Raw genomic sequence first — 112,109 nt, 5'->3', positions numbered from 1 at the left:
CAATGCCGACCCCGTCAGCCTCATCATCGAAGAGCAGCCAGACGGCAGCTTCCGGGTGGACTGGGAAAGCTCCGTCCGCTATGGCGAGGCCGACTGGGGCAGCTTCATCAAAAGCCAGCCCACCTCCCCTACCCTCTTCCGCGTCGTCGCCTCCAGGCCCCAGACCAGCCCCCCCGAGGCCGCACCGATGGGCAGCGAACTCCTCGAAATCAAGCATCCCGACGGAAATGAAGTCGTTTATGCCTACTTCGATCGTAAAGATCCTAAATTTGAGCCTCTTCTCCAGCAACTGCAGTCCGGAAACTGGAAAGATGTTCCTTTGACCCTACGACTTTGTTTTCCAGGCCCTACGGGCAGCGGTAAAAACGCACGGATAGCAGAAGTCGAAGGCAAAGGATGGCTGATATTGCACGGAACCAGGAGCTAGATTGTGAGCAAACCTACACGAAACACGAAAAAGGCGGCCCAAGGCAAGGCCAGGCCTGCTGCGACAAAGTCCAAAAACAGCGCAGCCTCCAGGTCCAAGGCCAAACCCGCGCCAGCCAAAAAAACGCTGACCAAAAAGAAGCCGGCACCCGCCAGCAAGCCTGCGCCCAAAAAAGCCGCTCCTAAAAAGACTGCACCGGCCAAAAAGCCTGCTCCCAAGCCCGCCCCTAAAAAGGCAGCTCCCAAAAAGCCTGCCCCCAAGCCTGCCCCCAAGCCTGCCCCCAAGCCTGCCCCCAAGCCTGCCCCCAAGCCTGCCCCCAAGCCTGCCCCCAAGCCTGCGCCCAAAAAGGCAGCTAAGAAAGCCCCGGCGCCAAAGCCAGCGGTAAAGAAACCCGCAGCCAAAGCCCCGCCCGCCAAAACCAAGCCCGTCGTCGCGGCCAAACCTGCACCTGCTCCTGCCAAGCCAGCAACCAAAGCAGCGCCAGCAAAACCAGCAGCCAAAGAAGCCCCGGCAGCGCCAGCCAAACCAGCCGCCGCAGCCAAGGCACCGCCCGCACCTGCCAAGCCCGCCCCGGCACCCGCCAAGCCTGCTCCGGCAGCCAAGGCACCCGAGCCCACGCCCGCAGCCCCGGCTGTCGTCGCAGAGGCTCCTGCACCTGCGCCCGCTCCGGTCAAAGTGCTGTCCTCGCTCCCGCTGCCCCCTCCTGGCCCCACCAAGTCAGGCGCGCTTTTCTACGACTCCCACATGCACACCCCGCTGTGCAAACATGCCTGGGGAGAGCCCGAAGAATATGCCCAGCAGGCCCTCAAGGCCGGCCTCAAAGGCATCATCTTCACCTGCCACTGCCCCATGCCCAACGGCTTCTGGCCCTCCGTGCGCATGGCCGAAAGCGAGTTCGAAACCTACGTCGCCCTTGTCCAGCGCGCCGCTGAAGCCTACAAGGGCAAGCTCGACATCCGCCTCGGCATCGAGAGCGAATTCTTCCCCGGCTGTGAGGAATACATCGCCGGCCTCCACCAGCGTGCCGACTTCCACTACGTCCTCGGCGCCGTCCACTGGCAGGCCAAGGAATACCTCAACAAGTTCGAGACCGGCACCATCGAAAACTTCCGCCGCATCTACTTCGACCATCTGGCCAAGTCCGCTGAATCCGGCCTCTACGACGCCCTGGCACACCCGGACCTCGTCAAAAACTACCATCCCGACTCCTGGTGCTTTGCCATCGTCAAAAACACCGTCGCCACCGCTCTTGACCGCATCGCCGCCACCGGCATCGCCATGGAGCTCAACACCTCCGGCCTCAACAAGAGCTACTCCGAGATGAACCCCGGCCTCGAAATGCTCCGCATGATGGCCGAACGCAAGATCCCCGTCGTCGTCGGCTCAGACTCCCACCGCTCCAACCGCGTGGGCGAACACTTCGTCACCGCCCTCAACCACCTCACCGAAGCCGGTTACGAAAACGTCAGCTACTTCCTCAACCGCCAGCGCATCGATCTCCCCATCTCCGATGTCCTTGCCAGTCTGAAGAAAGCCGCCGACCACAACGCCTGATCTCCGCCCCATGGTCCGCACAGGCATCGGTTACGACGTACATCCCTTTGAAGAAGGCCGCCCTCTCGTCCTCGGCGGCGTCACCATCCCGCATTCGCGCGGCCTCAAAGGCCACTCGGACGCGGACGTGCTCAGCCACGCCATCGCAGACGCCGTCCTAGGCGCCCTAGGAGAGCCCGACATCGGCTACTGGTTCCCGCCCAGCGATCCCTCCATCGAGGGCATCTGCAGCCTCAAGATCCTCGAAAAATGCGCCCAGATCGCCGCAGAAAAAGGCATGCGCATTGAAAACGTGGACTCCTCCCTCATCGCCGAAGCCCCCAGGGTCAAACCCCACGCCGCCGCGATGAAGCAGCACATCGCCACCGCTCTCGGCATCCAGCCAGACCAGGTCGGCGTCAAGGCCACCACCAACGAGCGCCTCGGCTTCGTCGGGCGTGAGGAAGGCATCGCCGCCATGGCCGTCGCCTGCCTCAGCAAGATCTGACCCTCGTAGCACGGTTGTGGCGGCAGCCCGACCATCTCCCAGCGCGCACAAACGCAGCTGCAGATTTCTCGTCCGCCACGACCGCTATTCAGGCTCAGCCAGCCCCCTGGCCGAAAGAATTTTGTCTTCTTGCCACCTTGTTTGCAAGAGTGGAAAGAACTCATGCTCCGTCCTCGTGTTCACCACGACGCTTTGTGCCGCCGATTTCTCACGCCTTCATTCGTCATCCCCCCCATGTCCGACTCCGCAGCCGCCGCCGCCCTCGTTTCCGGTTACAACAAGCTCAAAGCCGCTCTCGGCAAACGCATCGTCGGGCAGGAGGCCGTGATTGAGCAGGTCTTCATCGCCATCGCCGCCGGCGGCCACAGCCTCCTCGAAGGCGTGCCCGGCCTGGCTAAGACCCTCCTCGTCAAATCTCTCGCGGACGCCATGCACCTCAGCTTCCGCCGCATCCAGTTCACACCTGACCTCATGCCCGCAGACATCACCGGCACCGAGATCATTCAGGAGGATGCCGAGACCGGCCGCCGCAAGTTCGTCTTCCAGCAGGGCCCCATTTTCTCCCAGATCATTCTCGCAGACGAAATCAACCGCACCCCGCCCAAGACCCAGGCCGCCCTTCTGGAGGCCATGCAGGAAAAGCACGTCACCGTCGGCCAGGTCACGCACGAGCTTCCCAAGCCCTTCTTCGTGCTCGCCACCATGAACCCCATCGAGCAGGAGGGCACCTACCCGCTCCCAGAGGCGCAGAAAGACCGCTTCCTATTCCTCATCAAAGTGGACTACCCCACCCGCAACGACGAGCGCGAGATCATCGCCCGCACCACCGGTGGCGAGACGCAGGAGATCGAAGCCGTCATCACCGCCGAGGAGCTCCAGGCCGCCCAGCAGCTCGCCCGCAAAGTCCCCGTGCCAGATCACGTCATCGACTTCGTCCTCGACCTCGTCCGCGCCACCCGCCCCACCGAGCCTGATGCCTCCGAGTATGTGAAAAGCATGCTCAGCTGGGGCGCCGGCCCGCGTGCCAGCCAGATGCTCGTCCTCGCCGGCAAAGTCCGCGCCCTCCTCCAGGGCCGCACCCATGTCACCACCGACGACATCGAAGCCCTCGCCGCCCCCGCCCTGCGCCACCGCCTCGTCCCCACCTTCCACGCCGAAGCCGAAGGCATCACCGTTGACCAGATCATCGCCGAACTCGTGAAGCGGACCAAGAAGAGCGAAGCGCGAGTGCTCTAAGGCCAGGCCAATGCCGAATGAATAAACCCGAATGACGAAATAAGCCCGAAGCCCGAATCATGCACCTCATGCTCGATCTTCGTCATTCTCCCTTCGTCATTTATTCGTCATTCGGATTTCGTTATTCGTCATTCTTCCACGCCCCCCCCGCCGCTCCCTAATCCCTCCCCCCAGTGGCTTCCCTGTCAGACATCCTCCACGCCGAAGACATCACCAGCCTGCAGGCCCTGCAGCTCTTTGCGCGCACCGTCGTGGAGGGCTTCACCACCGGCCAGCACGCCTCCCCGCACAAGGGTTTCAGCGTCGAGTTCCGCCAGCACCGCCCCTATGTGCAGGGCGATGAAATCCGCCGCCTCGACTGGAAGATCTTTGGCCGCACCGACCGCTTCTACATCCGCGAGTTCGATGAAGAGACCAACCTCCGCGCCACCGTCGTGCTCGATGCCAGCGGCAGCATGGGCTACCGCGGCCAGAAAGGCGTACAGAAGTTCGACTACGCCCGCAAGCTCGCCGCCTCCCTCGCCTACCTGCTCATGAGCCAGCAGGATGCCGTCGGCCTCATCACCTTCGATTCCAAAGTCCGCGACATCATCCCCTGCCGCACCAAGATCACCCACCTGCACCTCCTGCTGGAGACCATGGTCAAGACCGAGCCCGGCAAGGACACCAGCCTCGCTCCGGTGGTCGAGTCCCTCGCCCAGCGCCTCAAGCGCCGCGGCCTCGTCATCCTCATCAGCGACTTTTTCGACGACCCCGCAGCCCTCCTGCGCTCCATCGGTGTCCTGCGCAAACAGGGCCACGAGATCATCGCCATCCAGCTCTGGGACCGCGACGAAATCGACTTTCCCTTCGGCAACTGGGCACGCTTTGAAAACCTCGAAAACAACGACGACTTCCTCCTCCTCGACCCCGCCACCATCCGCCTCCGCTACATCGAAGCCCAGCAGAAATTCGCCGAACAGCTCAAGGACGGCTTCCGCAAACACCAGGTCGATTACTTGAGCCTGCCGACTGACGAATCGCACTCTGCGGCGCTGCGGAATTATTTATCATTGAGAATGCGATGAAGCCTCTCACCTATCATAAGATTTGGTGGATCAGATGCATCATTCGATGTGTTCTGCTTTTCGTCATGATTGTTCTCGGCGGGGCTGCCACAATTAAAGCCTGCCAGTTCCTCTCCAATTCGTCACCCTTGTTTGAAGGAGACCTGATCGCTTGGGTGATAAACTCCGCCCTTTTGATTCTGATCTTTTTCTCGCAGCGTTTGATCCGCAAAATTGACGCGCGCATAACGACCCGGTTAAACGCCCACCGGATCGTTTCGCAGCAGTCCACCACTCACAATCTGCAATCGCCAATCGGATGAGTTTCCTTCACGGCATTCTCCTTTTTGGCGCAGCGGCTTTCCTGATCCCGCTGATCATCCATCTGCTCAACAAGCGGAAGGTCGTCACCGTGCGCTGGGGGGCCATGCACCTGCTGCATGAGGTCATCCGCCAGCGGAAGCGCAAAATGAAGCTCGAGCAGCTCCTGCTCCTCATCATCCGCATCTCCATCCCCATCGTGCTCGCTCTCTGCCTCGCACGTCCCGTCATTACCGCGCTCCGCTCTCTCGGCCTTGGCAGTTCCTCCCTAGTCGTCATGCTGGACGACTCCTTCTCCATGCGCGCGCCCGCGGCGCAGACCACCCTGCCCGGCGGCACCGTCATCCAGCAGGCCCGCCAGGACCTGCAGACCATGCTCACCGATCTCCCGGACGGCTCCAGCGCGCAGGTCGTCCTCTCCGGCGGCAGCCCTCGCAAGCTCCTCGATCAGGCCACCACGGACCTCGACCTCGTCCCCAAGCAGCTCAGCGAAGTCCCCTCCATGTCCGGCCCGCTGGCGGCCAATGACGCCTTTCAGGCCGCCACTTCCGCGCTGAAGGACTCCCCCAATGCCGCGCGCGAAGTCGTCGTCCTCTCAGACTTTCAGGAGGCCGACTGGAAGGCCGTCGCAGACGGTGCCGCACTTCCCGCTCTCGAAACCCTCAACAAGCAGGAGCCCCGCCCCCAGATCACCTTCTTCCGCATCGGCAGCGATCTCGCGGAAAATCTCAGCATCGCCAGCGCAGACATCTCCGCACTCGTCGCCGCAGAGTCCCAGCCCATCGGCCTGCGAGTCCGCATCAAAAACCACGGCAAGCGCCCCTGGCAGGACATTCCGGTGCATCTCGAGGCCGACGGCGCCCGCCTGCGCACCGCCCGCGTCTCCCTCGCTCCCGAAGGCGAGGCCGTGCTCTCCTTCACCCATGACTTTGACAAAGTCGGCGACCACTCCCTCTCCGTCCGCCTCGAAGGCGACAGCTTCGCCGATGACAACGCCTTTCACTCCATCGTGCAGGTGCGCAATCAGCTCAACGTCCTGCTCATCGACGGCAGCCCCGGCAAAGAGCCCCTCAGCGGCGCCACCGACTTCCTCGAAATCGCCCTGGAGCCCCACACCGTCGCCGCCGCCACCCTGAAGGATCTCATCCGCACCAAGAAAATGGATCTGCGCAAAATGCGCAATGAAGACCTCCGACAGCAGGAGGTCATCATCATGGCAGACGTGGAGAAGCTCCCCGGCCACATCCAGAATGAGATCGACAAATTTGTCAAAGAAGGCGGCGGCCTACTCGTCTTCGCCGGCCCCGCCTGCGACACCGCTTGGTACAACCGCGACTTCTTCCGCAAAGGCGAAGGCCCCTTCCCCGCCGCCATCAAAGGCCAGGCCCGCGCCGACTCCGACGCCCTGCCCGCGCGCATCCTCATGCAGCGCTTCACCCACCCCGCCGCGCTCTACTTCAATGACGCCCGTGCCGGCCGCCTGCAGGACGCCGAGTTCCGCCACTGGTTTGAATTCACCCCGCAGGGAGATCAGGTGCAGCGCATCTTCAATCTCGACCGCAACGTGCCGCTGATGGTCGAGAAAAAGCACGGCCGTGGCCGCGTCATCGCCGCCGCCACCACGGCCAATGCCGCCTGGAGCAATCTCCCGCTGCAGCCCTTCTTCGTGCCGCTCATGCAGCGCCTCACCACCTACCTCGCCACCGTCGGCAATGCTCCCGCCTGGCAGCTCGTCGGCACCACCCTGCGCCTGCCGCTCGAAAAAGCCGAACTCGGCTCAGAGTTCACCCTGCGCGATCCCACCGGCCAGACCCAGACCCTCAAGTCCGCCAAGGAAGGCGACTCCGTCTTCGTCCAAAGCCCTCCCATCGCCCAGCCCGGCATCTACCAGTTGCAGAAAGTCGGCACGGAAAAGACCACCCTCCTTGCCTTCAACATCGACGGCACCGAGTCCAGCCTCAAAGCCCTGCCTCCCGCAGACATCCAAAAAATCGCCCAGCGCTACGACGCCGCCTACGCTGATACCCTCCCCGCCTACCAGGCCCTCGACCGCACCCGCCGCCACGGCAGCGAGCTCTGGCAGCCCCTGCTCCTCCTCCTACTCGCACTCCTCTTCGCCGAAGTCCTGCTCCAGCAGCACATCGCCAGGGGCTGAAACTGGCTTAACGACCTATTGAAACACCAATCTAAAAATCGTATTTAACAGCATGAACGCTGCTGCTCCACCCACCAACTCCCTGCTCTCCCGGATCACCATTGATCCCGAGGTCTGCCATGGCAAACCTGTCATTCGTGGCCTTCGTTATCCGGTGGAGTCCATGCTGGAGTACCTTTCAAGCGGTGATACTTTTGAAGAAGTGCTCGCAGAGTTTCCTGATTTGGAACGCGATGACCTGCGCGCCTGCATTGAGTTCGCCAATCAATCCCTCAAACTTCGCAGCTGGCAGCTTGTCGCGGCATGAAGTTTCTGCTCGATGCCCACCTGCCTCCTGGTTTGCGCCGTGTCTTTGCGGCGGCAGGGCACGAAGCCATTCACACTCTGGATCTCCCGGATCAGAACGCCTCTCGTGATGGCATCCTCAACAGCGTCTCCATGGCTGAACAGCGGGTGGTCGTCACCAAGGACACCGACTTTTACTACTCGCACCTCCTGCATGGCCGCCCGTGGAAGCTCGTGCTGCTTCGCACCGGAAACATGGGTTTGAAAGACACCCGGCAGATGTTCGAGCAGCACCTCCCCGCCATTGCCACCGCATTGCAGACCTGCACCCTCGTAGAACTGGACCGCCAGCGCGTCTCAATCATCGCCTGATCTTCCAACCGCATGCCCTCCGTCACCGAAACCACCCTGCGCTTCACCGGCGGCTACCCGCCGCTACCGGTGCTCGTGCTCGCGTTCGGGCTCGCCGCACTCATGTGGTTTCTCTACCGCCGGGAGCTCAAGTATGTGGGCAGCCGCGCCGCACAGGTGCCCGCCATCCTGCGCTCGCTCGCGGTCTTCATTCTTGTGCTCGCTCTGGCCGGCCCCATCCTCCGCCACGTCACCACCCTTCGGCAGCTTGGCCGCGTCGTCATCGCGGTGGACAGCTCCGCCAGCATGCAGCTCACAGACGAGGCCCCCGGCGCCGCCGCAGGCACGTCCAAGGCCCGCTTTCAGCGCGCCGAGGATCTCCTGCTCAAAGGAGCCACCCCGCTGCTCAAAAAACTCGCGGAAACCCAGGACGTCGAGCTCGTGGCACTTCGTGGTATGAACACCCAGCGCCTCTGGTGGTACCGCCAGGGCGGCAAGGACACCTCCGGCGAAATGCCCGTCAGCTTCGATCTCCCGGCCACCGCACCCATCACCAATCTCGACCAGACTCTCCGCTCCGCGCTCGGCCCCGCCACCGCAGGCACCGCGCTCGTCCTGCTCTCAGACGGCCAGCACAACTCCTCCGGCTCCCCCGAGGAGTTCAGCACCGCTCTCAAGTCCGGGGGCACTCCCGTCTTTGCCATCGGCTTCGGCACCGAGGTGCCTCCTCCAGACCTCTCCCTCCTCACCGTCACCGCGCCGGAGTCCGTCTTCTCCAAGGAAAACTTTCAGGGCCGTCTCACCGTCAATGACAGCATGCCCTCAGACATCCCCGCCAGCGTGCGCATCGAAAGCCAGGGCAAAGTCCTGTGGAAAAAGGACTTCACCACCACTGGCAAAGGCGAAAAAGGTTTCGACTTCACCTTCCCCGTCTCAGAGCTCCCTCCACCCGCCCCCGGCCAGCGCGACAAAACCCTCCGCAACGTCAACATCCTCATCTCCGCCAGCGGCGACCGCGCCGCACTCGAAAAAACCCGCTCCAACAACGCCCGCGAGCTCTCCATCCACCTCCTGGAAAAGAAGCGCAAGGTCCTCATCATGGACGGCCGCCCGCGCTGGGAGACTCGCTACATCCACAACCACTTCGACCGCGACGAACGCTGGCAGGCCACCCTCATCTTTGATGACATGGCCGACAACGCCGCCGCCGGCACCCTGCAAAAGAACTTCCCCAAAACACGCGACGACCTCCTCAGCTACGACCTCATCATCCTCGGCGAAGTCTCGCTCAACCGCCTCAGCCCCGAATGTCTCGACTGGATCATAGAGTTCGTCGAAAAACGCGGCGGCGGCCTCATCATGATCGACGGCCAGCGCGGCAAACTCCACGACTGGGCTCAGGGCAAGACCGCCCCACTCATCCCTGTCCGGTTCAACTCACGCAGCACCAAGATCACTCCAGCCAGCCTGGCCCTCACCACCGACGGCCAGCGCTTCGACGCCCTGCGCCTCAGCGACAGCCCCAGCGCCAATGCCACCCTCTGGCCCACGCTTTCCAAGGTGAACTGGCACTCCAATGTCGAGCCTCTCCCCGCCGCCGTCACCCTCGCCACCGCCGACCAGCCCGCCATCGTCTTCCGTCAGGTGGGAGCTGGCGCGGTGCTTTATCTCGGTACCGATGAGCTCTGGCGCTGGCGCTTCCAGGTCGCGGACCTCTACCACCAGCGCCTCTGGATGCAGCTCGGTGCCTGGATCGCCGCCCCGCCCTTCCAGATCGATCAGAAAAAAATCTCGCTCGGTACCGACCGCCTGCGCTACTCCCCCGGCGAAGCCTCGGAAATCCGCGTTCGCGTGCGCAATGACAAAGGTGAAATCGTCACCGATGCCCAGCCTCGTGCCTACCTCCTGCATGAAGGCACCGAGGTGGCCACCCTGCAGCTCGAAGCCGACCCCACGCATGTGGGCATCTACCGCGCCCTCACCCCGCCGCTCAAGGCAGGCACCTACGAGATCGCCGTCGCGGAAAGCCCCAGCGCCCCGCGCAGTGATGCCCGCCTCTCCCTCCACGTCTCCGACACCGGAAATCCCGAGTGGGCCACCCTCACCATGAACCGCACCCTCCTCGAAACCATGGCCACCAACAGCGGCGGCCGTTTCCTGCGCGAGGAGCAGGCCGCCACCGACCTCCCCGGCCTCCTGCAGAGCATTGACCGCAAGCAGGTCATCACCAAGGAAACCATCCTCTGGTCCAGCTGGTGGTGGTTCAGCGCCGCCATCCTCCTCCTCACCATCGAGTGGCTCATGCGCAAACGCCTCAAGCTCGTCTGATAGCAGGATGGGTGTGGCGTCAGCCCGCCCGTCCATCAGCGCTCCGCAAACACCCTGGCAGCAAGCTCTTCGAAGCCGCATGATTTGACGACCCACCCCATGCACATTGAAAATGGCGGCATTCAAAAACCGGCCAGCCCATGAAAAAGCACATCTCCGAAAACATCTCCACAGACCGCGCCCAGCTTGCCGTCCGCGTCACCCCCAACGCTAAAAAATCCGAGTTCGCCGGATGGACCGCCGATGAAAAAGGCCGCCCCGTCCTCCTCCTCAAACTGCACGCCCCGCCCGTGGACGGCAAAGCCAACACCGAGCTCATCCGCTTCCTCGCCGAAGCCCTCGACTGCCCCAAAGGCCAGATCACCTTCCTCCGCGGCACATCAAGCAGGCAGAAGACGGTGGAACTGCCTGCGGTGATGCTTGAGCGCCTGCCAAAGTAATCGTGAAAGTCGAGGAACTACTGATCGACCGACACCTTCCGTACAAGATGCCTGCCAGCAGCTGTATAAGCTGGAGGATTTGACGTCTGTAATCTCTTTTTGAGTTCAGCAAGGTCCTCCTCACTCGCCACACTTCCTCCAACAGGAATGTAGGGAAACAGGACGAAGTCATTGCTGTAACCGATCAGACGTACATCCTTGAAACGTGCGTCGGTCCGAAGCTGAGCCTGCATATGTTGGATGTAACGCGCCGTGAGCCACATGTCGCTCTGCTGCAGGACAACAAGACTCGCGGCAAAACCAACGAACACGCAGAGCAGTGACACAACGATGCTGAGAATCCGCCCCCGCAAACCCGCAGGTGGCAAATGTACAAAACGAAGGCAGCCTAAAAACGCGAGAAGCGCCGGGAGGCCATAAGCGCATGCAGCCCAAAGATGAACACTGACAGCTCCTGATGAATCGGGTTTGCAACGCACAATACGGGCCAGCAGCAGGACGGCCACGATTTGACCTCCAACCAAGACCAACAGTCGCAGCACTGATTTCATAATGCCTGAATGTATGAGCTACCCCCTCTGCTTCTCCAGCAGATTCATCATCAGGAAAGACAGCAGCAGCGCCAGTTGCTCCCCCTCGTTTGCCGGGCCTTCCTGCGTCAGCTCAAAGCGGCCCTCCAAAAGCGCCGGCTTCTTGGTCAGCTTCAGCACCGGCTCGCCTCCCTCCCCACGCGTGGCGATGTAGCTCGGGTGCAGCAAATAGCCGGTGAAAATGCCCAGGATGGGGATCTCACCCACCAGCCCGTCCAGCATCTTCACAAAGGGATTCGCCTCCTGAATGACAAACGTGGGCGTCTGCGCACCCGGTGCAAACACATCGTAATGTGCCTTCCAGAGCGACTTCATCCCCCGCCTGCCCACCGCGCCCAGCTCCCGCCCATCGGGAGCTCTGAACGTGTAGCGCGCCGACCAGTCAATGATGCGGTCAGCCTCAATCGTCGCCAGCAGGGTCCTCTCCGAATCATCCGCGAACACATCCACCTTCTCCCGCAGACGGAAAAACTGCTGCCGCACATGGCAAATCGTGCCGCCATAGGCATCGGTCACGTCAATCTCCGGCGTGAACGTCAGAAGCTTGAAGCGGAAGTTAAGTGGAAAGTACATGAGGCCGCGACGGTGGTCGGCCGATTCAAGCTTGCAATGATATAACAGGCGCAGAATTGCAATCAGCCCACGACCCGTGAAAGCTGTCCCAGCAGGGTATTCGCACACGCTGCTGCAAACACTGGAGAGTTAATTTCGTCCAGCACCTCCACCACCGGAATCCCAGGCCGCAGGTTTTGACGGATGGCGGCAAACAAGGCCATGTCCGCCTCGAAATCATGAAACGGTTTGCCCTCCGCGCTGATGATGCTGATCGCCTTCAGCGGCAGCAGCACCGTCACCGGTCCCTTGTAGGCGTTCGCCTTCTCCGCCAGGATGCGCCCCAGCTCCGCGCATTCGGCGGCGTTCGTGCGCATCAGCGTCACCTGCGGGTTGTGGATGTAAAAGGTGCGTCCCTCAAACTTCGCTGGCACACTGGCGCGCTCGCCAAAGTTCACCATGTCCAGACAGCCCGGCGTGATGATCGCGGGGATGCCCGCCTTGCCTGCGGCATCCAGCCGTGTCTTCCCCGCCCCGAGGATGCCGCCCACCAGTTCGTCCGCCCACTCCGTGGTGGTGATGTCCAGCACTCCGGCAAACATGCCGCTCTCGATCAGCGACTCCATGATCTTCCCGCCCGTGCCTGTGGCATGAAACACCAGCACCTCATAGCCCGCATCTTCCAGGATCTGCTTGGCCTTGTTCACACACTCGGTGGTGTTCCCAAACATCGAGGCCGCGATCAGCGGTTTGTCCTCGCCCGCAGGGACTGTCGTTTCCACCATGCCGCAGATCGCCCCCGCCGCACGGGCCAGCAGCACACGCGAGATGCGGTTGATCCCGCTCACATCCACGATGCTGGGGAACATCACAATGTCCTTCGTCCCCACATACGGCGCCACATTCCCGGCCGCCAGCGTGGACACCATTACCTTCGGAAAGCCCACCGGCAGCGCCCGCATGGCCGCCGTGCCGATGGCCGTGCCGCCGCCCCCGCCCAGCGAGATCACCCCCTGCACCTTGCCGCTGGCCACCAGGGCGGACAAAAACGCAGCAGCAGCCCCCGCCATCGCTGTCACCGCCTCGCCACGGTCCTGGCGTTCCATGATTCCCGCCAGGTCCACCCCGCCCGCCGCCGCCACCTGCTCCCGCGTCACATCCGGCTTCACCTGCGGCGCCTCCCCGCTGCCCGTGTCAATCAAGAGCGTCTGGTGCCCGCGTGCGCGGATGATTTCCGCCACGTATGCGTGTTCCTGACCCTTGGTGTCGAGCGTGCCGAGTACTGCGATGGTTGCCATGATTCCACGATTAAAAGCAGTGCCCGGAAGAACAGCAACCATTTCACACCTCCTCCTATCCGGCCTGCACCCAGCATTTTCCTCAGCCTCCGCCATTGAACCCGGCCGATTCCTCGCCTAGTCAGGGGGTTCCCATCCATGTCCAAAGCCGTTTTCCGCACCATCCCCCTCCGCGAACTCAACGCCGACCAGCTTCTTGACCTCTCCAAGCGCATGAAGCTCTCGCTCTCACGCGCCGACATGCTGGCCGTGCAGAAGATCTACCAGGACGAAGGCCGCGAGCCTACGGACGTCGAGATGGAAGTCATCGCCCAGACCTGGAGCGAGCACTGCAAGCACCGCATCTTCGGCGCGAAAATCACCCACGTGCTCGACGGCAAGGAGGAAACCGTGGACGGCCTCTTCAAGACCTACATCCGCGCCGTCACCGAGGAGATCTGCAAGAACAAGCCCGACTTCGTGCTCAGCGCCTTTGAGGACAATGCCGGCTTCGTGCGCCTCGACGCCGACAAGGCCGTGTGCCTCAAGGTGGAAACCCACAATCACCCCAGCGCCATCGAGCCCTACGCCGGTGCCAATACCGGCCTCGGCGGTGTGATCCGCGACATCCTCGGCGCTGGCAAAGGCGCCAAGCCCGTCGCCTCCATCGACGTCTTCTGCTTCGGCCCGCCCGACATCGAGCAGGACCAGATCAAGGCCAAGGACGTCATCCATCCCCTCGGCGTCATGCGCGGCGTCGTGCGCGGCGTGCGCGACTACGGCAACCGCATGGGCATCCCCACCGTCAACGGAGCCATCCAGTTTGACGACACCTTCATTTACAATCCCCTCGTCTTCTGCGGCACCGCCGGCATCATCCCCATCAAGGACATCGCCAAGGAGGTAAAGCCCGGGCACCTGCTCATCGCCGCAGGCGGCCGCACCGGCAAGGACGGCCTCAAGGGCGCCACCTTCTCCTCCGCAGAGCTCACCACCGACTCCCACGAGGAAGACCAGACCGCCGTGCAGATCGGCAACCCCATCGAGGAAAAGAAGGCCGCCGACTTCGTGCTCGCCGCACGTGAGAAGGGCCTCATCCAGTTCGTCACCGACTGCGGTGCCGGTGGCTTCAGCTCCGCCGCAGGCGAAATGCTGCGCGAGACCGGCGGCGAAGTCTGGCTGGAAAACGCCCCCCTCAAGGCCCCCGACCTCGAAAGCTGGCAGGTCTTCATCAGCGAATCCCAGGAGCGCATGGTCATCGCCATCGAGGAGAAAGACCTCCCGGCCATGCAGGAGCTGGCCGACATTTATCAGACCGAGCTCTGCGTGCTCGCCAAGGCCGACGGCTCCCAGCGCCTCAAGGTCCTTCACCACGGCACGACCGTGTGCGATCTCCATGTCGCCGCCCTCCACGAGGCCCCGCGCCGTGAGATGAAGGCCAAGTGGCGCACCCTTCCCGCCGTCAAGCCCGCCGTGCCCGTGCGTCCGGAATCCTGGACCGAGACCCTTAAGACCCTCCTCTCAGACTTCGCCATCGTCTCCCGCGAGCCCATCATCCGCGAGTACGACCACGAGGTGCAGGGCAACACCGTCCTCAAGCCCCTTGCCGGAGCCTCCGGCGATGCGCCGCAGGACGGCAGCGTCATCCGCGTGGATGGCAGCAACCAGCTCGTCGCCATGGCCTGCGCCCTCCTCCCTGAGTGGGGCAAGACCGACCCCAACCTCATGGGCCGCGCCGTCGTCGATGAGTGCATGCGCCAGCTCGTGGCCATGGGCTCCAACCCCGACCGCATCGCCATCCTGGACAACTTCTGCATGGGCAACCCCGACAGCGAGCGCGAGCTCGGTGCCCTCGTGGAATGCACCAAGGGCATGGCCAAAACCGCCACCGCCTACGCCACCCCCTTCGTCTCCGGCAAGGACAGCTTCTACAACTACTTCGTGACCGATGAAGGCCCCGTCTCCATCCCCGTCACCCTGCTCGTCAGCGGCTTCGGCATCGTGGAAGACGCCAAGCACGTCGTCGGCGCTTCCCTGCGCCGTGTCGGCAGCAAGATCGCCATCCTCGGCAAGGCCAGCGCCGGCCTCCGCGGCAGCATCTTCGCCAAATACTCCCGTGGTGCCGGTCTCGATGCCGCCCCGGACTTCTGCGAAGTGGAAAGCCTCGCAGCCTACCGTCGCTACTACGACCTCGTGAAGCAGGGAGCCATCCTCAGCGCCCACGACATCGGCGAAGGCGGCCTCGCCGTCGCCCTGGCCGAGATGGCCTTCAGCGGCAAAGCCGGCCTCCGCATCGCCACCGACAAGATGCCCGCCGCCTCCGGCCTCACCACCGCCGAGCTTCTCTTTGGCGAGACACCCGGCCGCCTCCTCATCGAGATCGCCCCCGAGCACACCGCCGCCGCCGAAGCCGCCGGCCTCGTCATCATCGGCGACTCCACCCGCGACCCCTACCTCTACATCTCCCACAATGGCACCACCCTCATCGATTCCCCCGTCGATCAGCTCAAGCCCCTGTGGCGCGACGGTCTGGTGAAGTATTATTGATCCGAGCCGGGCTCCATATGATATGAACTCGTTCTTCAGAGCCTGCGTTCTTATCCTGAGCACCACCCTGTCGCTCCACGCAGCAGATGTGCCCATGAAGACCGTCGGCATTGACGAGTTCTTTGCCGGACAGCTTCAGCCGCTGCCGCTGAAGTTGGACGTGCCAAAAGAGTACGTCCACGCGAATGGGCTGGAGCTTGAGGACAGCTACACCTACTGGATGCTGCCCAAGGAGATCAAGCCTGCGGCGGAGAGTGGCGATCTTCCCAAGACGGGATACGTCTGGGGCAAGATCTCGCTGAATGTGGGCTGGCTGGCAGACCAGAAAAAGTTCTCTCACGAAGACGGACTCAAGGCAGAACTGGCCGCAGCAGGGCTTGAGATGGTGGCTCAGAAAAAGCGCACTGTGGGCGGCCATGCCGTGATCGCCTCCACCTTGAACCAAAAGCTCGAGGACGGCTCTCGACGCCTGCTTTACTCGGCCTACATCGCCACCAACATCGAGACCAACTGCATCTACCTTTCGTACAGCCCGCCCTCGGACTTTTCCAAAGAACAAGCCGCCAAGGTCTGGGACGCGATCATTGATTCGATTTCAAAGACCTGAACCTTTCGAAAGGGATTTTGCATGCTCTCCCCCCAGGTCATTCTGAAATCCCTGGCACTCATGCTGGCGCTGTTCGCCGTCCCCCTGAGCCTCTTTGGCCTGTGCTGTGTCATTACCTGGCAGGGCACGCTGCTCAGCTCCGCCGCAGGACTGCTCGGTCTGGGGCCGCTGCTGTATTGGATCGGGGATAAACGCGGCTCCACGCAGCAGATGCGGCTCGGGAAAATCTTCGTCGTCACGGCCTGCATCGCGGCGGCCGTGGTGCTTTGGCAGACACCGGACGCACGCACATCCGAGGCTTCGCGCATCCACTCGCGCTATTCTGACGGCGGCTGGCACTACGACCGCTTTTCCATCGGCTCCGTGCTGCCGGAGATCGACCAGATCCATCTCGGCTATGCCGTCGCTTCGGCTCTTGATCCCCTCTTCACTCAGAAACAGCGTCGCGAGCTCTCCGCCATGACAGACGCCATCTACGCCCAGGCCGGCGCAGATCCGGACTTCACCGCAGCAGGCTCCGCCCTGCCCTCCATTTACAGCGAAATGACCCTCGGCCAGTTTCGCGACGGCCATTACTACCATTACATTCCAGCCAAAGTGGACCGCACCCGGCCCACCCCCGCACTCGTTTTCCTGCACGGCAGCGGCGGCAACTTCAAAGCCTACATCTGGCTCCTCTCACAGCTCGCAGACGAGCTCGGCATCACCGCCATCGACCCCGCTCAGATCCACCTCATGGGGCTCTCCAATGGCGGCAAAGGCCTCTGCCTTGCGGAGTCAGCCGCAGGCCCCAAATTTCGCTCACTCATCTTTCTCTCCGCCGTGCTGCACAGCCGCATCCGCCCTGCGCAGCTCGCCGCACGTCTTCATCCGCGCCCAGTCCTCATCCTCTCCGGCGACAGCGATGACCGCGTGCCTTGGGAGTACGTCTCAGACTACGCCGACACGCTCAAGGCTGGCGGCCTGGACGTCACCACCCATCGATTTGCAGGAGAGGATCACTTCGTTTTCTTCCGAAAAAGCGCCGAAGTCCAGAAGCTCGTCTCCGCGTGGGTCCGCCGCTGATCCGGCTCAAGCCGCTGCGCCGCTCTGGGGCGAGAGCTTCAGTCTGCACCTCACACACGTCCCCCCCGCTTTTCCAGGCATGATCTCAAAGCTGGCCCCCACACTCTGCGCGCGGTAGCGCATGGTGCGCAGGCCCATGCCCCGCCCCATGGCCGCCTTGTCCGCCGCCATGCCCGTGCCGTTGTCCTCCAGCCGCATCTCCAGTACATCCCCACACCGGCTCATGGTGATGACGATTTCACGCGCCCCGCCATGCCGCACCGCATTGGCCACCGCCTCCTGCGCAATGCGGTAGAGGTGCATCGCCACCTTTGGGCTGTCGATCTGTATCTCGCCACTTTCCTCGATGACGATGGCCACGCCCGTCAGCCGGCTCGTGTTCCCCGCCAGCTCTTTCAGCGCCACGGAGAAGCCGGAGTCGTCCACATGCACCGGGAAAATGCCCCGGGCGAGATCCCGCGCATCCGCCACCGCCTGCTGCACAGACTCCACCACCAGCGCAGCATCCTGCGCCGCCGCCACCCCCTGCGCCTGCAGATCCTCCGTCAGCGCATGCACAGCGCAGCCTATGGCCGCCAGCTGCTGGCACAGCCCGTCATGCAGATCCTGGCCTATCCGCTGCTGCTCATGCTCGCTCACCCTGATGATGTCCAGCTCCAGCTGCCGGCGCTCCTCCAGCATTTGGATGTGGGCCTCGTCCGCCTCCTGCTTGCTGCGCACGGCATGCACCGCAAACACCAGCACAAAAAAATAGAACTCCCGGTTCAGCATGGCCCAGGCGTAGCCCATCTGGGTCGTATAGGGGTTGGAGTATCTGTTGGCCACCCACCACACCCCGCCGGAAAATATGGCCACCAGCATGCCCCCGCCAACGCCAGACCACCACACAGCCAGCACAATGGGCAGGGCGTAAAACATAAACCAGCTGATTTCCCAGCTGGTCGCCTCATCCAGCCACCCCAGCGCCGCCGTCAGCAGAATGGGCACCAGCAGCGAGACCCAGTACGGGCTCGCACGCATCCTGACGCTCAGCGCCCCCGCCTTCCCTGCCCTCCCCGGCAGGCTCTCTCCATCCGTGCTGTTCACAGCGCGGCCTTTCATGGGAGAGGCGGGAGGTGGCACATCATGGAATATTAAAAACAATATACCCACTCCCTCTCCCGGCGGAAAGCTTGGAATTCCATCTGCCGAAAAGCCGCCACCATGCCGGCACTGCACCAGCAGTGCCGGTATCGGCGTGCCTTGGCCGTCCTGCCTGCCGTCTCAGCGCGGCCTGCCCTTCTCTGCCAGCGCCACCTCAGCCGCCTGGATGAGATTCTTCAGCTGCGCGTCGTTTGGCTGCACGCTCTCAGCCACATGGTAGTGGTCCAGCGCACGGTGCGGCAGCCCTGTCTGGTGATAGACCAGCCCAAGCGCCTTGTGAGTCTGCACATCGTTCGGAATCGCTCGGAGAATGTCACGGAAGACCGCCACCGCTTCATCATACCGCCCCACCCCGGCCAGGCTCAGCCCCAGCGTAAAGGCCACAGGAGGCTTGGTCGTGGCGTTTTTGTCCAGGCTGATGAGCTGCATCGTCGTATCCAGCGCCTCCTTGGGGCGGTTCAGCCTCAGCAGCGAGTTGGAGAGGTTCAGCAGCCCGTTCTGAAAGCGCGGCTCCACCTTCAGCGCCTCGCGGAAGCACTGCACCGCCTTCTCATTCTTGCCTGCGTCAGAGTAGGCCGCCCCCAGGTTCCCCCAGGTGCGGTACTTGCCCGGGCTCTTTGCCACGGTGTCCTCCCACAGGCTCTCGCGCGTCCGCCAGACGTTGTTGCGGACGCACGTCTTCCAGGACAGGGCCCCCACGCACGCTAGCGCCAGCACCGGCACCCCTACCTGCATCATGCGCGCCCGCGCCCCGCTGCTGCTGCTCCTCAGCCAGTCCAGCAGACAGGCCACCAGGATGAAAATGCCGATGGACGGCAGGTAGGAGCGGTGCTCCGCCACCAGGTCCGGCAGCGGCGTCAGCGCAGACGACACCGAGATGGTGACAAAAAACCACGCCACGCACGCAAACACCATCACAAACCTCACATCCTGCCGGAACCGCCGGAACAGCCCCCACGCCGTCAGCACCATCCCGGTCAGCACCGCCAGCGCCATCAGCACCGGCCCTTGGAAAAGCGAGCCATAGACAGGCCACTCAGGGTCCAGGTTCATCCCCTTCGGCCAGAACATCTGTCTCAGGTAGTGGGTCATCACCGTCAGTTCGCTCACAAAGTACTGCCAGTGGTTCAGCGGCGTGTCCCGCGAGTTCACGATGTTCATCGCCGCATTGAAGTCAAAGCCGCCACGCTGCGCCGCCGCCGTCATAAACACCAGCACCGGGATCAGCGGCATGCACAGCAGCAGCGGCAGCCCCCTCAAGACCGCCTTCCGCAGCCCCGCCCCCATCACCAGCCAGTCCAGCATCACCGCCACCAGCGGGATCATGAAGGCGTCTTCCTTCGTCTGCATGGCCAGCAGCAGCGACACCACGGCCCCGCCGCGCAGCAGCCACCGCGCCCATTTCCGCTCCACAGAGACAGACGCAAAATGCAGGCACAGGCTTGTCAGCGACAGCAGCACCACCAGCGAGGTAAAGCGCTGGATGATGTACGTCACAGACTCCGTCGCCAGCGGGTGCGCTGCAAACAGCAGCGCCGACGCAGCCGCGATGAAGAGCACGGAGCTCCGCCTCAGCCCGGCAGACAGCTTCGAGCGGCGCAGCAGCACCGTCACCATCGCATAAATCAGCACCGAATTCAGCGCATGGATCGCCACATTCACCAGCCGGTACCAGTGCGGGTTAAACCCATCCAGCTTGTAGTTCATCTGGAAGCTCGCATACGAGACCGGACGCATGATCGCATTGACCGCATAGTCCGGGTCAGCCCCGATCCTGGCCGGACGCGTCGCAAACTCCTTGAAGTCTTTCAGATACTCAAAGGTGCTGCCACTGCGGAAAAACGGGTTGTCCTTCAGGTACGTGTGGTCATCAAACGCCATCGGAAAATCCGCCGTCCACACGTACAAGCTCGCACACAGCCCCAGCAGTACCCCCACCACGGCCGCATGCACCCCAAACCCGGCACCACGCGGTGCCGGCAGCGCACTTTCTTCGCCTTTGTTTTCCACTCTTGAAAGAGGCTCAGGAGCTGGGGCGTTGATGGCAGGTGTTGGCGTGGCTGCTTGGGCCTCGGTTTTACCGTTGGTATGTTTGCTGCGTCGGCGTTTGGACATGGCTTCGGTAAGTTTAATTTCTGATACCGAATATTTTGCGATGAAAGCCCTCCTTTCATCAAAAGACATGCCCTGTCGCGTCGTTCGCCACCATGGCTAAAGCTATGACTTAGAACGATTAGGCCCCATGATCACGCACCCACTGCCCTGCGCGTAGGTACAGCTCAGCCGCACTGCGCAGCTGCAGCTTTTCCTTGATGCGGGCACGGTACGTTTCCACCGTGGACTCGCCCAGATTCAGCGTCTGCGCGATCTCGCGCGTACTCTTGCCGCGCCCAAGCATCTGAAACACCTCCAGCTCGCGGTCTGCCAGCGTTTCCATGCCCGCCAGCTCCGAGTTGCTGCGCTTCTGCGTCATCCTCTCCAGCAGCTTCGCCGTCATCTGGCGGCTCGCATACACGTCCCCTTTCATCACGCAGCGGATCGCCTCGATCACCTCGGTGGAGGCCTCGTTTTTCGTGATGTATCCCTTGGCGCCCGCGCGCAGCGCACGCTCGGCATACAGCTCCTCGTCATGCATCGAGAGCACCAGCACATTGATGTCCAGCCCCTGCGCCTTGATGTCCTTCAGCAGTTCCAGCCCGCTTGAGCCGTGCAGCGTGATGTCCACAATCGCGATGTCAGGCTTCGTCTCCAGGATCAGCCTCATGGCGTCACGGATGTTGTCCGCCTCACCGCAGATGGACATTCCCAGGTCACGGTTGATCAGCTGCCCCAGATGCTCGCGGAACATCGGGTGATCTTCGACGAGGAGTACCTTGTAGCTGTTGGCCGCTTTGATTTCAGTTTTCTTCATGTTCATAGAGTTGTTTGAGTTCATTGAGATCTTTTAGCTGCACCCGGCAGCTCACGGAGGTTCCGCCCTGGGCGCGCGGCTCGATGGCCAGCCCCCCCTGCAGCACCTGCGCGCGGTAGTGCATCGTGCGCAGCCCCATCCCGTCGCCCCTCAGGCGTGCGGTTGGCGGCATGCCTTTGCCATTGTCCTCCACGCGCAGCTCCAGCAGGTCGTCCTCCAGCTTCATCGCCACGTGGATCTCCGTCGCCCCGCTGTGCTTCACCGCATTGGCCACCGCCTCCTGCGCGATCCGGTACAGGTGCATCGACACCTCCGGCGCATCCAGCGGCACATCCACGCAGTCGGTCACAGCGATGGGTATCCCGGTCAGCCGGCTCATCATCTTCCCCAGGTCCTCCAGCGCGGCCGCCAGCCCGCTGCGGTCCACATGCACCGGAAAGATGCCCCGCGCTAGATTGCGCGCCTCCATCACCACCATCCTCAGAGATCCCTCGATCAGGCTCGCATCATGCGCCGCCTGCACCCCCTGCGCCTGCAGGTCCTCCGCCAGCACTCGCGCCGCGCAGCCTATGGCCGCCAGCTGCTGGCAGATCCCGTCATGCAGATCCTGGCCTATCCGCTGCTGCTCATGCTCGCTCACGCTCACAATGTCCCGCTCCAGCTGCCGCCGCTCCTCCAGCATCTGGATGCGCGCCGCATCCGCCTCCTGCTTGTGGCGCAGCGCGCTCACCGCAAAGACCGCCACGCACAGGTACACCAGCCGGTTCAGCAGCGCCCACGCATAGCCCAGCTGCGTCTCATACGGCGTCGTGCTCATGTTCGCCAGCCACCACACCACCCCGGAGAGCAGCGCTATGAAAAGCCCCGCACGGTTCCCCGCCCACCACACCGCCAGAAAGATCGGGATGCCGTAGAAGACAAACCACGTCACCTCAAAGCCCGTGATGTTGTCCAGCCAGCCGATGCCCAGCGTGACGACCATCATCACCGAGATGGTGAGCCACACCGACTGGCCGCGCATCGACTCCGTGGCCGCCGTCCACAGGCGCACCAGCCGGGTCTGCTTCTCCGGCTCATAGCCGGCGGCTGTTGCTCCCATGTTCATGTCCTCTTCTTCCATCCTTTCACCATAGCCGTGAACTCGCTGTAATCACGTATGTAATCCTCCGCCTCGTATGGCCGCGAGGCCAGCACCATCAGCACCGAGTCCGCCGAGTGCAGGTGCTCCTGCGCCCACACCATCGGCGGCACCAGCACCCCGAAAGTCGGGCGGTTCAGGCAGAACTCCTCGCTGTTTTCACCATCGTCCACCCGCAGGTGGCACTCCCCGTGCACGCACACGAGGAACTGCTCGCACAGCCGGTGCGCATGCTCCCCGCGCGTGCTCTCGGACGGGATGTCATAGGTCAGGAAAATCCGCTGCGCCGCAAAGGGCAGCTCCTGGCTGAGCTCCAGCGCCGTCAGGTTTCCCCTCACCGGGTCCACCACATGGCGCATCTCATACAGGCGCACCCCGCGCACAGAGCAGGTCTCAATGGTCGTCTCCTGGATCATGCAGCAGTTCCTTTCATGTGTATCGTCTTCATGCGCACCAGAGCCTGCGGCTTGCCGGAAACCGTCAGAAACGCACGCCCCACATACTCGCCGATCAGCCCCAGCATCAGCAGCTGCGCACCGCTGAAGACAGCCAGCGCCCCCATCAGCGAGCCCCAGCCCAGCTGCCGCCGCCCCACAAACAGGGTTTCCAGCACCACCTCCGCCAGGATCAGCGCCCCCAGCACACACAGCAGCCCACCCAGCACACTGGCGATCCGCAGCGGCATCACGCTAAAGTCAAACAGCAGGCTCATTCCCAGCCGCACCAGCTTGCGCAGCGTGTACCCGCTCCGCCCCTCCGCCCTCTCCACATGCTCCACCTCCAGCGTGGAGATCCGGTTCGTGGCCCCGAGGATCAGCCCGTCCACATACGGGTATGGTCCGCGATACGTCACGATGCGCTCAATCAGCTCACGCCGCAGCGCACGAAAGCTGGAGAGGTACAAATCCTGCGGCTTCCCGAGCAGGAAGGTCGCGCAGCAGTTCGCCGCCTTGCTGCCCAGGTTGCGCGCCCAGTGGTGCTTCTTTTCCGCATAGCGTGAATAAACCACCTCCGCATCCGACCCGCGCAGGTGGCGCAGCAGCTTCACCGCCTCCGCCGGGGGATTTTGCAGGTCGTCATCCAGGTTCACCACAAACGCCCCCCGCGCATGCCTGTAGCCCTCCAGCACGGCCGCATGCTCGCCAAAATTGCGCGCCAGCTCCACCACCGTCACAGGCACGGGAAAATCAGCCACCGCATGCCGCGCCGCAGCCGCCGAGCCATCCCTGCTGCCATCATCCACCAGCACCAGCTCCCAGCTTTCCGGCAGCGACAGCGCACGGAAGGCGCCCAGCAGCCGGGCCAGCCCCTCCCCGGTGTTGTACAGCGGCACCACAAAGCTCAGCTCAGGCGCAGTCTCAGTAGCTTCCATGCCGCAGCCCTCCGGTGGGTGGTTTCCTGCGCCGCGCCACGGCAAAGACCGACGAGCCAAACGGCGGGCGCAGCTCCCGGCACAGCCCCGCCTCCAGCCTGCCCGCACCGGCCAGCAGCGCATTCATCCATGCAGGCGTCAGCCGCAGGTCAGACTCCCCGCTGCCCGTCACCAGCACCGCCTTCACCCGGCTCAGCCTCCGCCACAGCAGCAGCGGCAGAAACAGCCACGCATTCCAGTAGTGCAGCGTCTCCACCTCAAAGCCGGAATCCTCCAGCAGAGACCTCACCTGCGCCTCCGCATAGCGCCGAGCGCCACCCACCGCCACATCATGGGAGCCGCGCAGGCCCTCAAACGCCGGCAGGTTCAGCACCAGCAGCCCCCCCGGGCGCAGCACACGGCCCATTTCCAGCAGCGCACGCCGCTCGCTCACCTCCTCATGGTACAGCACATCCAGGCTCAGCACCGCGTCAAACGCCTCGGCCTCATACGGCAGCGCCTCCACAGAGGCCAGCTGTACCATGCCCAGGCCGCGCTGCTGGCAGTGCCTCACCGCCTGCCGCGCCGCATCCACCCCCGCTCCGCACAGGCCGCAGATCTGCTCCTGCAAAAACGCCAGCATCCCACCCGTGCCGCAGCCCGCATCCAGCAGCCGCCCGTTCGGCGGCAGCCGCCCGGCCAGCGCATGCTGCACCTGGCTGCGCAGCACCGCATACCACCAATGGCGGTCCTCCGCCTCACGCATCAGGTCGTATTCAGGAGCTCTCATGTTCAAATCTTTTCAGGGCTTCGATCACCTCCTCCACCGCCTCCTCGGACACATACGGGTGCATCGGCAGCGTCAGCACCGCCGCCGCCGCGCGGTCACACTCCAGCAGCAGCTCATTCTCACCGCCGAAAGCCCCCTGCCGGTGCAGCGGCACCGGGTACAGCGCCGCCACCGGTATCCCCGCACGCAGCAGGTGCTGCATCAGCGCATCCCGCCGCGCACAGCGCACCACATACTGGTGGTAGGCATGCTCGCACCCGCCTCGCACCATCGGGGCCTCCACCGTGCGGCTGCCCACCAGCCGGGCATCATACGTCGCCGCCAGTCTGCGCCTTTGCAGCACGCTCTCGTTCAGCGCCCCCAGCTTCACCCGCAGCACCGCCGCCTGCAGCTCATCCAGCCGGCTGTTCACCCCCGCATGCACGCTCACATGGCGCTCCTTCCACCCATACTGGCGCAGCTCACGCACCCACTCCGCCAGCTCCGCATCCTTCGTCACCACCGCACCCGCGTCCCCCAGCGCCGCCAGGTTCTTCGTCGGGTAAAAGCTAAACGCCGCCGCACGCCCCAGCGTCCCTGCAGGCTGCCCATGCCACAGCGCCCCGTGCGCCTGCGCACAGTCCTCCAGCAGCTCGATGCCATGCTCATTCGCCACGCGCTGCAGATTTGCCCAGTCCGCCGGGTGCCCGTACAGGTGCACCACCACCGCCGCCCTCACGCCCCGTCCCCGGAAAGAGCGCAGCAGCTCGTCCAGCGCCTCCGGACACAGCGTGAACGTCCCCGGCTCAATATCGACAAACTCCGGCACCGCCCCGCTGCGCATCACCCCCGCCGCCACCGCAGACGGTGCAAAGGACGGCACCGCCACCTTGCTCCCCGCCCCGATCCCCAGCCCCCGCAGCATCAGCTCGATCGCGTCCGTACCATTGGCCACCCCCACTGCCTGCCCGCCTCCGAGATACGCCGCAAATTCCGCCTCAAACGCCGTCACCTCCGCTCCCAGGATGTAGCTCCCGCTCGCGCTCACCCGATCCATCGCCTGCCTCAGCGCCGTCTCATGCCGACGCTGATCCGCCTGCGGATACAGCAAAGACCAGTGGTTGGAGGGACCGAGCATTCATCACCTTGAGCCATGACAAATTTGTCGCAAATAACGCTACGCGTAGCGAAATTCGCCACTTCACCTAAAGCCCAGGTTTACAGCAGCCCGCCCGCCTTCACATCCAGGTACTTGTTTGCCAGCGCCACCGGCAGCATCTGTGCAGACTCATCCACCGTCAGCACCCGCCGCGACCTCAGCGACTCCAGCAGCTGCCGCCGCTCCCCAAAGTAATGCGTCAGAGCCCCATACTGCAGCGCATCATGCAGCTGGTCGATCGGTGCCGCCGCACGCTGCTCCAGCTCCTGCTCCCGTAGTGTCGCCGTCAGCACCAGGTGGCGCTTCTGCATCGCCCCCACCGCCGTCGCCAGCGTCGCCCCGTCCTCGCTGCGCAGATTCGTCAGCATGATCACCAGCGCACGCCGCCGCTGCAGCGTCATCACCCGCTCCGCCGCCTCGATGAAGTCGCTCGGCTCACTGCTCGCCTCATAGTTGTACAGGTGGTTCAGCAGCTTCGGCATGCTGTGCGCCCCCTTCACCGGCGGCAGCCAGCGCTGCACCCCGCCAAAGCCCGCCACCCCCACCTCATCCCCCTGCCTCAGCGCGATGAAGGCGATCAGCAGCATCGCATTCAGGCAGTGGTCAAACTGGCTCAGCCCCCCGTCCAGCGCACGCATCCGCCGCCCGCAGTCCGGCACCAGCAGGATCGTCTGGTTCCGCGTCTCCTCATAGTCACGGCTCACCAGCGTGGAGCGGCGCGACGTCGCCTTCCAGTCGATCCGTGAAAGCACATCCCCGTCCTGGTAGTCGCGCAGCTGGTGGAAATCCAGCGAGCCCCCCATCCGGCGCCGTTTCACGATCCCCATCTGCTCCACACGGTTCGCCATCGCCAGCAGCGCAAAGCGCACCACCGGCTCGTAGTTCGGGTACGCCCGCGTCGCACTCTCTCCCGCGATGAAATGCAGCCGCCGCCACAGCCCCAGCGCCGAATGCACCAGCACATGCGCCGGCGTAAACGCATGCTCACCGCGCCGCACAAACCGCGCCTCATACGAGATCGCCGCATACTCCCCTCGCGGGATGCTCACCGCATGTGGCAGCCCCTCCGCCTCCGCCGCTGTGGGGATGCCGTCAAACACCTCCAGCCTAAGCGTGCGCCGCACCGAGTGCGTCACCGTCAGCGTCACCTCAGCCCCCACCCCCAGCGCAAACCGTCCTGGCAGCGCGCGCTTCCCCGTGATGCGCCCCCGCCGCGGCAGCGTGCACGCGTCTGCCACCGCCGCCAGCAGCAGCCCCCCGCCCCACACCTGCCACAGCAGTGCCCCACGCTCCCACACAGACGCCACCACCCCCAGGACGAGCCAGGAGTGCAGCAGCTTCAGCAGCAGGGAGGTCGGGCGCATGCGGTTCAGACGCGGGGGGCTTCGATGGTCTTGAGCAGCGAGTTCAGCATGTCGTCCACACTCTGGCCGCTGATCGCGATTTCCGGCGCCAGCTGCACCCGGTGCCTCAGCACCGGCAGCACCGCACGCTTCACATCTCCCGGCGTGATGTAGCCCCGCCCCTCCAGCAGCGCATACGACTTCGCCACCCTCACCAGGCTGATCGCCCCACGCGTCCCCGCCCCCAGGGAGATCGCGCTGTGCTGCCGCGTCGCGCGCACGATTTTCACCGCATAGTCCACCACCTGCTCCACCGCCTGCACCGCAGCCGCCTCCTCCTGCGCGGCCAGGATGTCCTGCGGCGTGCACACCTGCGGCACGTCCGAAGTCGAAAGCCCCCCGCCAGACGCGCGCGAAGACACCGCCTTCACCACCCACGTCTCATTCGCCACATCCGGGTAGTCGATCAGCACCTTCAGCAAAAAGCGGTCCAGCTGCGCCTCCGGCAGCGGGTACGTCCCCTCCTGCTCGATGGGGTTCTGCGTCGCAAACGTCATGAAAGGCGGAGCCAGCGCATGGCTCTCCCCGTCGATCGTCACCTGCGTCTCCTGCATCACCTCCAGCAGCGCAGACTGCGTCTTCGCCGGCGCGCGGTTGATCTCGTCCGCCAGCAGCAGATTCGCAAACACCGGCCCCCGCCGCACCCGGAAGGTGCCGCTGGCCATGTCAAACAGCGTATGTCCGCACACATCGGAAGGCATCAGGTCCGGCGTGAACTGGATGCGCCGGAAGCTTCCCCCAAACGTGTGGGAAAGCGCCAGCACCAGATGCGTCTTGCCCAGGCCCGGCTTCCCCTCCAGCAGCACATGCCCCCCTGCCAGCAGCGCCGCCAGCACCTGCTGCAGCACCTCCTCCTGCCCCACAAACACCTGGCCCACCGCCGCATGGATCTTCTGAAAAATCTCCGTGCTCCTCGGCGCAGGCTGCGACGCCAAACCACCCGGCGGCGGCGGCACGTAAAGACTCGAAACATCAGGTTCTGGAAGGATCGGATTCATGGAGTGGTAGGTGATGATTTTTTTGTTTAAAGCGCCCGGCGGATGGCCTGAAGGTCGCGCATGAGATTCACAAACTGGTGCACGCTCCCCGGCGGCGTCATGTCAAACACCGCCGCCACCCTCTGCACAGGCAGCCCGCTGCGGCGCGCCAGCTCCCCGGCCAGCACATCATTCATCTGCCGGCTCCCGTCATCCAGATGCCGCAGCCGCTCACGCACACGCTCCCACACCGCATCCCGTGCGGCGTTCACCAGCAGAGCCCCGCGCCGCATGCGCCAGAAGAACTCCCCCAGAGCGCCGATGTGGCTGGCAAAATGGCGCGTCGAGTCCAGCTCCACCTCCGCCAGCGGCCCAAAGCGCGGCATCTGCTGCCACAGCCAGAAGCCCAGGCAGACCGCCAGCGCCACCACCGCCATCCACCCCCGCTGCCACAGCAGCCCGAAAAAGCTGCCCGTGCTCGTGGAGACAAAAAGCACCTCCTTCGCCCTGTGCTCCCCCACCAGCGCAGAGAGCCAGTTCGCGTGGTCACGCTGCCCTATCCAGTGGTTGCGGAAGGGCCGCGCATGCGCCAGCAGCGTCACCCACCCCGTCCCATGGCGCAGGTGCAGCGCCAGGGACACCTCCCTCGGCCCGGCGGAAAACTCCCCCCGCAGCAGGCTGCGCTGCAGGTTCAGGCTCTGCCGCCCGCCCAGGCTCGCATGGTAGCTCCTGCCATTCCATGAGATCTTCTGGTCAGACTCCAGCAGCGTCTCGTCCTTGCGGGCGCTTTTGCCCTCCGTCATGTCCCTGAGCTCCTCCTCCGGAAAGCGCCTTTGCACCCCCACCCCCAGCTGCTCCAGCACCGGGTCTTTGCGCTCCTCCCGCAGCAGGGCGGAAAGGTACGCCCCAAACTGCGTTTCAAAATCATTGTACGGCCTCGTGCCGTCCAGGAAATACACCAGGTGCCCGCCGCTGAAACTCCAGCGCAGCAGCTGCTTCGCACGCCCCTCGGCCAGCCCGCCCTCCCCGGAAATGAAGATCACCGCATCATGCGGCGGCAGCTTCCCCAGAGACTTCGCCGTACGCGCGTTGTGGCCCAGCGCGTCCAGCAGCCGCTCCGCCGCGAGAAACGGGTTCACCCGCGCCTGCCCCTTGTAGCCGGTGGTGATCTCCACCTCCTTCCAGCGCCCGCCCCCGCCGTCCTTGCAGCCGCACAGCAGCAGCACGCAGGCCAGCACACTCAGCATCTGGATCACGCCACCCCTCATGACTCACCTCCCCGCTCCGCAAACGGCCACGTGTCGCACAGCCGCGCCATCTCCTCGTCAGACACCGGCAGCACCGCATACGCCGCCTGGACCCATGCCCCCGTCAGCTGGCGGAAGTAATCCGCCTCCGCCTTCTCCCCCGCGCGCATCACCTGCACCACACAGTCCTCCTCCGTGTCACTGTCCGCGATCGGCAACCTCCGGCGGTTCACCAGCCACGAAAGCGCCCCCCGGTACAGCAGGCTCAGCGCCACCTTGCAGTCTCCCCCGGCCCAGGCCGCACGCGCCGCCGCCACGATGTCCTCCGGCAGGCTCTCCCGCGTGATGTTCATCCCCATCAGCACCTTCGGCGCCTGCACCGCCGCCTTGCCGGTGCCACGGGAGGTAAAAAGGTCGCGGTTCCTCACCAGGTAGAGGATCAGCCACAGCGCCAGCCCGACCAGCGGCGCCCAAAACAGCAGCAGCATCTTCGTCGAGGCAAAGTCCACACTCCCCCCCTTGGTCTTCTCACGCCAGGCCGCACGCTCCTTCTCTTTCTCCCCCTTCTCCCACTCCCAGCTCGTGCGCTTGTGGATCTCAAACACCGGGTCCGCCAGCACCTCCCTCACCGCCGTCTCGGCGTCCGCCGCCCGTCCCCCAGCCGGGCTGCCAAACAGCGCCAGCACGGCCAGCACCACCGCCGCAGCACCGGCCGTCAGCCGCGTCGCCAGCCGCCGGAATGCCAGCTCCACATCCCAGCCCTCGATGCGCGTGCGGCAGTTCAGGTACAGGGCAAACCCCGCCCCCACATAAAACGGCTCCACCAGCGTGACGATCACCATATGGCACACCGCACCCCACCACAAAAAGGCGTTCGGGATCGTGCTCTCAAAATCCATGGACTGCACCAGCCCGTCCCAGTCCAGCTGCGCACTCTCCGGCAGCAGGCCGTACGTCCCCCACATCAGCCCGAGCCAGGCCACGAGCTCGATGTTTGAAAACGCCAGCGTCGTCGACACCCCGGAGCTTCCCCCATCCATCGCGAGAATCTTGATGCGCCTCTTCACAGCCGAGCCGCGCAGCCCCTCCAGCATCTGCGCAGGCAGCGCAAAGCTGCGGATGAACGACAGCCGCCGCCACAGCAGCGCCGGCAGCAAATTCATCAGCCACAACCTCGGCCACTGCCGCAACGTTTCGAAAAATCCCGGCCTCACCCCAAAGGCAGCACGGCTCAGAAAGAACAGCGGCACCCGGTCATAGAGCGGCTTCAGCCACCACACCGCCAGCGGGATCACCGCCGGCGTCTCACGCAGCAGCACGCACACGCCCGCCCACAGCGGCAGCACCGTGCACGCCCACAGCACCAGGATCCTGCCAAAGTCCCTACGCACCATCGCGCAGCCCAGGTCCACCGCCTCCCAGGGTCGGCGCGGCCTCAGCGTGAAAGTGATGTCCTCAAGCCTCATCCGCGCGCCTCCTTCCGCCCAGCAGCAAAAACAGCGCCACCAGCACCCAGCACACCCCGCCCACCGTGAACTTGATCACCGGCGGCAGATCCAGCGGCGACCAAAATCCCTCCAGCACCGCCGCCAGGCTCGTCAGCAGCGTCGCACCCGCCAGCAGCGGCAGCGCCTTCCGTCCCGCCAGCACCAGCGCCGTGCGCCTCTCCATCCGCCCCGGCCGCAGCACCGACCACCCCACCCGCATCCCAGCCATCGCAGAGATCACGATCCCCGTGAACTCCGGCGCCCCGTGCGCAATCACCCACGTGTAAAGCGTCAGCGGATTCCCCGTGTAGTGCACATACCCCGTGGCAGCGCCAAAATAGACCGAGTTGAAAATCAACACAAACAGCGACCCCACCCCGCCCAGGATGCCTCCCGCAAACGTCCGGAAATCAATCCCCACATTGTTCAGGATGTAGCCGCAAAACGCCTCAAAGCCCGAGCCAAAGCTCTCACGCACATAGTCAGACGGACTGCTCGACTCCCCATACATGCTCTCGATCTGCATCATCCCATCCGGCCCCAGAAAGGACATCGCCCACTCAGGGTGCGCAGGCGTGATGACCGCGATCAGCGCCGCAGGCAGATAAAACAGCGCCGTGCACCACCAGAACAGCCGACACTCCGCACGCACCGCCTGCGGAAACTCCACCACCACCAGCCGTACAAACGACTCCCACCCACCTGCGCTGTGCCGCTCCAGCACCCGATAGCTGCGGATCGCCAGCGCATTCAGCCTCTGCGTCAGGCGCTGCGGGCTCATCCGGTGCTGCGCCACGCTCAGGTCATGGCACACCTGCCGGAAGGTCGCAGGCAGCTCATCCACCGCAGCCGTGGGCTGCGACTTCGCCGCCTCCTCCAGCAGCCGCTCCAGCTTCTGCCACCGCGGCTCGATCTGCTTCTCAAACTGGGCCGGAGTCATGTGCGCGTCATCGCCGCCCCCTTCAGCACAGGTGCCTTCGCTCCACGCTCCTCCGGGGCCTGCAGCCACAGCGCCATGCCGCACAGCCGCCGCAGTCCCTCCGCCCCTTCCGCCTCCGTCAGCGGCTGCACCAGCCCCGCCAGCTCCAGCCGCCGCTCATTCGCCCACAGCGGCGCACGCTCCAGAAACTGCAGCAGCGCCGCCTGCTCCTCCCGCGTCAGCACCCGGGATGGCGCACGCCTCTCCACACGCATCTCAGGCTGCGCATCCCCCAGGCTCGGCGCCTCCGCATACGTCACCACCGTGTTCGCCACCAGGTCCCCCAGCCTTTGAAACCGCCGCGTAAACAGCATGCACACGATCCCCGTCAGGTACAGCCCCGGCATGAAGTCCACCACCCGCAGAAAATTCCGCATCACCGCCTGCGCCATCGTCACCGGCCCGCCCGTCACGCTCATCACCCGCAGCTTCTTCGCACGCTGCCCAGGCGTCGCACCCTTCGCGCCCGCCTCGAAAAACACGTTGTAAAACCACTCCATGAAAAACGCGAACAGCATCACCAGCCCCTGCGTCATCTCCCTGCCGATCAGGTCTGGCAGCAGCCAGTACGCCCCCAACGCCACCCCGCAGTCAATCACCAGCCGTATGCACAGGTCGATCACATACGCCATGCTCCGCACCGCCAGTCCGGCCACACGCAGCTGGATCTCCACGCCGTCCGCGAGTTCGACTGTTTGCAAGGTGTCCGCGCGTGCCACTGCCATCGTCAGCCAATCAAGCGGTTCCGTTTGGTTTTGACAACCCGCGAATTATTTTCGTAGGATTTGTAATAGCTGGGTTCCGCATCATCAATCATTCTCCCACCATGGAATCTCCCCTTTCCAATCCTTACACAGCCCCCGTCTCAAACCTTTTTGGCTCCGCCACCCCAGGCTACGCAGAGGCCGTCTCCCCCAGCACCATCGCCCAGCTCGCCGGCACCAGGCCCTGGGTGCGCCTCATGTCCGTCATCTTCTGGCTCGCAGGCCTCGTCCTCGTGTTCTTCAGCTGCATGTACGCATTGCTGGCAGCCTCCGGCACCCTCGCCAGCGCTGAATTTGCCAAGAATCCGGTCATCGCATCCAACCCCGCCTTCGCAGACAATCCCGCCGTCTTCAGCGGCATCCTCATCGGCACCTCCATCTATCTCGGAGTCTTTGCCTTCCTCACTATCTACCCCGCCCTGAAACTCTGGAAATATGCCAGCGCCATCGGCAGGCTCATGGCCTCCCACTCCATCGCAGACCTCGACGCCGCCCTCACCGAGCAGCGCCGCTACTGGAAGTTTCACGGCATCATGACCATCGTCTCCATCTGCCTCGTCCTCATCGGCATCGTCGCCGTCTTCGCCATCGCCTTCACCGCCCTCCAGTCAGGCATCAAGCTCCCGCACTGATCTCTCACCCCATCAGCGCCACCGCGATCGGGTCCACCAGCGGCTTGCCCGCCCGCGTCAGTCTCACGTGACCCCCGTCATAGCTCAGCAGCCCCTGCTCACGCAGCGTCTCCAGCATCTTGCGTGACTCCGCATGGATCAGCTCCAGCGGCAGCCCGCGTGCCGTGCGCAGCTCCAGGCCAAAGCGCTCCGTCCGCCGCTGCTCCGCCGTCAGCTCCTCCACCTCCACCGCCGTCTCTTCTCCCGCCAGCGTCAGCGCCATGTACCGCGGTGTGTCCTTCACATTGTTCCAGCGCCGCGCGCCCACCGTCGAAAACGCTCCGGGCCCGATCCCCAGGTAATCCTCCCCCAGCCAGTACGCCTCATTGTGCACAGAGCGGTGCCCAGGCTTCGCGTAGTTGGAGATCTCGTAGTGCTCAAAACCGCCCGCCTCCAGCATGTCGATCGCCACATTGAAAAACTCCGCATCCCGCCCCTCGTCCTCCCGGTACTCACCCGCCTTCAGCCGCCGGAAAAAATCCGTGTCTTCCTCATAGTTCAGATTGTACGCCGAGATGTGGTCCGGCTGCAGAGAGATCGTGTGCTCCAGCGTCTGCCTCCACGTCTCCACACGCTGCCCCGGGATGGAAAACATCAGGTCCAGGTTCAGGCTCGGAAACCCCGCCGCCTTCAGCACCCGCCACGTCTCCTCCGCGTCCGCACGCGCATGGTCGCGCCCCAAAGTTTTGAGCGTCTCATCATCCCACGCCTGGATCCCCAGGCTCACCCGCGTCACCCCCATCTCACGCATCATCACCGCCTTCGAAGCCGTCACCGTGCGCGGATTCGCCTCCATCGTAAATTCCAGCACCCCGCCCATGTCCACCCGCTCCCGCAGCCCCCGCAGCAGCCGCTCCAGATGCACATCGCTCAGCATCGTCGGCGTACCGCCGCCAAAAAAAATCGTCTCCGGCCGCAGCGGCTGCTTTTCCGCCTCCTTCAGCAGCGCGTCCACAAACGCCGTCATGTCCGTCCCCCCCGGCGTGTGCTTGTGAAAGCTGCAGTACGGGCAGATGCGGTGGCAGAAAGGAATGTGGACGTAGAGATGCTTCACAGGCTTGGGATCAGATGATGGCAGAGAATGCTTGCTCCAGCATCCAGCATCCAGCATCTAGAATCCAGACATGTCAGACGAAACTCACCACGAACGCGAACTCGGCGGCCAGCTCCTCGCCTCCGTCTCCCGTTCCTTCTACCTCACCCTCAAAGCTCTCCCCAAAGAGCTCCGCGAGCCCATCTCCCTCGCTTACCTCCTCGCCCGCACGGCAGACACCATCGCAGACACCGCCCTCGTCAGCACCACCGTCCGCCTCGACTGCCTCCAGAGCTACCGCTCCCTCGTCCGTGGCTCCGGTGATGTCCAAAGCCTCGCCGCCACCCTCATCTCCCAGTTCTGCACCCAGCAGAGCGACGACGCCGAGCGCCGCCTCATGGAAAAATTCGCCGACGGCATCGCCTGGCTCCGCACCATGCGGCCCACACCCCTCGCCGCCATCCAAAACGTCCTCGAGCACATCATCGACGGCCAGATGCTCGACATCCGCCGCTTTCCCGCAGACGGCCGCCTCCGCAGCCTCGCCACCCCTGCGGAGCTCGATGAATACACCTGGCTCGTCGCCGGCTGCGTCGGCGAATTTTGGACCCAGCTCTGCGCCACCGAGCTCCCCGGCGCGCTCGACCCCGCCATCGCCACCGCCCAGATGCAGGACTGGGGCGCCCGCATGGGCAAAGGCCTCCAGCTCATCAACATCCTTCGCGACATCGGCGAAGACACCCGAGACGGCCGCTGCTACCTCCCCTGCCAGCCCGGCGAAATCCAGACCGAGTGGAGCCTCTGGCTGCAAACCTGCACCGAGCACCTCGAGTGCGGCCTCCGCTACGTCCAGCACGTCAACCACACCAAGCTCCGCTACGCCACCGCCCTCCCCCTCCTCCTCGGCATTCAGACCGTCGCCAAAATGCGCACCACCCCGTGGGACAGGATTCTGCAAGGCGTCAAAATCTCCCGCCTCGACGTCGCCAGCATCCTCGCCCAGGCCGCCATCGCCTGCCGCAGCCCCGCCGCCCTGGAAAGACTCTACCGCAAGCTCGCCCAGGCCTGAAGCCCCCTCACTTTCCACACCTCCGCAAATAAGCTTGCCGGACCGCCGGTTCCTCGCATATTTAATTCCGTTCGGTGGAAGGCGACCACGGCGGCAGACGCCACACGTCACACTCCATCCGCAGCACATCCCACGTTGGGGCTATAGCTCAGTTGGTAGAGCGTCTCGTTCGCAATGAGAAGGTCAGGGGTTCGAATCCCCTTAGCTCCACCAGGAGCAAAAGCGCACCCAGGGCCGGAGTTCGCCCTGTAAAACAGCAAAAACCCTGGTACCGCGGCTCTTTGGCCACGTCCATTTTCCAGCCAGGTTTTCAGGGCCGCAGCCCTTACTTCTTCTTCGCAGGCTTCGCCTTGGGGCTGCTCTCCGCGAGCTGGTCGTTCTCCACCTGCCGGGCCACGGCACGTTCGACGTAGTTCGCAAAACTACGGCCATCGAGTGCCGCATACTTCTTCGCCAGCTTGGCGATCCGTGGGTCAATCGTGATACTGGTATTGATCTTCATAAGGTGGCAGAGTGTGGTATTTTGACGCACCATGCAACAGAGATTTGCATGCCTGTTCATACGCACAGCGTCAAAAACGGCCTTTTTTTGTGCCTTCTCCCCCTCGAAAAGCACCGCATTTGTGGCGGCGGGAGTGACTGACAAAACTGGCGGTGAGGGAGGGATTCGAACCCTCGGTAGCTGTTAAGGCTACGCATCTTTAGCAAAGATGTGCTTTCGACCACTCAGCCACCTCACCAATAGTTGTCCCGCAGCCAGACGGCCAGCGGAGTGCTTATTTAGCGTGCAGCCCGGCGTATCGTCAAACGAAATGTCACTCTAGCTCGCATCTCCTTCAATTAAATCAGGCCGGTTCGCCCGCGTGCGCTCCAGCGCCTGCTGCTCTCTCCATGCCGCGATCTTCGCGTGGTTCCCGCTCAGCAGCATCTCCGGCACCTTCAGGCCCCGGTACTCCGCCGGCTTGGTGTATTGCGGCGCCTCCAGCAGCCCGCTCGCTCCAAAGCTCTCCTCCACCGCGCTCATCTCATCCCCCAGCACCCCGGGCAGCAGCCTCACGATCGCGTCCATCACCACCACCGCAGCGATGGCCCCGTTCGTCAGCACGTAGTCCCCCAGGCTGATCTCCTCATCCACCCAGTGCTCAATGATCCGGTGATCAATTCCCTCGTAGTGCCCCGAAAGAAAAATCAAATGCGGCTCCGCCGCCAGACGCCGCGCCGTCGCCTGGTCAAACCTCTTCCCCGCAGGAGACATGTAAACAATGCGCGCCTCCGGCGTGTCGATCTTGTCCAGCGTCTCAAACACCGGCTCAGGCCGGATCACCATCCCCTGCCCCCCGCCGTACGGTGTGTCATCCACATGCCGGTGCTTTCCCAGCCCCTGCTCACGCAGATCATGCACGCGCAGGTCCAGAATGCCCTTTTCCTGCGCACGCCCCATCATGCTCAGGCCCATCGGCACAGAGACCAGCTCCGGGAACAGCGTCACCACATCTATTTGCATCTCCGCGCTATGCCGCAGCCTTCCCCGCGGGGCAAGCCCGGCATTCATTCTCACCTTCACCGGGAATGCGCCTTGACGCTTCGGGCCTCACTTCTACTATCGGGCTCCCCCATTTTTTCTCCATGAACATCCACGAGTACCAAGCCAAGCAGCTGTTCGACAAATTCGGCGTCGCCAGTCCCAAAGGAATCGTCGCCAGCACGGCGGCAGAAGCAGGAGCCGCAGCACGCGAAATCGGCCAGGCAGGCCTCGTGGTCAAAGCCCAGGTCCACGCCGGTGGCCGTGGCAAAGGCACCTTCAAAAACGGCTTCAAAGGCGGCGTCCACCTTGTGAACACCCCTGAGGAGGCGGAAGACATCGCCGGCAAGATGCTCGGCCAGACCCTCGTCACCCACCAGACCGGCCCCGAAGGCAAGCTCGTCAGCAAAGTCCTCGTCGCCAAGTCCGTGGACATCACCAAGGAATACTACTTCGCCATCCTCTTTGACCGCGGCACCAGCAGCCACGCCATCATCGCCTCCACCGAAGGCGGCATGAACATCGAGGAAGTCGCGGAAAAGACCCCCGAAAAGATCACCAAGGAGTTCATCCACCCCACCATCGGCCTTCAGGGCTACCAGTGCCGCAAGATCGCCGCCTCCCTCGGCCTGCGCGGCCCCTTGATGAACCAGGCCGTCAAGCTCTTCACCTCCCTGTGGAATCTCTACCTCAAGAGCGACTGCTCACTCGTCGAGATCAACCCCCTCGCCATCACCACCGACAACCAGGTCGTCGCCCTCGACGCCAAGTTCAACTTCGACGACAACGCCCTCTACCGCCAGAAGGACGTCACCGCCATGCGTGACACCACTGAGGAAGACCCACGCGAAGTCGCCGCCAGCGAATTCGGCCTCAACTACATCGGTCTCGACGGCAACATCGCCTGCCTCGTCAACGGCGCCGGCCTTGCCATGTCCACCATGGACATCATCAAGTTCCACGGCGGCGAACCTGCCAACTTCCTCGACGTCGGCGGCGGCGCCACCAAGGAGCAGGTCACCGCAGCCTTCAAGATCATCCTCGGAGACCCCAACGTGAAGGGCATCCTCGTCAACATCTTTGGCGGCATCATGGACTGCAACATCATCGCCACCGGCATCATCGCCGCGGCTCAGGAAGTCTCGCTGAACATCCCCCTCGTCGTCCGCCTCGAAGGCAACAACGTCGAGGCCGGCAAGGCCACCCTCGCCTCCAGCGGCCTCAAGATCACCAGCGCAGACGGCCTCACCGACGCCGCGCAGAAGATCGTCGCCGCCGTCAACGGCTGATCCCGCAGCGCTCCAGCCCGTAGGGGATTACAAAAATCCCCTCAACAAGTATGAAAACCCGATTTACGGCCCCGTAAATCGGGTTCTCTTTTATGCCTCTATGGCCAGCATCACCACCGAAGAACTCCTCGCTCACACCCAATGGCTCGAAAGCGGCGGCAAAGCCGGCCGTAAGATCGATGAAACCGGCATGAACCTCGCCGGAGCCGCGCTCAACGATCTCAACCTCGCCAAAGGCCAGTTCGTCGGCACCACCTTCACCAAGGCCAACCTCGCGGGCACCAATCTCTCCGGCGCCGACTTCAGCGGGGCCAACCTCGACAGCGCCAATCTGAGCGGCGCAGACCTCAGCGGGGCCGACCTCGGCGGCGTCTCCCTCCGTCATGCCAATCTCAGCCACGCCAACGTCCGTGGCGCCGACCTCTCCGGAGCCAACCTCGAAGGCGCAAATCTGACCAGCGCAGACTTCACCAACGCCGACCTCATCGCCGCCAATCTCAACGGCACCGTCCAGACCGGCATGATCCACACCGGCGCCATCCTCGCCGACACCCAGGGGCTGAAGTGACCGTCCCCCAAGAATCCTGACAGGATGGGGATCATCCAGATCCCCCGGAGGATAGCCGTCCCGGCTGTCCATGCGAGACAGGCTTCCAGCCTGTCCTGCCCTCCACAACTCTCCCACCTCGGTAGTGCGCGCACTTGCCGAGGCTCTGGCACCTCAAAAATCAAAAATCGATTGCTCGACAATCGTCAATCCTCCGGCTCAGGCTTCCCTGCTCATGCTTGATTGACGATTGATTGAACAAGGAGCGCTGTTTTTCGAAGCACCGGCCTTCACCTGAACAACAAGCCCCACCCACAGCGAGCAAAATCTCCCTGTCCGCAGCGTACTGGGCCCATGCCCACACGCCGCACCTTCCTCTCCACCAGCCTCGCCGCAGTCACCTCACGCGCCCTGGCCCAGACGCAGACCGCCCCGGAGCCCGTCATCGACATCCATCAGCACATGAACTACCACCGGCGCGCGGACGAGCATCTGCTCGCGCACCAGCAGGCCATGGGCGTCACCACCTCCATCATCCTGCCCGCAGGCACCTACCTGGACCGCCCCTCCACCCACAACGGCAAGTCCAACGGCCTCGCCGCCCAATGTGCCACCACGCAGGCCGCGTATGATTTCGCCAAAGCCCACCCCGGCGCCTACATCTGGGCCGCCAATGAAGTCACCGACCTCGACACTGCCCCCGCCGAAATCGAAAAATGGCTCAAGCAGGGTGCCTGCATGATCGGCGAGCAGAAGTTCATGGTGCAGTGCGACTCCCCCGAAAGCCAGAAACTCTACGCTCTCGCCGCCGCCTACAACGTGCCCATCCTCCTGCACTTCCAGCATCAGACCTACAACCTCGGCTACGACCGCTTCCACACCATGCTGGAGAAGTTTCCCAAGACCAACTTCATCGGCCACGCCCAGGCCTTCTGGGGCAACATCGACAAAAACCACGATCAGAAGGTCAACTACCCCAAGGGCAAGATCACACCCGGCGGCATCACCGACCGTTACCTCGCCGACTACCCCAACATGTTTGCAGACATGTCCGCCGGCAGCGGCCTCCTCGCCCTCACCCGCGACGAAGAGCACACCACCAAATTCTTTGACCGCCATCAGGACAAGATCCTCTACGGCAGCGACTGCGCCGACCACCTCGGCCGCGGCCCCGGCTGCCAGGGAGCCCAGACCCTCGCCGCCATCCGCAAGCTCGCATCCAGCAAGACCGTCGAGCGCAAGATCCTCTTCGAAAACTCCCGGAAGCTGTTCCGGTTGGCCTAGGAAATACATCTGATCACACCTTCCCGTCTGCGAATCCACACCACCTGCGTTTCGGCACAAGACCATGACTTAAGTCATTGGTTTCCATGGTTTTCAAATCCAGAAAAACTTATTTCGAATGAACCTTTTTAAGGACTCATCTGTCGGTACGAGACAGGTGTTAGCTGAAAAGCTCTCACCTGACCCTCAACATACGCTCCTGTTTACCCAATGACTCCTGACAAATGCCAGAAGGCATTCAGCATCATCAATCAGATCCACGCCTTGATCGCCTACTGGGACGCTGACGAGCGCTGTGTCTTTTCCAACCGTGCTTATCAGACATGGTTCCGCAAAAGCCCCGAACAAATGACCGACATCTCCATGCAGGACCTGCTGGGACCCGTCGTCTATTCTCAAAATCTTCCTCACATACGCGCCGCCCTGCGCGGTGAAAAGCAGGTCTTTGAGCGGCAGCTCACTGACTCTGGAGACATCACCCGGCGCTTTGTCGCCACCTACACGCCAGATGTCGCCGAAGGCACTGTGCGGGGCTTTTCAGTGCATGCCACTGAACTGCCTGCCCAGCCGCACTTCAGTGAATGGCTGCCCATCTGCGCCAGTTGCAAAGACGTCCAGCTCAGCACGGGTCAGTGGCTGCCCGTCGAAGACTATCTTTTCCAGTGCTCGTCCTTCAACTTCACGCATGGTCTCTGCCCCAAATGCCTGCCACGGTACTTCCCAGGCTGCACAGATGGCGGCGCACCCTGCTAACCCTGCCGCTTGCACATTTCAGGTCCCCGGCCTCGTTGCTGACAGCCATGCCAGACACTGCCCCCAGCAAGCCCAATGTCAAAGTCGAAGCCTGGACCTTCGACGTCGGCGATGCCGGAAAAACCATCGACGCCTTTGCCGATGAAGTCATTCACCGCGTCGAAACCTCCTGGGACTCAGGTATCGACATCGTCCTCCTCCCCGAATACCTCTGGGCTGCCCTGGAACCTCTCCTCCCCAACAAGGACGCAGACATGGAGGACATCGCCAAAGTTGTCTGGCAGGACCTCATGCCACGGCTCAGGCAGCGCCTCTCACGCAAAGGAAAGCACGCCATCCTCGGCACCGCCCCTTATCTCGATCCCGACAGCAGGCATCTCTACAATCGCGCCATCATCTTCAGCGACGGCCGCCTCCTCCATCAGGACAAGCTGTTCCTCACCCCATGGGAGCACGAGTTCAGGGCTGGCCGCGAGCTCTACGTCTTCGAGATGTCCGGCCTCCGCGTCGCTATCGTGATCTGCCTCGACATCGAGGTGCCCGAACTCAGCTCACGCCTGCGCGGGCTCAACATCGACCTCCTCCTCGTCCCCAGCGCCACCGAGACCCTCTACGGCAGCGAGCGCGTCACCCGCTGCGCCTCCGCACGCGCCATCGAGCTCGGCTGCGCCGTCCTCGTCTGCCCCCTCGTCGGCAAATGCGACTCCAGCATGGTCAATGTGAACCTTGGCAAGATCGCCCTCTACCTTCCCGCGCTCAAAGCCTTTGAAGCCTATGACCGCACCGAGGACACGCGCCTCGTCCATCAAGGCTGGCACGCCCTCCGCGCCGAAGTGCCCGGTGCCGTCATCCAGGAAGCCCACCGCCGCCGCAAAGAGACCAACCCCTCCCAGCTCAGCGTCAACCTCACCCCCGACGAAGTCCGCATCGACGAAAGCGCCCGCACACCGCCCACGAAAAAAATCACCAGGCGGGAACGCATGTGAACGCATTCCCGCCTGGCGTGAATCTCACTTCTTCCCCCGCACCTCGTTCACAAACTCCTCCATCAAATCCATCGCCTTCGCGATGAGCTCCGGAGCAGTCGCGTAGCAGCAGCGCACAAAGCCCTCGCCCGCACTGGAGAAGGCACTGCCCGGCACCACGGCCACGCTCTTCTTCTCCAGCAGTTGAATGGCGAATTCTTTGCTCGTCAGCCCCGTGCTGCGGATCTCCGGGAACACATAAAACGCCCCGCCCGGATTGAAGCAGTGCAGCCCCATCCCGTTCAGGCGGCTCACGATAAGGTTGCGGCGCTGCTCGTAGCTCTGCCGCATGTCCTCATACGCCGTCTCGCCCATCTTCAGCGCCTCGATGCCCGCCATCTGGCTCATGATTGGAGCACACAGCATGCAGTACTGGTGGATCTTCATCATCGCCTCGCGCAGCGGCGCAGGCGCGCACGCATAGCCCAGGCGCCAGCCGGTCATGGCAAAGGCCTTGCTGAAGCCGTGCAGCAGCACCGTGCGCTCGCGCATGCCTGGAAATTCCACGATGCTTTTGTGCTTCCGGCCGTCATACAGCAGCTCGCTGTAAATCTCGTCCGTAAACACAAACAGATCATGCTTCACCGCCAGCGCGGCGATCTTCGCCAGCTCAGCCTCCGGCATGATGCCGCCCGTCGGATTCGTCGGGAAGTTCAGCGCGATGACCTTCGTCTTCGGCGTGATCGCCTTCTCCACATCCTCCGCCATCAGCGCAAACTCATTCTCCTCGCGCGTCTGCACCACCACCGGCACACCGTAGGCCATCTTGATGCTCGGGCTGTAGGACACGTAGCAGGGCTCATGATAGATCACCTCGTCTCCCGGATTCAGCACCGCACGGAAGGCGATGTCCAGCGCCTCAGACACACCCACTGTCACCAGAATCTCCGTCTTCGGATCATACGTGGTGCGGAAGTGCTTCGTCACGTATTCGCTGATGCCCACGCGCAGCGCTTCCAGTCCCAGATTGGAGGTGTAGCTCGTCTGCCCCTTTTCGAGCGAACGGATCACCGCCTCGCGGATCGGCCACGGCGTCGGTTTGTCCGGCTCGCCCACGCCCAGCGAAATCACATCGCTGCGGCCGATGACCAGCTCAAAGAAATCGCGGATGCCGGAGCGCGGCAGATCGCGAATGATGGTTGAAATCTTGTTGTCGTAATCCATGACCTCAGGTTCCTCATTTAATCATGGACTCACCGGCAGGCGCTCTTCGTCACCACCGGAATTCGCGAGAAACCCGCCCTCTTTGTACGCCTTCAGCTGAAAGCGCGTCGCCGTGGAAAGCACACCACCCAGGGTGCTGAGCTTCTCGGCCACAAAAGTTGCCACGTCGAGCAGGTCCTTGCCCTCCACGATCACGGCCAGGTCATACCCGCCGCTCATCAGGAAGCACTCACGCACCTGGTCAAACTTCGAAATGCGCCGTGCCAGACGGTCAAAGCCGCCATCACGTTCGGGCTGGATGCGCACCTCGATCAAAGCCGTCACACCACGCTGCCCCGCCTTCAGACGGTCCACCACGGCGCTGTAACCCAGGATCGTGCCATCGGCCTCGGCGGCGGCGATCCGTGAAGCGACTTCGGATTCCGTGAGGCCCAAGGCTGCGGCCATCTCTTGATGGGAGCGATTGGAGTTATTGTGCAGTAGTTCGATGAGCGGGTCCATAATAGGGGTCGTGACTGTAACGCCACTTGCCCGTTTGAACAGCGGAAAGCAGAATGAACATTGAACTTTGCCCCTTGCACAACGAGCATGACAGGATGCGCAGCACCGCCATCAAAGTCATTCAAAAGCTCACCCACGCCGGCCACACCGCCCTCCTCGCCGGCGGCTGCGTGCGCGACATGCTTCTCGGCCGCGAAGCCAAAGACTTCGACGTCGCCACCAGCGCCACGCCCGAGCAGGTCGTCGCCCTCTTCCCCGGTGCCCAGACCGTGGGTGCCCACTTCGGCGTCGTCATCGTCCGCCTCGATCACCACCACATTGAGGTCGCCACCTTCCGCAGCGACGGCAGCTACAGCGACGGCCGCCGCCCGGATAGCGTCACCTACTCCACGCCGGAGCTCGATGCCCAGCGCCGCGACTTCACCATCAACGGCCTCTTCTTCGATCCCATCAAAAACGAAGTCATCGACTACGTCGGCGGCCAGGCAGACCTCCGCATGGGCCTCCTCCGCGCCATCGGCGTCGCCAAAGACCGCTTCGAAGAAGACCACCTCCGCATGCTCCGCGCCGTGCGCTTCGCCACCGTGCTCGGCTTCGACATCGAGCACGCCACCTGGGAATCCGTCTGCGGCCTTGCAGCCAAAATCAAACACGTCAGCATCGAGCGCATCCGCGAGGAGTTCGTCAAAATTATGCTCCACCCCAATCGCGTGCGTGGTTTCGATCTTCTCGTCAACAGCGGCCTCATGGAGCAGTTCCTCCCCGAGATCCTCGCCCTCCAGGGCTGCGAGCAGCCACCCCAGTTTCATCCCGAGGGCGATGTCTTCATCCACACCCGCCTCATGCTCAGCCTTCTTCCCGAGAAGGTCTCTCTCCCCCTCGTCATGAGCGTGCTCCTGCACGACATCTCCAAACCGGCCACGCAAACGCGCGACGCCGACACCGGCCGCATTCGGTTCAACGGCCACGACAAGCTCGGCGCGGAAAAGACCGGCGAGATCATGCGCCGCATGAAATTCCCCAACGACATCATCGAACCCACCGTCGTCGCCGTGGAAAACCACATGGTCTTCAAAGACGTCAAAAAGATGCGCACCGCCAAGCTGCGCCGCTTCATGGCCCGCCCATCTTTCGACGACGAGCTCGCCCTCCACCGTGTGGACTGCCTCGGCTCCAACGGCTGGCTGGACAACTACGAGTTCCTCCTCGCCAAGCGCGAAGAACTCGCCAGCGAGCCCATGCTCCCCCCGCGCATCATCACCGGCGCCGACCTCATCGCCCAAGGCTGGCACGCCGGCAAAGCCCTCGGCCGCCTCCTCACCACCCTCCAGACCCTCCAGCTCGAAGGCACCCTCACCACCAAAGAAGAGGCCCTCGCCTGGGTGGCCCAGCATGCCCCCATCCCAGACGTCTTTGATGCCGTGGAGGAGTAGCCAAGTTGGCCAGTTGCGGCGCAACTGACCAACTTTCACACCACCAGCCCCGGCAAACTCGTCCCCGAGCTGGATCCAAACTCATCCGTCTCGATCCCCATGCGCTGCAGCATCTGCACAAACAGATTGCACATCGGCTGATTGTTCTTGGCATCAAAGGCCAGGTGCTGCCCGTGCTTAAAGCCACCGCCTGCAAACACCAGCGGCAGGTTGTGCCAGTCATGGCTGTTAGCATTCCCCAGGTTGCTGCCAAACAGCACCATCGTGTTGTCCAGCAGCGTGCCGTTGCTCTCCTTCTTTGCCTTGAGCGAGGTTAGGAGCCCGTTGAACGCCTCAAACTCCGCGCGCTCGATCCGCTGAAGCTGCTCAATTTTGAGCGGATCCTGCCCGTGATGCGAAAGGTTGTGGTGCGCCATCGTCACCCCGTTGATCAGTGGCACATCTCCGCGCCCCTGCACCAGCACCGTGATCGCCCGCGTGCTGTCCGTCTGCAGCGCCAGCGGGATCAGGTCAAACAGCAGCCGCATGCGCGCGATCAGGTCCGCCTCGTTCTCCACATCCGTCGGCGGCTTCGCATCCACCTTCGGCTTCGGCTTCTGCACCCACGCCTCAGACTTCAGCATGCGCTCCTCCATCTCCCGCACAGAGGTGTAGTACTCGTCCAGCTTCTCCCTGTCCGCCGCGCCCACACGTTTCTCAAATCGCTTCGCCTCCGCCATCACGGTGTCCATGATGCTGCGTCCCTCCTTCAGCTTTCGCATCTGGTTCTGGATCTCCCCCGGCGTGCCGTCCAGAAACAGCTTTGCAAAAACCTGCGAAGGCTTCGACTGCGCCTGCACCATCACCCCGCTGCGCGTGTAGCTCTGGCTTCCCTGCCCCGCCGTGCTCAGCGCCAGGGAGGGGTACCGCGTCTCATGCCCGATCTTCTCCGCCACGAACTGGTCGATCGACACCGTGTTGCGAAATCCGCCCAGCCCCGGCCCGCGTGCTGAGGTCAGCCACGTCATTTCAGACGTATGCCCGTCCGCCCCCGCCTGGTCCGGATGGCACACCCCGGAAAGCACTGTGAACTCCTCCCGGTGATCCTTCAGCGTCTCAAGGTACGGCGTCAGCGTGTAGCCACGCCCTGTCTCCTTCGGAAACAAAGACGGCCCATAAATTCCCAGAGACGCACACGCAAACACCATGCGCTTCGGCGGCGTGGCAGCCGCAGCACTGGAAAGCCGCGGCATCATCGCCTCCAGAAACGGCAGCGTCAGCGAGACACCGGAGCCTTGCAGAAAAGCGCGGCGGGAAAGAGCAGGGCGTGTGATCATGGAATGGATTCGGTTTGAAGTGTCTGTTTTACTTGCTCAAAAACAGCGGCGACTGCACCACTGCATGCACCAGCGTGCGCAGCCCCGCCCCTTCGGCCTCGGCCAATTTCGCAATTGCTTCAATGGCATCGCGATCCGCAAACTGAATGCCCGCCCCCGTGCCGTAGGTCACGAGGTTTCCGGCCAGCGCGCGCATCACCTGCGCCTTCTCATCCAGCAGCAGTTTCTTAAACTCCCGGATGTCCTGAAACTTCCGCCCGTCGGCCAGTTCCCCGCTCGCATCCACCGGCAGCCCCTCCTTGTACTGCCAGATGTTCTGCCCGTTCAGCTTGCGCTTCACATTCGCGCCTTTCTCATTCGAGCGGTAGTTTTCACGATACCCGCCGATCACGTCAAAGCTCTCCAGCGCAAACCCCGGCGGGTCGATGCTCTTGTGGCAGGACGCACACGACTCGCTGTCCCGGTGCTTCGCCAGTTGCTCGCGGATCGTCGTCGTCCCGCGCGTGTCTGGCTCGATGGCTCCCACACTCGCCGGTGGCGGCGGCGGCGGTTGCCCCAGCAGGTGCTTCATCACCCACGCGCCCCGCACCACCGGAGACGTCACAGTCCCGTTCGCCGTCACCTTCAGCACCCCCGCCTGCGTCAGCACCCCGCCTCGCGGGCTGTCGGCCGGCAGCACCACCCGTCGAAATTCCTCTCCGGCAACTCCCGGCATCTCGTAGTGCTCCGCCATGCGCCGGTTCACCATCACAAAGTCGCTCTGGATGAAGTTCGTCACCGGCAGGTTGCTCTTCAGCATCTCGCTGAAAAAAGCCTCCGTCTCCGTCACCATGCCCAGCTTCAGCAGCATGTCGTATTCAGGGTACAGCTTTGTGTCAGGCGTCGTCGCGTCAATGTTCTTCAGCTCCAGCCACTGGCCCACAAAGTTCGTCACAAACGCCGCCGCCCTCGGGCTCTTCAGCAGCCGCTCCGTCTGCGCCTTCAGCACCTCAGGCTGGGTCAGCCTCCCCTCGCCCGCCACTTTGATCAGCTCCTCATCCGGCATCGAGCTCGTGAGAAAATACGCCAGCCTCGCAGCCAGCGCGCGGTCACTGAGCCTGCCCGGATGCTCCTCCAAAAGAAGGAAAGCCGGTGAGGTCAGGATGGCGCGCAAGCCCACGCGCATCGCCCCTTCAAAGCTCCCTCCTGCGTCCAGCGACTGCTGCGCCAGCGCGATGTACGGCACCGCCTCGTCCTGCTCCAACGGTCTCCTGAAAGCACGCGCCGCAAAGCTCGTCAGACCGCTTTTCACCGCCAGCTTCACATCCGTGGGCGCGAGTTCATAGCCGAGCTGCTTGCCATCACGAAACTTCTTCTGCTTCTCGCCCAGCTCAGTCAGCGGCACCTCCCCCAGCGCCTTCTTCAGGCTCGCAGGCGGCCATTCGGCAGACAGCGGCCCCTCCACCTCGATCCACTGCATCGCCAGCCCAGTCCCCTGAAACTCCGCCGCCCCCACATTGTAAATGTTCTGCCCCTTCTTGTCCCGCCCCACACGGTCGCAGTTGATCACGATGTGCTCGCTCCCATCCAGCCGCGTCGTAAACTCAAACTCACGCGGCTTGTCCGCCGGCAGCTCGCAGTAGCTCAGCAGGCGCTTGTTCTTGTAGTTGTTGCTGTAAATCATCAGCGTCAGCGGCTCGCCATCGCTTTGCACCGCATTGCCGGAGAGCCTGATGCGGTACATCCCCGGCCCCGGCAGGCGGCACTGCTTCAGCCCCACCAGGTAGTCCCCCGTGGTGAACATGATCACCTCCTTCTCATTCTCACGGAACATCACCCGGTGCCCGCTCTTTGGGTTCGTCTTGTCGCTCAGCGTCCCCGGCGGCGTGTCCAGGTTCTTGCGGATCCCCGGCTCGTTCTTGTAGCTGTACCGCTGGTTGATCCCCACCGGTTTCTTCGTCAGCACGATCGCCGCATCCAGCGCCGCATCTGCTGCCTCCAGGTACTTCTCGATCTGCAGCTGTGAAAACCTCAGCCCCTCCGCCACCGTGTCAAAGCCATGCAGCGGCGTGTCCTCCGGCAGGATGTGCTTCAGCGGCAGCGAGATGCCCAGCAGGTCATGCACCGTGTTCTCATACTCCGTGCGGTTCAGCCTGCGCAGCACCGTGCGTCCGTTCTCCTTCTGCTGCGCCGTTTCGTAGTCATGCAGCGGCGTCTTCAGTGCCGCTAAAAAAGACTTCGCAGCCCCCGGTTCCGGCCGGGGCTTCTTCACCGGCGGCATCTCCCCCTGGCTCACCCGGTCATAGACCTTCACCCACGCATCAAAATTCTTCCGCTCCTCCGGCTTAAACGCCAGCCCCGTCAGATCCAGCCCCCCTTTCTTCACCTCCCCATCATGGCACTCCGTGCAGTGCTGCTCCAGAAACGGAGTCACCGGCGGCAGCGGAGCGGCGCCAAGCCCTCCCATGAAAAGGCAGAGACCGAATGCAGAAACAAAAAATCGTGACATGACGCAGGCGCAGAGAAGGCAAGTGAAGGTGAAACGCGCGTGCAGTATGCCAGATTAGGCCGTGAATGCACAAGCCCGCATTGCAAATGCACTCACCGGCACCCCCGTCACTTCCCCGCCTTCTGCTGCTTCTCCAGCTCCTTCCGAAACGCCCCCTCCCGGTCCTCCACATAGCGCATGTACCCCGCAGGATCGACAAACGGATTCCCCTCCCCCTTGCCCAGCCGCTCATATTTCGCCTCCATGCCGTAGTAACCGCCATGGGCTCCTAGAAACAGGTCCACCGGCAACGCCTTCAGCACCTTGAAAGTGTTCTCATAATCCGTCGCGATGCCCGGGTAGCTCTTGTTCCCCACCAGCACATAGCCAGGGTTCACATTCGGACTGCCGATGATTACCGCATTCAGCTTTTTGCCCCTCTCCTCCACCTCCATCGTCCACGTCGTGCAGCCCGGCGTGTGTCCCGCTGTCAGCCGGGCCACCAGCACGGAGCCGCCCAGCTTCACCGCCTCGCCATCCTTCAGCCGACGGTCCACCCTGGCAGGCGGGAACTGCGTGTAATCCCCTTTCCCGATCCGCGGCTTCTTCGCACCGCCGCCTTCCACCGCGTCCGCGTCCTGCTCCATCACATAATACTTCGCCCCCGTCTGCTTCACGATCTCCGCACTGCCTGCACAATGATCCGAGTGCGCATGGCTGATCAGCAGAATACGAATGTCCTCAAACTTAAACCCCAGCTTCTCCACGCTCGCGCGGATCAGCGGCACGGACTCCTCCAGGCTGCTGTTGATCAGGATGTGCCCCTCCGGCGTCGTAATCAGGTACGAAGCCAGATCGCGCGACCCCACATAGTACAAGTTTCCCGCGATCTGGTGCGGCGGAAACGGCTCCGTCCAGCTCGACATGTCCAGGGCGTCAGCGCGGCTGCAGCTCAGCAGAAGAAGAAAAAGAACAGCAAGGCGGGAGTGGAGGCGGTCAGTCATGGCTGGGGGTGGTTCCGAGAATTTTCATGCGCTGCTCATTGTTCAGCTTTCGCATCGCAGCCACTTCACGGTGAAACGCCTCCAAGTCGCCGCTTTTTTCCTTCAGCAGCCGCTCAAACCCCGGCACCATCGTGTAATAGGTGGCCACCGTGTTCAGGCGCGCATTGTTCCACGTCTCAGGCGCATGGTGGATGTGGAGTTTCACATACGGGCCGATGTCCGCCGCCTCCTTCAGCATGCCGTCAAACACCCGGCTCTTCGCCAGCCGCTCCGCCTCCACGCTCGCGTGGGTCGCGGCATACACCTTCTTTAGCCTCTCGCGCGTGCTTAGCATCAGCCTCACCACCTCCCGGCTCTTGTTCAGGCTCTGCTCATACGCCCGCAGCCCCCGCACATTCCCCTTCGCCCGCAGCCAGCGCCTCACTCCATCCTCCGCGTTCGCCGTGGCAAAGGCCTCGTTGAAGTCCGTGTCCCCGGGCACGAAAACCTTCGCATGTGTCAGCTCATGGAAAATGAGCTCCGCCAGCTCCGCATCGCTGCGGTGCAGGAAAGTGTTCAGCACCGGGTCCGCCAGATAGCCCAGCGTCGAGTAGGCCTCCACCCCGCCCACAAACACATCATACCCCTTCTCCTTCAGCTTGTCCGCCTCCTGCTTGGCATCCCTTTCCGTGAAAAAGCCCCGGTACTTCAGCCCCCCTACCAGCGGATACCACCACGTCTTGCCCTCGGCGGAAAACTCCGGCGCCGCATACACCACCCACACCACATACGGCCGCTTCAGGTCGCAGTACTTCCCGAAGCTCTTCGTCGGCAGCCGCAGGTCGCTCGCCGCAAAGGTCCGCAGCTCCTCGATCAGCCGCAGCCGCTGCTTCACCTTTTCCGCCACCGTCGGGTCCGCCAGCACCTGCTCATTCGGCCTCGCCTTGCGCCAGATCTCCGTCTGCCCGCCGATCGCCTGCGTGTAAAATTTCACCGTGCTGCACGCGCAAAGAAGGATGGCGGGCAGCAGAGCGAACCAGTTGCGCGTTAAAATCATCCTGCCAGTTTAGGGCATCCACTCCAACCGACCAACATCAATGTCCTTCATCCACGACGATTTTCTGCTGTCCACCAAGTCCGCCAGCCGCCTCTACCACACCTTTGCCAAGGACGAGCCCATCCTGGACTACCACAATCACCTTCCCCCGAAGGACATCGCGGAAAACCGCCAGTTCAAAAATCTCTTCGAAATCTGGCTTGAGGGCGACCACTACAAGTGGCGCGCCATGCGCTGCAACGGCGTCCCCGAGGAGTTCATCACCGGCAAGGCCTCCCCGCGCGACAAATTCCTCGCTTGGGCCAAAACCGTCCCCCACACCCTCCGCAATCCCCTCTACCACTGGACCCACCTCGAACTGAAGCGCTACTTCGGCATCGACACCCTCCTCGATGAAAAGACCGCCCCCGCCATCTGGGAGCAGACCGAGGCCGCCCTCGCCAAACCCGAAATGAGCGCCCGCGGCATCCTCCGCACGCAAAAGGTCAAAGCCCTCTGCACCACCGACGACCCCATCGACGACCTCGCCCACCACCAGAAGTGCGCCGCCGACGGCTTTGAAGTCGGCGTCTATCCCACCTTCCGCCCGGACAAAGCCCTTGCCGTCCACCTTCCCGATGCCTGGAACGCCTGGTGCGACAAGCTCAGCGCCGCCAGCGGCATCGAGGTGAAAAGCTACGCCTCCCTGCTCGATGCCCTCAAGCAGCGCCACGACTTCTTCCACAGCGTCGGCGGCCGCCTCAGTGACCACGGCCTGAACTACTGCCATGCCAATTTTGTCAGCGATGCCGAAGCTGAGCGCATCTTCCAAAAGGCCCGCTCCGGCACCGCCGCCAGCGCCCAGGAGCAGGATCAGTTCGCCAGCAACATCATGCTCCATGTCGGCCGCCTCAATGCCGCACGCGGCTGGACCATGCAGCTCCACCTCGGCCCCGTCCGCAACAACAACAGCCGCCTCGCCCGCGAGATCGGCGCAGACGTCGGCTGCGACAGCATCGGCGACTGGCCCCAGGCGGAAACCCTCTCCCGCTTCCTCGATCGCCTCGACACGGAAAACGCCCTGCCCAAGACCGTCCTCTACAACGTCAACCCCAACGCCAACTACGTCTTCGGCACCATGGCCGGAAATTTTGCTGATGGCACCACCCCCGGCAAAGTCCAGTTCGGCTCCGGCTGGTGGTTCGTGGACCAGAAGGAAGGCATGGAGTGGCAGATCAATGCCCTCAGCAATCTCGGACTCCTCAGCCGCTTCATCGGCATGCTCACCGACAGCCGCAGCTTCATGAGCTTCCCCCGCCACGAGTACTTCCGCCGCACCCTCTGCAACCTCCTCGGCACCGACATTGAGTCCGGCCTCATCCCCAATGACGACGCCCTCGTCGGCTCCATGGTCAAAAACATCTGCTACGCCAATGCGAAGGCCTACCTCGGCCTGAAGGTGTCCTGATCCAGTTCATCGCAGCTTGTACCGCCCGCGCTCCGTCCGGTGGTCCTCGAAAAGCTCCCGCTTCAGCATCTGGGAATACTTCCAGTGCTGAAGCGAATCGAACGCCACGCATTGGTGGAAGCAGATGATCAGCCAGAACTCGAACTGATAGAAACCCTTCGAGCATTTGTGCCGCAGCCGGCCCTGCGCCACCCACGCCCCCGGCCAGCCGCCCGCAAGCTCCAGCAGATGCAGACACCACTCCGGCGTGCGCCATGCATCCAGGCGCGCCTTGCGCTTGTCGCTCCGGTACGCCGCATAGGTGATCACTGACATGGCGCAGACATAGGCCGCCAGCATCCAGATCTCCCAGGCCGTCTGCAGCCAGGCATACGCAGGCAGCACCAGCAGCGCAGCCAGAACAAGCAGCCTCCACAGGCTCAGATTCGCCACCTCACGCACCTGCACCGCATTCTGCGCACACGGGCGCTGTTGCGCATCCAGCCCCCAGTTGAAGCGGATCTCCTCCCCCGCCCTCGGCGTGTGGCACCACCTGGCAAAATCACGCCGATGCAGAAACAGCCGCTTGTCGTTAAATTGCACCCAGCCAAACCCCTTGTCCGCATGCCATTCAATGACTCGGGCCGTGTACTCAGGCCGGCGCGTTTCAGCTATCATCGTTCGGCAGCAGGAGAGAAGCAGGAGTGGACATCGGCATGATCATACCACCAGACACAGCTTTCTACCGCGAGCAAGCAGCTCTCCACACCACCCTTCCGCCGCCAGCCCTCAGCAGGACTTGGCGTGGAAGGAGAACACATGCAGGAAGGTCCGGGCGATGATCGCCAGATCCAGGGAGAAAGACCAGTTCTGGCAGTACTCGATGTCCGAGGTCACGCGGTGCTTGATCTCGCTGGCATCATCCACCGGGCCGCGATGTCCGCGCACCTGGGCCAGCCCCTTCCCCCCGGCTTCACCGTGTGGCGCAGCGCATACTGGCTGCACTCCATCGCAAACAGTACGTCATGCTCCGCCATGTGCGGGCGTGGGCCCACCACGGACATGTTTCCCAGCAGCACGTTCAGGAACTGCGGCATCTCATCGATGCTCAGCTTCCTCATCAGCCCGGCTGAAATGTACAGCAGCGCCTGCCATTAGGCCTCCCTGTCCATCGTCCCAAACGCCAGCCACCACTTCTCCTCCAGCTCCAAAATCGGCCCCGTCGCACGGTCCGCCATCGTCCTCGGAAAGCATGTCATCACACACCCGTAGGCGCCGCTCAGAAACACCAGCCACCACACCGCCACCTCATGTGCGCGCGGCCCCCGCCCTTCCCACACCCTCGCCACCAGCCAGCACGCAAACGCCTTGCCCGCCAGCCAGGGGATCAGGAAATACGTGCCCACCGGCAGCTTCACATTCGCCCACGGCAGCACGCAGAGGCACAGCGCCACAGTGGCAAGCGCAAGTCTGCGGAGAATGATCGGAAACGTAAAGATCCCACGGTCTCTCCCCATCCATGCCCCGGTCAAGATTCAGAGAGCTTAAGTAAACCAAGACACACCTTACCGACATCTGAACCGTCAAAAAGTGGAGTTCTTCTAACAGGAACGGATGCTTATGGCAGTTCAGAAACAGGGAAGATGGAGCAGCGTCTCAACCAATGGCGGTAGCATGATCAAATTACCTCCCCCTCGTTACAGCATGCCCGCATTGATTATGAAGCTGTCTTTTGACTCTGGTATCTCCAAGGTCGATCATGCATATTCCGCCTCCTCGGCCTCTCCCATAGCTCCCTGCTCATTTTTCGCCTTTCAAACTTCACACACCAGCACGAACCCATGAAAAAACGCATTCTCATCACTGGCGGCGCCGGTTTCCTCGGCTCTCACCTCTGCGAACGCCTGCTGGAGCAGGAAAACGAAATCATCTGCGCAGACAACCTCTTCACCGGGCGCAAGCAAAACATCGCCCACCTGCTCGATCACCCCAACTTTGAGTTCATCCGTCACGACATCACAGACCCCATCCGCGTCGAGGTGGACCAGATCTACAACCTCGCCTGCCCCGCCTCCCCTCCCCACTACCAATACAACGCCATCAAGACCATCAAGACCTCCGTCTTGGGCGCCATCAATGTCCTCGGCCTCGCCCGCCGCCTCCAGGCCCGCGTCTTCCAGGCCTCCACCTCCGAAATCTACGGCGACCCCGAAGTCCACCCCCAGCCCGAAAGCTACTGGGGCCACGTCAACACCATCGGCCCCCGCTCCTGCTATGATGAGGGCAAGCGCGTCGCCGAGACCCTTTTCTTCGACTACCACCGCCAGAACGGCGTGGACATCCGCGTCGTCCGCATCTTCAACACCTACGGCCCCCGCATGCTCCCGGACGATGGCCGCGTCGTCTCCAACTTCATCGTCCAGGCCCTCAAAGGCAACGACATCACCATCTACGGCGACGGCCAGCAGACCCGCAGCTTCTGCTATGTCGATGATCTGATCAGCGGCTTCATCAAGTTCATGGAAACAGACGACTTCACCGGCCCCGTCAACATCGGCAACCCCGGGGAGTTCACCATGCTCGAGCTCGCAGAGCTCGTCCTCCAGAAAGTCGGCGGCAAGTCCAAGATCGTATTCCGCCCCCTCCCTGCAGACGATCCCAAGCAGCGCCAGCCGGACATCTCCCTCGCCAAGCAACGCCTCGGCTGGGAGCCTAAAATCCCGTTGTCTGAAGGTCTTGACCGCACCATTGCTTACTTTGCCCAGCTTCTGGCAGGCCCGGCGGCCAAGCAGCCCCGCCCCATGAAAGCACCTCTCAAAAAACTCACCCTCAACTAATTTACCCCCCTCCAATCCCCTTATGAGAATCTGCTGCATCGGCGCCGGTTATGTCGGTGGCCCCACCATGGCGATGATCGCCGCCAAATGTCCTCACATCCGCGTCGATGTCGTGGACCTCAATGCCGAGCGCATCGCCGCCTGGAACTCCGCAGACCTCCCCGTCTATGAGCCCGGCCTCGATGATCTCGTCCAGGGCTCACGTGGCAAAAACCTCTTCTTCTCCACCGAAGTCAAAGCCGCCATCCGGGACGCAGACATCATCTTCGTCAGCGTCAACACCCCCACCAAAACCTTCGGTGTCGGTGCCCACAAGGCCGCCGACCTCCGCTTCGTTGAAGCCGTCGCCCGCACCATCGCCGAAGTCGCAGACGCCCCCAAGATCATCGTCGAAAAAAGCACCATCCCCGTCCGCACCGCAGAAGCCATCAAGACCATCCTCGCCTCCAGCGAAAAAGGCCTGCAGCACCAGGTGCTCTCCAACCCCGAGTTCCTCGCCGAAGGCACCGCCGTCGCAGACCTCACCAGCCCGGACCGCATCCTCATCGGCGGAGAGCAGACCCTCGGCGGCCTCGCTGCCATCGAAACCCTCGTCAGCGTCTATGCCAACTGGGTTCCCCGTGAGCGCATCCTCACCACCAACCTCTGGTCCTCCGAGCTCTCCAAGCTCGTCGCCAACGCCTTCCTCGCGCAGCGCATCTCCTCCATCAACAGCATCTCCGCCCTCTGCGAAAAGACCGGTGCAGACGTCGATGAAGTCGCACGCGCCATCGGCACCGACTCACGCATCGGCCCCAAGTTCCTCAAGTCCTCTGTCGGCTTCGGCGGCTCCTGCTTCCAGAAGGACGTGCTCAATCTCGTCTATCTCTGCGGCCACTTCGGCCTGCCTGAAGTCGCCGCTTACTGGGACCAGGTCATCCTCATGAACGACTGGCAGAAGCACCGCTTCGCCGAACGCGTCCTCCGCACCCTCTTCAACACCGTCACCGGCAAGCGCATCGGCGTCCTCGGCTTCGCCTTCAAAAAGGACACCAACGATACCCGCGAATCCGCCGCCATCTACGTCTGCAAGGACCTCCTCGAAGAGCGCGCCAGTCTCTCCATCTACGACCCCAAGGTCGGCTCCGCACAGATCTGCAAAGACCTCGAAATCGAAAGCGGCAGCCCCAATGTCGAGTTCGCCACCAGCGCCGCCCAGGCCGCAGCCGGCGCCCACGCACTCCTCGTGCTCACCGAGTGGGATGAGTTCCGCACCCTCGACTTTGAAGCCATCTACGACTCCATGGTCAAACCCGCCTGGATTTTCGACGGCCGCAGCCTGCTCGACCACGCAAAGCTCCGCCAGATCGGCTTCAAGGTTTACAGCATCGGCAAGCCCCTGCCCCAGGAAGCAGCCGCATAGCCGAGGCGGCCACCAGGCACGCCCTTCACGCACCCAGGCAGGCAACCCGCAGCCTGCCTGGGAGGCGTCACTCTAAAGTAGCATGCCAGCCCCTCAGCCAGGTGCCCATGCACAAAGCCCCGCTCCCTCGGGCACCCCACGCCACCCAGAAGAAAAGACACCGGGCTGCCGGATGTGCAGGCGGCGAATGACCACATCAACCGTGCGCTGCAGAGCGACCCGACGAGCCAGGACGCGCAGGAGCTGGCGGCACGCTTTGCGGTAGGACAGAGGCAGTGGCAGGCGGTGCTGACGCACCTGAACAAGATGGAGCTGAAAAAGCGCCCTGACCTGATGCTGATGAAGGCGACGGCGCTGCAATTTTCCGGCCAGGAGGATGCGGCGGTGGCATCTGCCAAGCAAATGGAGACGGCACTGCGCGAGATGGCGAAGAGTGCCACGGCGATCGGGCCGGAGGTGAGGTTTTCAATCGCGATGAGCCTTAGCCTGCAGAGGAAGTTTGATGAGGCGCTGAAACTGCTGGATCAGGGCATCCAGATCAGCCCGGAGAGCCAGGACCTGATCATGGGTTTTCTGGGGGACTGCGAGGAGCTGACGACGGGGGCAGCAGACCGGCAGAAGTATGCGACCAGCTGGGCATGAAGGAGCAGGCTGCGAAGCACCGCTCTGCCTCGCTGACGTACTTGGCGGATGCGACGGGCAAGGCTGCGGCAGTCCAGTAAACTGAGGGAAAAATGAAGGAGGCACGGCCGGGTGGCCGGGCTTTTTTGAGATGAAAACGAGGATGGAGGGGATGGGTGGCGGCGGCATGAAAGGCAGTCTAAAGCCTGCTGAACGGCGTAAGCCTTTTGGGGTCTAAAGTGCGCGCACCTTGACATTCGGGGTGAAAGCATGCCCTAAGTAGGCCCTTTTACCGATACAACCTGTTCATACGCACATGCCCAAAGCCCTGATCATTGCCGAAAAGCCCAGTGTCGCAGCGGACCTTGCCCGCGCACTTGCCAAAGCCCCCGGCATGAAGCCCTTCGTGAAAGAAAAGGACTGGTATGAGAATGACACGCATGTGATTTCTTCTGCGGTGGGTCATCTGCTGGAACTGGGGATGCCGATGGTGGACGGGAAGAAGATCGGGTGGGGATTCACAAGCCTGCCGATCATGCCGGAGCAGTTTGAGCTGAATCCGATCGAGAGCAGCGCGGACCGGTACAAGCTGCTGACGAAGCTGCTGAAGCGCAAGGACATCGACACGGTGATCAATGCGTGCGACGCCGGGCGCGAGGGGGAGCTGATCTTTCGCTACATCATGGACGCGAGCGGCTGCAAGAAGCCGGTGCAGCGGCTGTGGATGCAGTCGATGACGCAGGGTGCGATCCTGGACGCGTACAAGCATCTGAGGACGAACGAGCAGATGCTGCCGCTGGCGGACGCGGCGAAGTGCCGAAGCGAGAGCGACTGGCTGGTGGGCATCAATGGCACTCGTGCGCTGACGGCGCTGAATTCACGGCACGGGGGCTTTCGCCTGACGCCGGTGGGCCGTGTGCAGACGCCGACGCTTTCGGTGCTGGCGCAGCGGGAGCGGGACATCGCGGCGTTTGTGCCGCGCACGTATTTCGAGGCGATCGCGCTGTTTGAAGTGAAGGCCGGGCAGTATGCGGGGCGATGGATCGACGAGAGCTTCAAGAAGGACGAGAACGACGAGCACAAGAAGGCGGAACGCCTGTGGGACGAGGGCACGGCGCAGGCCATTGCAGACCGCTGCAAGGGCAAGCCAGGTGTCATCGAGCAGGTGACCAAGCCGACGCGGCAGGCGCCTCCCCTGCTCTACGATCTGACGAGCCTGCAGCGTGAGGCGAGCAACCGCTTTGGATTCTCCGCGCGGCGCACGCTGCAAATCGCGCAGGCGCTTTATGAGAAGTTCAAGGTGCTGACCTATCCGCGTACTGATTCACGTCATCTGCCGGAGGATTATCTCGGCACGGTGACGGACACGCTCAAAACGTTTGCGAGCCATGACAGCCGCAAGCAGGACGCGCTGCCGCATGAGCTGGGCACGCATGCGGCCACGGCGCTGGACAACAAATGGGTGCGGCCGAACAAGCGCATTTTCGACAGCAGCAAGGTCAGCGATCACTTTGCCATCATCCCGACGGGTCAGATCCCGCCGAAGGAGCTGCCGGAGGCGGAGCAGAAGCTCTTTGACATGGTGGCGCGGCGATTTGTGGCGGTGTTTTTCCCTGCAGCCGAGTTTGAAGTGACGACGCGCATCACGCGCGTGGGCCAGGATGCCTTCCAGAGCAATGGCAAGGTGCTGAAGGAGCCAGGCTGGCTGGCGGTGTATGGCAAGAAGGCTGCGGAAGAAGCTGCCGAAGGCGGCGAAGACGCGGCCAAGCTGCTGGTGGCCGCCAATACGGGAGACAAGGCGGAGACTCTGGATGTGGAGGTGAACGAGCACCAGACGAAGCCGCCGCCCCGCTACACGGAAGCGACGATTCTTTCGATGATGGAAGGCGCCGGCAAGCTGGTGGAAGATGAAGAGCTGGCAGAGGCGATGAGCGAGCGCGGACTGGGCACGCCTGCGACGCGCGCGGCGATCATCGAAGGCCTGATCATGGACCGGTATATCGAACGTGTGCAGCGTGATTTCCACGTGACGGCCAAGGGGCTGGCGCTCATCGAGCAGATCAGCGCGATCGGCATTGATGCGCTGAGTTCGCCTGAGATGACGGGCCAGTGGGAATACAAGCTGCGGCAGATGGAGCACCGGGAGCTGGACCGCGAAAGCTTCATGCGAGACATCCGGCACCTGACGAAGCAGGTGGTGGAAAAGACGAAGGCGTACTCGAAGGCGGCGAAGGACAAGGTGTTTCCTGAATTCAAGGCCACCTGCGGCGTGTGCGGCAGCAAGGAAGGCTACAAGCAGACGGAGGAATTTTACGGCTGCAAAAATCCGAAGTGCAAGGTGCGCGTCTTCAAGACAGTGGCCAGCCGTACGCTGAGCGATGAGGAGATTCGCACGCTGATCGAGCAGCGATTTGTGGGGCCGCTGGAGGGCTTCCGCAGCAAGAAGGGCAAGGAATTCAGCGCTGCGCTGCAGATCAAGGATGACATGAAGGTGGCCTTTGTGTTTGGTGACGGCAGCGATCCTGACAGCATCAACTGGGATGAGTGCCCGGTGATCACGGACTGCCCGGTGTGCGCGAAGAAAGGCCGCAAGGGTGAGAAGATTTACGAAACGTCTGACGCGTACCAGTGCAAGATCAACGCCACGGAGACGAGCAAGTGCAACGCGCGACTGCCCAAGAAGCTGTGCCAGAAGGACATCACGCCAGAGAATGCGCGTGAGTTCTTTGAGAACGGCAAGACCTCGCTCATCACGGGCATGATCTCCAAGCGGGGACGCCCCTTCAGCACCTTCCTGATTTGCACGCCGGGTGAAAAACGCATCATGGGCTGGGAGTTCCCGCCGCGTGAAGCGAAGCCGAAGGCCGAGAAGAAGCCGAAGAAGCCTGCCGGGGTGAGCGGGCGGTGAGAGTGATGCGGGCAGGAATGCCTGCAACGAATCTAATTGGGACTCCCATCCAGCCGATGGGAGTCTGGCGAAGTGGCAACGGCCTGGAGAAGGCTGCGCCTAGGGTGGGTGCAACGAGGGCATGCCGGCCCTGATTCTAGACTTGGCCTGATTCCACGATTTGCAGTCTACTTCTCTGATGGCATGACAAGCCTTCCCCTGCCCTGCGGCGTAAGAGCCGGAGGGGTGAGAATTCCCCCCCACTGCGCTGACTCGCAGTTGCCTCAGGGTGTAGAAGGGTTCGTTGGATTCGATGAGGCGTCGCGCTCCGTTTTTGCGCCTCGGGCCAAAAAGCTCGCGCTGGGATTCGAAGATGCTTTCCACAAACTCGCGGCTGCCCAGTGCGAGGCCATCGGTGAAGTAACGCACCCGGAGGCGCACTAGCTCCGCGGGGCTCAGCTTTCCTTTTTCCGCCAGCACGGCACGCGCAGACTCCACGCTCACACCGCGCTGCACCACTGTTTCATTCTGCGCATCCTTGATCTCACGCCCCTCCGCGTGCAGCAGGCTGCGGTAGGCTGCGGCAGCGCCCGCGCTGCGCCTGCCGTCCACTGGCTTGGCCTGAGCCTTGCACAGGCCACGCTGCGCACGCCGGCTGCCGCCGAGGGCTTCGGCGTAGCCGCACCAGCGGTAGTCTTTCGGGTCTTGGACGAGACCGGCACGCACGGGATTGAGGCTGATGTAGGTGGCCATGGTGCGCAGCGGCTCGTCTTTGCCTTCGACGAGCACGCTTTTGAAGCGGTCCATCCACAGGGTGCCGCGACGGCTGCGGCGTTTGTTGAACCAGCGGCTGAAGCATTCTTTGATTTCCTTTACGAAGAGGAAGAGATCGCAGAAGCACTTTTTGAGCGTCTCCAGCTTCTGCTCTGCCAGTACGGCCATGCCGCGCGAGCGGAAATCCGCCAGCTCATCGCGTAGCAGGCTGAGGTAGGTTTTGCTGTAGAGGATGCTGAGGTGATCGAAGAGCTTGTATTCGCCATGTAGGCCATCGAAGCGCTGGAGCCAGGTGGGGCGATGGAGCACCTCGGCGAGGAGGTGGAAGTGATTGCCCATGAGGCAGTAGGTGACGATCTTGATGCCGGAGAACTCCGCCATGCGCCAGATGATGCGACGGAGGGCTTCTTTTTCGACATCATCGAACCAGATTTCGCCGCCGCAGGTGCGAGACATGACGTGGTAGCAGTAGGGCTCCAGCGGCCCGTTGCCAAGGATACGCCTACGTCCGCCGGATCAGGAACGCGCAGCAGGGTAGAGGCCGGTTTTGGCATTCACACCGACGAGCTGCACCTCAAGCGGGAGGTGTTGGGACTGAGGAGATTGTCCGGTCTTCATGGACGCAAGTTGGACAAAAAAGGGGCGGTCATGCGATTGATGGGTTCCAAAGAGAGCTACTTTTTCTCGGCGGTCAGATCCTCGTTTTTGTTGCTGCGGCCTTTCATGCGGCCGTTTTTAGCGGGCAGGTCAAACTCCGCCCAGGCTCCGTTGGAGTAGTCAATGCGCAGGAGCTTTCCGGTGACTTTCCATTTCCCCGGAATATTGCCTGAGATCACGCTGCCGTTGCTGAGGAGCTCTTTGTCCATGGCGAAATCTCCCACTTTGAAGACCCAGCGGCCGACCAGCGCGTCCTCCGCATCAGGCTTTCCGGCGGTGTCTGTGGACTGCAGGACGCAGCGAAAACCGTAGTACGGGCGGCGCTGGGCGGGCGGGATGCCTCCGCGATTGCCGGAGAGCGCATCATCCGCCTCATAGCCGTACCAGGAGCCACCGCGTGCCACGCGGCGCTCCTTGGCATCGTCGATCCAGTCTGAGCACCACTCCCAGACGTTGCCGCCCAGGTCATGGATGCCCTGGCTGTTGGCCTGAAATGTCATCACAGGGGCCGTCGTGGCAAAGCCGTCTGAGCTGCCCTGAAAGAAGAAGTGCTTGGGAAATTTTGCCGTGAAGGCCGCATCAGCGTAGTTTCCGGAGCCGTTGGGCGGTGGCAGTGACGCGCCCCAAGGGAAGACTTTGTCAGCGGCTTTGCCCTTGGCGGCAGGCGGGCCAGCTTTTGGCTCCTTGCCCGCCAGCCCCACAGCGGTGCTCCATTCCTCATCGGTGGGCAGGCGATACGTGCGACCCTCCTTCTTGGAAAGCCAGTCGCAAAAGCCCACTGCTTCGTCCCACGACACCATCGTCACCGGCTCGCTGTCATCGGCGCTCAGGGAGACACTTTCAAACGAAACCGCTTTCCACGAGCTGCCTGCATCTGCCGAGGCGCTCGCATAGCTGGCATAGTCTCCCCGGCGTGTCTCGTGGATGCACATGAGGACGGTTGTGCCCGGCACCGGGACGAACTTCATGCCGAGGCTGTTGGTGTAGGGGCCGTCCAGGGGCGCCGCCGCTGCCGCGCCACGTGTGGCAGCCACATCATCGCCTGCATTTGCCAGGCTTTCGCGGAGCTGCTTCACATGCAGCGCGCCGTCCACATTCTGCGCCGTGGTAAGCTCATCCTGCACCTGCGCCAGCCCTTTGTCGTAGCGCTGGCGGGCGTCTGTCAGCGAAAGCTTTCGTGTGGACCGGAGCTTGGCGGCCTCAATCTTGTAGGCGGCGTAGATGTTCTTGAGGGACTCCGGCGGCGGAGCCTCTGCATCGGTGAGCAGCAGCCCCTGGTCCGTGCGCTCGATGTCGGCCTTGATCCTCACCAGAGCGTCCAGGTCCTTGCGCTTGGCGGCGGCTGCACTCTCGCGCTCCAGCGCGGGCTTCACCCGGGCATTCAGCGCCTTGATCCCCTCCTCATAAGGAATCGTCACGCTCTTGAGCACAAAGGATTCATAGCCGGCCTTCAGCGACTCCAGCCGCTGCTGCGCCTCCACAGGCAGGGCTGGCTCGGCGGCGTGCAGGCTGCATGTCAGGGCAAGTGCCAAGCTGGCGATCACGGCGCGGCGCGGCCGAAACGGGAAAAGGCTCATCCGGACACAGAACCGAATCCCAGCACGTAGTCAAAGTTCTTTGGCAGTGCACGCGTGATCACAAACGTTTGCAATCAATGCCCGGCATGGAGGGGTGGAGAATGCCTTATTCCCATTTTTTGTGAAACAGTGGATTGGGTGCCTTCACAGCCAGTAGACTGGCAGATTTAGAGCACAGCGGTTTCCTGCGCCATGCAGCTTCCTTCGCCCAAGCGCCCGACTACGAATAGATTCGCATGCCGGTGTTTTTTTGCCGCACGCTCGCCGACGGATGGGCTGGCAGCTCATTTCACGGAGATGCGATTTGCGGCGCAACTGCGCTACTTTTCTTTGGCGAGGTGGGCGTATTTGACTTTCCAGTCTTCGGGGAGGCGGACGGGGCGGCCTTCGGGCATCTGGACGAGGGCAAGGGACTGGCGGCAGGTGATGAGGAGGGCGTGGTCTTCGGCACGGCGCATTTCAAAGGAGCACCAGAAGCGGACGCGCTCGACGGTTTCGAGGCGGCCGTGGATGATGAGCTCATCGCCGAGCTTGGCGGGCTTTTTGTAGTCGATCTCAGTGCGGACGACGACGGGGAAAAGATGGGTGTGGGCCATCTCCCGGAGCTTCATGCCCATGAGGCCGGCGAGTCGGGTGCGGGCGGTCTCGATCATGCGGAGGTAGGCGATGTTGTGGACGACGCCGCCGCAGTCGGTGTCGAAGAACATGACTTCTTCGCGGGTTTCGATGGTCGGTGTTTCCTGCATGTCAGTTCAATGCGGCGCGGACGGCGGCCTCGTCGATTCCGCGCAGACCAAAGACACGGAGGACGGTGTCCTCGATGAGATTGTTGGGGCAGGAGGCACCGGCGGTGATGCCGACGGTGACGGGGCCGTCTCCGGCGAGCTTGTCGGAGTAGCTTTCCTTTTCTGCTTTGAGATGAAGGTCAAAGTGGACGATCTGCTCGAGGGATTTGAGGCAGTCGGCGGTGCGGATGAAGAAGGTGGGGAGCCGCTGCTCGCCGATTTCGACGAGGTGGGTGGTGTTGGAGCTGTTGTAGCCGCCGACGACGAGCAAGACATCGAGAGGCTGCTTGAGCAGACCGAAGAGGGAGTCCTGACGCTCCTGGGTGGCGCCGCAGATGGTGTCGAAGACCTGAAAATTAGTGACGCCAGCCTCGGGGCCATGGCGGTCGAGCACGGCCTGGCGGAGGCGGCGCTGGACTTCCTCGGTCTCTGACTTGAGCATGGTGGTCTGATTGGCGACGCCGATGCGGGTGAGGTGGAGATCGGGATCGAAACCGTCGGAATGAGCGCCGGCGGGAAAGCGCTTCAGGAAGGCCTCTTTGTCACCGCCGTTGCGGATGTAGTCGCAGACGTAGTCAACGTCTGAGAGGGTGAGGACGACGAGGTAGTTGCCCATGCCGTCGTCTCCCATGGCGCGGGAGGAGGTGGCGCGTGTTTCCTCGTGGCTGGCCTTGCCGTGAATGATGGAGGTGTAGCCGGTTTTGGCGTACTGGCGGACGCGCTTCCAGACGCTCATGACGTCGCCACAGGTGGTGTCCACGACCATGCAGCCGCGGGCGGCGATGAGCTTCATGAGGCGGGTTTCGGCACCGAAGGCGGGGACGATGACGACGTCCTCCGGCGTCAGGGTGGCGACGGTGGCCTCATGCTCGGCATTGGGGATGCTGACGACGCCCATTTCCGTGAGCTGGCGGTTGACCTCCTGATTGTGGATGATCTCTCCGAGGAGGAAGACGCGGCGGTCGGCGAAGACTTTGCGGGCGGCGTAGGCGAGGTCGATGGCGCGCTCGACACCGTAGCAGAAGCCGAAGTCACGGGCGAGGCGGATGGTGGTGTTTCCGATCTGGACGACGCTGCCTTTGGCGCGAATCTGCTCGACGATGTGACTGCGGTAGTGGGTCTCCACCTCGGCCTGCACGCGCTCCATGACCTCCGGGGTGCGAACGTTCACACGACGGGCGGCTGGAGCAGGTGCAGACATGAGATGAGATGGGGTGGGGTGGATCAGTAGTACATCTTGCCTTTGGCGGCGTCTTCAAAGACCTTGTTGCTCATCATGTAGGAGTCAGGCGGGTCGGCGAGGCTGCTGTCATCGAGAACGGGGAGGGTCTTGCCGATGGTGGCGTCTTCGGGCTGTGAGGAGGCGATGTTGAGCGGGGTGCCGGAGCGGACCATGCTGAAGATCTTCTGGGCGGACTTGATGGGGAGACGGACGCAGCCGTGGGTGCAGGGGTAGGGCTTGACCCAGCCCCAGTGCATGCCGTAGGCGGACTTGAACTCCATCCAGAAGGTCATCGGATAGCCAGCGCCGGGGCTGCTGGCACGACGGCGGTTGGCCACCTTGCTGTAGATGGTGAAATTGCCGGTGGGCGTCGGGCTGCTGGCGGTGCCGACGGAGCACGGGGTGGCGAGGAGGACTTCGTTGCCTTCCATGACGTAGACGCGCTGGGCGCCGGTGCTGAGCTTGACGCGGACGTTGGCAGGGTTTTTGACGGCCTTGGCAGGAGGATCAAAATTGAGGGAGTAGTTGCCTTTCTTGGCGGTGGCGCAGTTGCTGAGGGCCAGGGCGAGTCCAGCAAAGGCAAGCGCCTTGAGGGAGCGGCGGAGGACGATGAGATTGGAATTCATAGAGGGTGGGCATTTAGCACACGATCGCCCCTGCTCCACCGTTTTTCTTTGTGGATGATCCGCTTGCATAGAAAGCGAAACTTTGTCCACGTTGCGGCGTTGTATCGCCCCACATGCCCTCCCCTACCCTGATCGATGTCCTCGTACGCACGGCCGCCAGCGCCGGGTGCGAGGAGCCCACACGGCTGCGCCACGCCCTGGAAGTGGCCTCTGACAACCGACAGCCGCTGATGGACGCGGTGGTGGACAGCAGCATGGTGGATGAAGACAAGTTCTTTGCCCAGCTGGCGTCTGGCCTGGGCATGCCGTATGCGGAGGATGGTGCCGGAGATGCTGCGGAGGGGCTGAGGAACAACTTCCCTGCGAAGCTGGCGCTGAGACACCGCATCTGCCCGCTGCATGTGGCGAATGGCGAGGCGACGATCCTGACGTACAACCCCTTTGACCTGAGCGCGAGGCAGGCGGTGGGCCAGGAGCTGAGGAAACGGGTGCACTGGCAGATCGCCCCGCGGCACCGCATCCTGGAGGCGCTGCACCAGGGCTACGGCGTGGGTGCGGAAAACTTTGAGGAGCTGCTGGAGGGCCGGGAGGGCGGTGACGAGCACGATGACCTGAAGCAGGAGACGACGGTGCTGGACGAGGCGGACGAGGAGGCCACGGTGCTGAACTTTGTGAACCAGATCTTCCGTGAGGCGCTGAAGGAGCGTGCCACGGACATTCATGTGGAGCCGCTGGAGCGCGACCTGCGCATACGCTACCGTGTGGACGGCAAGCTGCTGGAGGTGCCGGTGCCGCCGAACATGCGGCTGCTGCAGGCGTCGCTGATTTCGCGCCTGAAGATCATGGCGCATCTGGACATCGCCGAGCGGCGGCTGCCGCAGGACGGACGCATCAATCTGGAGCTGGATGGCGAGCCGATCGACGTGCGTGTGGCGACGATCCCGAGCGTGAACGGGGAGTCTGTGGCGCTGCGACTGCTGACGCGCAAAAAGTTTGACCTGCAGGCCATCGGGCTGGACCCGGCGACGGAGGCGACGATCCGCAAGCTGCTGGCGGCGCCGAACGGGATCATCCTGGTGACGGGGCCCACGGGTTCTGGCAAATCGTCCACGCTGTACACGTTCCTGAAGGAGCTGAACACGAAGGAGCGCCGGATCGTGACGATCGAGGACCCGGTGGAAAACAAGCTGGACGGGATCATCCAGATCGCGGTGAAGCCGGAGATCGACCTGACGTTTGCGGCCGGGCTGCGGAGCATTCTGCGCGGCGACCCGAACGTGATCATGGTGGGGGAAATGCGCGACCAGGAGACGGTGGAGATCGCCATCCGCGGCGCGCTCACGGGCCACCTTGTGTTCTCCACGCTGCATACGAACGACGCCGTCAGCGGCATTTCCCGTCTGATCGACATGGGGATCGAGCCGTTCATGATTTCGTCTTCGGTGCGCGCCTTCCAGGCCCAGCGGCTGGTGCGTACGCTGTGCGGATTGTGCAAGCAGCCGGCGCACCATGAGGAAAGCCACCTGCGCAGCATTGGCTTCCCGCTGGAATGGAAGGACAAGCTGTTTCAACCTGTGGGCTGCCGTGCGTGCCGCAACACGGGTTTCTCCGGACGTCTGGCGATCATGGAAATCTGCCTGATGACGGAAGCCCTGCAGGACAAGATCAACAAACGGGCCGACACCATGGAACTCAAGGCGCAGGCGCTGAAAGACGGCATGGTGCCGATGAGGCAGTATGGCTTCCGCAAGGCGTCGGAAGGGGTGACGACGATCGAGGAGGTGATGACCGTGACGGCAGCGACGGAGTAGCAGTGTTGCCAAACCACTCCAAATTCTGTATTCTCCCTCCATGATTCTCGAAGACAATCCACCTGTAGCCTCACTGCTCAAACAGCTCACGGCCGACCAGAAATGGCAGGCTTTCCAGCTTCTATGGCAGGATGTGGTCAAAGATCACGCAGAGGAGATCGAGCCACCGGCATGGCATGAAAACGTTCTTCGTGAACGCCTCGAAAAAATCAAAAGTGGCAAAGCGGTCTGGCATGATCTGGACCAGGCATTTGATGATTTGCGGAAAGAGCTGGCATGAATGTCACCCTCGAAGAAGATGCCAAACAAGACCTGCGTGACAGCTTTCACTTTTACGAGGAGGACGAGCCTGGAGCCGGCTGGCACTTCCTCGACAAAATGCAAGCAGAGCTTCAAACTCTGGGCGGCTTTGGCGGAGTTCATCGTCAGCGCTTTGGCTTTTACTTTTACGCCTCCAGACGTTTCCCACACGGTGTCTATTACCGGATCGAGGACGACACCGTTCAGATAGCCGCCATCCTCGACAGCCGTCGCGACCCCAAGCTAATCCGCAAAATTCTTCGCCAGCGCTGATACCCATGCCCGCCTTCAACTACACCGCCCTTACCGCCACCGGACAGACGATCACCGGCTCGATCACGGTGGGATCGCGTGCGGAGGCGTTTCGGAAGATCGAGTCGCAGGCGCTGACGCCTGTGAAGGTGACGCAGGAGGAGAAGGCGGGGGCGGCGAAGGCGAAGGCTGAGGTGGATGCGGGACCTGTGAAGCTGAAGCGCGCGCAGCTGATCCTTTTCACCGAGGAGCTGGCGGATCTGCTGGACGGGGGGCTGCAAATTGACCAGGCGTTTCGGGTGATGCAGGAGCGGCAGGAGTCGGGGGTGCTGAGGCAGATCTCCGCGACGATGCGCAATGAGCTGCGGGAGGGCTCGTCTGTGGCGAAGGCGCTGAGGAAGGCGTCTCCAAGCTTTGATGATTTGTACTGCAACCTGGCAGCGGCGGGCGAGGTGAGCGGATCGCTGCCGAGCATCCTGCGCCGGCTGGCGAACAACCTGGCGGTGATGGCGGAGCTGCAGTCGAAGGTGACGCAGGCGATGATCTACCCGGCGTTCCTGATCGGCGCGTGCGTGGTGCTGATGGTGGTGTTCATGACATTCATGGTGCCGCAGATCATGGACCTGATGGGCAAGAACGGGCAGAAGCTGCCGGCGGCGACGCAGCTGCTGATCAGCTTCAACCACTTCATGGGGCAGTGGTGGTGGGTGATCGGCATTATTTTGACCGCCGCCGTGCTGACTTTCCGCGGCTACATCTCCAGCCCGGCGGGGCGGATGTGGTGGGACGGGACGAAGCTGAACCTGCCGCTGTTTGGCCCGATCATGAGCATGCGCTTTTACGCGCAATTTGCGCATTCGCTGGGCAGCCTGATCACCAACGGGGTGCCGCTGCTCAACAGCATCCGGCTGGTGTCAAAGATCTCGGCCAATGTGTTCATCCAGTCTCTGCTGGCGAAGGTGACCACGCTGGTGTCCGAAGGGGCGCCGCTTTCGAATGCGCTGCGCAAGGTGGGGAGCTTTCCGCTGCTGCTGGCGGACATGATCGCGGTGGGAGAGCAGACCGGACAGCTGGGCAAGTCGATGGAAAAATGCGCGATCCGCTACGACAAGGAGCTGGACAAGCGGATCAAACGCATGACATCGATGATTACGCCGGTCATTCTGATCGTCATGGCGGTGATGGTGGGCACGGTGGCATACTCGATTGTGGCGGCGATCGCCCAGAGCGTCACGGGCATCCGCAGCAGCGGCTAAGATGGCGCAACCAACCGTATTTCTTTCTGTTCATAACTGCAAAAAACCTGTTCAATCCGAACCATCATGAAAATCCAAACACCTCGCACCCAAGCACGCACCGCCGCCGCCTTCACGCTGATCGAAATCGTGATCACGCTGACCATCATCGCGATCCTGGCGGGTGGCTCGATGATGATGTATTCCAGCCTGATCGACACGGCGAAGGACTCGCGTGTGAGCGCGGACATGGACAAAATAGCGCTGGCGCTGCAGTCCTATGAAGGGCGGGCGCTGCGGGTGCCGACCACAGAACAGGGACTGGAGGCGCTGGTGGAAATGCCGACGCTGGAGCCGAAGCCTGAGAACTACCGCCCCTTCATGGAAGAGCTGCCGAAAGACCCCTGGGGCCAGCCGTACAAGTACCGCTTCCCGGCGCAGAAGTCGAAGAAGTCGTATGACCTGTGGACGGTGGGGCCGGACGGTGCCGACGGCACGGACGACGACATCGGCAACTGGAAGAAAGCTGCGGCCAAGTAAGCCATGAAACCTGCATGCCGTAGCATGAAGAGCTGCCATGACGTGGGTGAGAGCCTCACCGCATGTCAGGGCGGCCTCATCCGGCAGCGGGCGGAGGCCTGCGCGCGGGGATTTACGCTGGTGGAGATCGTCATCGCGCTGACTATTGTGGCCGTGCTGGCCGCGGCGTCGATGCCGATGCTGAAGGGCTTTCAGGAGGAGCGTGTGGCGCGCGAGCCCGTGACGGCGCTGCTGAAGCTGGCGCGTGAGGCGCGGCTGCGAGCGATGCAGGAGAAGCGGCCCTACCAGGTGGCTTTTCATGCCACAGGGTTTACCGCATCGCGGTATTTCAACCCCTACCTGCAGCTGGAGCAGCTGAACGAATTTCTCGAATCCGGCGAAGAGGCCCCTGCGGTGCAAAGCACGATGCAGGAGGGTGAGAAAACAGACATCGACAGCGGAGGCGGCTCGAACAAGACGACGGACCTGCCGATCGCGCCGCCGCCGCCGAAGTATGACGAGCACTGGTCTGAAGAGTACAAACTGCCGCAGGAGGTGAAGTACACGATCCAGCACTGGTATGATGCGGAACCGACCACGATCGAGGGAGAAGCGGTGAAGCTGTGGGTGTTTCAGCCCAGCGGGGTGTGCCAGCCGCTGAAGGTCCATGTGGAAGGCCCGGCCTCGACGTTTGACGTGGAGTTTGCGGCGCTGACTGCAGACATTGTGAAGGAGACCGTGGACCTGCGATGAAAGCGAATCTCCATGCCAGACGACGCCCGGCTTGGCGGGGCTTTATCCTGTTTGAGCTGGTGCTGGCGCTGACGATTTTTTCGATCGCGGTACTGGGGCTTGTGAAGGCGCTGAACATGACGCTGCAGACGGCGAACCTGCTGAGGAGGGACCAGCTCATCCGGATCGGGATGCGCAATGTGTTTGAAGAGCTGAGGAACAAACCGCTGGCCAAGATGAGCACAACGATCACGGACACGACGTTTGGGATCACTTACACAAGCAGCACGGAAGCGCTTTCGCTGAAGACGACGAACGGCGGCGTCTTGAGCGACATGTACAAACTCACCATCCATGCGACCTCGTCATTCGACGGGGTGGCGCAGGAGGACACTCTGGAGGTCTATGTTTACAAGCCAGCGCAGTCCTAGACGAAGCGGCGGCTTCACACTGATCGAGGTGGTGATCGGAATCACGATCCTGTCGATGATCACGGCGACGCTGTTTGCGGTGATCCGGGGCTCGATGCTGGCGACGACGGAGATCGAGCGCACGCAGCGTGAGAGCGACTCGATGAACCGGTACATTGAGCTGTGCCGGCGGACGTTTGCGACGCTGCCGAGCACGGCCACGCTGACGCTGAAAATCACGCAGGGCACGGAGCCGGTGATCCAGGAGCTGACGATCGCGGGCTCTCCGGACTGCTTTCCGTTTGGAGGCAACCCGATCACCTCGAAGGACACGATCCTGAGCCTGCGCCCGTACCCGGAAGCGGTGGTGGACGACAACCAGAAGCCGCTGAACTACCTGAGCCTTTCGCGCGAGGATCTGATCCCGAAGACAGAGGACCTGAAGTCGGGCATCCAGCAGTCCACGACGGGGATCTATGCGCCGGACACGGAGGGGCGGTACTGGATGCCGCTGCTGCCGGACGTGGTGTCGTTCAAGTGGAGGTTTTACGTCGAGAAGGAGGAGACGTGGTATGAGGAATGGAGCAAGTCGAAATGGCCGGACCTCATCGAGGGCCAACTGGTGATGAAAAACCGGACGCTGCCGGTGCGGATGGTCTTCAGCCTGCCTGTGCTGAACCTGGTGGCAGGCCGTGCGCCGTCCAACACGAACAACAACAACGGCAACAATAACAACAACCAGCAGGGCGGCGGGGGGAACACCAACGGACAGGGAGGCCAAGGTGGCGGACGTGGTGGCCCCGGTGGGCCGGGCGGACCTGGAGGCGGAGGTCGTGGCGGCCCCGGGGGACCTGGAGGCCCAGGCGGGCCCGGGGGACCTGGCGGTGGCGGATTTCCTGGCGGCGGACCTCCCGGAGGTGGCTTCCCAGGTGGCGGACCTCCCGGCGGCGGCGGTGGTGGAGGTGCACCTCCCGGCCCATGAAGACCTACCCTCCATCTTTTGACCGCAGAAAGCCTGCAGCCAGTGCGCGGGGCTCTGCGCTCATGCTGATGATCTGGGCGATCCTGCTCATGTCTGTGACGATCATGGGCGTGGTGGAGTACATCAGCTACAGCGCCGAGGAATCCAAGCAGGCGGCTTATGATTTCCGGGCGCTGCATCTGGCGGAGAGCGGCATCGCAGTGGGCCTGAACCCCAGCACGCGGAGGGGTGACATCGTGATGAAGCAGAAAGTGGGGCCTGACAGCGGGTTTGACGTGGTGATCAACTACGAGGGAGCGCGGATCCCGATCAACTACATCACGGACGAGCGGCTGAGGGAGGCGATCTACAACCTTTTCATTTACTGGCAGCTGAATGCGGAGGACGCGGGGGTGGCGGCGGACTCTCTGGCAGACTGGGTGGACAATGACAGCACGCAGCGTGCGAACGGTGCGGAGGCGGAGTATTACAAGAGCCTGGGCATCTACGACGCGCCGCGCAACCAGGGCTTCATCCGGGTGGAGGAAATGATCCTGGTGCGCGGGATGGACGCGGTGGACCGCAAGAAGCCGGACTGGCGGAACTTTTTCAGCATCTACGGAGAGGGGCAGATCGACCTGCGGACGGTTTTCAAGGATGTGCTGCTGGCCATCACGGGGGCGTCTGAAAACGATGTGCAGCGCTTCATCACCGAGCGTGACGGCGGGGACGGCATTCCAGGCACGGAGGATGACCGCCGGATCCGCGCGCCGGAGGCCTACCAGATTCTGGGGCTGAACGGGGACCGGCTGAATGCGGTGAGCGGCATCGTGAATGACAGCGACACGACGCTGAGGCGCATCACGAGCATCGGGTGGGTGGGGACGAAGCGCTCCAAGATCACCCTGGTGACCCGCCGTGATCAGACGACGGGAGCGGTGACCTACCTCGGGCGGATCGAGGAGTAAAAAAACTCGACAATCCAAGCATCACCCGACATTCGATATTCGTCATTCAATACCGCAACTTCCCAAGCAATCGCGCGTTTTACCCAGCCCTCAACGAATGTCACTCACCGCCACCACCCTGCTCCTCCCCGCTCCTGATGCCTCCTGGCGTGTGTGGAAGCCGCGTGCGACCTCCAGCGCGGAGACGGTGGAGAGCCCGGCGGAGGCCACGCATGTGAGCAAGCCGCTGGTGATCGGGCTGCCGGCGTCGGCGTGCCGGACGCTGGGGCTGATCCTGCCGCAGACGGACAGCGAGCTGCTGGAGCAGATCATCACGACGCAGCTGGAACGGCGTGGCTTCAAGCTGGAGCAGGACGCGGTGGGCCGGAACTACCGCTGGCACCTGCTGGGGCAGAACGGCGGGCTGGCCATCATCAGCGTGGACATCCTGGCGGAGCCTTTTCCGGAGGCGCTGGCGGCCTCCCACGCGAGCGACTACACGGCAGCGCTGAGGCTGGCGCAGCTGCCTGCAGGGCACATCGTCATCGCAGAGGAACAGGGGGACCTGGTGCTGGCCGCGAGCCATCAGGGCAGGCTGTACCACAGCCATATTTTTGCCAAGACGCCTGCCGCCGAAGATGCGCTGGCTCTGGAGATCACGCTGGCGCGGCTGACGCTGGAGTCGGAGCTCGGCACCGGCGCGATCGAGGGTGTGGCGCTGGTGGGGGAAAATTTTGACCGTGGGCTGACCACGCGCCTGAGCTCAGCGCTGGAGATGCCGGTGCGCATCCTCGCAGACCTGCCGCCGAACGGCAGCCTGGACACGCGGACGTGGACGAAGATGCTGCCGGCCGGGGTGCGTGACGCGATCAGCGCCAGCACACGGCGTGCGAAGATGATCCGCTGGCTGACGCTGGGCGGGATGCTGTATGCCTCGCTGGCCTTTCTGGCGTTTGCCTACCTGCACCTGCAGGAGAAGCGCGCGGCAAAGCTGGCGGAGGAAGTGGAGGAGACCAGCGAGCCAGCGGCGGCGGTGCGCAAGGCGAATGAGCGGTGGAAGGTGCTGGCGCCAGCGATCGAACAGCAGCGCTACCCGCTGTTTCTGCTGGGGGAGATCAACCGCATCATGCCCGCAAGCGGGATCGTAATCCGCAAATTTGAAGTGAAGGGCAAGGAGATCGACATCCGCGGAGAGGCGCGCGACGCGCAGCTGGCGTTTCAGTTCATCGAAGACTTCAAGAAGAACCGCGTCCTGAGCCGCTATGTGTGGACGAACCCCCGGCCCGAAGTCAAAGGGACCACGGCGAGCTTCCGGGCACAGGGCAAGCTGCCGTAAACAAACCTCCCCCCTTCCCTTCCCCATGGCACTGGCCCTCACCCAACGTGAAAAGAAGCTGCTCGCAGCGTGCATCGGCACGCTGCTGATGATGGCGACATTCATCATGCTGAAGCAGTTTTTGGACCGCCGGACGGCGGTGCTGGCGCGCATCTCCACGCTGGAAAACGAGAAGAGCGAGAACAGCCACTGGATGGCTGACCGGGACTTCTGGGACAAGCGCTCCGCCTGGATGGAGCAGCACATGCCGACCACCGAAAGCCTGGGCACGGCGCAGGCAAAACTGCTGGAGGAGATCCAAAACGTGGCGCTGGACTACCAGCTGCAGGTGCAGAAGCAGCAGCTGCTGCCGGATGCCGCAGACAGCAAGGCCAACGCGGCGCTGTACCGCGAAGTGGCGGTGGAAGTGAGGCTGCGCGGGGACCAGACCACGCTGCTGGGCTGGCTGGCGACGCTGCAGTCTCCGGAGAAGTTTCAAGCCATCAAACAGATCGAGCTGGAGATCGACCCCAAGGCCAAGGAGAAGACGCCGCAGGCACTTTGCAACCTCGTGCTGGCGCGCTGGTTCAAACCTGAAAACGGATTCCAGCCATGAAAGCGCTTTTCACCACCCTGCTCATGACGTGCGCGGCGACGTGCCTGCACGCGCAGTCGCTCGTGCCTGCGGCACCCGCCGCAGCGCCAGCGGCAGCGGCGGAAACGACGGTCACCAGCTCCGACCTGCTGCCCCTTCCCGGAGACGAACTGCTGCCACCGCAGGAAACGGCGGCCGCACCTGCGACTGCTGCAGCGCCAGCGGGGCCGGTGGACCCCGACCTGCCGCAGCCGTTTGATGCGAACTCCCTGAACGCCATCATCCAAAACTCGCCCTTCACGCGGATCGTGAGCATCTCTGACTCGCTGGTGCTCACGGGGATGGCGTATGTGAACGGCAAGCCGGTGGTGACCATCTTTGACAGAAACGAGAAGCAGTCGCTGGTCGTGACCGAGGAGCCCAACCTCAAGGGCTGGAAGCTGATGGAGGCGCTGCCCACGACCAACATCGAGCGTGCGCAGGCGAAAATCGCGATCGGAGGGGAGACCTTCAGCATCAGGCACAGCGCGCTGGACAAGAACGACCTGGCCAAAGGCAAGAGCGACAAAGGAGACAAGGGCCCGCGCAACGACTCCAACGGAGACCGCTTCAACCGGGGCAGCCGTGGACCGAGCGAGGAGGACCGGAAAAAGTACGAAAGCCTCTCTGACAAGGCGAAGGAGAAATTCCGCGACGCGATGCGGGAAAAATTCAGTGACGAGAAATTCCGCAACGCCCCGGAAGAGGAGCGCCGCAATGCCATTCGCTCCATGTTTGACAAGATCCAAAAAGAAGACAGCGGCGGCAAATAAAACGCACCGCTGACGTTCAACCACGCCCACAACGCCAACGCCACACACTTTTCGCATGCATCGCTGTCTTCCCGTACTCACCACGCTTGTGTTTGCCGCCTCCGCCGTTGTTCGCGGACAGAGCATCGTGCCACCAGCACCGCCGCCCACACCTGCAGCCCCTGCGGCCGCCGCACCTGCGCCAGCCGCCGCGCCAGAAGCGCCCGTGACAGCACCGGCACCCGCTGCTGCGGCCCCAGCGCCAGCTGCAGCCCCTGCTCAAGCAGCCCCGGCCCAGCCGCAGGCCGCGCCCGCAGCGGATGGCAGCCAGCCTGCTGCGCCGGCTGAGGGCATGCGGCCGCCCGGAGGCGGACCTCCTGGCGGTGGCTTTCCAGGTGGTGGGCGTGGCGGCTTTGGCCGCCGCAGCGGTGGTTTTGGCGGACCTGGCGGTGGCTTCGGAGGTCCGGGAGGCATGGGCGCCGACGGAGCAGGCGCACCGGGGGAGGCCGAGTCCTTCCAGATCACTGGTGACAATGTGATGATGCAGTTTGCCAACAATCCGGTGGCCGACCTGCTGGCGATCTATGAAAAGCTGACGGGCTACACGCTGATCAAGGACACAAACATCTTTGAGGGGGCGACGATCAGCCTGGTGACGCCGAAGCAGGTGCCGAAGGCCGAGGCCATCAAGCTCATCGAGGCCTCGCTGCTGGCCAACGGCTACGCCATCGTGGCAGAGCCGGGCAGCAACAGCGCGAAGATCCTGCCTGCGCGCAACCAAAGCGCGAATGCGGTGCAGTTTTCCCACGGGGTGAGGTTTTACACGAGCGCGAAGGAGATCCCGGAGGGAGAAAGCATCGTGTCCTACTTCATGAAGCTGGACTACCTGGCCCCGGAGGACGCGGCCACCATGTTTTCCGGTCATGTGGGGCTGGGTGCGTATGGCCGCATCACGCCAGTGACGTCTCCGCCGGGACTGCTGATCACGGAGAGCGCCACGATCGTGAAACAGCTGATCGGGATTCGTGAGGCGATTGATCTCGGGGACACCGGCTCCACGCTGGTGACGAAATTCATCCCCATCAAGTTTGCGGATGCGGCGGTGATCGCGCAGATCATTCAGGCCACTCTGAATGCGCAGGCGCAGGAAAAGGAAACGAAGGGGGTGAACACCATCCGTGGCACAGCCGCGAGCGACGGCCGTGAAAAAGGCGGCGACAACAATGCGCCGAGGCCGCCCTCCCCTGGCCAGAGCAGCGTGTCACAGTCATCTGCCAACGCGCAGAATCCGCAGCCGAGCACGCAGGTGGTGGCCGACACGCGGCTGAACCAGATCCTCGTCGTGGCCTCGCCGCTGGACTACACGTATGTGGCGAGCCTGATAGCGGAGTTTGACAAGCCGCTGGAGAATACCGAGCCGTATGAGCGGAAGCTGAAGTATGCAGCCGCGCTGGATGTGCTGAGCGCGCTGGTGGACCGCCTGCAGGAGCTGAACACGGGCACCACCCAGCTGCCGGGCGGGGGCTCGCTTCAGCAGCAGCGCCAGCAGGTGCTGGCCACGAACAGCACGCAGCTGCTCGGAGGACGGACCACACAGGGCACACGTGGCGGCGTGATCGGCAACACGGCAGCAAGCAGCACGAGCTCTGACACCGCGAGTGCGAGCACAGGCACCACGGGCACGACCGGAACCACAGGGAGCACCGGAGGCTCGCGAGCCGATGTGGTGTCCGGCCCGACGGAAAACAACGCCCCGGTCTCCGTGCTGGTGGGCAAGTCCCGCATCGTGGCAGATCCCATGTCCAACACGATCATCGTCATGGGGCGGCAGGAGGAGATCGAGAAAGTGGACGGCCTGCTGGACAAGCTGGACCGCAAGCCCTCCCAGGTGTACCTGGCCACGGTGATCGGTGAACTGACGCTCACCGACACGATGCTGACGGGGGTGGATTACATCTCCTCGCTGACCAACAAAAATTTCACGGCGAGCAGCATCACCAACCGCACGGACATCCTGGGAGGAACGGGCGGAACGGGACGCGCCATCAATGACCTGCGTACCAATGCCATCACGACGCCGTTTGGCCCCTCCTCGGGACTGAACCTCTACGGTGCGGCGGGCAGCGGCCTGGGGGTCTTCCTCAATGCGCTGCAGACGAACAGCAATTTCAAAGTCCTCTCGCGGCCCTCCATCTTTGCGCTGAACAACAAGAAGGCCGTCATCTCCTCCGGCCGGAAGGTGCCCTACCCGGCGAGCACGGTGACCAATGCCTCCAACCTGAACGGAACGGTGACGTCCACCACGAGCTACCTGGATGTGGTGCTGAAGCTGGAAGTGGTGCCGCTGATCAACACGGACGGGGAGGTGACGCTGACCATTTCCCAGATCAACGACACTCTGATCGGCACGCAGCTGATCCAGCCCAACCTGGTGCCGATCATCGGTACGGAGCAGCTCGTCACCTCCGTGACGATCCCGGACCGCAACACCATCGTGCTCGGGGGGCTGATCTCCGAGGAGAAAAACCTGTCGCAGAACGGCATCCCCGTGCTGGGCAAGATCCCGGGCCTGGGCAAGCTCTTCCGCACGGACAACAACAGCGTAACCCGCAAGGAGCTGATCGTTTTCATTCAACCGCAGGTGGTGACCGACACCGACAGCGTGCGTGAGACGTCTCTGAGCGAGGACATCCGCACGACCGCGGGCGCACAGGCGGCGCAGCGCTTTCCGCAAGTGCCGCCGCCACCTGCGCCTGAGCCGGTGGAAGTCCCGGCCAAGAAGAAGAATTTTTTCCAACGGATGTTCAGCCGCGACCCGAAGCCGCAATGATGCGGAGGGGCCGAGCGGGCGAAGATGGAGAGAGGACTCCTTGACCAGAGGGGCTCCTGACCTTTGACTGGGAGCCTTGAACTTCGAGATCAAAACACTCCAACTCACCGAGCCTTTTCGCATAGCCCACGGCACCTCCGCCACGCGCGAGGTGCTGCGTGCCTCAAATGGAGAGCTCGTCACTGAGGCGCCGTTTGTCCCCTACTACGGAGAAGACCCGGAGCAGACGCTGGCGGTGCTGCAGCAGGCAGTGCTGCCGGAAAAACTCCCGCGCACAGCAGCGCTGGCGCTGAACCTGATGAGGCATGAGATCATCTGCCAGCAGACCGGGAGGCCGCTGGCGGCGTTTGCCGAATCCAAGCTGGGTGCGGCGGCACAGGCTGCACCGCCGGGCTGCCGCTCCTTCAGCATTCCGACAGACTTGGATGCCTTTGAGGACAGGGTGCGCGAGATCTCGCAGCAGTTTCCCGTGCTCAAGCTGAAGCTGGGCTCCGGTGATCTGGGGCTGGACATCGCCACGGTATCTGTGGCGCGCATGGCCGCGCCAGACGCCCATCTGCTGCTGGATGTGAACGGCGGGTGGGACCTCGCCGAGGCGCCGCTGATGATTGAAAAACTGGCGGAATACAGCCCGGCGCTGATCGAGCAGCCCATCCACCACCGGCTGGGCGTGGATGCCTGGGAGGAGCTGCGGGCGCTGCTGCCGGGCAGCCCGCCGCCGATCTTTGCGGATGAAAGTGTGCAAACGGTGGAAGATGTGAGAGCGCTGGCTGATTTCGTGGATGGGGTGAACATCAAGCTGCTCAAGAGCGGGAGCTTTGACGCGGCTGTGGCCATGGTGGAGGCGGCAAAGGAGCAGAGCCTGCAAGTCCTGCTGGGCTGCATGATCGAAACCAGCCTGGGCACCACGGCGGCGGCGCACCTGGCCCCGTGGGCGGACTGGATCGACCTGGACGGGCATTTCTACGTGACGAATGACGACTACACAGGCCTGATGTATGATGCCTGCGGCAAGCTGATGATGCCAAACCGCCCCGGCATAGGAGCCGTACCACGATGAATGCAGCCTCTCTACAATCTGCCGCAGAGCGGCACCTCCCGGCGGCGCTGGACCTGCTGCGGCGATTCGTGGCCATCAACAGCTTCACGGCGAATGCTGAGGGGGTGGATGAAGTGGCGCGGCTGACGGCGGCGGCTTTTGCCCCGCTGGGCTTTGAGGCGGAGCTGTCGCCATGCAGCACTCCAGGCACGGGGCATCACCTTTTTCTCAGGCATCGCGGCCAGGGGGGCGACCCCATCGTGCTGGTCACGCACTCTGACACGGTGTTTCCGGCAGAGGAGGAAAGGCTGAATGATTTCAAATGGGATGAACGCCCAGATGAAGGACGCATCTATGGGCCGGGGACGGTGGATAACAAAGGCGGCACGGCTTTGATCTGGCTGCTGCTGCAAATGCTGCGGGACGCTGTCCCGGAACTCTTTGAGCGCACGCACTGGCTCGTGGCGGCGAATGCGGCTGAAGAAATCACGGGCGATGACTTTGGCAGGGCCACGGCCGAGCGCTGCGGAGGCAAGGCGCGCGCGGTGCTGGTGTTTGAAGGCGGGCCGGTGGATGAGCGTGGCTGGCACATCGTCACTTCACGCAAAGGGCGCAGCACTTGGAGGCTCAGCGCCGAAGGCAAGGCCGCCCATGCGGGAAGCAAGCACCATGAAGGCATCAATGCCATCGATGCGCTGGCCCGTGTGCTGCCGGACATCGCCGCGCTGACGAACGCGGAGGCTGAGCGCACAGTGAACATCGGCATGGTACAGGGAGGCACTGTGGTGAACCGGGTACCCCATGAGGCCGTAGCCGAGTGGGAATGCCGGGCCACGGAGCCTGCGGTGCTGCAGCATGCAGATGATTTTTTTGCAGCGCTAAGCGGTACGGCGTCGAACGGGGCGAAGCTCACAGCGGAGCGCACAGGGCACACGGCGGCGTGGCCGGGTGGCATGGAGTCGAAGTCGCTCTTTCACCTCTGGCATGAGGCAGCGGCGCTGATGAATCTCAAGGCGGTGTCTGTGCCGCGCGGGGGCCTGAGCGATGCGAACCACCTGTGGCAGCTGGCGCCGACGCTGGATGGACTGGGCCCGTATGGTGGCAATGCGCACTGCTCCGAACGCACGGCGGACGGCAGCAAGCTGCCGGAGTATGTGGAGCCGGGGTCGTTTGTGCCGAAAGCGGTGATGAACGGGCTGGCGCTGGTGAGGCTGATTTCGAGTTTGAGTTCTTTGTGACTTACTTGATGCCCTTGAGGGTGTGACTGGCTTTTGCGCGGAGCGGAGGGAGAGGGCGGAGCGCCGCACAGGGGACTGTGCGGACCACTTTACTGACGTCCTTGCGATGTCCTGTGAGCACGGGCATGCTCTAAAGAACTCAGGCCTACTTCTACAATCCTTTCGCCAGTGTCTTCACGCGCAGCAGGAACATGTCTGCGGTGATGTAGAGGGTGCTGCGGTCAGCGCCGCCGAAGGCGCAGTTGGCGGTGGCCTGGCCGGTGAGAATGCTGCCGAGGTGCTTGCCATCTTTGCCGATGATGAGGACGCCGCCGGGGCCGGTGGTCCAGATGTTGCCGTGGGTGTCCACCTTCATGCCATCGCAGCCGCCTTTGCGTGCGGGGCTTTTGAGCGGCTGGGCATTGAAAAAGACGCGGCCGTTTTTGGCGGTGCCGTCTTCCTGGAGATCATAGGCCATGACGCGGGTGTCCTTGGGGTCTGACACGGCGATGTAGAGGGTCTTCTGGTCAGGACTGAGCGCGATGCCGTTCGGGAAACGGATGTCCGAAATCACGAGCGAGACTTTGCCCGCAGGAGTGACGGAGTAGATGCCGTGCTGTTTGAGCTCGGGGGCTTCGCCTTTCTTCAGGCCGTAGGGTGGATCGGTGAAGAAGATGGCGCCGCTTTTGGCGATGACGAGATCGTTGGGGCTGTTGAAGCGCTTGCCTTCATAGTGGTCCGCGAGCGAGGTGAAGGTGCCGTCTTTTTCAAGGCGTGCGATACGGCGCTCTCCATGCTGGCAAAGGATGAGATTTCCCTGGGCATCGACTTGGAGGCCGTTGGAGCCCTGACCGTCCCCGCTGAGACTACCGCTGGGTTTGAGCACGACTTTGGCTGCGGTGTCGCCTTCCTTCCAGCCGAAGACGGTGTTCTCCGGGACGTCTGAGAAGACGAGACCCCCATCGCGCCAGACGGGGCCTTCGGACCAGTTGAAGCCGGAGGCGAGGACTTCGATTTTGGCGTCGGGAGCGATGAGTCCATCGAGAGCGGGATCGAGTTTTTCGATGGAGCCGTGGAATGTAGGGACGGGCTCGGCAGTGAAAGCGGCGAGTGTGGTGACGAGGAGAAGGGAGAGGGCGCGGAGGAACATGGTGAAGTAAGAATGGGCCATGGATCTAAACGGTCTTGAACTGCGGGAACATTTCTGAGTTTAATCAGCCAAGCCAAGTTTGGCCCACCCATTCGACATGGAAAATCTGACCTCTTCTCTTGCTGGATTGCATGGACAAACACGCGCCAGTTTCAAGCTTAAGCCGCCTGCCATCCCACCATGCCAAGGGTAAAATCTAACAGCGTCACATCCTATGCGGAATTTTTTCCAATTCATCAAATGGACCATCATCGTGGCTGGCACACTATGTGTCGTGGTGGTAGCGCTCTGCACCACATTCTTTTATTTCATGCTCTCTCCCACTACGAGCTTGACGAAATATGAAGACATCGTCGGCAAGTCTAAAAGAAAAGAAGCCACGAAGGATTTGGCACTCCGCTCTCTGGAACACTTTCCCGAATGCATCCCGCCTTCGGCAAAAGATGCCAAATTTTTTTACTCGCCGGGATTTCGCGCGGGCATGCAAACTCAGCTTTTGCTCACCCTTCCCGAATCCGAAGTGGCTGAAATTGAAAGGCACTTGCGTTCCGAGCATCAACCCAAGCCTGCTGACCTGGTCAATGGCCGACCGTATACATTTCCGGCAGCATGGCTTAAGAACGGGTGGCTGAGCATGGAACCCAGCTATGAAGCTCGCCGAGTCAGCGATGACTTTATCTGGTTTGATCTGTCACCCGCACGTGACCCGTCACCCTATAACAGGCATTGGCTCACGAAGGGCGTCGCCGTGTCACAGAGCAAACATCAGGTGTTTTATTGGCTAGGCAACTGAGACACGCCAACAGCGACTCGCCTCACCGTGCCGCCGTCTTTGCAGTGCGTTTGCCGAGGCAGATGAGGCTTTTATCAGTGCGGATGAAGAGCTGGCCTTCGCTGAGTGCGGGGGAGGCGAAGACTTTTTCCTTGAGGTCGCTTTCGGCGAGGAGCTTGTAGGTTTTGTCTGGCTGGACGGTGCGGAGGATGCCGAAGTCGTTGATGAAAAAGACGTGGCCTTCGGCGCTGGTGAGGGAGGCGTGGTGCTCGCGCATGCGCTCCTCCCATTGGATCTCGCCGGACTTGGCATCAAAGCAATGGGCGACGCCAGAGTCTGAGACGTTGAGGAGGTGGCTGCCTTCAATGAGCGGTGATGGGACGTAGGAGACGCCTTTGTTGGTGCGCCAGACGATGTGGGTGCTGGTGACATTGCCGCTGCCGTCGGGCTTGATGGCGAGGAGGTGGTGCTCGGGGAAACCGCCGGTCATGTAGAGGAGGCCGGACTGCTCGCTGTAAACGATGGAGGCGACGAACTGCTCGGTGGGGCCATCGATAATCCAGAGAAGCTTGCCGGTGCGGGGATCGTAGCTGGTGACGCACAGGGTGCCGGAGAGGACCATCTGGGTGCGGCCGCCGATGTCGCGAATGAGAGGGACGCAGTAGCTGCGGGTGTTGTTGGGGCGGGCGATGCGCCAGAGCTCTTTGCCGTCGGTGCGTGCAAGAGCGACGATGTAGCCGTCGCCGTCATGGTCGCAGTTGACGATGACCTTGTCTTCAAAAACGATGGGGCTGGAGCAGAAGCCGTGCTTGCTGGAGAAGAGGCCAGGGCGCACCTGCCAGATTTGTTTGCCGCTGAAGTCGTGCGCGGAGATCACGACGGTGCCTTTGGGGACTTCACCTTTGCCGATGACACGACCGGCATTGGCAGCGCGTGTGGCGTCGGTTTCAGTGTTGTCTAGGAAGGCGGTGAAGACGCGCTCTCCATCGGTGGCGGGAGTGCTGGAGGCCTGGCTGTTGAGCTTGTGGATGCTTTCGATAGGGGCTTTGAGCACGGTGGACTGCCAGAGCAGCTTGCCTGATGCACGGTCGAGGCAGAGCAGGACGCGCTCCTCTTTTTCCGCAATGGCGGCGACTGCGAAAATGCGGTCCTGCCACACGATGGGCGAGGCATGACCGCTGCCGGGAAGCTCAACCTTCCAGGTGACGCTGCCGTCTGCGGAAACCGGAAAGCCGGTGTCTTTGGAGGTGCCATCGAGACGCGGTCCGCGCCACTGCGGCCAGTCTTCAGCGAGAAGGAGCGAGGGGGAGAGCGCGAGGAGCAGGAAAAGCGTGCGGAGGGGGATCATGCAGGGAGCCAAACGGCGGGAGCGGTGGGGAGCTTGCGAGAATGAGGCGAACAGTTCTCCCTGCACCTCAGCCGAGCCACCAGTGCAGGAGCAGGGCGGCTGTGACGGCGATCAAGCCGCGCAGGCAAAAGCGGATGAGACGGCGATCACTGGCCGTGGCGTCCGGCGGGGGGTTGGAAAAATCCTGCCGGAAGATCACCGCCACATACGGCCCCAGCCAAAGGAAAAGAATGAGCAGGGCTGGGTAGATGATGTGAGGCCAGTCCATGCAGGTCAGCTCTGCCGAGCGCGGATGTCCAGGAGCTGCTTCATGACGTGGCTGAGTTTGCCGCTCCATTCGGCGGAGCCAAAGGCGTCGTGGAGGGTGCGGTAGAGGGTGTAGAGTTCGGCGTAAACGGCCTGGTTTTCGGGGATGGGATAGTAGACTTTTTCGCGGGTGGCGGTGACCTGGGCCTGGAGGGTGTGGATGTCCCCTGCCCCGGCGGCGGCGGCACCGAAGATGGCGGCACCGAGGGCGCAGGTCTGCTCGCTCTGGCTGACTTTCATGGGCTTGCCGATGATGTCGGCGTAGCACTGCATAAGGGTGGCGTTTTTGATGGAGAGGCCGCCGGTGTTGATGACTTCCTCGACCTTCACGCCGTATTCCTCGACGCGCCTGATGATGGTGAGCGCGCCGAAGGCGGTGGCTTCGATGTAAGCGCGGTAGATTTCGTGAGCCTCGGTGTGGAGGGTCTGGCCGAGCAGGAGGCCGGTGAGGCGGACATCGACGAGGATGGTGCGGTTGCCGTTGTTCCAGTCGAGCGCGAGGAGGCCGGTGGCGCCGGGCTTTTTGCCGAGCATGGCTTTTTCCATATTCACGAATTTTTCGCCGACGGTGGCGCCGTAGCTGTCGGGCACGAGGTGATTGACGAACCAGAGGAAGATGTCGCCGACGGCACTCTGTCCGGCCTCGATACCGTAGTAGCCGGGGAGGACGGATCCATTCACGATGCCGCAGACACCGGGGACGTCCGCCAGGGGCTTGCTGGTGGGTGCGATCATGAGATCGCAGGTGCTGGTACCGAGGATCTTTACCAATGTGCCTTCCTTGATGCCTGCACCGACGGCGCCCATGTGGGCATCAAAGGCACCGACACTGATGGCGATGCCTTCTTTGAGTCCGAGGCGCTGGGACCATTCGGCGCAGAGAGAGCCGGCCTTCACATCGGCGGTGTGGGCCACGGAGTAGAGGCGATCACGCAGATCGGCGAGGGCAGGATCGAGCCGGGCCAGGAATTCTTTGTCAGGCAGGCCGCCCCACTCGGTGCTGAACATGGCCTTGTGCCCGGCGCTGCACACGCCGCGCTTGAGCGTGAGGGGATCGGTGTTGCCGGTGAGGACGGCGGGGATCCAGTCGCAATGCTCGACGAAGCTGAAAGCGGCCTCGAAGACCTTTGCGTCCACGCGGCGGAGGCGGAGGATTTTGCTCCACCACCATTCGCTGGAGTAGATGCCGCCGCATTTGGCGATGATGTTTGGCCGGATCTCGTGAGCGAGTTTGGTGATCTCTGCGGCTTCGGCGTAGCCGGTGTGGTCTTTCCAGAGCCAGACCATGGCGTTGAGGTTGTTTTTGAACTCGGGCAGCAGGCCGAGCGGGGTGCCCTGCTTGTTGACTGGGATGGGGGTGCTGCCGGTGGTGTCGATGCCGATGCCGACGACCTGGGTGGGATCAAAGCCGGGGACATTTGCCTGAGCCTGCTGGAGTGCACCGCGTGTCACGGCTTCGAGGCCGTCGAGGTAATCCTGCGGGTTCTGCCGGGCGACGTGCGGGTCTTTCGGATCGAGGAGGATGCCCATCTCGCCGCTCGGGTAGTTGAAGACGGTGGAGCCGACTTCGGCGCCGTTGTCGAGGTCGATGAGGAGGGAGCGGCAGGAGTTGGTGCCGTAGTCGATGCCAAGGGAGTAGCGCTTCATGGGTTGGTTTGGAGCAGTCTGCGGATGTTGTAGCGGATCCATCCCGCAGTGCGAGCCAAAACCGGACAAGGTTTGTGACCGGGGAGTGACGGTTCTTGATGCTGGCCTGCCGCTAGGAAGCAGGGTGCAGCACGGCGTGAATGGTGCGCAGAAGGGTGGCGGCATTGTAGGGCTTGCGCAGCACATGCTCCACACGCAGCGCATTGAGCTCTTCCAGGTGCCCTTTGTCCGCCACACCTGTCGAGCCGATCACGGGCACCTGCGCGTTCAGCTTGCGGAGTGTGCGCACAAAGAGCACGCCATCCATGACGGGCATCATCACATCTGTCAGCACGAGGGCGATTTCGCTGCTTTGTTTGGAGAAGGTGTCGATGGCTTCGACGCCATCTGCGGCGGAGAGCACGCGGTAGCCGTTTGACTCCAGCACGGAGCGCGCCGCGCTGATGATCGCGGGCTCATCATCCACCACCAGCACGAGTTCGCCCTGGCCAGGAGGGGGAGGCTCGGCGCCAGTGGCTTCTGCCTGTTGCGGGGGCTCCACAGCGGCAGGCAGATAGACGTGGAAGACCGTCCCCATGCCCTGCTCGCTTTCTACCCTGAGAATGCCGCCATGGCTTTTGACAATGCCATGAACGGTCGAGAGGCCGAGCCCCGTGCCATTGCCCAATCCTTTGGTGGTGAAAAATGGGTCGAAGATGCGATCCAAAATTTCCGGAGGGATGCCACAGCCGGTGTCGGCCACCTTCAGCAGTACGTAGGCCCCGGAGGAGACCTCCGGCAGCATGCTGGCGTAGCTGACGTCGATATCGAGATTGGCCGCGCTTATCTGCAGGCGCCCGCCATTGGGCATGGCATCGCGCGCGTTCACGCAGAGATTCAGCAGCACCTGGTGCATCTGAGTTGCGTCTCCCAGAACCAGACGCAGGGCGGGTCCGATCTCGGTTTCGACCCTGATGTTTTTGGGGAAGGTGCTGCGGATCATCTGCTCGATCTCCTGGATGAGCATGCCCACCATGAGCGGCTTCTTTTCCCCCTCGTAACCGCGGCCGAAGGTGAGCACCTGCTTGATGATCTGTGCACCGCGCTGCGCGCTCTTCTCAATGGTGTCGCAGAGGCTTTCACGCCTGTCCCCGGCCAGGCCAATGCGGAGGACCGCGACGGACATCATGATGGGGGTGAGGATGTTGTTCAGGTCATGCGCCACGCCGCTGGCCAGGGTGCCGATGCTCTCCATGCGCTGGGCGCGGAGGAACTGCTGCTCCAGCTTCTTGCGACCGGTGATGTCATGGAAGGTCCACACACGGCCATAGTAGGTGCCGTCACGGCCGCGGACGGGTGCGGAATAGCGCTCCAGGATGGTGCCGTCCACGAGTTCGATCACGTCGCTGCTGGACTCGTCCGGGTGCGCGTTGAGGTGCACCGTCTTTTGCACGAAGTACTCCGGGTTTTTAACCCTGCCGACGACGAACTGGAACTGCGGGGCGTCGTCGGGGTCATCCGCGATGTGGAGCGGTATTTTCCACAGCTCGTTCATGCGGCGGTTTTGCAGCAGCTTTCTGCCCGTGCTGTCCAGGACCAGAATGCCGTCGATGGCGGAGTGCACCTGCGCCTCGAAGAAAGCGGTGCGCCAGCGCAGCTCCTGCTCCGCCTGCAGGCGCCGGGCTTCGCCCTCGCCCACTTCGAGAGCGAAGCTGATGTCCATGGCGAGCTCGTCCAGCAGCAGCATTTCCTCCTCGTTGAAAAAGGCGGTCTCGTCAGAGTAGAGGGTGAAGACGCCACGCACCTTTCCGCCCGTCTTGAGCGGAAAGCAGGCAGACGAGTGGTAGCCGCGCCTGAGCATCTCATCGCGCCATGGTGCCATCCGTTCGTCCAGCTCGGCATCATTGCACACCGCGTGCTCCCCGGTGTGGAAGCAGCGGCCGGAGGGCCCTGCGCTGCGCTGCTCGTCGTTGAGGTCGATGTTGACATGGTCCAGATACCCCTGCACGGCACCGGCGGAGGCCACCGGCCTGATCCGGTTGGCGGCGGTGTCGTGCATGCCCACCCAGGCCATGCGAAAGCCACCTGTCTCCACCGCTATCTGGCAGGCCTTGTTGAGCATCGACTGCGGGTCCTTCTCATGCACAATGGTTTTGTTGATGGCGCTGAGCACGCCGTGGATGCGGTTGAGCTGCCGGATCCGCAGCTCGGCCTGCTTCTGCTCTGTGATGTCCTGCGTGGTGCCGAGGATCTTGCCGGTGCGGCCGCCCTCGTCCATGAGGATGCGGCAGCGCACCAGCATCATGCGCTCCACGCCATCCTTGCGGATGATGCGGTGCTGAAACTGCCGTGCAAACTCCGGGTCGGTGGTGGCGACTCCGAGAGCGACCTCTCCCGCCACGATCCCGGCGTCCTCAGGGTGCGCAAATCTGCGGATGTACTCCTCCGGAGGCATGGAGCGCCCGCCTTCGTGCTCGGAGGTCGTTCCCATCATCTGGAAAAGATGCTCGTCGGCGGTCACCATGTTCTTCACCACGTCAAATTCCCAGTGCGCCAGCTTGGCTATCTCCATGGCCTGCACGAGCTGCATCTGCTTCTGCCGCAGGATCTCCTCGGCCTCTTTGAGCGCGGTGATGTCCAGCTCGATGCCGTCCCACAGGACATGGCCGTTGGACGCACGGCGGGGGGCTGAGCTAAAGAGGCTCCAGCGCAGCGCGCCGGACGGCATCTGCATGCGCAGCTCCGCCATGAAGGGCTTCATGCAGGCCAGGGCGTCGGCATCGAGCGCAGTCGCCCGCGGCTGGTCCACCTTGGCCACCTGCGCGTAGAGCAGCTGGGCGTCCTGAAGCACCGCCTCTGCCTTGAGTCCGTGCAGCTTCTCCACGCCTGCGCTGACATACGTAAAGCGCCGCATCTGGCCGTCTGTGCCCATGTCGAGCTGGTACATCATGCCGCTGGGCAGGTTGTCGCCCAGGCTGCGGATGCGGGCCTCGCCCTCTCGCAGAGCTTCGTCCGCCTGCTTTTGCGCGGTGATGTCGCGCGCGATCTTTGAGGCCCCTATGACCTTTCCATCCTCATCCCTGAGCGGGGAGATGGTGGCCGAGATGAAAATGCGGCGCCCGTCTTTGCAGACGCGCACGGACTCCAAATTCTGGACGGTCTCCCCACGCGAGATCCTGGCCAGGATGTCCTTTTCGTCCTGCTGCGTCTCAGGTGGGAACAAGGTGAACATGGGCTGCCCGATGGCCTCCGCCGCCGTGTAGCCGAAGATTTTTTCCGCCCCGCGGTTCCAGCTGGTGATGATGCCCTCCAGCGTCTTGCCAATGATCGCGTCCTCGGAGCTTTCCACGATGGCCGCTAGCTGCGTCTGCTTGTGCTGCAGCTCCTTGCGCTCCGTGATGTCCGCCACCAGCGAGATGACACATTTTTTTCCATTTAGCTCGATGGGGTCTGCGTTGACGTTGATCGCCTTGCGTTCCCCCGTCTTGGTGATGGCGTACATCTCCATGTCACGCAGGGAGCCGCCGGCAAAAAGAGGCTCAAACATGCGGCTGCGTGCGCCAGAAGTCTCCCAGATGCCCAGCTCGAGCGAGGTATGGCCGATGACCTCACCGGGGGAATAACCCATGATGCGGCAGTAGCTGTCGTTGACCTCGATGAACCTGCCTGTCTCAAGTTCTGTGATGGCGATGCCGCTGGGGTTGGATTTGAAGGCTTTGAAAAACTTCTCCTCACTCTCCTGCAACACCGTCAACTCACGGCGGCGGATGGTCAGATTAAAAACCAGCACGACCGTGCAGGCCAGGGCCAGTCCCATGACCACGACCACTGCCCAGTAAAGGTCACTGACGCTGCGGCGGATCGAAGCCGAGAAGCTGATGCTGTTGGCGTGGTTGTATTTGATGAGGTCCTCCGCCGCCTTGATGGCGGGGACGAAGACCGGGAGCAGCTCGCGCTCCAAGTAGGCGGCACCCGCGGTACGGTCTCCGCTGACAATCAAGGCTTCGTAAGCCCTGCACTTTTCGAAAAATACCGCAGCCGTTTCTTTGACCAAGTCGAGCAACGCCCCGTCCTCGGCCGGATTCAGCTTGATGGTGGCCTGATACTTCTGAAGCTCATCGGCAAACTTCTCTTCGGCCTCATGGACGGTTTTCAGGCCCTCGTCCCGGGCCTCTGGGGACTGGGCGGAAGCGGCCACCAAAGCCCAGCCGATATTGCGGGAGATGGCCATGCGCATGTAATGTGCGTGGATGGTGCCGGGCACGGCATCCTGGGCGATCAGGTTGCTGTCGTCCTCCACCTTCCGACCGCTGTAGTAGGCCATGGCACAAAGGGCAGTCAGGAGACCCAAAATGGCGATGCAAGCCAGCCGTATTTGCAGCGAGGGGTTGAGCGGTCTTGTCTTGATCAGTCTTTTCATCTTTGGCTGCGGGTGCAGATTGTCCAGCTTTGCATTTCACCGACATCAGCCAGAAGTGGCCTATACTTTAATAGCCATACTTATTAAATAGCTGGCCTAACACAATCTATCTGCAACTAAATGATAGCTTAAATTTTTTACGTGGATTGGCCCGCGTCCGGGCGGACGCCGGGAGCGGCGGTGGGCGTGGTTTGCGGACAGATGCGCGGAAAGACACCGCCCTGGCACCCGTTTATCACCGCCCTATGACCCACCGACTGCTCTCCCTCGCCGCTGTTTTCACCCTTTCCACCGCCCTGCATGCGGAGGACGCCTTTGTCCCGCTGTTTGACGGCACGACGCTGAGCGGCTGGGAGCAGCACAGCGGCACGGCGCAGTACCGGGTGGAGAACGGCGTGATCGTGGGCAAGACGGTGCCGAACACGGGGAACTCCTTTCTGTGCACGGCGAAGAAGTACTCCAACTTCATCCTGGAAGTGGAGTTCAAGGTCGATCCCTCGATGAACTCGGGGATCCAGTTCCGAAGCAACTACTACACGCAGGAGACGGAGGTGGAGATCGCGGGGAAAAAGAAAAAATTCCCAGCGGACCGCGTGCATGGCTATCAGTTTGAGATCGACCCAAGTGCCCGCGCCTATACCGGCGGCGTGTATGACGAAGGCCGCCGAGGCTGGCTGTTTGACCTGAAGAACAACGAAGCAGCCCGCAAGGCCTTCAAGCAGGGAGAGTGGAACCAGGCACGCATCGAGTGCCGGGGGAGCAGCATCAAGACCTTCATCAACGGCGTGCTGGCGGCGGACTTTACCGATGACATGACGGCGGAGGGCGTGATCGCGCTGCAGGTGCACGGCATTGGCAAAAAGACCGAGGCGGTGGGCAAGGAGGTGATGTGGAAAAACATCCGCATCCAGGAACTCAAGTAGAATCATCATTCGAGTTCGAAAGGGAAACGAGTTGGAAAACCCGTCCCCTTCTGTTTAGAGTAACCCAAAACCATGAAAACCAACCGCACTCTGCTTTTCATCTCCTCCCTGCTCCTTTCCGCCGGCCTGCTGAAGGCCGAGATCAAGGAGACGACCGTCGAATACAAATCCGGAGACGTGGCCTGCGAGGGCCTGCACGTCGTGGACACCGCCAGGAGCGGCAAGCTGCCCTCGGTGCTGATCATCCACCAATGGACAGGGCTGAGTGACAACGAGAAGATGCGGGCACGCATGCTGGCCGAGCTGGGCTACAACGTCTTTGCCGCAGACATCTACGGCAAAGGCATACGCCCGCAGCCGCCTGCGGCAGGCCAGGAGGCCGGCAAATACAAGACCAACCGCAAGCTGTACCGCGAGCGGATGCTCTCGGCGCTGGAGGTGCTGAGCAAGGACCCGCAGACGGATGTGTCCAAAATCGCGGCGATCGGCTACTGCTTTGGCGGCACCGGCGTGATCGAGCTGGCCCGCAGCGGGGCGCTGATCAAGGGCGTGGTGAGCTTCCACGGGGGGCTGGACTCCCCGACGCCGGCCGACGGCAAAAACATCAAGGGCAAGGTGCTGGTGCTGCATGGCGCGGACGATCCATTTGTGCCGGCGAAGGACATCGCTGCGTTTGAGCAGGAGATGAAGGACGCGAAGGTGGACTACAAGCTGGTGAGCTACCCGGGAGCGGTGCATTCCTTTACCCAGAAGGCTGCGGGCAATGACAACAGCAAAGGCGCGGCCTACAACGAGGCCGCCGACAAGGCCTCCTGGGAGGAGATGAAGGCCTTCTTTGCGCGCATCTTCAAGACGGAAGGCTGAACCGAGGAAGCCGGCCATGAAACGACTTCTGCTGCTGCAAGCCGCCCTGGCCTTTGCCGTGCTTTCGGCAGCGGAAGAGCCCACGAACTTCATCCGTTTTGTGGAGGAGGAGAAGAGCGACAGCCTGCAAACGGCGGTGGTGGGCTATGAGTCGCCGCAGAAGGTGAAGGTGGACCTGGTGGGGGCCATCCACATCGCGGACAAGGCGTACTTCGATGCGCTGAACGTGAAATTCAAAGGCTACGATGCGGTGCTTTATGAGCTCGTGGGCCCGTCTTTTGAGGAACGGGGAAAGCCCGAGGCCAAAAAGGAGGCGGAAAAGATGCAGTGGGTGGGGCAGCTGCAGACCCTGATGCGAGACACGCTGAAGCTGCACGGCCAGCTGGAGGGGATCGACTACACGGCGAAAAACTTTGTGCATGCGGACATGGACATGTCCCAGTTTACCCAGACGCAGACGCAGAAGCAGGAGAGCTTTCTCTCGCTCTACCTGAAGGCGGCGCAGGCGCAGAAAGAGGTGAATGAGAAGCGCGGGGTGAACTCAGACGCGGCAGGCATCGTGATGCTGCTGAAGATCCTGACCCTGAAGGACAGCAGCACGGAGCTGAAGCGGATGATCGCGCAGGAGTTTGACAGTGTGGAGGACATCATGGCGGGCATTGAGACCGGAGACGGCACGGTGCTGGTAGGCGAGCGCAACAAGGTGGCGCTGGGAGTGATGGACAAGGAGATCGCGGCGGGGAAAAAGCGGCTCGCCATTTTTTATGGAGCCGCGCACCTGGGAGACATGGAGGAGCGGCTGCTGAAGAAGGGATTCAAGCGCACGAAGGTGGAGTGGCTGAAGGCGTGGGACCTGCCGCACGCCAAGTAATATCACGAGCAGTTGAAAATGGGTCTGGGTCTGGAGATTGGCGGGAGGCCGTCGGAAGATGAGGGTGGCGACAGGCCATGCATCCATCTGCATACGGCAGGCGCAAGGGCGTACGCACGCCCTCGCAGCCGGGCGGTTTGGCGAAGATAGCGGTGGCGCAGAAGAAGCGCCCGACGCCAAACAGGGCCGACCTACGGCCAGGGCACCGCGTCGTTCACCTGGGCGAGAACAGCCTCTGCTGCGGCAGGAATAACGGACCTGTTTTCAACGGCGTTCGGCATCAAAACAAAATGAGGAAGGCCAGGGGCCTTCCTCATCGTGGGATTCTCAAAGCTAAGCGGAGCGCTTACTTCTTGGCACCTGAAGCTTCCATGCGGAGCTGCTCGAGGCGGGAGAGCACTTTGGGAGCGGGGGCAGCGGCTGGCTTGGGCGCTTCCTTGGGCTTGGCTGCGGCGACGACCGGCACGGTAGGCGGAGTCACAACCTTGCGGGGGGCATCGATGCGGAGGATGGAGCCCAGCGCCACTCGGTGGATGGTGGTGGCGTTGGTGCCCTTCACCGGGATGTCCACGCGGACGAAGAGGTTGGCCTGCTTGCCGATGGGGGACTTGGCGTCTGTCTTGACCTTGAAGGAGACTTCCTTGGTGTCCTTGGTGATCTTGGCGGGCTCGATCGGGATGGTGTCCGGAACGCCGAGGACCTGGGCGGTGGCCTCGCCTTCAAAGGGCTGGAGCTGCTCGAGCTTGGCGACCATGACGCCTTCCTTGCCCTGCTCCACGGCGACGAGCGGGATGGCGGGGGCGGAGATGTAGGCCGGGGCAGTAGTGACAGCGGTGAAGGGAGAGGCATTGTAGATGCGACCGCTGCCGCCGTCGGACTCGCCCATGACGGTGAAGTTCCAGGAGCCGGCGGCGACATTGGCGTTGGCGTCGAGCTGGAAGACGCACTCGTTCTGGCCTTCAGGAATGGTCTGCTCCCCGAGGGCGCTGACGCCGTTGGGCTTCCAGATCATGAGCACGCGGATGGGGGCCTTGAAGCCTTCCTTGCGCTTGGAGACGACCTTGAGCTCCAGGATGCCGTTGTTCACCAGCGGCACCGCAGGCTTGACGATTTCGAGGGAGTAGGGAGCCTCCTCGACGACGGCGACGGGCAGGCGGTCTTCGATCTGGGTGTAATAGACGACGTTGCCGTTGCGCACGATGTCGAACTCCTGGCGGAGCTTGCCGACGGACTTGGTGTTGGGATCGACGGCGTTGAGGGTGATGGGCACGACCTGATGGCCGAGGGGGGCGTCTGCGGCGGCCTCAAAGAGCAGAGGCACGCTGCCGAGGTCTTTCGGGGCCATCTCGGTGAGCAGCTTGACGCCCTGCGGCATGTTCTTGACGTCGAACTTGAAGTCGCCGGAAACGTTGTTGCGGGTGACGTTGACGAGCGTGGCGTAGCGGCCGCCCTTTGGCACGGCGATAAACTGGCGGTAGTTGTTGTCATTGACCGAGTACTGCGGGGAGGCAAAGAAGACTTCCGGCTCTGCGGCGATGAGCTCGAGGCGGTAGACGAAGTTCGGGCCGCCGCGCTCCAGATGGTCGGCCACGCGCACGAAGTAGTCACCGTCCGCAGGGATGCTGACCTTGAACTTGCTGTCGAGGCGGCGGCGGCCACCGCCGTCGTCGTTGCCGCTGAGGGAGCCGCCTTTGGCGTTGTAGATGTTCACCACGCTGTCGAGCGGGGAACCGAGACTCTGGGCAAAGGCCTGCACTTCGAGGGTCATGCCTTTCTTGAGGGGGACCTTGAAGAAGTCCACGTCGCCGGGCTTTTCAATGATGCCGTTGAGTGCGATGGGGGCCCCGGGGGCGACGGTGGCCTTGGCCTGCTCGTCATTGGGCTCGGCTTCGAGCACGTTGTCGTAGGTGACGAGGCGGAAGGGGTTGCCGGAAGGGGCGGGCTCCTGGGTTTTGGAGAAGAGCATGTAGTCAGGATCGATCTCTGCAGGGAGCTTCACGTCTTCATCAAAGGAGCTGTCGCGCTCGATGAAGCGGACCTTGGTGGTGGAGCCGATCTTGCCACCGGCAGGATACACCACGTCCGGACGGCGGAAGCTGCCGACATGGAGGCGGTAGTAGGAGTTGCCGCCGCCACGGTAGGAGGACTCGCGGATCATGACGGTGTAGTCGCCGTCTTCCTCGGCCACATAGGAGCAGTAGCCGTCCTGGCGGTGGAGGATGGTGTCGTCCGAGATGACCTTTTCAAAGCGGTTCTTGTCGATGATGGCCAGGAAGGGGTCAAAGACGGTGTAGCCGAGGCGCAGGCCGTCCACCTCGACGGAGAGGCGCTGGCCTTTCTTGAGGCTGACGCGGTAGTTGTCCACGTCCTCGTTTTGCACGACCCCTTCGATGGTCTGATTGAGCTGGATGACCTGAGGTGTCTCAAAGTCGCTGTTGGGCTCCTTTTCCTCCACGTTGGGGAAGATGCCGACGAAGAACTGGCGCGCATGCGACATGCCGGTCTTGGTGCGGATACGCATGAGGTGGTTTCCGGGCGGCACGTCCGGGGCGATGCCGATGGTGAGCTGCACCTTGTTGGGCTCGATCTTTTCCACGCTCTTCTGGGTGAAGCCAGGAGAGAAGAAGATCATGCTCTCAAAGTCTGCCAGCTGGGTCCCCGTGACGGTGAGCTTGACCTCGGTGCCACGCTGGCCGCCGTTGGGCACCGTGGTGGTAAAGGTGGGATACGCGCCAAAAGCGCTTGTGGCGCAGGCGGCGGTGACGAGGATCAAATGACGAAGGGTGGACATGACGAGGGTGTTGAGATCTCTAGGCATACGGCCAATCGAGGCGGAAAATTACGGACAGACTGAAGTTCCTTGACGCATCTGCCGCACCAGATGCAGGCAGTAAAGCAACGGGAGCGCCCCAAAGAGGCCGAATGAGCAGTCGATGAGCCGCCAGGAGAGCGGGATACTGCGAATCTCCCCGCAGATCAGGGCCAGGGGAAAGATGGCGGCGCAGGCAAAGAGGCCCACCTTCAGCACCCAGGCATTGGCAACGGGGTCACGCCAAGGCCCGGCGATGAAAAACACCGCGATCATGAGATGCCCGAACGCCAGCCAGTCCGTGCCGTAGGCGACAAACGGGAACTGCGCCTGCGTGACCTCCAGCCCATGCCAGACGTAGCCGATCCAGAATTTCAGACCTGCATGCTGGACGTAGGCGGCATGATTTTCAATGCCGAGCCAGGAGGCCATGAGCCGCAGCTCATGCAGCAGGGGGAAGGCGGTGAGACCGCTGAGGATCAGGCCTGTGATGAAGAGTCCTAGGACCCGATGGAAACGTCTCAGGAGCGCAGCATTGCTCATGCCTCACTCCTCCACCGGCAGCCAACGGACACCGTCCACGACGACGTAGCCGTCGGCGCCTTCGTTGGAGATGGTGATGGCGGTGTCGTTGCCGCATTCGTAGTCGCCGAGGTCGATCCAGAAGAGGCCTTCGCCGGCTTTGGGGGACTTGAGGTCGACTTTGAGCTTCTTCACGCCGTCGGCATACTGCACCTCCACGAGGGCGTTGCTGGCGCGGTTGCTGTTGGGCGGGGAGGCGAGCATGAGGCGGTACTTGCCGGGCTTGGTGAGCTTGGGCTCAAAGCGGAGGCTGCATTTGCCGTCCTTGGCGTTGCCGTCGTGGCTGTAGCCGTCGCCGAGGAAGGTCTGGGCGGCACCGCTTTCATGCCACTCGCCGGTGACCTTGGCGTCGGTGTCGTCCAAAACAATGCCTTTGAGGGTTTTGGGGTCCACGCCTCGGGTGGTCTTGGGGCCGTGGTAGTGGAGGATCTGGCCGTCTTTGAGGATCTGGGTCTTGAGCCGATCATACGGCAGGTCCTGGACGGGGATGCCTGCGTCCAAGGCGAGAACGGCGGCGGTGGCGGCGCTCTGGCCGAGGATCATGAACACGGGCTCCATGCGGATGCTGCCGTAGGCGATGTGGCTGGCGGACATGGCCACGGGCACGAGCAGGTTGCTCCCCTGCCCTTTCTTGGGAACGAGCGAGCCGTAGGCGATCTCGTAGGGGCCCTTGGTGCTGATGCCGATGTCTCCCTCATTCTGCACATTGCCCTCGGGGGTGATGTAACGCTGGATATTGTGGGAGTCGATGCCGTAGCTGCCCATGCCGACGCTATCGGGTGTGGGGCGCTTTTTGAGCAGCTCGTTTTCGGTCATCACATAGGCGCCGACCATGCGGCGGGCTTCGCGGATGTAGAGCTGGTGACTCCAGTTGCCGTTGTCGGTGAATTCATCCTTGGGCAGGCCCCAGGTTTGAAGCTCTGCCTGCAGTTTCTTGGGGACGCGGGGGTCATTGGCCACGAACCACATGAGGCCCTGCTGGTACTGGCGGTGCTCGGCGATGATCTCGCGGCGGCGCTCGTAGCTGGCCTCGGGGTAGTCGTGATTGTAGCCGATGTTGTCAAAGCTGAAGGGCCCGTGGTTGTTGGTGTCCGTCTTGTGGTTGGGGATGGGGTCAAACTTCTCGAAGAACTCGCCCCAGCCGGTGTTCAGCACGCGGAGCAGGATTTCGTACTGGTTTGCATCATAGCCTTCCGGCTTGGGAAAGGGCACGCGGTTGCCGGGGTCATTGGTGTAGCAGGCGCGGAAGCAGTAGGCCTGCACGCCTTTGTCGCCTGCGCCGTACTCGCCGGGAGGTGCGGTGCTCACGCGGGGCAGCACGCCGCTCTTGGGATCTCCCGGGATCTTGTAGGCGCTGATGGGCTCTTTCACCGCGCCAAAGTGGTGGCGGTGGTGCAGCACGCCCACCTGGATGCCGTTCCACTTTTCGTCATACACGCTCTGCGCCTCGCGGCCGACGTGGTAGTCCACACCCGCGGCGGCCATGAGGTCGCCCTCATAGGTGGCGTCGATGAACATTTTGCCCGCGTAGGTCTTGCCGCTGAGGGTGGTGATGGAGGTGATTTTGTCGCCGTCCTTTTTCACGCCTTTGGCGCGGTCCAGCCACTCATCGCGCACGACTTCGAGGCCGAATTCCTTGACGTAGTCTTCGAAGATCTGCTCGGCCACATGGGGCTCAAAGATCCACATGGTGCGGTTTTCGCCATCGACGGCGGGTGTTCCCTGGCCTTTGCCGCCGTATTCGGATTTCTTCTGCTGCACCCAGGCGGAGTCCTTGTCGTAGTGCTGCCAGACGCGGTGGTAAAAGTCGCGGGAGAGACCGCCGATGACGGCTTTGTTGCCGGTGTCGGTAAAGCCGAGGCCGCCGCTGCTAAGGCCGCCAAGGTGCTTGTCTGGTGAGACGACGATGACGCTCCTGCCCATCTTCTTGGCCTGCACGGCGGCGATGACGGCGGAGCAGGTGCCGCCGTAGATGACGATGTCGTGGTCTGCTGCGGCGAGAGATGAAAAAGCAGCGAGGAATATGGCGGCCAGGTTGGTGGTCTTCATCCCACGAATAGGCACCTGACGTGCCGCTTTTCCAAGCACCACATTCGAAAAAAGTCGTACATAAAGATTAAAGTAAGATCGCCGGCGCTGATTCCCGCCAGCAAATACCAGCTGATGGGATACTCCAAAAGCTGCCCAGCCTCACACCTGCCTGCGCCGCCAGACATTCCATGGCAGCAGCCTGCCGGACTGCTGCATGTAGCGAAGGTAGAGGTCTGCATGCGCGGAGGCGGCCAGCAGCGCGTCCTCCTGGCTGGCGGCGTGGTGATACATGACGCCCAGCAGGAGCCAGAGCACCGCTGCCAGGGCGCTCTGCGTGCCGACCACCAGCCCCAGCATGAAGAGCAGATAGGCCGCGTAGATGGGGTGCCGCACACGCGCATAGGGCCCGCTAGTGACGATGGCCGCAGGCACGTCTGGCGTGAAGGCGCGCCCGGGCATGTGCCTGCCATGCTGGCGGTAGGCCCAGCGAAACAAGGCCAGGCTGCCAAGCCCCAGCGCGATGCCCGCCATCTGGCAGGCCGGGGCGGAGGGGTAAAAGTACGAATGCCAGAGCGCGCTGAAGATCACGCCCCAGAAGAGGTAGATGAAGAGGCGCTTGACCAGGGTGGGCCTGCTTTTCTCCCCACGCTTGAAAAGCCGGGGCACCACCAGGCCGTAAACGACCACGCAGACCAGACAGAGGAGGAAAACGGGAAGATTGCGCACTGCGGGAGGCGGGAATGGAATGGCGGCAGCGCCACGGGCTTACTGCCAGCCGCCGCCAAGCGACTTGAGCATGGCCACAGCCGCCATGAGGCGCTGGCCTTCCACCTGGGCGGAGAGCAGCTTGGCGTTGAGGACGGTGCGGTTGGCGTCCACCACTTCAAAGTAGCTGGCGAGGCCTTTCTGGTAGCGCAGCTCAGCAAGGCGCTGCGTCTCCTGCGCGGCGGCGATGGCGGCGTCCAGCGCCTGGCCCTGCTTGGCGTAGGCCCGGGCGTCGATGAGGCTGTCCTCGACCTCCTGCAGGGCGACCAGGATGCTCTGGCGGTAGCTGGCCAGAGTCTCTTCATAGGCGGCCTTGCTGGACTTCAGGTTGGCGCGCAGCTTGCCCCCCTGAAAGATGGGGAGGGTCATGCTGGGCCCGATGGTGAGGATGCGGCTGCGCTGATCGTAGAAATGCGCGGCGCCAATACTCTCCAGACCGCCGCTGCCGACGATGCTGAAGGCCGGGAAGAACGAAGCCTTGGAGACGCCCACCTGGGCGTTGGCCTCACGCATCTTCTGCTCTGCGGCGCGGATGTCCGGACGGCGCTGCAGCAGGGTGGAGGGCAGACCTGAGGGCACCTTGGGCAGGCGTGGCAGGCTGGCGGTCTTGGCGATGCTGAAGTTTGAGGGGATCTCTCCGCAGATGACCGCGAGGGCATTTTCGGCGTTGCCACGCTGGCGCTCCAGGGCGGCGAGGTCGTTGCGGGCCAGCTCCAGCTCGGTGCGCGCTCTGGCCACGTCCATTTCGTTCGCGAGGCCGCCTTTGAAGCGCGACTCCTGCAGCTTGAGGGCTTCTTCACGCCAGGTCTGGGTGCCGATGACGACCTGCATCTGGCGGTCCAGCGAGTGGGTCAGGAAATACAACCGCGCCACTTCTGCGGCGAGGGTGAGACGCCGCGCGGAGAGGGTCTCCATGGCGGCAAACTGGGAGGCCTTGGAGCTTTCCACGCCACGGCGCACGCGACCCCAGAGGTCAAACTCCCAGCCGAGCTCCAGCAGGTTCTGAAAGCGGCGGCGCTGCGTCTTGGGCAGGGCGACACCGGGGGGAAGGTTGGCGCCAAAGGAGCTTTGGGAGAGGCGCTCGTAATTCATCCCGTCCTTCATGTTGAGCTGGGGGAACCAGTCTGCCTGCTGCACCCCGACGAGGGCGCGAGCGGTCTCGACCCGTGCCAGCGCGCCGCGCAGCTCCTGGTTGTTTGCCATGGCGCGCTCCACGAGCTGGTTCAGCTCATTGGAGCCAAAGAGCTTCCACCACTCTCCGGGCACGGGGATGTCCGCCGTGCTCACCTTGCCGCCGTTTTTCCACTTGGAGGGCATGAGCACCTCCGGCAGCTTGAAATCGGGCCCGACGGTGCAGGAGGCACACGTCAATGTGGTCGTAAGGCAAAGGATTTTGAAATTGTTCATGCGCGCGCATTCATGGGGTGAATCGTTCTCAGCGCAACCCTCAAAGAAGACAAAGGATTGCCATGGGATGGTTAATGGCCATGGGATGGTTATTTAGGCAGGCTTCCTGCCACCTTGTGACGCCAGGAGGCCAGAACATCGGCTGCCAGCTCATGCGCCTCCTCGGCGCCGACGCGTTCGGTGACGGTCTGCGGGGCGGGCAGCCAGGCGGGTGTGGTGACTTCCCCGATGTGGTCGTGCGTCTCTGCGCGGAGGAAGGCGCGCAGCTCCACGATGAGGAGATTTTGGCTGCGGTCATGGCTGGCTGCCGCCTCGGCGCAGACTTCATACGGCACCCCGTCCAGCTGGATGACGCTGATGACCTGGGTGGTGTCGAGCAGGGAGTGGATCATGCGGGGCAGGTTCAGGAGCAAAGCCGGGATGTCGATGCGCAGTTTGCGCTTAATTTTGGCGAAGGTTTACGCACCAGCTTCCCGTTATGACGCAACCATGCGCCTCCTTCTTTGCCTCCTGGCCCTGACTGCCTTTGCCACCGCTGCGGACAAGCCGCTGAACATCCTCTTCCTCTTTGCAGATGACTGGGGCCGCTACGCGTGCATCTACGCGGAGCACGAGAAATTCCCCTCGCCGAACCAGGTGGTGAAGACGCCGAACATCGACCGCATCGCGCGCGAGGGGGCGCTCTTCCGCCGGGCGTATGTGAGCGCGCCGAGCTGCACGCCCTGCCGCAGCGCGGTGCTTTCCGGGCGTTACTTTTTCAACTGTGGCCGTGCCGCCATCCTCAACGGCGCGGTGTGGGACCCGGCCATCCCCAGCTACCCGCTGCTGCTCAGGGACCAGGGCTACCACCTCGGCAAGTCCTTCAAGGTCTGGAGCCCCGGAGAGCCTGCGGACGCGCCGTATGGGGGCCAGCAGTTTGCGTACCAAAAGAGCGGCGGGCGCTGCAACCAGTTCTCGCAAAACGTGGACAAGCTCATGAAAGAGGGCGTGGCCGTGGAGGCGGCGAAGCAGCAGATCTATGACGAGGTGCGGGGGAATTTTGACAGCTTCCTGGCCGCACGGCCCCAAGGCGCGCCGTTTGCCTTCTGGCATGGGCCCACCAACGTGCACCGCAAGTGGGTCAAAGGCAGCGGGCAGGCGCAGTGGGGCATCGACCCGGACGCCCTCAAGGGCCGGCTGCCCAAGCACTTGCCCGATGTGCCGGAATTCCGCGAGGACTTCGGCAGCTATCTGGGAGAGATCCAGGCCTTTGATGCGCAGGTGGGCGTGATCATCGAGCGGCTCAAGCAGGCCGGTGAGTATGACAACACGGTCATCGTCATCAGTGGCGATCACGGTGCGCCCGGCTTTCCCGGCGGCAAGTGCAACCTGTATGACTTCGGCGTGAATGTGGCGCTGGCGATCCGCTGGCCTGGCCAGCCTGGAGGGCGGGTGATCGACGATTTCGTGAACCTTATGGACCTGGCACCCACGTTTATGGAGATCGGCGGTGCGAAGATTCCGGAAGGAGTGAATGGCAAAAGCCTGGTGAACCTGATGAAGTCGGGCAAGTCGGGGAGGATCGAGACAGAGCGCGACTATGTGATCACGGGCCGCGAGCGGCATGTGAGCATCGCCCGCGAGGGAAACCTCCCCTACCCCCAGCGCGCGCTGCGCAAGGACGGCTACCTCTACATCCGCAACTTCAAGCCCGAGCGCATGCCCATGGGAGACTACAAGACGCTGACCGAGAGCTTCACGCCCACGCAGGATGATTTGGAGAATGAAACGTATGTGGCGTTTCCCGACATGGACGCCTCCCCCGCCAAGGCCTGGCTGGTGGAGCACCGCAACGACTCGCAGTATAAGTGGTACTTTGACTACGCCTTTGCCAAGCGCCCCGCCGAGGAGCTCTACGATCTCAGCAAAGACCCCGACTCCACCATCAACGTCGCCTCCGAAGCCGCCTATGCGGAGGTGAAGGCGAAGATGGCGGCCGAGCTGCTGGAAAAGCTCCAGGCGGTGGGCGACCCGCGCGTCATGGCTGATCCTGTGCCGTTTGAAAATCCGCCCTACACGCTGGACACCAAGACCGGCCAGCCCGGCAAGGGCAAGAAGGGCAAAGGGAAGGCGAAAGCCAAGGCGGAGTGAAGGGGGGGAGCGCCCCCCCCGTTTTCTTCGTTTCCCGTTTCCGCTTCTAGAGGCACAAAAATGGAAACGAGGGTGGGAGCCACCTGAGCAACCTTGCACCCCATCCTTGGAATGTGGGTGTTTGTCAGCGCACTGCAAACGGTGGGGTGTGTTGGTTTGCGCTATGCCACCCGGATCATGTAGCGGTTAAATCGTTACTCCATTACCCATAACAAGCAGAGTGCCTGGAAGGTTATGCACAATCAGTTCATATGCAGCATAAGAGGCGTTAGACGCTTTCCCATGGCAGTCGGGCTGCCTGCGAAGGTGCTACTCAATCAACGTTAGAGTATCGATTATAACGTTTCTTAATTCCAACAACAACCAACGTTCATTGATCGCAGAGTTATAAAATCCTCGTGCTGTCAGTGCATCACCGAGATTGGCACTCAGTCGATACGAGTGCATCGTTTACAACGTTACATTTGTTGATAGCGACCACTGTATCAGTGAAGGCTGTGAGCAATAGCTACAAGTGCAGCACTTGAGCATTGCACAATCCTCCCAAGGCACCGGTGCGCAGGTAGGTTGCAATCGATGCATGCGTAGCGCTAACAACGCTACATGATCTACCAGGGCAAGTCAGGGCGAACGGTGAAGGTGGTACAATTGATTTTTTTGTATCGTTTATATCGTTACATACGCCACTTGCCATAAGGTGGCCGATGAAGGTAATGCACAGTGACCGCCCGTGTGGAACTGGAGCCAGACACAATCTGCCAAGGCACCCCGGTGTGCCGCTGACGGTAGTATGCGAGTGATGCGAATGTATCGAAAATAACGTTATGTTATTCTCAGTGCAGTAGGCACGCCTTTGCAGATGGCGCTCACATGATGCATGGCAGTGCGAGCAGTATTGTGCCCAGTGGTACTCAATTGAATAATGTAACTTAATCAACGTTATTTATTGCACCCAGCGATACAGCGGCCAGAAGGGTGCGAACACTCACTTGACATGTATCTATAACTTCGTTACTTATTATCATTTATGAGACATGTTAACAACCTTTCAAAACTTTACTGATGAAAGAGTTGTCCACATAATTTACGCTATTTTCAATATTTCACTGAAGTGATGCTTAACCGACGTGCACAGTAACAAATCCGAGTGACAGCTTCCCGCCAGTGACGTTTGATCCCGCAGCCTTTCGAGCAACCGGCGTGCAGGTGATAAGGCAGTGTGAGCAGTCCCTCACGGCAGCCGGTGTGTCGGGCTAGGCAGCACGCAATGGGCGCATATGTATCGCAAAAAACGTTACTATATTCAGCAACTGCGGTACCGCTATTGGCAGCACACAATCAACGAGTGTTTGGCACGGGGAGCGTTACATAAAAAAAGCCCCCTTCAGCGGCGGGTGTGCCGGTGAAGGGGGCGCGGAACGGTGTGTGCAGCGCGAGGGCGTTACACAATCTCCCAGCCTTTGCGGTAGTCGCGGCGCACCATCTTGTCAGCTTCGGCGTTGTTGGGGATCTTCAGGCCGGGGGCGTCCCAGACGAGGTTCTCGCCGGGGAAGGCGCTGGCCAGGCAGCCGAGCAGCACGGCCTCGGTCAGCGGGCCGGCGTAGTCAAAGTTGGCGGAGGGTTGCTTGTCTCCCTTGAGGCAGCAGTCGATGAAGTCGGCCCAGTGGTCGCGGGGTTCCAGCTTGGGATAGGCGCCGAATTTGGCGAACTTCTCGCGCGGGTAGAGCAGCGGCGTGGAGCCGTGCGGGGAGAGCAGCACGCCCTCGGTGCCCAGGTAGATGGTGCCCTGGCCGGGGAATTTGGAGACGTCTCCCACCAGCGCCATGACCTCGGCTGGCGGACGGGCGTCGCCGTCGGTCCAGGTGACCTTGACGGTGTCGCCAGCGGTGTATTTCGTACCTTTGAAGGTGTATTCCACCACAGCGTTGATGGCCCAGTTGTCCTTGTTAGGCACGGGGCCGGTGGACTTCACGGAGATGGGGGCGGCGAGGTCGAGGGAGCGGAACCAGCCGCTGAACATGTGGCAGCCCATGTCTCCCAGGGTGCCGGTGCCAAAGTCGCGGCGCTTGCGCCAGTTGCCGGGGTGGTCGTATTTCTCGATGTAGCTGCGCTCGGAGGCCACGCCCAGCCATTTGTCCCAGTCAAATCCGGCCGGGATGGGGTCGCTCTTGGTTGGGCGCACTTCGAGGTCTCCCCACTTCTTGTTGGAGAAGGTGTGGGCTTCCTTGACCTTGCCGATGGCACCCATCTGGATGAGGGCCACGGCGTGGCGCTCGGTGAAGGCGGAGGAAATCTGGATGCCCATCTGGGACATCACGCCCTTGGCACGGGCGCGCTCCACCATCTGGCGGCATTCCCAGAGGTTGTGCGCCAGGGGCTTCTGGCCGTAGATATGCTTGCCCTTGGCGATGGCGGCCAGGCCGATGCTGCCGTGCATGTGGTCAGGGGTGGAGACGTTGACGCTGTCGATGTTGTCAGCCTCTTTTTCCAGCAGCTCGCGCCAGTCCTGGTACACCCGGATGTTGGGCCACTTTTTCTGCGCGTTGGCAAAGTTGCGCGTGTCCACGTCGCACACGGCGGTCAGCTCCCACATGGGGTGGTTGGACATGGCGCTCATGTCGGCCATGCTCATGCCTGCGGCACCAAAGGCGGCGTGGCGCAGCTTGCCATTCGGTGAGGCGGCGCGCATGCCGGTGGTGACCCAGGGGGCGGCAAAGAGCGTGGCGGCGGACTGGCGGATGAAGTGGCGGCGTGATTGCATGTGGTTTGAAATGGTGGAGCGCGAAAATACGTTGCGCGCGCGGCTCATCTTCCGTTTCTCTTTGTGAAGACATGAACGACCTCGCCTCCCGCCTGCAAGCCATCCGCGACCGCATCTCCACCGCTGCCCAGCGCTGCGGGCGCGATCCCGCCACGGTGCAGCTGCTGGCGGTGTCCAAGACCTTTCCCCTGGAGGCCATCCGCGAGGCGGTGGAGGCCGGGCAGCTCCTGTTTGGTGAAAACAAAGTGCAAGAGATCCTGGCCAAGGCGCCGCAGCTTCCCTCAACCCTGCAGTGGCACCTCATCGGCCACCTGCAGTCCAACAAGGTGCGCAAAGTCCTGCCGCATGTGCAGGCCATCCACAGCGTGGATTCACTGGATCTGGCGCGCGACATCGACCGCGTCGCCGGAGAGCTGGGGCTCACGGCCAAGGTGTATCTTGAGGTGAATCTGGGAGATGAGAGCAGCAAGCACGGCTTCAGCGCCGAAGGCCTGCGCGCGCAGCTGGAGTCGTTGTATGCTCTAACGCGGCTGGAGATCCAGGGCCTGATGTGCATCCCGCCCTTTGATGACGATCCGGAAAAAAGCCGCCCGCATTTTATACAACTGCGCACCCTGCGCGACGAGCTGGAAAAGACCGGCGGCCGCCCGCTGCCGCTGCTGAGCATGGGCATGAGCCACGACTTTGAGATCGCCATCGAGGAAGGGGCCACCATGGTGCGCGTGGGCAGCGCCATCTTTGGCGAGCGCACCTACAAGGCCGCATGACATGAACACCCGTGCGGACAAATGGCTGCACCATGTGCGCGTCTTCAAGACCCGTACGCTGGCCACCCAGGCCTGCGCCAAGGGGAACGTCACGATCGACGGCCAGGTGGTGAAGGCCTCGCGCGATCTCAAGCCCGACGATGTGCTGGAGGTGGTGCGCGGAGACCTGCGCCTGCGGCTGCGCGTGCTCGCTTTCCCTCCCCAGCGCCTCGGCCCGCCGCGTGTGGCGGAGTTTTGTGACAATCAGACCCCGCTGGAGTGGATCCAAAAAGCCAGCGAGCTGCGCCGCGAGCGCGAGCTCATCCAGCCCCGCGAGCACGAGATGGTGGCCAAGCCGGATAAGAAGCAGCTCCGCGAGCTGCGGAAATTCTGGGAAGAGCAGCACGCAGGCGAGGGGTGAGTGCGCGCCGACGGGTGAAAAGCTTCGTTTCCATTTTTAAGCCCTCGGGATGGAAACGGAAAACGAAGAGGGTGCATGCTCCCGGCATGCCGCCAGTGCCTCATCCCCTGCCCCGGCTAGTCCTCGTCGTCGTCGTCACGGCGCGGGCCGTTGACCGAGCGCTTCTTCTTCACGGCGGAGATGTTGCGGTGCACCCAAACGCTCTGCACCATGCCCATGAGGAAGAGGCAGACGATGACAAACGTACCGCCGTGGCTGATGAAGGGCATGGGGAGACCGATGACGGGCAGCATGACGAGATTCATGCCGGCGTTTTGAAAGGTGTGAACAAAGAACATGGCCACCACGCCCACGACAATGAGCCGCCCTAGCTGGTCGCGCGCACAGAAGGCCACAAAAACGCTCTGCAGGAGCAGCAGCGCCATGCCTGAGAGCAGGAGCACCGCGCCGCGAAAGCCGAACTCCTCGGAGACCACGCAGAAGATGAAGTCGCTGATGGTTTCATGCGGCAGAAAGGTGCGGTGGATGGAGGCCTGATCCTCGACTTTTTTAGACTCCGGCCCCTTGCCGTCCAGCCCGGCGGTGGATACGCCGATGAGGAGGTACTTCGCCACCCAGGCCTCGTTTTGCAGGTCCACCTTGTCGAGCTGGTTGGTCATCATGTACCAGGTGGAGCTGATACGCGCCTGCTGGTAGGGCTTGAGCGCAAAGACATACACCAGCGGCACAATGCTGACGACGCCAAGCAGCATGGTGATCATGTAACGGAAGGGGATGCTGCCCACGAGCATCATGGAAAGAAATACCGGGCCCCACACAAGGCCGGAGCCAAGGTCTTCCTTGATAACCATGATGGCAGGCACGCCGGCGACCATGCCAGCGACCATGATGCGCAGCCATGGACGGCGAAAGACAGGCAGCAGGCGGGGCAGCTCCCCAAACACCACACCCAGCACCAGGATGCCGGACATGATGGCAAACTGCGAGGGCTGGACGGACTGCCCGCCAATGATGAGCCAGGCCTTGTTGCCGCCGCGCTCCACGCCAAAGAGAAGCACGGCCACCAGACCGCCGATGCCCGCCAGGTAAAGCGGCCAGCAGGCCCAGCGCACCCATTTGTAGTCGATGAGCGAGGCGCCAAAAAACACCGGCACGCCGATGAGGATGGCCCGGAGCTGGTCCTTCCATTTGAGGGCAAACTCGGCGGAGTCCTTGTAGGCCGAGGCGTTGAAAATGGCATACACCCCAAACACACACAGGGCGGTGACATTGAGCACCAGCAGCCAGTTCATGCCGATGAATTTCTTGAAAAGGGGAGTCATGGGATCAGGAAAGAGAGTCTTGGTGAGGAAGCGCGCGGGCAAATGACGAATGACGAATTCAGAATGCCTAATGACCTTGCCATCTACGGCTCACCATTCGGACTTCGGTCATTGGGATTTCATTCGTCGTTCGGGTTTCGTCTTTTGCCAGCGCCGCTTTGCGGCAGCGTGCCGTCAGATGAGCTCTGGCACGGCTGCGAGGAGCTTCTGGGTGTAGTCGTGACGGGGGTTTTCGCAGATCTCGTCCGCATTTCCCTGCTCCACCACCTTGCCGTGGTGCATGACCACGATGTGGTCGCTCATGTGCCGCACGACGGCGAGGTCATGTGCGATGAAGAGGAGCGTGAGATCGAGCTCTGCCTGGATGTCCTTGAGCAGGTTCAAGATCTGCGCCTGCACGCTCACGTCGAGGGCGCTGACGGGCTCGTCGCAAATGAGAAAGCGGGGCTTCACGGCCAGTGCACGTGCGATGCCGATGCGCTGCCTCTGGCCGCCGCTGAACTCATGCGGGTAGCGGTGCAGGGCGTCCTCGGGCAGGCCCACTTTTTTCAGCAGTCCGGCGGAGGCTTCCCGGCGGTCCGCCTTGGAGAGCTCCTTGAAATGAATCATCTGCGGCTCGCCGAGGATGGACTCGACGGTCATGCGCGGATTGAGCGAGCCGATGGGGTCCTGAAACACCATCTGCATCTCCCTGCGCAGGGGGCGGAATTCGCTCTCGGGCATCTGCAGGATCTCCATGCCGCGGTAGTTCACACTGCCGGAGGTGACGGGGATGAGCTTGAGCAGGGCGCGGGCCACGGTGGACTTGCCGCTGCCGCTCTCACCCACCAGGCCGACGGTGCTGCCCTCCTCGACTTCAAAGCTGACCTTGTCCACGGCCTTGATGACGTCGGTGGTGCGGCCCAGCCAGCCCCCGCGCACGGGGAAGTGAATTTTGAGGTCTTGAACACAGAGGAGCTGCATGGTGTGGGCGCTGATTTTAGCACAGCTGCCAAAACGTGCTAAAGTTTCATTGCGTGAAAGCTTGAAAGTGTCAGCATCGCCTTTCCTGATGAACGCACGCTATGAACTGCTGGCCCCCATTGCCGAGGGTGGGACGGGCTCGGTGTACAAGGCGCGCGACCTCCAGACAGGCAGCGAGGTGGCCCTCAAGCGCGTGCTGACCTGCAAGACGGGAGGCTGCGGCACTGCCGTGGATGCCCTGATCCGCGAGGCCCAGCAGCAGTCCGCGCTGCAGCACCCGAACATCGTGGCCGTGCATGACTTCGGCCTGGATGCCGAGGGAGGCTACATCGTGATGGAACTGGTGCGGGGAGAGACGCTGGAAGCCATGGTCATGCGGGAGGCATTGAAGACCGCCGACTTTGACGCCCTGGTGCGCCAGACGCTGGAGGGGATGCGCGCCGTACATGCGCGGGGCATCCTGCACCTGGACCTGAAGCCGGGAAATCTGATGGTGCGGCGGCTGCCAGACGGCGGCCTGCAGGTGAAGATTCTGGATTTCGGCCTGGCACAAACGCTTCCCCGCGGGAAAACGCAGACTCCCCTGCCCGCCAGCGGGCTGCCCGGCTCCGTGCATTTCATGGCTCCGGAGCAGTTTGAGCGCGCTCCGGCAGATGCACGCATGGACATCTATGCCCTGGGCTGCCTGTTTTACTACGCGCTGACCCAGCGGCACCCCTTTGAAGGCGAGACCAAGCCGCAGGTGATGGTGGCGCACCTGCACCACCGCACGCAGCCGCTGGGCACTCTGCGGCCCGACCTGCCGGCCAGCACGGTGCAGTGGGTGGAACGGCTCATGAGCCGCCAGCCTGCCGACCGGCCGGCCTCCATCTCCGAAGCTCTGCGGGACTATGAGACGCCCATGGCCGCGCGCGGTGGCTGACGTGCGATGTTTTAAAAAAACCGGGATGGACATGAAGTATCCCTGACCGGAGACGAAAGCCTCTTGCCTTCGCAGCACGTGCCGCCATCATGGCGAAACCTGATTCCCGCCCTCCCATGCTGCGCGTCCCATCCGCCCTTCTTTCTGCCATCGTCAGCCTCGTGCTCTGCTCCTGTGGCATGATCAAGAGCATCCTCCCCGATTCGCTGCCCAAGCTGCCAAAGATCGGCATGCCCAGCCTGCCCAGCCGAAACACCGTGGCCAAGCTGGTGCCTGGCATGGCGGAGAGGGACAAGGTGAACGCCGAAGACCCGGATGTGCCGTTCAACTCACGCGGCACGCTCGGCTTTGGCCACACCGTGCGGCTTGAGGTGTATGAGGGCACCCGCAGCCCGGACCGCATCTACCGCGGCATCGAGATGATCAATACCGAAGGGCTGCTGCCGCTGGGCAAGGTGGGCACTGCGCGTGTCGGCGGGCTGCGCCTGCCGCAGGCGGCGGAGGCCATCGCCACCGTTTTCCGTCTGGCCGGACGCAACACGCGGGAGATCACCGTGCAGATCATCTCGGTGGAAAACACCCCCGTCATCTCCCTGAACGGAGATGTACATGAGGCGGAGTTCATCCCGGTCTTCAATGACATGAGCGTGAAGCAGGCCGTGACCGTGACGGGCGGGCGCAAGCCGGGCTCCACCGCCCGCGGCTTTTACATCTCTCGCCAGGGCCAGCGGCACTTTTTCACCTCGCTGGAGGCTGCGGACAGAAACTGGAAACCGCAGGCAGGCGACATCATCACCCTCTCCCCCGACATCTGATTTTTTTCGCATCATGCTCGAATACACCGGCAGCAGCCCCGCCAGCGCACAAGCCCCCCTGAGCTCCCTTTTTCAGACCACAGCCATCCTCCGCATCGGGACGGGTCTCCTGCTGATGACCCGCTACGGGCTGGGTGCCGTGCAGAATGCCTACCATTTCTTCTGGCAGGAAAAGCCCTGGGCCTGGGTGCCTGCCTTTCATGAGGCGGGCATGCCCTACGCTCACCTGCTGGCGCCGGTGGTGGCGCTGCTCATCGTGGCCGTGGCCATCAGCTGGACCCTCGGCTTTCTGACCCGGCTCTTTGCCGTCATCTTTCTGCCCGTGGTCATCACCACCCTGGTGGTGCTGCAGCATGCGGGCTCTCCGCGCGTGGAGGCTGCCTGGCTGTACCTGATCATCACCGTGACGCTGCTCATGTTTGGCTCCGGCACGCTGTCAGTGGACCAGCTCTTCCACCTCGGCCAGGGTGGCGGGCCGAAAAAACGCCGCTGATGGCCCGCACCACCAGCAGCCCCGCGCCAGCCGCTGTGACGCCTGCCGTCGAGCGCGTGCTGGCCATCGACCCCGCGCTGCGGAAAACGGGCTGGGCCGTCGTCGAGTGCGCAGGCGGTGTGGTGAAGGCGGTGGAGTGGGGCGTGATCCACAACAAGCCCGCGCTGCTGCCCTCCGGCTGCCTGGTGTCCATCCGCGCCGGCCTGAATGAGGTCATCGTTCGACATTCACCCACGGTGTGCGCCATCGAGTCCACCATCTTTGTGCAGAGCTACAAGACCGCCATCGTGCTGGGCACGGCGCGCGGGGCCTGCCTGATCGCCGCGGCAGAGCACGGCCTTCCCATCTACGAGTACGCCCCGCGTGAAATCAAACAGGCCGCCGTGGGGCGTGGTGCCGCACAAAAGGAGCAGGTGGCCTTCATGATCCGCGCCCAGCTACGCCTGCGCGAAACCCCGGAGCCAGACGCCGCCGATGCCCTGGCCACGGCCATCACCCATTTTCAAAACACCTCCGCCGCCCGTGTCACGGAGCGGGAGACGCGGAGGGTGTAGCTGGCTGCATCATGGCAGCAGCCAGTCGGGCGGGCCGCCCCGCGCCACTCAGCCCTTCTTCTTCCCGGCCTTCTTCGCCGCGCCTTTCTTGGCCACAGCAGGCTTCTTGCTTGCAGCAGGCTTCTTGGTCTTGCCAGCTTTGGCGCTGCTTTTCCCGTTCCCTTCGTCGGTGCCGTTGAGCTTGAGCTTCCCGCTCTTGCTGTCGCGCTCCAGCTTCTCCAGCTTGCGCAGGAGCTTGGGCCACTGCTTTTCCTCCACGATGAAGCCCACGCAGCGGTCCGTGCCGCAGCGGCAGGGGTGCTCGTCCCAGGTGTCCACGTCAAAGCCGTAGTTGTAGGTCAGCTCCTCGCCGGCCTTGATGTCGCGCAGGGAGTAGATCCAGATGCGGCCGCGAATGATGAAGGCCTCGCAGTTGGGGTCGCAGGAGTGGTTGATGTAGCGCGCGGGGTTGTTCCCCTTGGCGCCGTCGATGTCATACTTCTGGTTCAGAGTGAAGACGTAAACAGCGGCGCCGCCGGTCTTCTTGGATCTTTCGACGAGAGCCTCTCCGCGCCGCGCAGACTCTGCCTTGGTGATTTTTTCGCCAACGTATTCGATGATCGGCGAGTCGTTGGGTATGTCACAACGGGC

General features: G+C 62.6%; 101 protein-coding genes, 2 tRNA genes and 1 pseudogene (2 of these 104 only partly in view). 54 read left to right on the top strand and 50 right to left on the bottom strand.

What is annotated here, in order from left to right; all coding sequences use genetic code 11:
* From ACZ5WW_RS24805 to ACZ5WW_RS24755, 11 genes are all read left to right on the top strand, one after another.
* A protein-coding gene (locus ACZ5WW_RS24805; RefSeq protein WP_377164026.1) for a hypothetical protein crosses the window boundary here: on the top strand, positions 1-427 show its 3' end. The gene continues 620 nt to the left of window position 1, outside the view; 427 of the gene's 1,047 nt are visible here — the last part of the coding sequence; its start codon lies beyond the left edge, outside the window; its stop codon occupies positions 425-427.
* Positions 428-430: 3 nt separating this feature from the next.
* Positions 431-1,981 (top strand): histidinol-phosphatase, encoded by a 1,551-nt coding sequence (locus ACZ5WW_RS24800; RefSeq protein WP_377164025.1) that lies wholly within the window; start codon positions 431-433, stop codon positions 1,979-1,981.
* Positions 1,982-1,991: 10 nt separating this feature from the next.
* Entirely contained in the window at positions 1,992-2,468 is a 477-nt protein-coding gene (gene ispF / locus ACZ5WW_RS24795) for a 2-C-methyl-D-erythritol 2,4-cyclodiphosphate synthase (RefSeq protein WP_377164023.1), read from the top strand.
* 234 nt (positions 2,469-2,702) lie between these two features.
* A complete protein-coding gene (locus ACZ5WW_RS24790; RefSeq protein WP_377164021.1) occupies positions 2,703-3,704 on the top strand; it encodes an AAA family ATPase in 1,002 nt (333 codons plus the stop codon).
* Between the two features lie 173 nt (positions 3,705-3,877).
* Positions 3,878-4,771, top strand: a complete 894-nt coding sequence (locus ACZ5WW_RS24785; RefSeq protein WP_377164019.1) for a DUF58 domain-containing protein — start codon at positions 3,878-3,880, stop codon at positions 4,769-4,771.
* 65 nt (positions 4,772-4,836) lie between these two features.
* Positions 4,837-5,073, top strand: a complete 237-nt coding sequence (locus ACZ5WW_RS24780; RefSeq protein WP_377164017.1) for a hypothetical protein — start codon at positions 4,837-4,839, stop codon at positions 5,071-5,073.
* Positions 5,070-7,226 carry a BatA domain-containing protein gene (locus ACZ5WW_RS24775; RefSeq protein ID WP_377164015.1) on the top strand — a complete coding sequence of 719 codons (2,157 nt, stop codon included), beginning with the start codon at positions 5,070-5,072 and terminating at the stop codon, positions 7,224-7,226. Before ACZ5WW_RS24780 ends, ACZ5WW_RS24775 begins: the two co-directional genes overlap by 4 nt.
* A gap of 52 nt (positions 7,227-7,278) precedes the next feature.
* Positions 7,279-7,533, top strand: coding sequence for a DUF433 domain-containing protein (locus ACZ5WW_RS24770; RefSeq protein ID WP_377164013.1), 255 nt, complete (start codon positions 7,279-7,281; stop codon positions 7,531-7,533).
* Positions 7,530-7,883 (top strand): DUF5615 family PIN-like protein, encoded by a 354-nt coding sequence (locus ACZ5WW_RS24765; RefSeq protein WP_377164011.1) that lies wholly within the window; start codon positions 7,530-7,532, stop codon positions 7,881-7,883. The genes ACZ5WW_RS24770 and ACZ5WW_RS24765 overlap by 4 nt, the downstream gene beginning before the upstream one ends.
* A 12-nt stretch (positions 7,884-7,895) precedes the next feature.
* Positions 7,896-10,190 (top strand): hypothetical protein, encoded by a 2,295-nt coding sequence (locus ACZ5WW_RS24760; protein WP_377164010.1) that lies wholly within the window; start codon positions 7,896-7,898, stop codon positions 10,188-10,190.
* 140 nt (positions 10,191-10,330) lie between these two features.
* Positions 10,331-10,630: a DUF167 domain-containing protein gene (locus ACZ5WW_RS24755; RefSeq protein WP_377164008.1), complete on the top strand. Its 300-nt coding sequence runs from the start codon at positions 10,331-10,333 to the stop codon at positions 10,628-10,630.
* Positions 10,631-10,647: 17 nt separating this feature from the next.
* Here the strand turns inward: ACZ5WW_RS24755 and ACZ5WW_RS24750 are convergent, their stop codons facing one another.
* The 3 genes from ACZ5WW_RS24750 to ACZ5WW_RS24740 all read right to left on the bottom strand — a co-directional run bounded on the left by ACZ5WW_RS24750 (position 10,648) and on the right by ACZ5WW_RS24740 (position 13,070).
* Complete coding sequence (locus ACZ5WW_RS24750; protein ID WP_377164006.1) at positions 10,648-11,181, bottom strand: hypothetical protein; 534 nt, start codon at positions 11,179-11,181, stop codon at positions 10,648-10,650.
* A gap of 18 nt (positions 11,182-11,199) precedes the next feature.
* Positions 11,200-11,793: an LURP-one-related/scramblase family protein gene (locus tag ACZ5WW_RS24745; protein ID WP_377164004.1), complete on the bottom strand. Its 594-nt coding sequence runs from the start codon at positions 11,791-11,793 to the stop codon at positions 11,200-11,202.
* A gap of 62 nt (positions 11,794-11,855) precedes the next feature.
* Positions 11,856-13,070, bottom strand: coding sequence for a Tm-1-like ATP-binding domain-containing protein (locus ACZ5WW_RS24740; RefSeq protein WP_377164002.1), 1,215 nt, complete (start codon positions 13,068-13,070; stop codon positions 11,856-11,858).
* Between the two features lie 138 nt (positions 13,071-13,208).
* Between ACZ5WW_RS24740 and purL the strand changes: the two genes are divergently transcribed.
* Genes purL through ACZ5WW_RS24725 form a run of 3 tightly spaced genes read left to right on the top strand, consistent with a single transcriptional unit; the run spans position 13,209 to position 17,268 of the window.
* Positions 13,209-15,596: a phosphoribosylformylglycinamidine synthase subunit PurL gene (purL, locus tag ACZ5WW_RS24735; RefSeq protein ID WP_377164000.1), complete on the top strand. Its 2,388-nt coding sequence runs from the start codon at positions 13,209-13,211 to the stop codon at positions 15,594-15,596.
* Between the two features lie 22 nt (positions 15,597-15,618).
* Positions 15,619-16,203: a hypothetical protein gene (locus tag ACZ5WW_RS24730; RefSeq protein WP_377163998.1), complete on the top strand. Its 585-nt coding sequence runs from the start codon at positions 15,619-15,621 to the stop codon at positions 16,201-16,203.
* 21 nt (positions 16,204-16,224) lie between these two features.
* Positions 16,225-17,268 (top strand): alpha/beta hydrolase, encoded by a 1,044-nt coding sequence (locus tag ACZ5WW_RS24725; protein WP_377163996.1) that lies wholly within the window; start codon positions 16,225-16,227, stop codon positions 17,266-17,268.
* Positions 17,269-17,274: 6 nt separating this feature from the next.
* Here ACZ5WW_RS24725 and ACZ5WW_RS24720 read toward each other — a convergent pair whose 3' ends face one another.
* From ACZ5WW_RS24720 to ACZ5WW_RS24655, 14 genes are all read right to left on the bottom strand, one after another.
* Positions 17,275-18,369, bottom strand: coding sequence for a sensor histidine kinase (locus tag ACZ5WW_RS24720; protein WP_377163994.1), 1,095 nt, complete (start codon positions 18,367-18,369; stop codon positions 17,275-17,277).
* Positions 18,370-18,531: 162 nt separating this feature from the next.
* Positions 18,532-20,526: a tetratricopeptide repeat protein gene (locus ACZ5WW_RS24715; RefSeq protein WP_377163992.1), complete on the bottom strand. Its 1,995-nt coding sequence runs from the start codon at positions 20,524-20,526 to the stop codon at positions 18,532-18,534.
* 118 nt (positions 20,527-20,644) lie between these two features.
* Positions 20,645-21,322, bottom strand: a complete 678-nt coding sequence (locus ACZ5WW_RS24710; RefSeq protein ID WP_377163990.1) for a response regulator transcription factor — start codon at positions 21,320-21,322, stop codon at positions 20,645-20,647.
* The gene (locus ACZ5WW_RS24705; RefSeq protein WP_464694198.1) at positions 21,309-22,442 is read right to left on the bottom strand and encodes a sensor histidine kinase; all 1,134 of its coding nucleotides are present in this window, start codon (positions 22,440-22,442) and stop codon (positions 21,309-21,311) included. The genes ACZ5WW_RS24710 and ACZ5WW_RS24705 overlap by 14 nt, the downstream gene beginning before the upstream one ends.
* The gene (locus ACZ5WW_RS24700) at positions 22,424-22,876 is read right to left on the bottom strand and encodes a sugar 3,4-ketoisomerase (RefSeq protein WP_377163986.1); all 453 of its coding nucleotides are present in this window, start codon (positions 22,874-22,876) and stop codon (positions 22,424-22,426) included. Before ACZ5WW_RS24700 ends, ACZ5WW_RS24705 begins: the two co-directional genes overlap by 19 nt.
* Entirely contained in the window at positions 22,873-23,832 is a 960-nt protein-coding gene (locus ACZ5WW_RS24695; RefSeq protein WP_377163984.1) for a glycosyltransferase family 2 protein, read from the bottom strand. The genes ACZ5WW_RS24700 and ACZ5WW_RS24695 overlap by 4 nt, the downstream gene beginning before the upstream one ends.
* Positions 23,819-24,601 (bottom strand): class I SAM-dependent methyltransferase, encoded by a 783-nt coding sequence (locus ACZ5WW_RS24690; RefSeq protein WP_377163982.1) that lies wholly within the window; start codon positions 24,599-24,601, stop codon positions 23,819-23,821. Before ACZ5WW_RS24690 ends, ACZ5WW_RS24695 begins: the two co-directional genes overlap by 14 nt.
* Entirely contained in the window at positions 24,588-25,718 is a 1,131-nt protein-coding gene (locus ACZ5WW_RS24685; RefSeq protein WP_377163980.1) for a DegT/DnrJ/EryC1/StrS family aminotransferase, read from the bottom strand. Before ACZ5WW_RS24685 ends, ACZ5WW_RS24690 begins: the two co-directional genes overlap by 14 nt.
* Before the next feature lie 80 nt (positions 25,719-25,798).
* The gene (locus ACZ5WW_RS24680; RefSeq protein ID WP_377163978.1) at positions 25,799-27,103 is read right to left on the bottom strand and encodes a DUF58 domain-containing protein; all 1,305 of its coding nucleotides are present in this window, start codon (positions 27,101-27,103) and stop codon (positions 25,799-25,801) included.
* A gap of 5 nt (positions 27,104-27,108) precedes the next feature.
* Positions 27,109-28,140 carry an AAA family ATPase gene (locus ACZ5WW_RS24675; protein ID WP_377163976.1) on the bottom strand — a complete coding sequence of 344 codons (1,032 nt, stop codon included), beginning with the start codon at positions 28,138-28,140 and terminating at the stop codon, positions 27,109-27,111.
* A gap of 26 nt (positions 28,141-28,166) precedes the next feature.
* Positions 28,167-29,366, bottom strand: coding sequence for a DUF4350 domain-containing protein (locus ACZ5WW_RS24670; RefSeq protein ID WP_377164140.1), 1,200 nt, complete (start codon positions 29,364-29,366; stop codon positions 28,167-28,169).
* 17 nt (positions 29,367-29,383) lie between these two features.
* Complete coding sequence (locus ACZ5WW_RS24665; RefSeq protein ID WP_377163974.1) at positions 29,384-30,832, bottom strand: DUF4129 domain-containing protein; 1,449 nt, start codon at positions 30,830-30,832, stop codon at positions 29,384-29,386.
* On the bottom strand, positions 30,822-31,793 hold the full coding sequence (locus ACZ5WW_RS24660) for a stage II sporulation protein M (RefSeq protein ID WP_377163972.1): 972 nt from the start codon (positions 31,791-31,793) through the stop codon (positions 30,822-30,824). The genes ACZ5WW_RS24665 and ACZ5WW_RS24660 overlap by 11 nt, the downstream gene beginning before the upstream one ends.
* Positions 31,790-32,557 (bottom strand): RDD family protein, encoded by a 768-nt coding sequence (locus ACZ5WW_RS24655; protein WP_377163970.1) that lies wholly within the window; start codon positions 32,555-32,557, stop codon positions 31,790-31,792. Before ACZ5WW_RS24655 ends, ACZ5WW_RS24660 begins: the two co-directional genes overlap by 4 nt.
* A gap of 101 nt (positions 32,558-32,658) precedes the next feature.
* On the opposite strand from ACZ5WW_RS24655, the gene ACZ5WW_RS24650 reads away from it, so the two are divergent.
* Complete coding sequence (locus ACZ5WW_RS24650; RefSeq protein ID WP_377163968.1) at positions 32,659-33,228, top strand: DUF5362 family protein; 570 nt, start codon at positions 32,659-32,661, stop codon at positions 33,226-33,228.
* A gap of 4 nt (positions 33,229-33,232) precedes the next feature.
* Here the strand turns inward: ACZ5WW_RS24650 and hemW are convergent, their stop codons facing one another.
* A complete protein-coding gene (gene hemW, locus ACZ5WW_RS24645) occupies positions 33,233-34,321 on the bottom strand; it encodes a radical SAM family heme chaperone HemW (RefSeq protein ID WP_377163966.1) in 1,089 nt (362 codons plus the stop codon).
* Positions 34,322-34,391: 70 nt separating this feature from the next.
* On the opposite strand from hemW, the gene ACZ5WW_RS24640 reads away from it, so the two are divergent.
* A complete protein-coding gene (locus ACZ5WW_RS24640; RefSeq protein WP_377163964.1) occupies positions 34,392-35,369 on the top strand; it encodes a phytoene/squalene synthase family protein in 978 nt (325 codons plus the stop codon).
* Between the two features lie 137 nt (positions 35,370-35,506).
* Positions 35,507-35,582: transfer RNA gene (locus ACZ5WW_RS24635), tRNA-Ala, on the top strand.
* A gap of 112 nt (positions 35,583-35,694) precedes the next feature.
* Here ACZ5WW_RS24635 and ACZ5WW_RS24630 read toward each other — a convergent pair.
* From ACZ5WW_RS24630 to trmD, 3 genes are all read right to left on the bottom strand, one after another.
* Positions 35,695-35,871, bottom strand: a complete 177-nt coding sequence (locus ACZ5WW_RS24630) for a hypothetical protein (RefSeq protein WP_377163962.1) — start codon at positions 35,869-35,871, stop codon at positions 35,695-35,697.
* Between the two features lie 147 nt (positions 35,872-36,018).
* Positions 36,019-36,109 (bottom strand) — tRNA-Ser (locus ACZ5WW_RS24625).
* 80 nt (positions 36,110-36,189) lie between these two features.
* Positions 36,190-36,921 (bottom strand): tRNA (guanosine(37)-N1)-methyltransferase TrmD, encoded by a 732-nt coding sequence (gene trmD / locus ACZ5WW_RS24620; RefSeq protein ID WP_377163960.1) that lies wholly within the window; start codon positions 36,919-36,921, stop codon positions 36,190-36,192.
* A gap of 74 nt (positions 36,922-36,995) precedes the next feature.
* Between trmD and sucC the strand changes: the two genes are divergently transcribed.
* The 5 genes from sucC to ACZ5WW_RS24595 all read left to right on the top strand — a co-directional run bounded on the left by sucC (position 36,996) and on the right by ACZ5WW_RS24595 (position 41,750).
* A complete protein-coding gene (sucC, locus tag ACZ5WW_RS24615; protein ID WP_377163958.1) occupies positions 36,996-38,180 on the top strand; it encodes an ADP-forming succinate--CoA ligase subunit beta in 1,185 nt (394 codons plus the stop codon).
* A 100-nt stretch (positions 38,181-38,280) separates the two neighbouring features.
* Positions 38,281-38,748, top strand: a complete 468-nt coding sequence (locus tag ACZ5WW_RS24610) for a pentapeptide repeat-containing protein (RefSeq protein WP_377163956.1) — start codon at positions 38,281-38,283, stop codon at positions 38,746-38,748.
* 333 nt (positions 38,749-39,081) lie between these two features.
* Positions 39,082-40,011: an amidohydrolase family protein gene (locus tag ACZ5WW_RS24605; RefSeq protein WP_377163954.1), complete on the top strand. Its 930-nt coding sequence runs from the start codon at positions 39,082-39,084 to the stop codon at positions 40,009-40,011.
* Positions 40,012-40,221: 210 nt separating this feature from the next.
* Entirely contained in the window at positions 40,222-40,764 is a 543-nt protein-coding gene (locus ACZ5WW_RS24600) for a PAS domain-containing protein (RefSeq protein ID WP_377163952.1), read from the top strand.
* A 47-nt stretch (positions 40,765-40,811) separates the two neighbouring features.
* Complete coding sequence (locus ACZ5WW_RS24595; protein WP_377163950.1) at positions 40,812-41,750, top strand: nitrilase-related carbon-nitrogen hydrolase; 939 nt, start codon at positions 40,812-40,814, stop codon at positions 41,748-41,750.
* 24 nt (positions 41,751-41,774) lie between these two features.
* Here the strand turns inward: ACZ5WW_RS24595 and ACZ5WW_RS24590 are convergent, their stop codons facing one another.
* Together ACZ5WW_RS24590 and ACZ5WW_RS24585 are read right to left on the bottom strand one after the other, a co-directional pair.
* A complete protein-coding gene (locus ACZ5WW_RS24590; RefSeq protein WP_377163948.1) occupies positions 41,775-42,953 on the bottom strand; it encodes a pyridoxal phosphate-dependent aminotransferase in 1,179 nt (392 codons plus the stop codon).
* A 21-nt stretch (positions 42,954-42,974) separates the two neighbouring features.
* Positions 42,975-43,400 (bottom strand): Lrp/AsnC family transcriptional regulator, encoded by a 426-nt coding sequence (locus ACZ5WW_RS24585; RefSeq protein ID WP_377163946.1) that lies wholly within the window; start codon positions 43,398-43,400, stop codon positions 42,975-42,977.
* Between the two features lie 107 nt (positions 43,401-43,507).
* Between ACZ5WW_RS24585 and ACZ5WW_RS24580 the strand changes: the two genes are divergently transcribed.
* Positions 43,508-44,887 (top strand): CCA tRNA nucleotidyltransferase, encoded by a 1,380-nt coding sequence (locus ACZ5WW_RS24580; RefSeq protein ID WP_377163944.1) that lies wholly within the window; start codon positions 43,508-43,510, stop codon positions 44,885-44,887.
* A gap of 35 nt (positions 44,888-44,922) precedes the next feature.
* On the opposite strand, the gene ACZ5WW_RS24575 is transcribed toward ACZ5WW_RS24580, so the two are convergent.
* From ACZ5WW_RS24575 to ACZ5WW_RS24560, 4 genes are all read right to left on the bottom strand, one after another.
* Positions 44,923-46,203, bottom strand: coding sequence for a DUF1552 domain-containing protein (locus ACZ5WW_RS24575; protein ID WP_377163942.1), 1,281 nt, complete (start codon positions 46,201-46,203; stop codon positions 44,923-44,925).
* Positions 46,204-46,231: 28 nt separating this feature from the next.
* Positions 46,232-48,691 carry a DUF1592 domain-containing protein gene (locus tag ACZ5WW_RS24570; RefSeq protein WP_377163940.1) on the bottom strand — a complete coding sequence of 820 codons (2,460 nt, stop codon included), beginning with the start codon at positions 48,689-48,691 and terminating at the stop codon, positions 46,232-46,234.
* Between the two features lie 107 nt (positions 48,692-48,798).
* Positions 48,799-49,596 (bottom strand): subclass B3 metallo-beta-lactamase, encoded by a 798-nt coding sequence (gene bla, locus ACZ5WW_RS24565; RefSeq protein WP_417715079.1) that lies wholly within the window; start codon positions 49,594-49,596, stop codon positions 48,799-48,801.
* 70 nt (positions 49,597-49,666) lie between these two features.
* Positions 49,667-50,710: an aminopeptidase gene (locus tag ACZ5WW_RS24560; protein WP_377163936.1), complete on the bottom strand. Its 1,044-nt coding sequence runs from the start codon at positions 50,708-50,710 to the stop codon at positions 49,667-49,669.
* Positions 50,711-50,750: 40 nt separating this feature from the next.
* Here ACZ5WW_RS24560 and uxaC point away from each other — a divergent pair, with 40 nt between their 5' ends.
* Positions 50,751-52,157 carry a glucuronate isomerase gene (gene uxaC / locus ACZ5WW_RS24555; RefSeq protein WP_377163934.1) on the top strand — a complete coding sequence of 469 codons (1,407 nt, stop codon included), beginning with the start codon at positions 50,751-50,753 and terminating at the stop codon, positions 52,155-52,157.
* Between the two features lie 6 nt (positions 52,158-52,163).
* Here the strand turns inward: uxaC and ACZ5WW_RS24550 are convergent, their stop codons facing one another.
* From ACZ5WW_RS24550 to ACZ5WW_RS24540, 3 genes and pseudogenes are all read right to left on the bottom strand, one after another.
* Entirely contained in the window at positions 52,164-52,814 is a 651-nt protein-coding gene (locus tag ACZ5WW_RS24550; RefSeq protein WP_377163932.1) for a DUF1294 domain-containing protein, read from the bottom strand.
* Between the two features lie 111 nt (positions 52,815-52,925).
* A pseudogene (locus ACZ5WW_RS24545) lies at positions 52,926-53,200 on the bottom strand (sugar transferase).
* A 90-nt stretch (positions 53,201-53,290) separates the two neighbouring features.
* Positions 53,291-53,653: a hypothetical protein gene (locus ACZ5WW_RS24540; protein WP_377163930.1), complete on the bottom strand. Its 363-nt coding sequence runs from the start codon at positions 53,651-53,653 to the stop codon at positions 53,291-53,293.
* Between the two features lie 324 nt (positions 53,654-53,977).
* Here ACZ5WW_RS24540 and ACZ5WW_RS24535 point away from each other — a divergent pair, with 324 nt between their 5' ends.
* The 4 genes from ACZ5WW_RS24535 to ACZ5WW_RS24520 all read left to right on the top strand — a co-directional run bounded on the left by ACZ5WW_RS24535 (position 53,978) and on the right by ACZ5WW_RS24520 (position 59,904).
* Complete coding sequence (locus ACZ5WW_RS24535) at positions 53,978-54,973, top strand: UDP-glucuronic acid decarboxylase family protein (protein ID WP_377163926.1); 996 nt, start codon at positions 53,978-53,980, stop codon at positions 54,971-54,973.
* Positions 54,974-54,995: 22 nt separating this feature from the next.
* Positions 54,996-56,375, top strand: a complete 1,380-nt coding sequence (locus tag ACZ5WW_RS24530) for a UDP-glucose 6-dehydrogenase (RefSeq protein WP_377163924.1) — start codon at positions 54,996-54,998, stop codon at positions 56,373-56,375.
* Positions 56,376-56,549: 174 nt separating this feature from the next.
* Positions 56,550-57,017: a tetratricopeptide repeat protein gene (locus ACZ5WW_RS24525; RefSeq protein WP_377163922.1), complete on the top strand. Its 468-nt coding sequence runs from the start codon at positions 56,550-56,552 to the stop codon at positions 57,015-57,017.
* A gap of 295 nt (positions 57,018-57,312) precedes the next feature.
* Positions 57,313-59,904: a DNA topoisomerase III gene (locus ACZ5WW_RS24520; protein ID WP_377163920.1), complete on the top strand. Its 2,592-nt coding sequence runs from the start codon at positions 57,313-57,315 to the stop codon at positions 59,902-59,904.
* Positions 59,905-60,003: 99 nt separating this feature from the next.
* Here the strand turns inward: ACZ5WW_RS24520 and ACZ5WW_RS24515 are convergent, their stop codons facing one another.
* From ACZ5WW_RS24515 to ACZ5WW_RS24495, 5 genes are all read right to left on the bottom strand, one after another.
* A complete protein-coding gene (locus ACZ5WW_RS24515) occupies positions 60,004-61,113 on the bottom strand; it encodes a transposase (protein WP_377163918.1) in 1,110 nt (369 codons plus the stop codon).
* Between the two features lie 218 nt (positions 61,114-61,331).
* Positions 61,332-62,858 (bottom strand): formylglycine-generating enzyme family protein, encoded by a 1,527-nt coding sequence (locus ACZ5WW_RS24510; protein ID WP_464694197.1) that lies wholly within the window; start codon positions 62,856-62,858, stop codon positions 61,332-61,334.
* A gap of 353 nt (positions 62,859-63,211) precedes the next feature.
* A complete protein-coding gene (locus ACZ5WW_RS24505; RefSeq protein ID WP_377163914.1) occupies positions 63,212-63,637 on the bottom strand; it encodes an acyl-CoA thioesterase in 426 nt (141 codons plus the stop codon).
* A 1-nt stretch (position 63,638) separates the two neighbouring features.
* Positions 63,639-64,877 (bottom strand): 4-hydroxy-3-methylbut-2-enyl diphosphate reductase, encoded by a 1,239-nt coding sequence (locus ACZ5WW_RS24500; protein WP_377163912.1) that lies wholly within the window; start codon positions 64,875-64,877, stop codon positions 63,639-63,641.
* A gap of 23 nt (positions 64,878-64,900) precedes the next feature.
* Positions 64,901-65,524 carry a L,D-transpeptidase gene (locus tag ACZ5WW_RS24495; RefSeq protein ID WP_377163910.1) on the bottom strand — a complete coding sequence of 208 codons (624 nt, stop codon included), beginning with the start codon at positions 65,522-65,524 and terminating at the stop codon, positions 64,901-64,903.
* 113 nt (positions 65,525-65,637) lie between these two features.
* Here ACZ5WW_RS24495 and ACZ5WW_RS24490 point away from each other — a divergent pair, with 113 nt between their 5' ends.
* The 15 genes from ACZ5WW_RS24490 to ACZ5WW_RS24420 all read left to right on the top strand — a co-directional run bounded on the left by ACZ5WW_RS24490 (position 65,638) and on the right by ACZ5WW_RS24420 (position 80,499).
* Positions 65,638-67,335 (top strand): GspE/PulE family protein, encoded by a 1,698-nt coding sequence (locus ACZ5WW_RS24490; protein ID WP_377163908.1) that lies wholly within the window; start codon positions 65,638-65,640, stop codon positions 67,333-67,335.
* A 40-nt stretch (positions 67,336-67,375) separates the two neighbouring features.
* Positions 67,376-67,615, top strand: a complete 240-nt coding sequence (locus tag ACZ5WW_RS24485; RefSeq protein WP_377163906.1) for an addiction module protein — start codon at positions 67,376-67,378, stop codon at positions 67,613-67,615.
* On the top strand, positions 67,612-67,908 hold the full coding sequence (locus ACZ5WW_RS24480; RefSeq protein ID WP_377163904.1) for a type II toxin-antitoxin system RelE/ParE family toxin: 297 nt from the start codon (positions 67,612-67,614) through the stop codon (positions 67,906-67,908). Before ACZ5WW_RS24485 ends, ACZ5WW_RS24480 begins: the two co-directional genes overlap by 4 nt.
* A gap of 5 nt (positions 67,909-67,913) precedes the next feature.
* Positions 67,914-69,143 (top strand): type II secretion system F family protein, encoded by a 1,230-nt coding sequence (locus ACZ5WW_RS24475; protein WP_377163902.1) that lies wholly within the window; start codon positions 67,914-67,916, stop codon positions 69,141-69,143.
* A gap of 66 nt (positions 69,144-69,209) precedes the next feature.
* Positions 69,210-69,662, top strand: coding sequence for a type II secretion system major pseudopilin GspG (gene gspG / locus ACZ5WW_RS24470; RefSeq protein ID WP_377163900.1), 453 nt, complete (start codon positions 69,210-69,212; stop codon positions 69,660-69,662).
* Positions 69,663-69,686: 24 nt separating this feature from the next.
* Entirely contained in the window at positions 69,687-70,394 is a 708-nt protein-coding gene (locus ACZ5WW_RS24465) for a pilus assembly FimT family protein (RefSeq protein ID WP_377163898.1), read from the top strand.
* Positions 70,391-70,804, top strand: coding sequence for a type IV pilus modification PilV family protein (locus tag ACZ5WW_RS24460; RefSeq protein WP_377163896.1), 414 nt, complete (start codon positions 70,391-70,393; stop codon positions 70,802-70,804). The genes ACZ5WW_RS24465 and ACZ5WW_RS24460 overlap by 4 nt, the downstream gene beginning before the upstream one ends.
* Entirely contained in the window at positions 70,779-71,765 is a 987-nt protein-coding gene (locus tag ACZ5WW_RS24455) for a PulJ/GspJ family protein (RefSeq protein WP_377163894.1), read from the top strand. The genes ACZ5WW_RS24460 and ACZ5WW_RS24455 overlap by 26 nt, the downstream gene beginning before the upstream one ends.
* Positions 71,762-72,712 carry a type II secretion system minor pseudopilin gene (locus tag ACZ5WW_RS24450; RefSeq protein WP_377163892.1) on the top strand — a complete coding sequence of 317 codons (951 nt, stop codon included), beginning with the start codon at positions 71,762-71,764 and terminating at the stop codon, positions 72,710-72,712. The genes ACZ5WW_RS24455 and ACZ5WW_RS24450 overlap by 4 nt, the downstream gene beginning before the upstream one ends.
* Positions 72,713-72,809: 97 nt before the next feature.
* Positions 72,810-74,027 carry a hypothetical protein gene (locus tag ACZ5WW_RS24445; RefSeq protein ID WP_377163890.1) on the top strand — a complete coding sequence of 406 codons (1,218 nt, stop codon included), beginning with the start codon at positions 72,810-72,812 and terminating at the stop codon, positions 74,025-74,027.
* A gap of 25 nt (positions 74,028-74,052) precedes the next feature.
* A complete protein-coding gene (locus ACZ5WW_RS24440; RefSeq protein WP_377163888.1) occupies positions 74,053-74,622 on the top strand; it encodes a GspMb/PilO family protein in 570 nt (189 codons plus the stop codon).
* Positions 74,619-75,413: a hypothetical protein gene (locus tag ACZ5WW_RS24435; RefSeq protein WP_377163886.1), complete on the top strand. Its 795-nt coding sequence runs from the start codon at positions 74,619-74,621 to the stop codon at positions 75,411-75,413. The genes ACZ5WW_RS24440 and ACZ5WW_RS24435 overlap by 4 nt, the downstream gene beginning before the upstream one ends.
* A gap of 55 nt (positions 75,414-75,468) precedes the next feature.
* Positions 75,469-78,222: a type II secretion system protein GspD gene (locus ACZ5WW_RS24430; RefSeq protein ID WP_377163884.1), complete on the top strand. Its 2,754-nt coding sequence runs from the start codon at positions 75,469-75,471 to the stop codon at positions 78,220-78,222.
* A 76-nt stretch (positions 78,223-78,298) separates the two neighbouring features.
* Positions 78,299-79,282, top strand: a complete 984-nt coding sequence (locus ACZ5WW_RS24425; RefSeq protein WP_377163882.1) for an enolase C-terminal domain-like protein — start codon at positions 78,299-78,301, stop codon at positions 79,280-79,282.
* On the top strand, positions 79,279-80,499 hold the full coding sequence (locus ACZ5WW_RS24420; RefSeq protein WP_377163880.1) for a M20/M25/M40 family metallo-hydrolase: 1,221 nt from the start codon (positions 79,279-79,281) through the stop codon (positions 80,497-80,499). The genes ACZ5WW_RS24425 and ACZ5WW_RS24420 overlap by 4 nt, the downstream gene beginning before the upstream one ends.
* Before the next feature lie 151 nt (positions 80,500-80,650).
* Here the strand turns inward: ACZ5WW_RS24420 and ACZ5WW_RS24415 are convergent, their stop codons facing one another.
* Positions 80,651-81,628, bottom strand: coding sequence for an SMP-30/gluconolactonase/LRE family protein (locus tag ACZ5WW_RS24415; RefSeq protein WP_377163878.1), 978 nt, complete (start codon positions 81,626-81,628; stop codon positions 80,651-80,653).
* Positions 81,629-81,842: 214 nt separating this feature from the next.
* Here ACZ5WW_RS24415 and ACZ5WW_RS24410 point away from each other — a divergent pair, with 214 nt between their 5' ends.
* On the top strand, positions 81,843-82,421 hold the full coding sequence (locus tag ACZ5WW_RS24410; protein WP_464694196.1) for a hypothetical protein: 579 nt from the start codon (positions 81,843-81,845) through the stop codon (positions 82,419-82,421).
* 22 nt (positions 82,422-82,443) lie between these two features.
* Here ACZ5WW_RS24410 and ACZ5WW_RS24405 read toward each other — a convergent pair whose 3' ends face one another.
* From ACZ5WW_RS24405 to ACZ5WW_RS24390, 4 genes are all read right to left on the bottom strand, one after another.
* Complete coding sequence (locus ACZ5WW_RS24405) at positions 82,444-83,748, bottom strand: PQQ-binding-like beta-propeller repeat protein (protein WP_377163874.1); 1,305 nt, start codon at positions 83,746-83,748, stop codon at positions 82,444-82,446.
* A gap of 67 nt (positions 83,749-83,815) precedes the next feature.
* Positions 83,816-84,016, bottom strand: a complete 201-nt coding sequence (locus ACZ5WW_RS24400) for a hypothetical protein (RefSeq protein ID WP_377163872.1) — start codon at positions 84,014-84,016, stop codon at positions 83,816-83,818.
* A gap of 5 nt (positions 84,017-84,021) precedes the next feature.
* Positions 84,022-85,701, bottom strand: a complete 1,680-nt coding sequence (locus ACZ5WW_RS24395; protein ID WP_377163870.1) for a ribulokinase — start codon at positions 85,699-85,701, stop codon at positions 84,022-84,024.
* A gap of 112 nt (positions 85,702-85,813) precedes the next feature.
* Positions 85,814-90,004: a PAS domain S-box protein gene (locus tag ACZ5WW_RS24390; RefSeq protein WP_464694194.1), complete on the bottom strand. Its 4,191-nt coding sequence runs from the start codon at positions 90,002-90,004 to the stop codon at positions 85,814-85,816.
* Positions 90,005-90,345: 341 nt separating this feature from the next.
* Between ACZ5WW_RS24390 and ACZ5WW_RS24385 the strand changes: the two genes are divergently transcribed.
* From ACZ5WW_RS24385 to ACZ5WW_RS24375, 3 genes are all read left to right on the top strand, one after another.
* Positions 90,346-91,023: a 3-keto-disaccharide hydrolase gene (locus tag ACZ5WW_RS24385; RefSeq protein WP_377163865.1), complete on the top strand. Its 678-nt coding sequence runs from the start codon at positions 90,346-90,348 to the stop codon at positions 91,021-91,023.
* 72 nt (positions 91,024-91,095) lie between these two features.
* Positions 91,096-91,887: a dienelactone hydrolase family protein gene (locus ACZ5WW_RS24380; protein ID WP_377163862.1), complete on the top strand. Its 792-nt coding sequence runs from the start codon at positions 91,096-91,098 to the stop codon at positions 91,885-91,887.
* 16 nt (positions 91,888-91,903) lie between these two features.
* The gene (locus ACZ5WW_RS24375; RefSeq protein ID WP_377163860.1) at positions 91,904-92,758 is read left to right on the top strand and encodes a hypothetical protein; all 855 of its coding nucleotides are present in this window, start codon (positions 91,904-91,906) and stop codon (positions 92,756-92,758) included.
* 346 nt (positions 92,759-93,104) lie between these two features.
* Here ACZ5WW_RS24375 and ACZ5WW_RS24370 read toward each other — a convergent pair whose 3' ends face one another.
* From ACZ5WW_RS24370 to ACZ5WW_RS24345, 6 genes are all read right to left on the bottom strand, one after another.
* Positions 93,105-95,549, bottom strand: a complete 2,445-nt coding sequence (locus tag ACZ5WW_RS24370) for a PPC domain-containing protein (RefSeq protein WP_377163858.1) — start codon at positions 95,547-95,549, stop codon at positions 93,105-93,107.
* Between the two features lie 48 nt (positions 95,550-95,597).
* Positions 95,598-96,110 carry a hypothetical protein gene (locus ACZ5WW_RS24365; protein ID WP_377163856.1) on the bottom strand — a complete coding sequence of 171 codons (513 nt, stop codon included), beginning with the start codon at positions 96,108-96,110 and terminating at the stop codon, positions 95,598-95,600.
* Positions 96,111-96,113: 3 nt separating this feature from the next.
* Positions 96,114-98,198: an FAD-dependent oxidoreductase gene (locus ACZ5WW_RS24360; RefSeq protein WP_377163854.1), complete on the bottom strand. Its 2,085-nt coding sequence runs from the start codon at positions 98,196-98,198 to the stop codon at positions 96,114-96,116.
* 141 nt (positions 98,199-98,339) lie between these two features.
* The gene (locus tag ACZ5WW_RS24355; RefSeq protein WP_377163852.1) at positions 98,340-98,906 is read right to left on the bottom strand and encodes a methyltransferase family protein; all 567 of its coding nucleotides are present in this window, start codon (positions 98,904-98,906) and stop codon (positions 98,340-98,342) included.
* Positions 98,907-98,945: 39 nt separating this feature from the next.
* On the bottom strand, positions 98,946-100,352 hold the full coding sequence (locus ACZ5WW_RS24350; protein ID WP_377163850.1) for an efflux transporter outer membrane subunit: 1,407 nt from the start codon (positions 100,350-100,352) through the stop codon (positions 98,946-98,948).
* Positions 100,353-100,441: 89 nt separating this feature from the next.
* A complete protein-coding gene (locus ACZ5WW_RS24345; protein ID WP_377163848.1) occupies positions 100,442-100,744 on the bottom strand; it encodes a hypothetical protein in 303 nt (100 codons plus the stop codon).
* A 97-nt stretch (positions 100,745-100,841) separates the two neighbouring features.
* Between ACZ5WW_RS24345 and ACZ5WW_RS24340 the strand changes: the two genes are divergently transcribed.
* The gene (locus tag ACZ5WW_RS24340) at positions 100,842-102,482 is read left to right on the top strand and encodes a sulfatase family protein (protein ID WP_377163846.1); all 1,641 of its coding nucleotides are present in this window, start codon (positions 100,842-100,844) and stop codon (positions 102,480-102,482) included.
* Between the two features lie 1,441 nt (positions 102,483-103,923).
* On the opposite strand, the gene ACZ5WW_RS24335 is transcribed toward ACZ5WW_RS24340, so the two are convergent.
* Positions 103,924-105,243, bottom strand: a complete 1,320-nt coding sequence (locus ACZ5WW_RS24335) for a Gfo/Idh/MocA family protein (protein WP_377163844.1) — start codon at positions 105,241-105,243, stop codon at positions 103,924-103,926.
* Positions 105,244-105,314: 71 nt separating this feature from the next.
* Between ACZ5WW_RS24335 and ACZ5WW_RS24330 the strand changes: the two genes are divergently transcribed.
* A complete protein-coding gene (locus ACZ5WW_RS24330; protein WP_377163842.1) occupies positions 105,315-106,010 on the top strand; it encodes a YggS family pyridoxal phosphate-dependent enzyme in 696 nt (231 codons plus the stop codon).
* Between the two features lies 1 nt (position 106,011).
* On the top strand, positions 106,012-106,410 hold the full coding sequence (locus ACZ5WW_RS24325) for an RNA-binding S4 domain-containing protein (protein WP_377163840.1): 399 nt from the start codon (positions 106,012-106,014) through the stop codon (positions 106,408-106,410).
* Between the two features lie 116 nt (positions 106,411-106,526).
* Here ACZ5WW_RS24325 and ACZ5WW_RS24320 read toward each other — a convergent pair whose 3' ends face one another.
* Positions 106,527-107,732: an FtsW/RodA/SpoVE family cell cycle protein gene (locus ACZ5WW_RS24320; RefSeq protein ID WP_377163838.1), complete on the bottom strand. Its 1,206-nt coding sequence runs from the start codon at positions 107,730-107,732 to the stop codon at positions 106,527-106,529.
* A gap of 174 nt (positions 107,733-107,906) precedes the next feature.
* Complete coding sequence (locus tag ACZ5WW_RS24315) at positions 107,907-108,695, bottom strand: ABC transporter ATP-binding protein (protein WP_377163836.1); 789 nt, start codon at positions 108,693-108,695, stop codon at positions 107,907-107,909.
* Between the two features lie 88 nt (positions 108,696-108,783).
* Between ACZ5WW_RS24315 and ACZ5WW_RS24310 the strand changes: the two genes are divergently transcribed.
* The 4 genes from ACZ5WW_RS24310 to ruvC all read left to right on the top strand — a co-directional run bounded on the left by ACZ5WW_RS24310 (position 108,784) and on the right by ruvC (position 111,479).
* Complete coding sequence (locus tag ACZ5WW_RS24310) at positions 108,784-109,617, top strand: serine/threonine-protein kinase (RefSeq protein WP_377163833.1); 834 nt, start codon at positions 108,784-108,786, stop codon at positions 109,615-109,617.
* Between the two features lie 116 nt (positions 109,618-109,733).
* Positions 109,734-110,432, top strand: coding sequence for a polysaccharide biosynthesis/export family protein (locus ACZ5WW_RS24305; RefSeq protein WP_377163831.1), 699 nt, complete (start codon positions 109,734-109,736; stop codon positions 110,430-110,432).
* A gap of 13 nt (positions 110,433-110,445) precedes the next feature.
* On the top strand, positions 110,446-110,925 hold the full coding sequence (locus tag ACZ5WW_RS24300; protein ID WP_377163829.1) for a DoxX family protein: 480 nt from the start codon (positions 110,446-110,448) through the stop codon (positions 110,923-110,925).
* Positions 110,925-111,479: a crossover junction endodeoxyribonuclease RuvC gene (gene ruvC / locus ACZ5WW_RS24295; protein WP_377163827.1), complete on the top strand. Its 555-nt coding sequence runs from the start codon at positions 110,925-110,927 to the stop codon at positions 111,477-111,479. The genes ACZ5WW_RS24300 and ruvC overlap by 1 nt, the downstream gene beginning before the upstream one ends.
* A 48-nt stretch (positions 111,480-111,527) precedes the next feature.
* Here the strand turns inward: ruvC and ACZ5WW_RS24290 are convergent, their stop codons facing one another.
* Positions 111,528-112,109, bottom strand: partial view of an SET domain-containing protein gene (locus ACZ5WW_RS24290; RefSeq protein WP_377163825.1) — the 3' portion only. 69 nt of this gene lie beyond the right edge of the window; the window shows 582 of its 651 coding nt (coding positions 70-651); its start codon lies off the right edge, out of view; its stop codon occupies positions 111,528-111,530.

The organism is Prosthecobacter fluviatilis (genome assembly GCF_055388355.1).
This window is presented reverse-complemented; position numbering and strand designations above follow the sequence as displayed.

Excerpts from the sequence above, each read along its gene's own strand:
- ispF (WP_377164023.1), top strand. The coding sequence starts at position 1,992 with ATGGTCCGCACAGGCATCGGTTACGACGTACATCCCTTTGAAGAAGGC.
- ACZ5WW_RS24790 (WP_377164021.1), top strand. The coding sequence starts at position 2,703 with ATGTCCGACTCCGCAGCCGCCGCCGCCCTCGTTTCCGGTTACAACAAG.
- ACZ5WW_RS24780 (WP_377164017.1), top strand. The coding sequence starts at position 4,837 with ATGATTGTTCTCGGCGGGGCTGCCACAATTAAAGCCTGCCAGTTCCTC.
- ACZ5WW_RS24775 (WP_377164015.1), top strand. The coding sequence starts at position 5,070 with ATGAGTTTCCTTCACGGCATTCTCCTTTTTGGCGCAGCGGCTTTCCTG.
- ACZ5WW_RS24770 (WP_377164013.1), top strand. The coding sequence starts at position 7,279 with ATGAACGCTGCTGCTCCACCCACCAACTCCCTGCTCTCCCGGATCACC.
- ACZ5WW_RS24765 (WP_377164011.1), top strand. The coding sequence starts at position 7,530 with ATGAAGTTTCTGCTCGATGCCCACCTGCCTCCTGGTTTGCGCCGTGTC.
- ACZ5WW_RS24760 (WP_377164010.1), top strand. The coding sequence starts at position 7,896 with ATGCCCTCCGTCACCGAAACCACCCTGCGCTTCACCGGCGGCTACCCG.
- ACZ5WW_RS24755 (WP_377164008.1), top strand. The coding sequence starts at position 10,331 with ATGAAAAAGCACATCTCCGAAAACATCTCCACAGACCGCGCCCAGCTT.
- ACZ5WW_RS24750 (WP_377164006.1), bottom strand. The coding sequence starts at position 11,181 with ATGAAATCAGTGCTGCGACTGTTGGTCTTGGTTGGAGGTCAAATCGTG.
- ACZ5WW_RS24745 (WP_377164004.1), bottom strand. The coding sequence starts at position 11,793 with ATGTACTTTCCACTTAACTTCCGCTTCAAGCTTCTGACGTTCACGCCG.
- ACZ5WW_RS24740 (WP_377164002.1), bottom strand. The coding sequence starts at position 13,070 with ATGGCAACCATCGCAGTACTCGGCACGCTCGACACCAAGGGTCAGGAA.
- purL (WP_377164000.1), top strand. The coding sequence starts at position 13,209 with ATGTCCAAAGCCGTTTTCCGCACCATCCCCCTCCGCGAACTCAACGCC.
- ACZ5WW_RS24730 (WP_377163998.1), top strand. The coding sequence starts at position 15,619 with ATGAACTCGTTCTTCAGAGCCTGCGTTCTTATCCTGAGCACCACCCTG.
- ACZ5WW_RS24725 (WP_377163996.1), top strand. The coding sequence starts at position 16,225 with ATGCTCTCCCCCCAGGTCATTCTGAAATCCCTGGCACTCATGCTGGCG.
- ACZ5WW_RS24720 (WP_377163994.1), bottom strand. The coding sequence starts at position 18,369 with ATGAAAGGCCGCGCTGTGAACAGCACGGATGGAGAGAGCCTGCCGGGG.
- ACZ5WW_RS24715 (WP_377163992.1), bottom strand. The coding sequence starts at position 20,526 with ATGTCCAAACGCCGACGCAGCAAACATACCAACGGTAAAACCGAGGCC.
- ACZ5WW_RS24710 (WP_377163990.1), bottom strand. The coding sequence starts at position 21,322 with ATGAAGAAAACTGAAATCAAAGCGGCCAACAGCTACAAGGTACTCCTC.
- ACZ5WW_RS24705 (WP_464694198.1), bottom strand. The coding sequence starts at position 22,442 with ATGGAAGAAGAGGACATGAACATGGGAGCAACAGCCGCCGGCTATGAG.
- ACZ5WW_RS24700 (WP_377163986.1), bottom strand. The coding sequence starts at position 22,876 with ATGATCCAGGAGACGACCATTGAGACCTGCTCTGTGCGCGGGGTGCGC.
- ACZ5WW_RS24695 (WP_377163984.1), bottom strand. The coding sequence starts at position 23,832 with ATGGAAGCTACTGAGACTGCGCCTGAGCTGAGCTTTGTGGTGCCGCTG.
- ACZ5WW_RS24690 (WP_377163982.1), bottom strand. The coding sequence starts at position 24,601 with ATGAGAGCTCCTGAATACGACCTGATGCGTGAGGCGGAGGACCGCCAT.
- ACZ5WW_RS24685 (WP_377163980.1), bottom strand. The coding sequence starts at position 25,718 with ATGCTCGGTCCCTCCAACCACTGGTCTTTGCTGTATCCGCAGGCGGAT.
- ACZ5WW_RS24680 (WP_377163978.1), bottom strand. The coding sequence starts at position 27,103 with ATGCGCCCGACCTCCCTGCTGCTGAAGCTGCTGCACTCCTGGCTCGTC.
- ACZ5WW_RS24675 (WP_377163976.1), bottom strand. The coding sequence starts at position 28,140 with ATGAATCCGATCCTTCCAGAACCTGATGTTTCGAGTCTTTACGTGCCG.
- ACZ5WW_RS24670 (WP_377164140.1), bottom strand. The coding sequence starts at position 29,366 with ATGCTGAGTGTGCTGGCCTGCGTGCTGCTGCTGTGCGGCTGCAAGGAC.
- ACZ5WW_RS24665 (WP_377163974.1), bottom strand. The coding sequence starts at position 30,832 with ATGAGGCTTGAGGACATCACTTTCACGCTGAGGCCGCGCCGACCCTGG.
- ACZ5WW_RS24660 (WP_377163972.1), bottom strand. The coding sequence starts at position 31,793 with ATGACTCCGGCCCAGTTTGAGAAGCAGATCGAGCCGCGGTGGCAGAAG.
- ACZ5WW_RS24655 (WP_377163970.1), bottom strand. The coding sequence starts at position 32,557 with ATGGCAGTGGCACGCGCGGACACCTTGCAAACAGTCGAACTCGCGGAC.
- ACZ5WW_RS24650 (WP_377163968.1), top strand. The coding sequence starts at position 32,659 with ATGGAATCTCCCCTTTCCAATCCTTACACAGCCCCCGTCTCAAACCTT.
- ACZ5WW_RS24640 (WP_377163964.1), top strand. The coding sequence starts at position 34,392 with ATGTCAGACGAAACTCACCACGAACGCGAACTCGGCGGCCAGCTCCTC.
- ACZ5WW_RS24630 (WP_377163962.1), bottom strand. The coding sequence starts at position 35,871 with ATGAAGATCAATACCAGTATCACGATTGACCCACGGATCGCCAAGCTG.
- trmD (WP_377163960.1), bottom strand. The coding sequence starts at position 36,921 with ATGAATGCCGGGCTTGCCCCGCGGGGAAGGCTGCGGCATAGCGCGGAG.
- sucC (WP_377163958.1), top strand. The coding sequence starts at position 36,996 with ATGAACATCCACGAGTACCAAGCCAAGCAGCTGTTCGACAAATTCGGC.
- ACZ5WW_RS24610 (WP_377163956.1), top strand. The coding sequence starts at position 38,281 with ATGGCCAGCATCACCACCGAAGAACTCCTCGCTCACACCCAATGGCTC.
- ACZ5WW_RS24605 (WP_377163954.1), top strand. The coding sequence starts at position 39,082 with ATGCCCACACGCCGCACCTTCCTCTCCACCAGCCTCGCCGCAGTCACC.
- ACZ5WW_RS24600 (WP_377163952.1), top strand. The coding sequence starts at position 40,222 with ATGACTCCTGACAAATGCCAGAAGGCATTCAGCATCATCAATCAGATC.
- ACZ5WW_RS24595 (WP_377163950.1), top strand. The coding sequence starts at position 40,812 with ATGCCAGACACTGCCCCCAGCAAGCCCAATGTCAAAGTCGAAGCCTGG.
- ACZ5WW_RS24590 (WP_377163948.1), bottom strand. The coding sequence starts at position 42,953 with ATGGATTACGACAACAAGATTTCAACCATCATTCGCGATCTGCCGCGC.
- ACZ5WW_RS24585 (WP_377163946.1), bottom strand. The coding sequence starts at position 43,400 with ATGGCCGCAGCCTTGGGCCTCACGGAATCCGAAGTCGCTTCACGGATC.
- ACZ5WW_RS24580 (WP_377163944.1), top strand. The coding sequence starts at position 43,508 with ATGAACATTGAACTTTGCCCCTTGCACAACGAGCATGACAGGATGCGC.
- ACZ5WW_RS24575 (WP_377163942.1), bottom strand. The coding sequence starts at position 46,203 with ATGATCACACGCCCTGCTCTTTCCCGCCGCGCTTTTCTGCAAGGCTCC.
- ACZ5WW_RS24570 (WP_377163940.1), bottom strand. The coding sequence starts at position 48,691 with ATGTCACGATTTTTTGTTTCTGCATTCGGTCTCTGCCTTTTCATGGGA.
- bla (WP_417715079.1), bottom strand. The coding sequence starts at position 49,596 with ATGTCGAGCTGGACGGAGCCGTTTCCGCCGCACCAGATCGCGGGAAAC.
- ACZ5WW_RS24560 (WP_377163936.1), bottom strand. The coding sequence starts at position 50,710 with ATGATTTTAACGCGCAACTGGTTCGCTCTGCTGCCCGCCATCCTTCTT.
- uxaC (WP_377163934.1), top strand. The coding sequence starts at position 50,751 with ATGTCCTTCATCCACGACGATTTTCTGCTGTCCACCAAGTCCGCCAGC.
- ACZ5WW_RS24550 (WP_377163932.1), bottom strand. The coding sequence starts at position 52,814 with ATGATAGCTGAAACGCGCCGGCCTGAGTACACGGCCCGAGTCATTGAA.
- ACZ5WW_RS24540 (WP_377163930.1), bottom strand. The coding sequence starts at position 53,653 with ATGGGGAGAGACCGTGGGATCTTTACGTTTCCGATCATTCTCCGCAGA.
- ACZ5WW_RS24535 (WP_377163926.1), top strand. The coding sequence starts at position 53,978 with ATGAAAAAACGCATTCTCATCACTGGCGGCGCCGGTTTCCTCGGCTCT.
- ACZ5WW_RS24530 (WP_377163924.1), top strand. The coding sequence starts at position 54,996 with ATGAGAATCTGCTGCATCGGCGCCGGTTATGTCGGTGGCCCCACCATG.
- ACZ5WW_RS24520 (WP_377163920.1), top strand. The coding sequence starts at position 57,313 with ATGCCCAAAGCCCTGATCATTGCCGAAAAGCCCAGTGTCGCAGCGGAC.
- ACZ5WW_RS24515 (WP_377163918.1), bottom strand. The coding sequence starts at position 61,113 with ATGTCTCGCACCTGCGGCGGCGAAATCTGGTTCGATGATGTCGAAAAA.
- ACZ5WW_RS24505 (WP_377163914.1), bottom strand. The coding sequence starts at position 63,637 with ATGCAGGAAACACCGACCATCGAAACCCGCGAAGAAGTCATGTTCTTC.
- ACZ5WW_RS24500 (WP_377163912.1), bottom strand. The coding sequence starts at position 64,877 with ATGTCTGCACCTGCTCCAGCCGCCCGTCGTGTGAACGTTCGCACCCCG.
- ACZ5WW_RS24495 (WP_377163910.1), bottom strand. The coding sequence starts at position 65,524 with ATGAATTCCAATCTCATCGTCCTCCGCCGCTCCCTCAAGGCGCTTGCC.
- ACZ5WW_RS24490 (WP_377163908.1), top strand. The coding sequence starts at position 65,638 with ATGCCCTCCCCTACCCTGATCGATGTCCTCGTACGCACGGCCGCCAGC.
- ACZ5WW_RS24485 (WP_377163906.1), top strand. The coding sequence starts at position 67,376 with ATGATTCTCGAAGACAATCCACCTGTAGCCTCACTGCTCAAACAGCTC.
- ACZ5WW_RS24480 (WP_377163904.1), top strand. The coding sequence starts at position 67,612 with ATGAATGTCACCCTCGAAGAAGATGCCAAACAAGACCTGCGTGACAGC.
- ACZ5WW_RS24475 (WP_377163902.1), top strand. The coding sequence starts at position 67,914 with ATGCCCGCCTTCAACTACACCGCCCTTACCGCCACCGGACAGACGATC.
- gspG (WP_377163900.1), top strand. The coding sequence starts at position 69,210 with ATGAAAATCCAAACACCTCGCACCCAAGCACGCACCGCCGCCGCCTTC.
- ACZ5WW_RS24465 (WP_377163898.1), top strand. The coding sequence starts at position 69,687 with ATGAAGAGCTGCCATGACGTGGGTGAGAGCCTCACCGCATGTCAGGGC.
- ACZ5WW_RS24460 (WP_377163896.1), top strand. The coding sequence starts at position 70,391 with ATGAAAGCGAATCTCCATGCCAGACGACGCCCGGCTTGGCGGGGCTTT.
- ACZ5WW_RS24455 (WP_377163894.1), top strand. The coding sequence starts at position 70,779 with ATGTTTACAAGCCAGCGCAGTCCTAGACGAAGCGGCGGCTTCACACTG.
- ACZ5WW_RS24450 (WP_377163892.1), top strand. The coding sequence starts at position 71,762 with ATGAAGACCTACCCTCCATCTTTTGACCGCAGAAAGCCTGCAGCCAGT.
- ACZ5WW_RS24445 (WP_377163890.1), top strand. The coding sequence starts at position 72,810 with ATGTCACTCACCGCCACCACCCTGCTCCTCCCCGCTCCTGATGCCTCC.
- ACZ5WW_RS24440 (WP_377163888.1), top strand. The coding sequence starts at position 74,053 with ATGGCACTGGCCCTCACCCAACGTGAAAAGAAGCTGCTCGCAGCGTGC.
- ACZ5WW_RS24435 (WP_377163886.1), top strand. The coding sequence starts at position 74,619 with ATGAAAGCGCTTTTCACCACCCTGCTCATGACGTGCGCGGCGACGTGC.
- ACZ5WW_RS24430 (WP_377163884.1), top strand. The coding sequence starts at position 75,469 with ATGCATCGCTGTCTTCCCGTACTCACCACGCTTGTGTTTGCCGCCTCC.
- ACZ5WW_RS24420 (WP_377163880.1), top strand. The coding sequence starts at position 79,279 with ATGAATGCAGCCTCTCTACAATCTGCCGCAGAGCGGCACCTCCCGGCG.
- ACZ5WW_RS24415 (WP_377163878.1), bottom strand. The coding sequence starts at position 81,628 with ATGTTCCTCCGCGCCCTCTCCCTTCTCCTCGTCACCACACTCGCCGCT.
- ACZ5WW_RS24410 (WP_464694196.1), top strand. The coding sequence starts at position 81,843 with ATGCGGAATTTTTTCCAATTCATCAAATGGACCATCATCGTGGCTGGC.
- ACZ5WW_RS24405 (WP_377163874.1), bottom strand. The coding sequence starts at position 83,748 with ATGATCCCCCTCCGCACGCTTTTCCTGCTCCTCGCGCTCTCCCCCTCG.
- ACZ5WW_RS24400 (WP_377163872.1), bottom strand. The coding sequence starts at position 84,016 with ATGGACTGGCCTCACATCATCTACCCAGCCCTGCTCATTCTTTTCCTT.
- ACZ5WW_RS24395 (WP_377163870.1), bottom strand. The coding sequence starts at position 85,701 with ATGAAGCGCTACTCCCTTGGCATCGACTACGGCACCAACTCCTGCCGC.
- ACZ5WW_RS24390 (WP_464694194.1), bottom strand. The coding sequence starts at position 90,004 with ATGGCCTACTACAGCGGTCGGAAGGTGGAGGACGACAGCAACCTGATC.
- ACZ5WW_RS24385 (WP_377163865.1), top strand. The coding sequence starts at position 90,346 with ATGACCCACCGACTGCTCTCCCTCGCCGCTGTTTTCACCCTTTCCACC.
- ACZ5WW_RS24380 (WP_377163862.1), top strand. The coding sequence starts at position 91,096 with ATGAAAACCAACCGCACTCTGCTTTTCATCTCCTCCCTGCTCCTTTCC.
- ACZ5WW_RS24375 (WP_377163860.1), top strand. The coding sequence starts at position 91,904 with ATGAAACGACTTCTGCTGCTGCAAGCCGCCCTGGCCTTTGCCGTGCTT.
- ACZ5WW_RS24370 (WP_377163858.1), bottom strand. The coding sequence starts at position 95,549 with ATGTCCACCCTTCGTCATTTGATCCTCGTCACCGCCGCCTGCGCCACA.
- ACZ5WW_RS24365 (WP_377163856.1), bottom strand. The coding sequence starts at position 96,110 with ATGAGCAATGCTGCGCTCCTGAGACGTTTCCATCGGGTCCTAGGACTC.
- ACZ5WW_RS24360 (WP_377163854.1), bottom strand. The coding sequence starts at position 98,198 with ATGAAGACCACCAACCTGGCCGCCATATTCCTCGCTGCTTTTTCATCT.
- ACZ5WW_RS24350 (WP_377163850.1), bottom strand. The coding sequence starts at position 100,352 with ATGAACAATTTCAAAATCCTTTGCCTTACGACCACATTGACGTGTGCC.
- ACZ5WW_RS24345 (WP_377163848.1), bottom strand. The coding sequence starts at position 100,744 with ATGATCCACTCCCTGCTCGACACCACCCAGGTCATCAGCGTCATCCAG.
- ACZ5WW_RS24340 (WP_377163846.1), top strand. The coding sequence starts at position 100,842 with ATGCGCCTCCTTCTTTGCCTCCTGGCCCTGACTGCCTTTGCCACCGCT.
- ACZ5WW_RS24335 (WP_377163844.1), bottom strand. The coding sequence starts at position 105,243 with ATGCAATCACGCCGCCACTTCATCCGCCAGTCCGCCGCCACGCTCTTT.
- ACZ5WW_RS24330 (WP_377163842.1), top strand. The coding sequence starts at position 105,315 with ATGAACGACCTCGCCTCCCGCCTGCAAGCCATCCGCGACCGCATCTCC.
- ACZ5WW_RS24325 (WP_377163840.1), top strand. The coding sequence starts at position 106,012 with ATGAACACCCGTGCGGACAAATGGCTGCACCATGTGCGCGTCTTCAAG.
- ACZ5WW_RS24320 (WP_377163838.1), bottom strand. The coding sequence starts at position 107,732 with ATGACTCCCCTTTTCAAGAAATTCATCGGCATGAACTGGCTGCTGGTG.
- ACZ5WW_RS24315 (WP_377163836.1), bottom strand. The coding sequence starts at position 108,695 with ATGCAGCTCCTCTGTGTTCAAGACCTCAAAATTCACTTCCCCGTGCGC.
- ACZ5WW_RS24310 (WP_377163833.1), top strand. The coding sequence starts at position 108,784 with ATGAACGCACGCTATGAACTGCTGGCCCCCATTGCCGAGGGTGGGACG.
- ACZ5WW_RS24305 (WP_377163831.1), top strand. The coding sequence starts at position 109,734 with ATGCTGCGCGTCCCATCCGCCCTTCTTTCTGCCATCGTCAGCCTCGTG.
- ACZ5WW_RS24300 (WP_377163829.1), top strand. The coding sequence starts at position 110,446 with ATGCTCGAATACACCGGCAGCAGCCCCGCCAGCGCACAAGCCCCCCTG.
- ruvC (WP_377163827.1), top strand. The coding sequence starts at position 110,925 with ATGGCCCGCACCACCAGCAGCCCCGCGCCAGCCGCTGTGACGCCTGCC.